Origin of the sequence: Polyangium sp. 15x6 (assembly GCF_029960785.1) — a bacterium.
Lineage (GTDB): Bacteria > Myxococcota_A > Polyangia > Polyangiales > Polyangiaceae > Polyangium.
In genome coordinates, this window is record NZ_JASBQE010000023.1 from 55,279 (window position 1) to 145,631 (window position 90,353).

The 90,353-nt window shown below is 69.7% G+C and carries 71 protein-coding genes, 1 tRNA gene and 3 rRNA genes (1 of these 75 running past the window's edge); 40 read left to right on the forward strand and 35 right to left on the reverse strand.

The features are described from left to right. A protein-coding gene (locus tag QHF83_RS18965; protein WP_282419277.1) for an aldo/keto reductase crosses the window boundary here: on the forward strand, window positions 1–172 show its final stretch. 785 nt of this gene lie to the left of the window's left edge; 172 of the gene's 957 nt are visible here — the last part of the coding sequence; the start codon falls outside the window, past its left edge; it ends in the stop codon at window positions 170–172. 19 nt (window positions 173–191) lie between these two features. Beyond that, window positions 192–611 (forward strand): phosphopantetheine-binding protein, encoded by a 420-nt coding sequence (locus tag QHF83_RS18970; RefSeq protein WP_282419278.1) that lies wholly within the window; start codon window positions 192–194, stop codon window positions 609–611. 13 nt (window positions 612–624) lie between these two features. Here QHF83_RS18970 and QHF83_RS18975 read toward each other — a convergent pair whose 3' ends face one another. The 9 genes from QHF83_RS18975 to QHF83_RS19015 form a co-directional block, all read right to left on the reverse strand. Next, on the reverse strand, window positions 625–1,368 hold the full coding sequence (locus tag QHF83_RS18975; protein WP_282419279.1) for an SDR family oxidoreductase: 744 nt from the start codon (window positions 1,366–1,368) through the stop codon (window positions 625–627). Further along, the gene (locus tag QHF83_RS18980; RefSeq protein WP_282419280.1) at window positions 1,365–2,840 is read right to left on the reverse strand and encodes a radical SAM protein; all 1,476 of its coding nucleotides are present in this window, start codon (window positions 2,838–2,840) and stop codon (window positions 1,365–1,367) included. The genes QHF83_RS18975 and QHF83_RS18980 overlap by 4 nt, the downstream gene beginning before the upstream one ends. Continuing rightward, window positions 2,813–3,358, reverse strand: coding sequence for a hypothetical protein (locus QHF83_RS18985; protein ID WP_282419281.1), 546 nt, complete (start codon window positions 3,356–3,358; stop codon window positions 2,813–2,815). The genes QHF83_RS18980 and QHF83_RS18985 overlap by 28 nt, the downstream gene beginning before the upstream one ends. Beyond that, entirely contained in the window at window positions 3,355–4,068 is a 714-nt protein-coding gene (locus QHF83_RS18990; RefSeq protein WP_282419282.1) for an SDR family oxidoreductase, read from the reverse strand. Before QHF83_RS18990 ends, QHF83_RS18985 begins: the two co-directional genes overlap by 4 nt. Beyond that, window positions 4,065–5,162, reverse strand: coding sequence for a hypothetical protein (locus QHF83_RS18995; protein ID WP_282419283.1), 1,098 nt, complete (start codon window positions 5,160–5,162; stop codon window positions 4,065–4,067). The genes QHF83_RS18990 and QHF83_RS18995 overlap by 4 nt, the downstream gene beginning before the upstream one ends. 392 nt (window positions 5,163–5,554) lie before the next feature. Continuing rightward, the gene (locus tag QHF83_RS19000) at window positions 5,555–6,235 is read right to left on the reverse strand and encodes an ABC transporter ATP-binding protein (protein WP_282419284.1); all 681 of its coding nucleotides are present in this window, start codon (window positions 6,233–6,235) and stop codon (window positions 5,555–5,557) included. A 2-nt stretch (window positions 6,236–6,237) separates the two neighbouring features. Beyond that, window positions 6,238–7,416 carry an FtsX-like permease family protein gene (locus QHF83_RS19005; RefSeq protein WP_282419285.1) on the reverse strand — a complete coding sequence of 393 codons (1,179 nt, stop codon included), beginning with the start codon at window positions 7,414–7,416 and terminating at the stop codon, window positions 6,238–6,240. Continuing rightward, window positions 7,413–7,766, reverse strand: coding sequence for an MYXO-CTERM sorting domain-containing protein (locus tag QHF83_RS19010; RefSeq protein WP_282419286.1), 354 nt, complete (start codon window positions 7,764–7,766; stop codon window positions 7,413–7,415). The genes QHF83_RS19005 and QHF83_RS19010 overlap by 4 nt, the downstream gene beginning before the upstream one ends. Window positions 7,767–7,841: 75 nt before the next feature. Further along, window positions 7,842–8,774, reverse strand: coding sequence for a hypothetical protein (locus QHF83_RS19015; protein ID WP_282419287.1), 933 nt, complete (start codon window positions 8,772–8,774; stop codon window positions 7,842–7,844). 225 nt (window positions 8,775–8,999) lie between these two features. On the opposite strand from QHF83_RS19015, the gene QHF83_RS19020 reads away from it, so the two are divergent. The 4 genes from QHF83_RS19020 to QHF83_RS19035 all read left to right on the forward strand — a co-directional run bounded on the left by QHF83_RS19020 (window position 9,000) and on the right by QHF83_RS19035 (window position 14,335). Continuing rightward, the gene (locus tag QHF83_RS19020) at window positions 9,000–10,124 is read left to right on the forward strand and encodes a glycosyltransferase (protein WP_282419288.1); all 1,125 of its coding nucleotides are present in this window, start codon (window positions 9,000–9,002) and stop codon (window positions 10,122–10,124) included. 48 nt (window positions 10,125–10,172) lie between these two features. Further along, window positions 10,173–12,884: a hypothetical protein gene (locus QHF83_RS19025; protein ID WP_282419289.1), complete on the forward strand. Its 2,712-nt coding sequence runs from the start codon at window positions 10,173–10,175 to the stop codon at window positions 12,882–12,884. Between the two features lie 83 nt (window positions 12,885–12,967). Further along, window positions 12,968–13,591 carry a LemA family protein gene (locus QHF83_RS19030; RefSeq protein WP_282419290.1) on the forward strand — a complete coding sequence of 208 codons (624 nt, stop codon included), beginning with the start codon at window positions 12,968–12,970 and terminating at the stop codon, window positions 13,589–13,591. Between the two features lie 9 nt (window positions 13,592–13,600). Continuing rightward, window positions 13,601–14,335: a TPM domain-containing protein gene (locus QHF83_RS19035; protein ID WP_282419291.1), complete on the forward strand. Its 735-nt coding sequence runs from the start codon at window positions 13,601–13,603 to the stop codon at window positions 14,333–14,335. A 12-nt stretch (window positions 14,336–14,347) separates the two neighbouring features. On the opposite strand, the gene QHF83_RS19040 is transcribed toward QHF83_RS19035, so the two are convergent. Continuing rightward, window positions 14,348–15,196 (reverse strand): metallophosphoesterase, encoded by an 849-nt coding sequence (locus tag QHF83_RS19040; RefSeq protein ID WP_282419292.1) that lies wholly within the window; start codon window positions 15,194–15,196, stop codon window positions 14,348–14,350. Window positions 15,197–15,459: 263 nt separating this feature from the next. Between QHF83_RS19040 and QHF83_RS19045 the strand changes: the two genes are divergently transcribed. Next, window positions 15,460–16,206, forward strand: a complete 747-nt coding sequence (locus QHF83_RS19045) for a hypothetical protein (RefSeq protein ID WP_282419293.1) — start codon at window positions 15,460–15,462, stop codon at window positions 16,204–16,206. 3 nt (window positions 16,207–16,209) lie between these two features. Here the strand turns inward: QHF83_RS19045 and QHF83_RS19050 are convergent, their stop codons facing one another. The 4 genes from QHF83_RS19050 to QHF83_RS19065 form a co-directional block, all read right to left on the reverse strand. After that, complete coding sequence (locus QHF83_RS19050) at window positions 16,210–17,103, reverse strand: hypothetical protein (RefSeq protein ID WP_282419294.1); 894 nt, start codon at window positions 17,101–17,103, stop codon at window positions 16,210–16,212. Window positions 17,104–17,153: 50 nt separating this feature from the next. Continuing rightward, window positions 17,154–18,698, reverse strand: a complete 1,545-nt coding sequence (locus tag QHF83_RS19055) for a benzoate-CoA ligase family protein (protein WP_282419295.1) — start codon at window positions 18,696–18,698, stop codon at window positions 17,154–17,156. 53 nt (window positions 18,699–18,751) lie between these two features. Then, a complete protein-coding gene (locus QHF83_RS19060; protein WP_282419296.1) occupies window positions 18,752–19,771 on the reverse strand; it encodes an MBL fold metallo-hydrolase in 1,020 nt (339 codons plus the stop codon). 92 nt (window positions 19,772–19,863) lie between these two features. Continuing rightward, window positions 19,864–20,439 (reverse strand): Uma2 family endonuclease, encoded by a 576-nt coding sequence (locus QHF83_RS19065; RefSeq protein ID WP_282419297.1) that lies wholly within the window; start codon window positions 20,437–20,439, stop codon window positions 19,864–19,866. A gap of 410 nt (window positions 20,440–20,849) precedes the next feature. Here QHF83_RS19065 and QHF83_RS19070 point away from each other — a divergent pair, with 410 nt between their 5' ends. The 8 genes from QHF83_RS19070 to QHF83_RS19105 all read left to right on the forward strand — a co-directional run bounded on the left by QHF83_RS19070 (window position 20,850) and on the right by QHF83_RS19105 (window position 32,506). Then, a complete protein-coding gene (locus tag QHF83_RS19070) occupies window positions 20,850–21,335 on the forward strand; it encodes a hypothetical protein (RefSeq protein ID WP_282419298.1) in 486 nt (161 codons plus the stop codon). Window positions 21,336–21,399: 64 nt separating this feature from the next. Then, window positions 21,400–22,578 (forward strand): hypothetical protein, encoded by a 1,179-nt coding sequence (locus tag QHF83_RS19075; protein ID WP_282419299.1) that lies wholly within the window; start codon window positions 21,400–21,402, stop codon window positions 22,576–22,578. After that, a complete protein-coding gene (locus QHF83_RS19080; protein ID WP_282419300.1) occupies window positions 22,575–26,003 on the forward strand; it encodes a hypothetical protein in 3,429 nt (1,142 codons plus the stop codon). Before QHF83_RS19075 ends, QHF83_RS19080 begins: the two co-directional genes overlap by 4 nt. Window positions 26,004–26,210: 207 nt before the next feature. After that, complete coding sequence (locus QHF83_RS19085) at window positions 26,211–27,977, forward strand: fatty acyl-AMP ligase (protein WP_282419301.1); 1,767 nt, start codon at window positions 26,211–26,213, stop codon at window positions 27,975–27,977. Further along, a complete protein-coding gene (locus tag QHF83_RS19090; RefSeq protein WP_282419302.1) occupies window positions 27,977–28,861 on the forward strand; it encodes a class I SAM-dependent methyltransferase in 885 nt (294 codons plus the stop codon). The genes QHF83_RS19085 and QHF83_RS19090 overlap by 1 nt, the downstream gene beginning before the upstream one ends. A 3-nt stretch (window positions 28,862–28,864) precedes the next feature. Continuing rightward, window positions 28,865–29,116 (forward strand): acyl carrier protein, encoded by a 252-nt coding sequence (locus tag QHF83_RS19095; RefSeq protein WP_272422618.1) that lies wholly within the window; start codon window positions 28,865–28,867, stop codon window positions 29,114–29,116. Window positions 29,117–29,126: 10 nt separating this feature from the next. Further along, window positions 29,127–30,368 carry a beta-ketoacyl-[acyl-carrier-protein] synthase family protein gene (locus QHF83_RS19100; protein ID WP_282419303.1) on the forward strand — a complete coding sequence of 414 codons (1,242 nt, stop codon included), beginning with the start codon at window positions 29,127–29,129 and terminating at the stop codon, window positions 30,366–30,368. A 53-nt stretch (window positions 30,369–30,421) separates the two neighbouring features. Then, window positions 30,422–32,506 carry a thioredoxin domain-containing protein gene (locus QHF83_RS19105; protein WP_282419304.1) on the forward strand — a complete coding sequence of 695 codons (2,085 nt, stop codon included), beginning with the start codon at window positions 30,422–30,424 and terminating at the stop codon, window positions 32,504–32,506. A gap of 3 nt (window positions 32,507–32,509) precedes the next feature. On the opposite strand, the gene QHF83_RS19110 is transcribed toward QHF83_RS19105, so the two are convergent. The 3 genes from QHF83_RS19110 to QHF83_RS19120 are packed head-to-tail and all read right to left on the reverse strand — an operon-like array spanning window position 32,510 to window position 35,328. Beyond that, complete coding sequence (locus QHF83_RS19110; RefSeq protein WP_282419305.1) at window positions 32,510–33,166, reverse strand: PEGA domain-containing protein; 657 nt, start codon at window positions 33,164–33,166, stop codon at window positions 32,510–32,512. 52 nt (window positions 33,167–33,218) lie between these two features. After that, on the reverse strand, window positions 33,219–33,530 hold the full coding sequence (locus tag QHF83_RS19115; protein ID WP_282419306.1) for a hypothetical protein: 312 nt from the start codon (window positions 33,528–33,530) through the stop codon (window positions 33,219–33,221). Next, window positions 33,508–35,328 carry an OmpA family protein gene (locus QHF83_RS19120; RefSeq protein WP_282419307.1) on the reverse strand — a complete coding sequence of 607 codons (1,821 nt, stop codon included), beginning with the start codon at window positions 35,326–35,328 and terminating at the stop codon, window positions 33,508–33,510. Before QHF83_RS19120 ends, QHF83_RS19115 begins: the two co-directional genes overlap by 23 nt. 305 nt (window positions 35,329–35,633) lie before the next feature. Between QHF83_RS19120 and rpmH the strand changes: the two genes are divergently transcribed. From rpmH to QHF83_RS19200, 16 genes are all read left to right on the forward strand, one after another. Further along, window positions 35,634–35,783, forward strand: coding sequence for a 50S ribosomal protein L34 (gene rpmH, locus QHF83_RS19125; protein ID WP_271917600.1), 150 nt, complete (start codon window positions 35,634–35,636; stop codon window positions 35,781–35,783). Beyond that, complete coding sequence (rnpA, locus tag QHF83_RS19130) at window positions 35,784–36,209, forward strand: ribonuclease P protein component (protein WP_282419308.1); 426 nt, start codon at window positions 35,784–35,786, stop codon at window positions 36,207–36,209. A gap of 121 nt (window positions 36,210–36,330) precedes the next feature. Beyond that, window positions 36,331–36,690, forward strand: a complete 360-nt coding sequence (yidD, locus tag QHF83_RS19135; protein WP_276073558.1) for a membrane protein insertion efficiency factor YidD — start codon at window positions 36,331–36,333, stop codon at window positions 36,688–36,690. 112 nt (window positions 36,691–36,802) lie between these two features. Further along, complete coding sequence (gene yidC / locus QHF83_RS19140) at window positions 36,803–38,572, forward strand: membrane protein insertase YidC (protein WP_282419309.1); 1,770 nt, start codon at window positions 36,803–36,805, stop codon at window positions 38,570–38,572. Window positions 38,573–38,594: 22 nt separating this feature from the next. Then, entirely contained in the window at window positions 38,595–39,140 is a 546-nt protein-coding gene (locus tag QHF83_RS19145; protein WP_282419310.1) for a R3H domain-containing nucleic acid-binding protein, read from the forward strand. Between the two features lie 183 nt (window positions 39,141–39,323). After that, on the forward strand, window positions 39,324–39,680 hold the full coding sequence (gene rplS / locus QHF83_RS19150; RefSeq protein ID WP_272422627.1) for a 50S ribosomal protein L19: 357 nt from the start codon (window positions 39,324–39,326) through the stop codon (window positions 39,678–39,680). A 361-nt stretch (window positions 39,681–40,041) separates the two neighbouring features. Continuing rightward, a complete protein-coding gene (locus tag QHF83_RS19155) occupies window positions 40,042–41,310 on the forward strand; it encodes an FHA domain-containing protein (protein ID WP_282419311.1) in 1,269 nt (422 codons plus the stop codon). Between the two features lie 256 nt (window positions 41,311–41,566). After that, complete coding sequence (locus QHF83_RS19160; protein ID WP_282419312.1) at window positions 41,567–43,759, forward strand: FHA domain-containing protein; 2,193 nt, start codon at window positions 41,567–41,569, stop codon at window positions 43,757–43,759. Between the two features lie 51 nt (window positions 43,760–43,810). After that, window positions 43,811–45,175 carry a protein phosphatase 2C domain-containing protein gene (locus tag QHF83_RS19165; RefSeq protein WP_282419313.1) on the forward strand — a complete coding sequence of 455 codons (1,365 nt, stop codon included), beginning with the start codon at window positions 43,811–43,813 and terminating at the stop codon, window positions 45,173–45,175. A gap of 106 nt (window positions 45,176–45,281) precedes the next feature. After that, window positions 45,282–48,380 carry an FHA domain-containing protein gene (locus tag QHF83_RS19170; RefSeq protein ID WP_282419314.1) on the forward strand — a complete coding sequence of 1,033 codons (3,099 nt, stop codon included), beginning with the start codon at window positions 45,282–45,284 and terminating at the stop codon, window positions 48,378–48,380. 4 nt (window positions 48,381–48,384) lie between these two features. Then, a complete protein-coding gene (locus tag QHF83_RS19175) occupies window positions 48,385–51,096 on the forward strand; it encodes a TonB-dependent receptor (protein WP_282419315.1) in 2,712 nt (903 codons plus the stop codon). Window positions 51,097–51,121: 25 nt separating this feature from the next. After that, window positions 51,122–52,195 carry a hypothetical protein gene (locus tag QHF83_RS19180; protein WP_282419316.1) on the forward strand — a complete coding sequence of 358 codons (1,074 nt, stop codon included), beginning with the start codon at window positions 51,122–51,124 and terminating at the stop codon, window positions 52,193–52,195. Window positions 52,196–52,197: 2 nt separating this feature from the next. Beyond that, window positions 52,198–52,428 carry a hypothetical protein gene (locus QHF83_RS19185; RefSeq protein WP_282419317.1) on the forward strand — a complete coding sequence of 77 codons (231 nt, stop codon included), beginning with the start codon at window positions 52,198–52,200 and terminating at the stop codon, window positions 52,426–52,428. Between the two features lie 59 nt (window positions 52,429–52,487). Beyond that, complete coding sequence (locus QHF83_RS19190) at window positions 52,488–53,057, forward strand: hypothetical protein (RefSeq protein ID WP_282419318.1); 570 nt, start codon at window positions 52,488–52,490, stop codon at window positions 53,055–53,057. Between the two features lie 10 nt (window positions 53,058–53,067). Further along, window positions 53,068–53,775: an STAS domain-containing protein gene (locus tag QHF83_RS19195; RefSeq protein ID WP_282419319.1), complete on the forward strand. Its 708-nt coding sequence runs from the start codon at window positions 53,068–53,070 to the stop codon at window positions 53,773–53,775. 214 nt (window positions 53,776–53,989) lie between these two features. Next, entirely contained in the window at window positions 53,990–54,190 is a 201-nt protein-coding gene (locus tag QHF83_RS19200) for a KGG domain-containing protein (RefSeq protein ID WP_282419320.1), read from the forward strand. 83 nt (window positions 54,191–54,273) lie between these two features. On the opposite strand, the gene QHF83_RS19205 is transcribed toward QHF83_RS19200, so the two are convergent. From QHF83_RS19205 to QHF83_RS19225, 5 genes are all read right to left on the reverse strand, one after another. Continuing rightward, window positions 54,274–56,523: a hypothetical protein gene (locus QHF83_RS19205; protein WP_282419321.1), complete on the reverse strand. Its 2,250-nt coding sequence runs from the start codon at window positions 56,521–56,523 to the stop codon at window positions 54,274–54,276. After that, window positions 56,520–58,109 carry an Ig-like domain-containing protein gene (locus QHF83_RS19210; RefSeq protein ID WP_282419322.1) on the reverse strand — a complete coding sequence of 530 codons (1,590 nt, stop codon included), beginning with the start codon at window positions 58,107–58,109 and terminating at the stop codon, window positions 56,520–56,522. Before QHF83_RS19210 ends, QHF83_RS19205 begins: the two co-directional genes overlap by 4 nt. Window positions 58,110–58,172: 63 nt before the next feature. Then, window positions 58,173–59,765, reverse strand: a complete 1,593-nt coding sequence (locus tag QHF83_RS19215; RefSeq protein WP_282419323.1) for a PAS domain-containing protein — start codon at window positions 59,763–59,765, stop codon at window positions 58,173–58,175. A gap of 174 nt (window positions 59,766–59,939) precedes the next feature. Further along, the gene (locus QHF83_RS19220; protein WP_282419324.1) at window positions 59,940–60,614 is read right to left on the reverse strand and encodes a YqiA/YcfP family alpha/beta fold hydrolase; all 675 of its coding nucleotides are present in this window, start codon (window positions 60,612–60,614) and stop codon (window positions 59,940–59,942) included. Beyond that, complete coding sequence (locus QHF83_RS19225) at window positions 60,611–62,077, reverse strand: amidase (RefSeq protein WP_282419325.1); 1,467 nt, start codon at window positions 62,075–62,077, stop codon at window positions 60,611–60,613. The genes QHF83_RS19220 and QHF83_RS19225 overlap by 4 nt, the downstream gene beginning before the upstream one ends. Before the next feature lie 141 nt (window positions 62,078–62,218). Between QHF83_RS19225 and QHF83_RS19230 the strand changes: the two genes are divergently transcribed. After that, window positions 62,219–63,835 carry a RecQ family ATP-dependent DNA helicase gene (locus QHF83_RS19230; RefSeq protein WP_282419326.1) on the forward strand — a complete coding sequence of 539 codons (1,617 nt, stop codon included), beginning with the start codon at window positions 62,219–62,221 and terminating at the stop codon, window positions 63,833–63,835. A gap of 20 nt (window positions 63,836–63,855) precedes the next feature. Here the strand turns inward: QHF83_RS19230 and QHF83_RS19235 are convergent, their stop codons facing one another. From QHF83_RS19235 to QHF83_RS19245, 3 genes are read right to left on the reverse strand one after another with little or no spacing between them, the layout of a single operon-like run. Continuing rightward, a complete protein-coding gene (locus QHF83_RS19235) occupies window positions 63,856–66,984 on the reverse strand; it encodes a CusA/CzcA family heavy metal efflux RND transporter (protein ID WP_282419327.1) in 3,129 nt (1,042 codons plus the stop codon). 3 nt (window positions 66,985–66,987) lie between these two features. Then, window positions 66,988–68,133 carry an efflux RND transporter periplasmic adaptor subunit gene (locus tag QHF83_RS19240; RefSeq protein WP_282419328.1) on the reverse strand — a complete coding sequence of 382 codons (1,146 nt, stop codon included), beginning with the start codon at window positions 68,131–68,133 and terminating at the stop codon, window positions 66,988–66,990. Continuing rightward, window positions 68,130–69,449: a TolC family protein gene (locus QHF83_RS19245; protein ID WP_282419329.1), complete on the reverse strand. Its 1,320-nt coding sequence runs from the start codon at window positions 69,447–69,449 to the stop codon at window positions 68,130–68,132. The genes QHF83_RS19240 and QHF83_RS19245 overlap by 4 nt, the downstream gene beginning before the upstream one ends. A 220-nt stretch (window positions 69,450–69,669) precedes the next feature. On the opposite strand from QHF83_RS19245, the gene QHF83_RS19250 reads away from it, so the two are divergent. The 4 genes from QHF83_RS19250 (at window position 69,670) to QHF83_RS19265 (ending at window position 75,295) form a co-directional block, all read left to right on the forward strand. Further along, window positions 69,670–70,338: a response regulator transcription factor gene (locus QHF83_RS19250; protein WP_282419330.1), complete on the forward strand. Its 669-nt coding sequence runs from the start codon at window positions 69,670–69,672 to the stop codon at window positions 70,336–70,338. After that, on the forward strand, window positions 70,335–71,741 hold the full coding sequence (locus tag QHF83_RS19255) for a HAMP domain-containing sensor histidine kinase (RefSeq protein ID WP_282419331.1): 1,407 nt from the start codon (window positions 70,335–70,337) through the stop codon (window positions 71,739–71,741). The genes QHF83_RS19250 and QHF83_RS19255 overlap by 4 nt, the downstream gene beginning before the upstream one ends. Window positions 71,742–71,922: 181 nt before the next feature. Then, window positions 71,923–73,806 carry an acyl-CoA dehydrogenase gene (locus tag QHF83_RS19260; protein WP_348980449.1) on the forward strand — a complete coding sequence of 628 codons (1,884 nt, stop codon included), beginning with the start codon at window positions 71,923–71,925 and terminating at the stop codon, window positions 73,804–73,806. Window positions 73,807–73,939: 133 nt separating this feature from the next. Further along, on the forward strand, window positions 73,940–75,295 hold the full coding sequence (locus tag QHF83_RS19265; protein ID WP_282419333.1) for a sigma 54-interacting transcriptional regulator: 1,356 nt from the start codon (window positions 73,940–73,942) through the stop codon (window positions 75,293–75,295). Between the two features lies 1 nt (window position 75,296). Here the strand turns inward: QHF83_RS19265 and hutI are convergent, their stop codons facing one another. Beyond that, window positions 75,297–76,556, reverse strand: coding sequence for an imidazolonepropionase (gene hutI, locus QHF83_RS19270; protein ID WP_282419334.1), 1,260 nt, complete (start codon window positions 76,554–76,556; stop codon window positions 75,297–75,299). After that, window positions 76,553–77,662: a beta-N-acetylhexosaminidase gene (nagZ, locus tag QHF83_RS19275; protein WP_282419335.1), complete on the reverse strand. Its 1,110-nt coding sequence runs from the start codon at window positions 77,660–77,662 to the stop codon at window positions 76,553–76,555. The genes hutI and nagZ overlap by 4 nt, the downstream gene beginning before the upstream one ends. Window positions 77,663–77,750: 88 nt before the next feature. Here nagZ and QHF83_RS19280 point away from each other — a divergent pair, with 88 nt between their 5' ends. Beyond that, window positions 77,751–78,755 (forward strand): CAP domain-containing protein, encoded by a 1,005-nt coding sequence (locus QHF83_RS19280; RefSeq protein ID WP_282419336.1) that lies wholly within the window; start codon window positions 77,751–77,753, stop codon window positions 78,753–78,755. Here QHF83_RS19280 and QHF83_RS19285 read toward each other — a convergent pair. The 4 genes from QHF83_RS19285 to QHF83_RS19300 are packed head-to-tail and all read right to left on the reverse strand — an operon-like array spanning window position 78,720 to window position 85,093. Continuing rightward, window positions 78,720–81,227 (reverse strand): S8 family serine peptidase, encoded by a 2,508-nt coding sequence (locus QHF83_RS19285; RefSeq protein ID WP_282419337.1) that lies wholly within the window; start codon window positions 81,225–81,227, stop codon window positions 78,720–78,722. The genes QHF83_RS19280 and QHF83_RS19285 overlap by 36 nt on opposite strands. A 21-nt stretch (window positions 81,228–81,248) precedes the next feature. Continuing rightward, on the reverse strand, window positions 81,249–82,784 hold the full coding sequence (locus tag QHF83_RS19290) for an acyl-CoA carboxylase subunit beta (RefSeq protein WP_282419338.1): 1,536 nt from the start codon (window positions 82,782–82,784) through the stop codon (window positions 81,249–81,251). Window positions 82,785–82,802: 18 nt separating this feature from the next. Further along, complete coding sequence (locus tag QHF83_RS19295) at window positions 82,803–84,203, reverse strand: VWA domain-containing protein (protein ID WP_282419339.1); 1,401 nt, start codon at window positions 84,201–84,203, stop codon at window positions 82,803–82,805. Between the two features lie 8 nt (window positions 84,204–84,211). Beyond that, entirely contained in the window at window positions 84,212–85,093 is an 882-nt protein-coding gene (locus QHF83_RS19300) for a redoxin domain-containing protein (RefSeq protein ID WP_282419340.1), read from the reverse strand. Window positions 85,094–85,115: 22 nt separating this feature from the next. On the opposite strand from QHF83_RS19300, the gene QHF83_RS19305 reads away from it, so the two are divergent. From QHF83_RS19305 to tadA, 3 genes are all read left to right on the forward strand, one after another. Then, entirely contained in the window at window positions 85,116–85,649 is a 534-nt protein-coding gene (locus tag QHF83_RS19305) for a hypothetical protein (protein WP_282419341.1), read from the forward strand. Window positions 85,650–86,297: 648 nt separating this feature from the next. Next, a tRNA-Arg gene (locus QHF83_RS19310) sits at window positions 86,298–86,374 on the forward strand. Between the two features lie 65 nt (window positions 86,375–86,439). Further along, window positions 86,440–86,976: a tRNA adenosine(34) deaminase TadA gene (gene tadA / locus QHF83_RS19315; protein ID WP_282419342.1), complete on the forward strand. Its 537-nt coding sequence runs from the start codon at window positions 86,440–86,442 to the stop codon at window positions 86,974–86,976. A 102-nt stretch (window positions 86,977–87,078) separates the two neighbouring features. On the opposite strand, the gene QHF83_RS19320 is transcribed toward tadA, so the two are convergent. The 4 genes from QHF83_RS19320 to QHF83_RS19335 all read right to left on the reverse strand — a co-directional run. Then, window positions 87,079–89,385: a biosynthetic peptidoglycan transglycosylase gene (locus QHF83_RS19320; RefSeq protein ID WP_282419343.1), complete on the reverse strand. Its 2,307-nt coding sequence runs from the start codon at window positions 89,383–89,385 to the stop codon at window positions 87,079–87,081. Window positions 89,386–89,682: 297 nt separating this feature from the next. After that, a 5S ribosomal RNA gene (gene rrf, locus QHF83_RS19325) occupies window positions 89,683–89,799 on the reverse strand. 186 nt (window positions 89,800–89,985) lie between these two features. Next, a 5S ribosomal RNA gene (gene rrf / locus QHF83_RS19330) occupies window positions 89,986–90,102 on the reverse strand. A gap of 128 nt (window positions 90,103–90,230) precedes the next feature. Then, window positions 90,231–90,353, reverse strand: a 23S ribosomal RNA gene (locus QHF83_RS19335); the annotation flags it as partial.

Genomic DNA, 90,353 nt, shown 5'->3' on the forward strand with positions numbered 1-90,353 from the left:
CATCGCGCAGGAAGGCGTGGGCGCGATTGTGGGCGCGAGGAACGAGGCGCAGGCGAGGGAGAATGCGCGCGCGGGGGATGTCACGCTCGGCGCGGCGGATCTCGCGGAGATCGACCGGATCGGGCGGGCAGTCTCGGATTCCCTGCCGCCCGGATTGATGTGGGACTGGTGATCGCGTAGGATCGCGCGCGATGTCCGAAGCCGCCTCGCCCCCCGTCTCCGATCCCGAGATCGCCGCGCAGGTCCGCCAGATCGTCGCCGAGGCGCTCGCCCTCGATCCGGCCGCGGTGAAGAACGAGTCGCTCCTGATGGCCGATCTCGGCGCCGAGTCGCTCGATTACCTCGACATCGTGTTCAAGATCGAGCGGACGTTCGGCATCCAGATCACGCGGGGCGAGATGCAAAAGGCCGCGCGCGGCGACATGAGCGAGGAGGAGTTCGCGCCGGGCGGCGTCGTCAGCGACAAGGGCCTCGAACGGCTGCGCGAGCTGATGCCGGAGGCGAAGGACCGCATCGTCCCGGGGCTACGGCCCGTGCAGATCCTGGGGCTGTTCTCCGTGCAGACGTTCGTGAACATGGTGGAAGCGAAGAAGCGGGGCGTGGTGGTCTGACAAACGGAGCGGGTCAAAGCCCGCCGTCGATCACCACCTGCCCGCCCGTCATGAACGAGTTCTCGTCCGAGACGAGCCACGCCGCGAGGTCCGCGACCTCCTCCACCGTGCCGAGCCTGCCGAGCGCCGCTTGCGCCACGTAACTCTCGACGCGGTGCTTCGGCAATCGTGCCGACAAACCTGTCTCGAGCAGGCCCGGCACGAGGCAATTCACCGCGATTCCGTACCGGCCGACCTCCTTCGCGAGCGCCAGCGAAAACCCGACGAGCGCCGCCTTCGAGGCCGCGTAGTGGACCGGCGCGTCGAGGACGCGGTCCGCGCCGAACGAGCCCACGTTCAGGATGTGGCCTTTTTTGGCCCGGATCATCGATTTCAACGCCGCGCGCGAGAACAGATACGGGCCCTTCACGTTCGTATCCATCGCCGCGTCCCACTCCGCCTCCTCCAGCAGCGCGATCGGGAGGACCTGCGTGAGCGCCGCGTTGTTCACGAGCACGTCGATGCCGCCGTACGCCGTCTCCACCGCCTTCACCGCGGCCGTCACGTGCGCGGCGTCCGAGACCGAGCCCTTGAGCACGAGCGGCGAGGCGCCCGCGGCTTCGAGCAGCGCCCGCGTCTCCTCGGCCGCGTCGTCGCGCTCGCGGTACGTGAACGCCACGCGCGCCCCTTCCCGCGCGAAAGCGAGCGCAATCGCGCGGCCGAGATTTCTCGAGCCGCCCGTCACGAGGCAACGTTTTCCCGAAAGGCGCGCGCTCATCGGGTCCTCCCGCGGCCGAGCTGCACGAGCGGCGTCGCGGGACGCGGGGAAAAACGCGCGTCGCGCTCGCGGTAGAGGACGTTGTAGGCGCAGGAGGGGACGTTCGAGCCGTCGGGGCCGGGCATGCCGACGCAGCAGCGGCGAATGCGATCCGTGTCGAAGGTCTCCTCGTCCATGTGGGTGTGCACGTAAATGGCCTTCGTGTGCATCTCGGCGATCCGCATGCGAATGGCCTCGTCCGTGCCCGGCGCGAACATGCGCTCGACGAGGTCCTTCAAGGCGGCGAGCACCGCGTCGGCTTCCTCGCATTCGATGTCGCCCGCCCAGAGGCGATTCAACACGTCCGCGAGGATCTGCTCCATTTCGGGGCCGGGCACGATGTAGAGCTCCTGCGAGAGGAGGCTGCGCAGGTCGTCGCGGCTCATGAAGCGGGTGAACGGGAGCCAGCGGCCGTCCTTCAAGCGCAAGAGATAGGCAATCTGGTAACAGAGCGGGTGCGCGAGCGGAGACGGGACGAAATCGCGGACCGCGATCCGGCCGCCCGATTGGCGCTCGATGTCGGAGAGCGCGTCGAACGCGGTGTAGCGCGCGCTGCGCTCGAAGCTCGCGCCGCTCTGGCCCGTGAACGTCATGGGATGGAACTCGACGGAGCGGATGAAATCCTTCGAGAGCGCGAGGTCGATGAAAGCCGCGACCTCATGGTCGTTCACGCCACGCGCGAGCACGGGCAGGAGCGTCGTGGCCACCGCGTGTTTTTCCAGGAGATCGAGGATCTTGAGCTTGGCGTTCAGGTGGTGGCCGCCGAGCATCTTCTTGTTCGCCTCGGGCTCGAAGGAGTCGAACGAGAGAATGACGCGGGCGTCGATGCGGGCGAGGCGCTCGAGCAGCGCCTCGTCGCGGAGGAAACGCAGGCCGTGCGTGGAGACGGTGACGCGCCGGACGCCGGCCGAGACGCACATCTCGACGAGGCGCTCGAATTCAGGGTGCTGCGTGGGTTCGCCGCCGGTGATGTTGATGATACGGCGGTCGGGCGCGACGTGGTCGAGGTGCCGCAGGATCGCCGCGAGCTCCCCCTCGGACATGTGGTAGGCGCCCTCGTTCTTGTTGTGCGTGTAGCAGATGGGGCAATCGAGGTCGCATTTCGAGGTGATCGGGACGACCGGGAGGTGATTGCGTTGCTCGTGCTGCTCGCAAGGGCCGCAATCGTAAGGGCAGCCGGCGGAGATGGGGCGCGGCGAGGCGGGGCGTTCGAGGACGGAGGCGTGCCGGACGGTGTCCTCGTACCAGTCCGCGGAGCTCGAGACGAGCACCTCCTCGGGGCCGTGCAGCTCGCAGCGCTTGCGCAGGACGATCTTGCCGGAGGCGCGCACGGTCTCGGCCGGGACCGTGCGCTTGCACGTCCCGCAGAGGCCCATCGTGGCGCCGAGGATCACGCCTTCGTCCGTTACGTCCGCCATTGCCACTTCAGCCATTTTCGTACCGCGAAGTCGGTCGCGTGGATGAGAAAAAACCCGAAGACGAGGTTCGTCACCCACGTGGCCCAGAGGGCCGGGGTGTAGCGCGCGACGGGCGGGAACGGCCGGTGCGCGAGGTTCACGTTGAGCGTGGGCGGCGTCGTGTAATAGGCGAGCACGACCATCGCGGAGAGGAAGGCGAACGAGACCCACGGAGCCCAGCGCGGCAGGCCCGAGCGGCGGACCTCGAGCGCGCCGACGACGAGCGGCGCGACGTGCACGAGGACCGAGGTCCAGGTGGTCGTGCGGGTCTCGCAGAGGCCGAAGAGGTACCCCCAGAGGCCGGCGCCGATATGGAAGGAAAAACCAAAGAGGACGAGCGCGGGCTTCTGGAGGAGCACGCCGACGGCGAGGACGGCCGTCGCCACGTGGCAGGCGTAGAGCATCTCGGGCAGGAGCCCGTTCGGCATTTTCTCGATGACCGCGTGGAGCACGAGGACGACGAAGAGCAGGAGCCCGACCCAGCGCGGCGTCACAGGCCCCCCGTGATGGGCAAGACGGAGCCGGTCATCCAGCGATTGTGGAGCGCGAGGCGGGTGATGGCGCGCGCCGCCTCGACGGGCGTGCCGACGCGCTGGAGCGCGCTGTACCGCTTGTAATCGGCGAGGCGCGCCGGATCGAGGCTCTCCGAGATGCCGCCGCCGAGCGCGCCGAGGAGGACGAGGTTCACCCGGACGTCCTTCGGGCCGAGCTCCTTGGCGAGGGCCTGCGTCATGCCGAGCCGCGCTCCCTCGGTCGCGGCGAAATGCACGGCGGAGGGGATCTTCGCGATGCCGTCGAGCGCCGCCGTGAGGACCACGTCCCCGGGCCTCCCCGCGAGCCGCGCCGCGAACGATTGCATGGCGACGTAGACGGAGCGGACGTTGACCGCGTGCATCTCGTCCCAGAGCGCGTCGGTGACGTCCGCGAGCGCGCCCGCGTCGGAGACGACGGCGGCGTGTACGAGCAGATCGGGCGCGGCGTTTTCGGCGTCGAGCGCGTCGAAGAGGGCGCGGATCGCGGCGGGTTCGGCGAGGTTCGTCCGGAAGGATCGCGCGCCGGTCTCGGCGGCGAGGGCTTCTGCGACGGCAGCGCCTCGCTGGTACGTGAATGCGACCCGCGCTCCCGCGGCCGCGAGCGCGCGCACGACCTCGCGGCCCACGTATCCGCTGCCCCCGAGCACGAGCGCGCGCCGGACGTCGGTCACGAGGCAGACTCCAGGCCGAGTTCGAATCGCAACGTTTGATCCTCGCGCACGTGCCAGATCTTTTGATCGATGTAGTAATGGTGGAAGAAAATGCCCCAGTAAATCACGAGAAAGAGATCGGGGAGCGCGGCGCCGCGCGAGACGGGTGCGAGGCTCGGGAGGACGCCGCGCGCCGCGTTGAGCGCGAGGTATCCGAGCGAGACGAGGACGAACGCGGCATACGCCGCGAGCGGGCGGCGGCCGAACCGGGCCACGAGCGAGCGCGCGTCGTTGCCCTCGAAGCGGCGCCGGGAGACGGCCGCCACGATGCCGAGGTAATTCACGCCGTGCACGATTCCCCCGACGACCGTGGACGCCATGAACGCCTGCTCGGGGTCCTCGGGGCGCGGGACGAGAGGCTCGAAGGAGCCGACGACGAACAGCGCAAAGAGCGGGAGGCCGAGCGCGGGGCCGAGCAAATACAGGAGGGGACGTTCGTCCTCGTCGCGGAAGCGGGTTCGTCGGTAAATGCCATACGCGATCGTCGCGACGAGGAGCAGGCCGAGGAGAGCGAGCCCGAGGAGAGCGAGGAAGCGCGGTGGATCCGCGGGCAAGCCGAGGAAGATACGATTCTGCGGGTGGCCGAACGAGAAGAGGCCAAAGGCGAGCCAGAGGGCGCCGTGCAAGAAGAGGCGATCGGTCTTGCGTGCTGGGAGCGCGGTGCGCGCGTGGTGCTGGTAGATGGCGAGGACGCCGTACGATTGCCGGACGGCATGGTGAAAACTCCAGAGCGCCGCGACGAGGAGGAAAAGATCCATCGGCGCGCGCAGGCCCATGACGCGCGTGAGAGTCCACGCGGCGAGGCCGGGCAGGAGAAAGGCGAGGCTCCCGGCGAGCAGGCGGCCGCGGCGCGCGCGGAAGCCCGGGTCGAGGTAGGTGCGGGTCCAGGTGGCCGCGAGGTGCGGGCCGTCGACGAGGACGAGGAAGGCCACGAAGAGGGGCACGACCGCCCGCGGGACGGCGAGCGCGAAGGCCCCGACGAGCGCGGCGAGGAGCGCGCTGCCGAAGAAAAACGCGAGGTCGAAGCGGCGACCCCCGATCCATCCGGCCTTCACGGGACCAGCCTACCACGGCGAAGGTGAGCCCCATTCGAGCATCTCGCGCGTCCCAGCGACGCGGTCGCCGAGGGCGATGACGCGAGGGGAAGGCGCGTCCACGCAAGGGGAAGGCGCGGGCGCACGAGGGGAGGAGCGCGTTCACGTGAGGGGAAGGCGTGTCCACGCGACTCGAAGGCGCGTCCACGCGACTCGAAGACGCGTCTACGTGAGGGGAGGAACACGTCCACGCGACTCGAAGGCGCTTCTACGCGCCTCGAAGGCGCGTCTACGTGAGGGGAGGAACACGTCCACGCGACTCGAAGGCGCGTTCACGCGACTCGAAGGCGCGTTCACGCGACTCGAAGGCGCGTCCACACGGTATGCCACGCTCGAACGGCGTGGCGAGGCCTTCACGGGACCATTCTACCATGCCGCAAGCGGAGGACGCGCGGGAACGAGGCGAGGAGGTCCGTGTCGTGCGTGCAGACGACGACGGCTGCGCCTCGGGCGTTCGCGCGACGCAAGAGCGAGACGACGGACGCGGCGCTGGCCTCGTCGAGGTTCGCCGTGGGCTCGTCGGCGAGCACGACGGCCGGGTCGTTGACGAGCGCGCGGGCGATGGCGACGCGCTGCATTTCGCCGCCCGAGAGGCGCGTGACGTCGTGCCGCGTGCGCGCTTCGAGGCCAAGCTCGGCGAGGAGCGCCTCGGCCCGCGCGAGGGCCCGGCCGTGATGGCCATGGAGCTTCCAGTGCGGGAGCGCGACGTTGTGGCGCACGTCGAGCGCCGGCAAGAGGTGAAAGGTCTGGAAGACGAGGCCAATGCCTTCGAGGCGCGCGCGGGCGCGCTCGCGGCTGCTCATGCGCCGGACGCTCTTGCCGCGCATCGTGATCTCGCCCGAAACATCCGCGTCGAGCAGGCCGAGGATGGCGAGCAGGGTGCTCTTGCCCGAGCCGCTCGGGCCGGCGATGGCGGCGAGCTCGCCCTCGGCGAGCGTGAACGAGACGTCGTCGAGGGCCCGGACATCGAGGGCCGGCGTGCGGAAGGACCGCGTGACCGAGGCGAGCTCGTAGAGCACGGGCGCATTCGCCAAGGTCATTCCCTCCGGAGCTCGACGGCAGGCTCGGCGCGCGAGGCGAGGATGGCCGGGACGATGCCCGCGAGGAGCGTCGTAGCAAAGAGGACGAGGGCCGGGATCAAAAACGAGCGGAGCGTGATGCTCGGGAGGACGACGAACCCGGCGTGGGAGAAAATGGGGTTGTCCTGGAAATACCGACAGAGGGCGTAACCGAGGCCGCTGCCGAGGACGGTGCCAATCCCGCCGACGAGCAGGGCCTCGAAGAGGTGAATGAGAAAAATTTCGCGCCGTCTGAAGCCGAGCGCGGCGATGGTGGCGATGCGGCGGCGCTCGTGGAGGACGTGGATGTAGAGCAGCGCGAGGACGGGGATCATGACCGCGACGACGACCATCGTGGTCGAAATGGCGGCGAGGGCGCGGTTGCCGTCGATGGCGTTCTTGACGAACGTCTGGGCCTCCCACCAGGTCTCGACTTTCTGCTCGGGGGCGAGCTCGGCGATGCGCTTCGCCCATTCGCCGGCGCGGGCGTCGTCCGTCGAGAAGACGCGGATCTCGCTGGAGACGCCCGGCTTGCCGAAGAGGTCGCGCAGGGCGCCGATGGGGACGAAGAGCTCGTAATCGGCGCGGAAGCCGCCCGAGCCACGGAGGACGCCGACGACGCGGAAGACGGCGGAGACCGTTCGAACGTCCTCGCCGACCGAAAAAGGCAAGGCGACCTTGATCGAGGAGCCGACGCGCGCGTCGAGCTGCTCGGCGAGCTTGGCGCCGACGACCGCGGGCCGCTCGTCGCCCGCGACCATGCACCGGCCCTCCGCGAGCTCCTGGCCAAATCCGGCGGCGCGATCTTCCGCGACGGGATCGATGCCGGCGATGCTCGCGGAGGTCGTGCGTTCGCCGTGGAAGAAAGAGCCCACGTGGACGAGCCGGATCGTGGCGGCGCGGACGAAGGGCTCCGCGGTGATCCGCGCGGCGAGGGCCTCGGCGCCTTCGAACGTGCCGCCGGACCTCGCCGTGACGCGGACGTGGCCCGTGTCGCGCGAGAGTCCCTTTTCGCGGAGCTCCGCGGTGTAGCCTTCGATGTTGGCGGTGTTCGGGATCTGGAAGCCGAGCCCGGCCGTCACCGCAGCGAGCAAGAGGACGAACGAGATCCGGCTGCGGACGAGCGTGCGAAAGGCGAGGTAGAAGAGGATCCTCACGCGCGGCGACGAGGCGCGCTGCGGCGGGACCTGCGGCTGTAGAGCAGCGCGCCGAGGCCGAGGATCCAGGCGCCCGTGGCGCCGTACGTCATGGCGCCGGGGGCCGCGACGGAGCAGCCCTCCTCCTCCGCCGGTTGTGGCGTCGGCGTGGAGCCGCCCGTCGAGCTCGTGGCGCCGGCGCTCCCGCCGTTGCCGCCCGCGCTTCCGCCGTTGCCACCGCTCCCGCCGATGCCACCGGTGCCGCCGGCGCCCCCGCTCCCGGACGAGGTCGCGGGGGGCAGGTCCGCGCTGGCGGGCAGGGAGAGAGCGAGCGGCGCGAGGATACCCAGGACAAACAAGAATTTACGCATGTCGCGAGGAAAGCAGAAACCGACCCGGACGACAAGAGCCCGGCGCGATTCCGGCTCGCGAGGCGCGACGTCGGATCAACGGGACGGGGCGCGGGCGACGCGATAGCCACCCCAGAATCCGCGGGGCGGGGACGTCTTCGGCATCGGGTCCGGGGCCATGCCCCACCCGTACTCGGTCACGGCCTGCTGGAAGAGCGAACGATACGCGTCCTGGAGCGCGACGAGCTCGGCCTTGCCGGCTTCGTCGACGCCGAGCGCCTCCCAGTACGAATCCCCCTCGGGCAACGCGCCCCAGTCGTTGTCCACGAAGCGCGCGTCGCATTGGCCCGACTGTGTGAGCTCGGCCGGAGCGGCGGCGAAGCTCCCGGCCGCTTCGCCGAGCTTCGCGACGAACGTGTCGTCGTCGAGGCCCGAGAAAGGGGCGCCCTGCGAGTCGCCGATGTTCAGGAAGTACATCGCGTCGCCGAACGCGAAGAAGCCGCTGCCGAGGCCCGCGTCGACGTTCGCGGCGTGCGCGAAGAAATCGGCGGCGAGCGCCTCGTCGAGCGTCCCGTCGGGGAAGGTGACGACGCCGAACCTCGTCGCGCCGCCCTCCTTGGGCGTGAAATCGGTGAGCAGCACGCTCCATTGCAGCATGACCACGCCGATGGCCGCCGCGGCGCGCGTCGCGTCCGGCCACGCATCGGGGAGGCGGGTCTGGATGGAGGGATTCGTGTCGTTCTGGTAGCCGCCCGGCGCGTCCTCGGTGGCCAGGTCGTCGACGTTCACGGCCGCGAAGATGTCCTTCACGAAATGGGCCCGGAGCTCTGCGGTGAACGCGGCGCGCTCGGCGTAGGGGTCATCGGTGGAATCGACCATGAAGCCCACGCCGGGCATGGCCTCGTAGGACATCTGGATGAAATCAGGCGTGTACGCCGGAGGCGAGGGGGACGCCTCTTCGTCGTCCGAGCACGCGCTCGAGGCGAGAGGGAGGAGGAGCAACGAGAGCGTTCGAGATAGGCGAGGCATGAAGGGTCCTGTGGGGCCAGGTCGGAAACCTTGCGTGGGCAGCAACGCGTGCGCCAGGAGGTGGGAAGGGTCCACGGCCGATTTTCAGCGGGAAAACGTGATGCGTGAGGCGTGGTTCCCTCGTTTTCCACGCGGACCCGAGGCTTCCCGTCTTCACGTTTGGAGGCGTACAGCCCCATCCCCGCTTGACAATCCCCCCGCTCCGGGGCGTTTCATGGGCCGGCCATGCCGAACAAGCCCGGAAGCCTGCTCACGCTGTCGATGATCGTGAAGGACGAGGCCGCGACGATCTCGCGCACGCTGAAGAGCGTCAAACCCTTCGTCGATCGGTGGGTGATCCTCGACACGGGCTCGACGGACGGCACGCAGGAGGTGGTTCGTCGCGAAATGGAAGGGGTCCCCGGGGAGCTCTTCGAGGAGCCGTTCGTCGATTTCGCGACGACACGAAATCGCGCGCTCGATCTCGCGGGCGATGCGACGGAGTTCATCCTCTGGCTCGACGCGGACGACGAGCTCGAGAATGGCAAGGCGCTGCGCGCGTTCCTCGAACGGGAGCGGGCGGCCGAGGGGCCCGAGCGCGAGGCGTATTACGTGCGGGTGACGCTCGGGATTCAGTTCGATTCGCCGCGGATCGCGCGGAGCCGGGCTGGCTTTCGGTTCCAGGGCGTGGTGCACGAGGTGCTCACGCACGACGATCGTCCGCCGCCGAGCATCCGCGTGCCCGACGTTTTGATCCGTCACCACCGCGGCGAGGTGTCGGCGGAGCGGAGCCGGAAGCGCTGGGAGCGCGACGTGGGGCTGCTCGAACGGGCGCTCGCCGAGGACAAGGCGAACGCACGCGCGGCGTTTTACCTCGCCCAGACGCTGCTCTGGCTCGGCCGATTCCAGGAGGCCGAGGTCGCATTCGCGCGGCGGATCGCCATGGGGGGATGGGCCGAGGAGGTGTACGAGTCGAAAATGGGGATCGCGCGGTGCGGGGTGGGGCAGAATCTTCCCTGGCCGCGGGTGCTCTCGCGCTGGCTCGACGCGCACCTCGCGGCGCCGCACCGGGCCGAGCCGCTCCATGCGATCGCGCTGCATCACGATACCCGCAAGGAGCACGCGCTCACGTACCTCTACGCGCGCCGCGGCTACGAGCTGCCGCTTCCGGTGCAGGATCGGCTGTTCGTGGACGAGGAGGTGTACACGTGGAAGATGGCCGATCTCGTGGCCTCGTCCGCATACTTCCTCGGTGAGTTCGCCGTCGGCGAGGCGGCCGCGCAGAAGGCCGTGAAGGCGCGGCCCGGCGACGCGCGGCTCCGGCAGAACCTCGCGTTCTACGTGGAGCGGCGGCGCAAGCCTTCACGGTAGCGGAAGGGGTCGTCGTCGTGCGAGCATGGCCGGCATCGGAGCTTGGCCATGACGAAACGTGCTCGCCCCCGGATCAAGACCCCTGCCCTCCTCGCCTTCGCGCTCGCCGCCGCGCCCGCCCTCGCGTGGGCCTGGGAGCCCATGATCGTGCAATACGATCCGCTGATCCGCATGCCGGGGACGCAGCCGCGGGCGGAGAATGCAATCGAGCCGCCCTCGCAGTGCCTCGGCTGTCACGCGGGATATGCGCCGGCGATCGAGCCAGGGTTCGGCTGGAAAGGCTCGATGATGGGGCAGGCGGCGCGCGATCCGTTCTTCTGGGCCGCGCTGACCGTCGCCGCGCAGGACTCGATCTGGGCGCTCGGCAACCCGAACGGGTCGGACATCTGCCTGCGTTGCCACATGCCGAAGGGGTGGCTCGAGCTCCGGAGCGATCCGACGAACGGTCAGGCGATGGGCGACGCCGATTTCGACGGCGTGCAATGCGATTTCTGTCACCGCATGGTGGATCCGTTCTTCGAGGACACGTTCCAGGGGACGCGCGAGGGGAGCGACTGGGCGGGGTACTGGGACGAGGCGAACATGAGCGGGATGATGTCGTCGGTCGCGGCGGAGAAGACGCGACAGGCGGACATCCTGCAATCGCAGTCGCACACGCTCTTCAATGGGAGTCCGATGTACGGCGCGGATCACAGGCCCGTGAGCCCGACCTATCAGGAGAACGGTGCGGGTCAGTATTACGTGAGCGACAAGGCGGAGCGGCGCGGCTCGTTCGCGGACGCGCAGGCGTTCCACCCGATGCAGTACAGCCGCTATCACAAGAGCAAGTATTACTGCGGGACGTGCCACGACGTGTCGAACCCGGTCATGGCGAACATGGCGGCGAAGGGCACGATGCCGAACGACGGGACGACGGTGCTGCCCACGGAGACGCAATCGCCGTCGGAGTATTTTCACGTCGAGCGTACGTGGTCGGAGTTCATGCTGAGCGATTACGGGCTGCCCGGCGGCGCGCCGGGCGTGGGGCCGTATGCGCCGGGCGAATTCGAGACGGGCCAGCCGGGCGACGCGATCGCGTCGTGCCAGGATTGCCACATGCCGGACGTCGTGGGCGCGGGCGCGTCGATCGTCGGGTCCGTCATCCGGCCGACGGACAGCGTGGAGCACCCTTCGAGCGGGCAGCCCTTGCACGATCTCACGGGCGGCAATGCGTTCGTGCCGTGGCTGCTCGCGAGCACGGTGCCGTCGTCGCCGAATTACGACGCGACGAACGCGGCGCTGCTCGGGCAAGGCGCGGCGGCGCTGACGCTGTCGCTCGACGAGGGGACGAAGCTCGACGCGGCGGCGCTGCTCGCAGGGTCGAACCGCGCGAAATGGACGCTCGGCCGCGCGGCGACGATTCTTTCGCTGTCGTACGATCCCTTGAGCGGCGCGACGTCGTTCCGGGTGCGGAACAACACGGGGCACAAGCTCATCACGGGGTATCCCGAGGGACGGCGCATGTTCCTCAACGTGCGGGTGTTCGACGGCGACAAACTGCTCCACGAGGTGAACCCGTACGACGACGCCGTGGGCACGCTGCGCGGGCTCGATCCCACGTACGCGCCGTCGAGCCCGCCGCTCGGGCCGAACGAGACGCACGACGACGCGCTCGTCTACGAGGCGAAGATGGCGAGCTCGCTCACGGGGCAGACGAAGTCGTTCCACTTCCTCCTCGGAACGGAGCGCTCGAAGGACAACCGCATCCCGCCGAAGGGATTCCGGATCGCCGAGGCGGGAAAACGCATGACCGAGCCGGTCTGGGACGGGTCGGTCTCGCCAAACCTGTTCTCGGCGGAGGAGTACACGGGCGGCTACGACGACGTGAGCTTGACGCTGCCGGCCGGCGGGAGCCGCGTGGAGGTGCGGCTCTATTACCAGACGACGAGCCGCGAATACGTGGAGTTCTTGCGGGACGAGATCCTCGGGACCGGGGCGACGACGCTCACGAGCCCGACGCCGTCGGGCGAGGAGAAGGCGTACATCGTGCAGACGGATCCGTTCTTCGGGCAGCTCCGGGCCTGGGGCGATACGATCTGGCAGCTCTGGGATCACAACAAGGACGTGCCGGGCGCCGCGCCGATCGAGATGACGCGGGCCGGGCTGCTGGTGAAGGACGTCTGTCAGGACGCCGGCGCGAGCGACGGAATGCCCTGCGCCGACGGCGACGCGTGCACGACGGGCGAGACCTGCGCAGGCGGCGCGTGCGCAGGCGGAATGGCCACGAGCTGCGACGATGGGAACCTTTGCACGGACGATGCGTGTGATCCGCAGCTCGGATGCACGCACACGGCGAACGCGGCCGCGTGCGAGGACGGGAATGCATGCACGCTCGACGATACCTGCGCCTTCGGGGTTTGCGCGGGCAGAGTGAAGGTCTGCGTGGACGGCGATCCGTGCACCGTGGATTCGTGTGATCCGCAGGCGGGCTGCCAGTACGTGCCGATTCCCGATTGCGGGAGCGGAGGCGCGGGCGGCAGCGGGGGAAGCGGCAGCGGGGGAAGCGGCGGCGCAGGCGGGAGCGGCGGCGCAGGCGGAAACGGCGGCGCGGGCGGCAGCGGCGGCGATGGCGGGAGCGGCGGCGCCATTCCCTCGAATCCGCCGGACGAGGGCGGCTGCGGCTGCAGGGCCGCCGGGCGCGAGGCGGGCGCAGCGGGCGGGCTCGGCATTGTCTCCGCAATGGCGATGATGGCGCTCCGGCGGCGCAGGCGGAGGGGCTGACCGGTCCATGCGAGAAGAGCGCCCAGCACGATCCGTGCATCCCCCCGTGAGGCGCGGCATGGGCCGTGTGCACGGGGGTCTCGATGAAGCAGGCGCTCTTCGTCCTCGCAGGCGTCCTCATCCTGGTGGTCGTCGTCGCGGCCGCAGGGATCAGCACGTACAATCGGCTCGTCACGCTCGATCAAGCGGTCGATCAGCAATGGGCGCAGGTCGAGAACGTCTACCAGCGGCGCCTCGACCTGGTGCCGAACCTCGTCGAGACCGTCCGCGGCGCGGCGAACTTCGAGCGGGATACGTTCATCCAGGTGGCCGAGGCGAGGAGCCGCGCCCAGTCCGTGACGGGCGGCGGTGCGCAGGCTGCGATCGGGGCCGCGAACGCGCCCGAGGATCCCGCGGCGATGTCGCAATTCCAGGCCGCGCAGGATCAGCTCTCGTCGGCGCTGGGTCGCCTGATCGTGGTCGTCGAGCGATATCCGGAGCTCTCGGCGACGCAGAACTTCCGTGATCTCCAGGCGCAGCTCGAGGGGACGGAGAACCGCATCACCGTCGAGCGCATGCGCTACAACGAGGCGGCGCGGGAGTTCAACACCACGCGCAATCGCTTCCCGACGACCCTCATCGCCGACATGTTCGGCGATCGTTTTGCCGAGAAGATGTATTTCCGGGCCACGGCCGGCGCCGACAAGCCGCCCGCCGTGCAGTTCTGACCGGCGGACATGATTCGCGCCGTCACCTTCCTCGTCCTCGCCGCGTGGCTCACGTTCGTCGGGCTCGCACGTGGGCAAGCCGCGCCCATTCCACCGGCGCCCACCCGCCACGTGACGGATACCGTGGGGTTCCTGTCGCCCGAGGCGCGAGAGCGGCTCGACGAACGCCTGGCGCAATACGAGCAGCAGACGGGCCACCAGGTCGTGGTGTGGATCGGGGATACGATCGGGGACGCGGCGCTCGACGATTGGGCGGTGCGGACGTTCGAGGCGTGGGGGGTCGGGCGGAAGGGGCTCGACGACGGGCTCGTGATGTTCGTCCTGGCCAAGGATCGAAAGATCGATATCGAAGTGGGATATGGCCTGGAAGATCACGTGCCGGACGCGATCGCCTCGCGGGTCATCCGGGAGGTGATGGCCCCGCGGTTGCGGGCTGGCGATCCAAACGGAGCCGTCGACGCGGGCGTGTCGGCATTGCTGCAGGCCATCGAGGGGCACGCCTTCGCGCCCGCGCCCGAGCCCGGGCCCACGACGCAGCCGGAGGCGCGGCGGGGGCACGAGCTCATCTGGATCGGCGTCGCGGTCGTGGCTTTTCTGGTGCTGTTCGCGGTGAATCCGTCGCTCGCGCTCACCATCTTGTGGTTCGTCATGCGCGGAGGTCGCGGCGGGGGCGGAGGAAATGGAGGCGGGTTTTCCGGCGGCGGAGGTCGATCGGGAGGAGGCGGTGCGCGGGGCGGGTGGTGAATTCGTGGAGAATCAGCCGATGTCGAAGAGGCCAATGTCGGGCGGCGCGAAGGCGCGGAACGGGATCTCGACGCCGCCGAGGCCGCGGGAAACGAAGAGGGTGGTGCCTTCGACCTGATGGACGCCGTGCGGGAATCGGCGCGCGAGGCGGCCGCCCGGGACGACGAGGGGAATGCCGCCGGGGAGCGCGACCTGGCCGCCGTGGGTATGGCCGCAGAGGTAAAGCAAGGCGCCGCGGCCGCGGACATGACGGAAGCCGCCGGGCGCGTGGCAAACGGCAATGACGAGCGAGGCGCCCTCGGCCGCGGCAAAGGCGCGGTCACCGTCGGGAATGCCGGTCCAGGGGTCGTCGAGGCCGACGACGGCGAGGTCGTCCATGCGAGCCGCGGCATTGACGAGGACGCTGGCGCCGGCGCGGGCGAGGGCGTCTTCGAGAAGGGAATGGTTCGTCCAGAGGTCGTGATTGCCGAGGACGGCGACCTTGAGGCGAGCGGGGACGTCGCGGACGCGGGCCTCGAGTTCGCGGGCGCGGGCGGGCGTGGCGTCGAGGAAGACGTAATCGCCGCCGAGGACGAGGACGTCGGGCCGAGCAGCGGAGAGGAGCCGAAAAGCCTCGTCGAGGGTGCGCGGCGAGGTGGTGGGGCCGAGGTGGAGGTCGGAGGCAAACGCGATGCGCAAGGGGGAAGAGCGCGGCGCAGGGAGCGAGATACGGCGGTGGACGACACGCACGGAGGAGGCGACGGGCAAACGGCCCCAGACGCGCGCGGGCCAATCGTCGCGGAAGAGGACGCGGAGCGCCGATTCCACGACCCCACGCGCAGCGGAGTAATGGAGGCCGCGGCCGGCGGGGGCTGTGTGCATGCGCCGAGGAGACCACACGCCCCGGGAGGTCGGGGGGAGGGACGGTGGCGCTTCGGTGAAGTTTTGAGAGGGTGTTCCACAGGCGTCGCGAGCGGCTCGAGGCTAGGGAGGCCGAGCGAGGCGTACACCGTACGTCGAGCGAGGCCGACCGACGCATCGAGCCGCGCAGCAGCCTGGGGAACACCCTCTGAGGGATTGACGCCGCTTGTATTGCGTGCCCCTCATGGGTCATGGAACGACGATTTTCTTGGGTAGCAGGGCTCGTGATTGCGGCGGCGTCGTGCCTCGCGGCCTGCGGAGGCGGAGGCGGGACCGGGAACGGCGGCGCAGGCGGAAGTGGGGGCGCGGGCGGTGACGGAAACGGCGGCGCGGGCGGCAGCGGCGGCGCGGGCGGCAGCGGCGGCGGGATGATGGGGCCCGCGTGCACGATGGAGCAGGACAAGCTCGTGCTCGGATCGTGGCCGTGGCTCGGGTTCGAGGATCCGACGCCGGATCTGACGAGCGGCGCGCAGGCGACGGTGGCGGCGGTGGACGCGCTCGGAATGGAGCTCGCATTCGACGCGGGAGGGATGCCCGCGCGGTTCGCCTGGGAAGGCGCGAATCTCGGGGAGGTGTTCGCCGTGGGGGACGTGGTGACGGCGAAGCAGGACAATCAATCGTACCTCGTGAGCGGCGCGAAAGGGCAGGCCGTGGCGATGCGGTACGCTAGCGCCGAGGTCCCGGCGATGTTGCCGGCGATCCCGGGCGGCGGGCCGGAGCTCTCGATCCTGGTCGAATGCGTGAATCAGCAGAAGAAAGATTGTCCGGAGACGGAGTACCGGACGCTGTATTCGATCCAGGCCGTCTCCGGCAATCAAGAGGAGCAGATCCCGAGCGGCGGGACGATGCAGGTGGGGGACTGGAAAATCCACCACGTGAAGACGACGTTCGTCGAGTTCTACACGGGGATGGAGTGCACGCCCGAGCGGTTCTTCGACGGGATGGTGCAGGCGCTCGAAGTGAAGCCCTGAGCGTCAGGGCAGGTCGATCGCGAATCGAACGGCGGCCGGGTCGTCGCCGTGCCGGCCCTCGCGGACGCCGGCGTGGAGACGGACGGCCTCGATCTCGTCCTGAAAACCACCATGACAGCCGCGCGTGTTGTCGGGAATGGCGCGCGGTTGCCAGGCGATCGCGTCCGCGGGCGCGCCGGCGTACCCCTCGTGCCAGGCGTCGGCGACGAATTCGAGGCCGGCCTGGAGCAGGTCGATGCCGAAGGCATTGGGGTGCGGCGAAGGATCACGGGCGGGATCGAGCGCGAGGGAGATGGATGTCGGGGTACCACAGAGCCAGGATCGGGCGCCTCCCTCGCGGGCAATCCACTCCCATTCGGCCTCGGAGAGCAGACGGAAGCCGAGCACGCCGCGGAGCTCGGCGGCGAGGCGCGGCGCGAACGGGACGGGCGCATCCGAGGGGACGTATCCCTCGTCCTCGTCGGGGTACATGTCCGCGAGCCGCGCGTGGGCGAGGCGATCCGGGACGGGCGTGATCGCGCAGAGGAAAGGCAGGACGCGGACGCGGCGCGGTGGCTGGGTCGACCAGCGCACGAGCGCGCGCGCCTCGTCGGCGCGGCCGAGGGGGGCATACAGGGCGGCGATCTCGTCAATCTCGGCCTCGGACAACCCCATCACGAACGTGCCGCCGGGGATGGCCACGAATTGCATCTTCGTGGGCCCGTGGAGCAAAGACGGCAGGCCCGCGGCGCCGATGAGCTGCGAGACCGGCGCGAAGGCAGGCCCGAGGGCCCGCGCAATCTCGGGCGCGAGGGCGAGCCGGGCTTCGGGCTGGAGCGCATCGAACGCCTCGCGCGAGGCGAGCGACGCGAAGCGGGGATGGAGCCTTCGGCTGTACGCGGACGAGAGGAGGGGCATCGGGGCGCGGGTGCTGTAACACACCCCGGATGCGAAGGAAACGACGCGGTTCAGGCGCGACGGAGCTTGCCGCGATCGATCTTGCCGAGGTGGGTGCGGGGCAAGGCGTCGACGAGGAAGACCTCGCGCGGGGCCTTGTACGGTTCGAGTTTTTCCCTCACGAACGTTTTGAGCTCCTCCTCGAGCCCCGGCCGTTTGTCCCGCGGCAGGACGTACGCGTGGGGCTTCGTCAGGCCATTCTCGTCGGCGACGCCGACGACGGCGCACTCCGCGACGGCCGGGTGGCGGAGCAGGCAATTCTCCACCTCGGCGGGCGCGAGCCATTTGCCGCCGACCTTGAGCATGTCGTCGCCGCGGCCGCAGTAGGTGAAATATCCGTCCGCGTCCCTGCGGAGCATGTCGCCGGAGACGTACCACTCGCCGCGGAAGGACCGCATGGTCTTTTCCATCTCGTGCCAGTAGCCGATCGCGCGGGATCTTCCGCGCACCCAGAGCCAGCCGACCTCGCCGTCCGGCAATTCGCGGCCGTCGTCGTCCGCGACCTTGACCTCGAACCCGGGGACGACCTTGCCGAGCGTGCCCGGACGAACGTCGCCGGGGCGGTTCGTGAGGAAGATATGCCACATCTCGGCGGTGCCGAGGCCGTCGCAGAGCTCGACGCCGAAGGTCTTTTTCCAGCGGTCGTAGAGCTCGACCGGCAGGGCCTCGCCCGCGGAGGTCGCGACGCGCACGGAGGAGAGGTCCTGCGCGGCCGCGTCGGGGTGCGAGACCATGTGGTTCACCATCGTGGGCACGTTGATCAGGATGGTCGGGCGGTGCTTCTGGATCTGCTGGAAGAGGGCCTCGGCCGTGCAGCGCTCGGGGAAGAGGATCGAGCTGCCGCCGACGGAGAACGGAAAGAGGAGATTGCAGCCAGTGGCATAACCGAAATAAAGCTTCGGGACGGAGAGGGTGCGGTCGCCCGGGCCATACCCGAGGACACGCTTGCCGAAGAGCTCGGTCGTGTTGACGAACGAGGCGTGCGTCTGGACGGCGGCCTTGGGCCGACCGGTGGTGCCGCCGGAGAAGATCCATATCGCGGCGTCGTCGCGGTGGCTCGGGAAGAGGTCGAGCGTGTCCGGGACGCCCGCGGCGAGGGCCTCGAACGAGGCATGCGGGGCCGGGTTTTCGGCGCCGACGACGAGGATGCGGCGGAGGTGCCGCGCGCCCTTCGAGGCCTCGACGAACGCTTCGAGGTGCTCTGCGTGGACGACCGCGACGGGGGCGCGGGAGTATTCGTAGAAATAGGCAATCTCGTCGGGCTTGAGGTGGCAATTCACCATGACGACGACGCCGCCGATGGCGAGCGTGCCGAAGAAGGCGCCGACGAACTCGGGGATGTCGGGGAGAGCGATGATGACGCGCTCTTCGGGATGAACGCCGAGCCCCCGGAGAACATGGCCAAAACGAGCCGCGAGGCGATCGACGTCGGCGTACGTGAGGCGCCGATCCCCCGCGAGGAGGGCGACACGATCGCCGTGGCCCTCGCGCAGGCGCGCGCGGAGAAACCAGTCGGCCATGTTGAGGTCTTCGGGGATCTCGAAGGGTCGCTCCATGCGCGGGATGGTGCGACGAGGGGGCGCGGGCAAGCAAGCGCTTTCGCGAGGCTCTACCGCACCTCGCGCCACCACGCGTCGAGGCGCGCGAGCGAGCGGCGGATTTCGTCCGGGTCGAGGACGTCGCGGACCTCGCCGATTCGCGGCGCGACGAGCGGGAGGTCGAAGCCGCCGTCACGCGCGCCCTCTTCGAGGACGACAATGGGTTCGTCCCACGTGTGCAGCGCGAGATCGAACGTGCTCCAGTGGACGGGCAGGAAGGGGCCGCCGCCGAGCGCGCGGTGCGCCTCCATGGCCTGCCGGGGCCCGAGGTGGATGTCGCCCCAGGCAGGATGGAAAGCGCCGACTTCGAGGAGGATGAGATCGAAGGGGCCGAACTTCTGACGAATGAGCGGGAGCGTGGGCTCGGGGCCGGTGTCGCCGGAGAAGAAGACGCGGTGGCGAGGGCCGCGGAAGACGTAACTCGCCCAGAGGGTGGTATTGCGATCGAAGGGGCCGCGGCCGGAGAAGTGTTGCGCGGGGGTCGCGGCGACGGCGACGTCGGTGCCGGGAATCAGGGCTTCTTCCCACCAGTCGAGCTCGGTGATGCGCTCGTGTGGCACGCCAAACCCGTCGAGGCGGGCGCCGACGCCGAGCGCGGTGAAGAAATGGGCCTGGGTGGTGCTCGCGAGGAGGCGGACGGCGGCGGCGTCGAGGTGATCGTAATGGTCGTGGCTGACGAGGACGGCGTCGAGCGGCGGGAGCGCGGCAATGGCGACGGGGGGCTCGTGGAAGCGCTTGGGGCCGGCGAGGCGCGTGGGAGAGGCGCGGTCGGCCCAGACGGGATCGGTGAGGATGCGCGCGCCGTCGATTTCGAGCAGGACGGTGGAATGGCCGAGCCACGCGGCGCGGAGGCCGGTCCGCGGCGGGTCGCGCCAGCCGTCGAGGGGCGAGACCATGGGCAGAGGCGCGGGCGGCCTGCGGGAGACGCGGGGGGCGAGAAATTCGCGCAGGACGCCGAACTCGACGCGCGGCGAGCGCAGGACGGCCGGGTTCACGAAGCGGCCGTCGATGAAGTGGGGGGCTCTCTCCATGCGCGCCCGGCGTGTATAGGCTCGCTCGTGGGAGAGGTCGGTGGTCGTTTCGCGTTCCAAGGAAGCTCGGGGCATGGTGGGGGCTCGTTCGTCTAGGGTCCGCGGAACCAGAGAGGCGAAAGGGGGATCTCCACGGCGTCGAACGGTTCGGCGCGGAGGAGCTCGTCGTCGGCGAACACGGCGATGTCCGTGAAATGGCCGTTGATGAGCTTCTTGATCTCGGCCGTGCGCGCGGGCGGATCGACGACCCAGAGGTAGGCGACGCCGACCTTGGCGTAGAAGGGAAACTTGATGCGACGGTCGTATTTTCGATGGGACTGCGAAAGGACCTCGCAAACCCAGTCGGGCACGACCGTGATGGGCCCGTCGTCGGGCACCTCCGGCAAACGCTCGCGGCGCCAGCCGGCGATGTCCGGCGCGACCTCGGGGCTGCCCGACAGCTCGATGCCAGGCTCGGGGAGGATCCACCAGCCGCCGGGGCCGCCGATGCCGTCGTCGAAAGGGTCTCCGATGCGACGGCTGATGATCGAGGAGGCTCGGGTGTGCCCGCCGCGCGGGCGGGGCTGGGTGTACAGGACGCCCTCGATGATCTCGCCCTTCACGCCGGGCGGAAGCGCCTCGAGGTCGGCGTACGTGGCGGGCTTCGTCTCGCGGGCGGCGCTGCGCATGAAGCGGATCTTGCGTGAAGGACGCGAAGAGCGCCAGCGGGCTCAGGCGTCGGTCGGGCGTGGAGGGTACGCGTCCCGAACGGACGCATGCAAGGGTCGAGACCGGGCGGCGAGGGTGCGGGAGGGACGCAGGGCGGGGTCGAGACCGGGCGGTGAGGGTGCGGGAGGGGCGAGCGGCGATCGATAATGCGGCGTGCGGCTCGGCGGATGCGCGGGATGAGCGCGCGATGCCGCAAAACTCCTATGCGCGTATCGAGCTTTCTGGGAGCCGTAGCGTCCGGGAAAAACCCAGCCGGCGAGGCCCTGGTACGTCGAGTTGCCACGGTCGAAATCGTGCCTCGTACACGATTTGCGTACGGCGGATCGACCTCGGGGTTGCGGCGCGCAGGGGATACCCTTAGACAAACCTGATGCGGGACGGGCTGTCGATCATCACCGTCGAGGCGACGAAGGATCACGTGGTCGCCGTCTTCAACCGGATCCTGATCCTCGTGTTCGAGCGCGAGACGACCCTCTCGGCGGTGGCGGCCTGCCGGCGGGCGCTCGATTTGCTGGAGCGGAAATACCCGGACGGGATCACGTGCCTGACAATCGTGGCGGAAAACGCGCCGCTGCCCTCGCAGGAGGCACGGGACGCGCTGGCCGCGCTGGCCGCGGGCGCCGCGGGCAAACGGCTGCGGCGTTCGGCGGTGTGCTTCGAGGGCGGGGGTTTCCGTGGTTCGCTCGTGCGGGGCGTGGCGACGGGGCTGCAAACGATGGCGAAGCTGCCGTTCCCCCACCGGGTGTTCCATTCCCTCGACGCGGCCTCCGCGTGGCTCGCCCCGGAGCTCGGCACCCACCAGATCCGGAGCGCCGTGGACACCGCGCGCCTGAAAGTCCAGGCGCACGCGTCGTGACGAGGCGCGTACGCACGATCCTCACCCACCCTCGTCACGAAAGCGCGCTAGAGTGCGCGCCGCCGTGACCCCGACGATCCGATCCTTCCTCCCCCTCCTCGCCGTAACCCTCGCGTTTTCCGCGGCCTGCACGCCGGAGCCGCAGCCGAAGGAGCCGCTCGGTCAGATCCCGAGCGCGACCACGACGGCCAAGCCCGAGTGGATCCCCTTCGCGATCCGCGCCGGAAAACCCGTGGAGAGCGATCCGCGTGAAAAACACCTCGCCGACCTCCGGCAGCTCACGTTCGGCGGCGAGAACGCCGAGGCGTACTGGTCGCCCGACGGCAAGAAGTTGATCCTGCAGTCGACGCGCGACGGCGCGGCCTGCGATCAGCAGTTCGTGCTCGACCTCGAGACGGGCGAGACGAAGCGCGTGTCGAGCGGCAAGGGCCGGACGACGTGCGGGTACTTCTTCTACCCGAAGGGCGACAAGATCCTCTACAGCACGACCGAGGCCGCAGGCGCCGCGTGCCCGCAGAAGCCCGATCGCTCGCTCGGCTACGTCTGGCCGCTCGATCCGTACGACATCTACGTCGCGAACCCCGACGGCTCCGATCTGAAGCTCCTCCTCGGCGGTCCGGGCTACGACGCCGAAGCGACGATGGCGTTCGACGGCTCGCGCATCGTGTTCACGTCGAGCCGCGACAACGATCTCGAGCTCTACACGATGAAGCCGGACGGGACCGACGTCCGCAGGATCACGAACACGCCCGGCTACGACGGCGGCGCGTTCTTCTCGCCGGACTCGACGAAGCTCGTCTGGCGCGCGAGCCGGCCGGAAGGCAAGGAGCTCGAAGATTTCCGCGCGCTCCTCGGCAAGGGGCTCGTGCGGCCGACGAAGCTCGAGATTTACGTGGGCGGCGTCGAGGGGCAGAACGCGCGCGCCATCACGAAGAACGGTCGCGCGAACTTCGGGCCGTACTTCCTGCCCGACTCGCGCCGCGTGATCTTCTCGTCGAACATGGACTCGCCGCCGGAGCTGCGCGGCGCGCCGAACTTCGAGCTCTACGTGGTCGACTCGGAGGGGCCCGCGACGACGACGGGCGCTCCCGCGAGCGAGAGGATCACGTTCTACGACGGGTTCGACGGCTTCCCGATGTTCTCGCCCGACGGCAAGTACCTCGTGTTCGCCTCGAACCGCTTCGGCACGACGCCCGGCGAGACCAACGTGTTCGTGGCCCGCTGGGTCGAAACCGAGAAATGACCGTCCGCTCGCGCGCCTTCACGTTCCTCGGCGGAAGCCTCCTCGCCGCGGGATGCGGAGCCGGCGAGCCGCCGCCCGCAGCACGCCCCAAGCCCCCACCGCCCGCCGCCGAAGCGCCGCCTCAGGTCGTCTCTCCCGCGCGCTGGTCGTTTCACCCGCCGATGCCCGCGTCGGCGACGGCGACGCTCGCGCTCGAGGACGGCGGCTGCTTGCTCGCCACCGCGGAAGGACATCGCTTCCGCGCGGCGCGGGCCACGAAAGACGGCGCCGTGACGACGTGCCGCGGGCGCGCCGAAGCCGCGCCGGACGTGGCCCCGGAGGCGATCGTGGGGATCACGTCGCAAGGAAAGGCGTCGTGGCTCTTCGTGGGGCAGAGCGGGCGCATCTACGAAGCCGAAGGGCCGCTCGCGCCGATCAAGCGAACGATCGCCGCGCCCGCGCGGTTCGTGCTGGTCGCGAGCGGAGGCCGCACGGTGCTCGGCGCGACGGCGAGCGGAGAGCTGTTCCATCTGGATGAGGGGCCGACGTGGAAGCGCGTGGCGATCGCAGAGCGCGTGTTCGACGTCGCCGTGTCGGACGATGGCCAGGCGCTCGCACTCGCGCTGCCCGAGGCGCTGCTCACGAGCGACGATGGGAAGACGTTTCAGCGGGCGAGCGGCGCTCTGCCCATCGGCGCGCGTCGCGTCGGCCGCACGGAAGAGGGACACCTCGCCGCGCAAGGGATGACGGGGACGCTCGTGTGGGATCCACGAACGAGCGCGACGTTCACGCGGCGGGACGCGGTCGTCGAGACGGAGCCGGGTTCGATCGCGCTCGAGACCTCGTACGCGCCGTCCGCGAGCTCGGTGCTCGAAGGCCGCGCGGTGCTCGACGGCGATCGTTACCTCGAAGTGGTGCTCCCCGAAGACGGCGAGGACTACGCCTTGTTGACGGGCCCGCTCGAGGGTCCGCTGGCGCAGAAGCGCCTGGCCGGCACGAGCGGATGCACGAGCTTGAAGCTCGGCGCGCGCGGGAAACACGTCGCGCTCGGTTGCATGAAGCGAAGCGACGACGATAGCGGCGTCGTCGAGGTGCGGACGAGCCAAGATGACGGCGCGCACTTCAGCGATCCGCTCGTGCTCTTGACGGGTGAGACGTCCACATCTCTCGTGATGTCGAGCGATGGAAGCACGCTCGTCGCGGGCGCCTGCAAGGTCCACGGGGCCGCGGCGACATCGAGCGGATGCACGGGCGCATCTCCACTGCTCGTGCGCCGCGAGGGCACAAAGCTCGTGGCCACGGTCGCGGAGACGCCTTCGCTCTCGGGCACGCCGGTATCGCCAGCGTTCTCCGTCGACGGCCGCTCGGCATATTTTCTCGCGCGGCGTGGCAAGGACGAGAGACTCGCGCTCTACGTGTCGCACGACGGCGGCGAGACGTTCAGCGAGCGCACGCTCGACGTGTCGCGCGCGCATCGCGATGACGGACCTTCGTTCGAGGAAGGCGACGAGGTGCCCGCGGAGGAGGCCGATGCGGACCTCGATCCGCGTGATCAAGCCGCGCTCCGGCCGGGCGACGATGGTACCGTGGGGCTCGCGCTGCTCACGCCGCGCGGGCTCGCGTACGTCACGACGGACGACGACGGTCGTTTGCTCGGCGTGGCGCGTCCGCCCGTGGAGCCGGGGCTCGTCGGCGGAGCGGGCCGGCATGCGGTCGCGTTCTCGGTCTTCCCCGAGAGGCCGCTCGGTGAGCAGCCGATGGGCGCGTGGGAGTCGCTCGACGGCGGCGCGACGTGGACCGAGATCCCCGCGACGCTGAGCCTCACGCGCGAGATCGCAGCGGGCCCGCTGACGCTCGAGTGCAGCGGCGCCGGTTGCCTCGTCGGCGACACGATGAGCCGCGTCGGCTGGAACGGCCAGGCCGAGCCCTTCACCGCGCCGCCCGCGGGCCCGCCCGAGCCGCGCCGCGTGCCTTCGCCGCGCACGCCGATCGTCTGCGAGCTCGATCCACGCGTGAACTGGACTCGCATCGAGGACGTCGATCCGATCCACGCGCTCGGGCTCCCCGGCGTGGATCAGCTCGCGCGGGGACGCTCGATCTGGTCCGTGCTCTCGTTCGATCCACGCACGAACGCCGTGGCCGTGACGACCGCGCTCGGCCCCGAGCGCGGCGAGGGCGAGGCGCGCGTGATCACGCGTCCGCTCCTCGGACCTTCGCCTCAGGGCGCCGAGGTCGCGATGGAGGTCTCGCACCAGACGGAAGGATACGCCGTCGCCCGCGTGCGCTTGCCGCCGCCGAAATCGCCGGAGGGTCCACGCGCCACGGGCCCCATGCGCGACGTCGAGCTCGCGTGGGAGAACTTCATGGAGGGCACGACCGCCAAGGTTCGCCTGCCCGACGCGGGCGCGTTCACGAGCGGCGACGTCAAGGCCGACGGCGCGCGGTGGCTGCTCGACACGGCGCTCATCTCGGTCACGCCGGGCGCGCTCTTCCTCCGGCCGCACGCCCCCGAGTCACGCCAGGACCTCACGTTCCTGCTCGATCCGAAGGGCAAACCGAAGACGTTTCCCTATCCCACCTGGTCCACGTTTCTGCCGAAGGGCGTCACCGACATCCGCATGGATGCCGTGCTCGCCGACGGCAAGCCCCTCGCCGTCGCCACGCTCTCCGACGACGCCGGTCCCCTCACCTTCCTCCTCGCACGCCAGGGCGAAGGCGGCGCCTGGTCCGCGAACGGGATGTCCCTCGCGCCTGGCACCTCGGCCGACGGCGAGCGCCTCGCGCGGAGCGACTGGAGTTACATCGGCAGCACGACGCTCGGCGATCTCGTCGTCTACAGCGAGCCGCGCGCGGGCTTCGCCGCGGCCTCGTTCCACGCATTCCGCAGCGACGGCACGTTCGGCCCAGCCATCGCCGTCCCCACGCCGTTCGACCTCCCCGACTTGCCGCGCGCCTGCAAACCCGACGAAGGCCGCACCACGCCTCGCTTCGCCGCGCACGCCTTCGTCGGCCGCGAGCCCATGTACCCCGGTCGGCGCCACGCGGTCCTCGTCAGCGAATCCCCGGAGCGCCTGTCCGAAGCTTGGGGGCAACGCTCGGACAAGCCGAGCTCCGCCCCCAAACCCCCGCCACTCACCGAGTCCATGACCCTGCTCACGGCGGGCGTCGTCCTCCACGGCACCAAAGAATCGCCGTGTGTCGCGGCGTGGGAGGCGATCGGCCTCGATCGCGTCCCGACGATCGCCGTCCTCGGGGGCAACCTCGCGCAGAGCTGGGTCTTCCGCCCCGCGACGCCGAAGCCTCCGCCGAGCCCGACCACCGGCAAGCCCGCGCCGCCGCAGACCCTCGCGATCGAGCACCGCCCCATGACCTGCCGCTTCGATCCGAGCGCCAAGGCGCCCGAAGGCATCGACAGCCAGCCCGGCACCTACGTCTGGGCCCCCTGAATCGGTACGACAGCATACGCGAACAGATTTTCTCTGACGCATCGCACCTGTCGAAAATCCGACACACCCACCCCGAACGAGCGCCGGATTTCCTTTCGATTTCCAGCATTTATCGTTTCTGGTTGATTTGGTCCGGGATTCGCTTATGCCTGCGTCTCGGCTTTCCGGCGATTCATGACCGGGTAGCCAGGACGTACCTCCGGGGCCATGCGCACGTTCATCGATGTTCTCCGCGAAAACACGGTCCATGCTGACCGGGCGGTCACTTTCGTGCGCACGAACGGCCAGGAGCGCCGCGTCGCATATCCGGAGCTCTGGGCCGAGGCGAGCCGCCGCGCCCGCGCGCTCCAGGCGCTCGGCCTGTCGAAAGGGGATCGCGTCGCGCTGATCCTCCCGGAGCCCGACGAGTTCGTCCTTTCCTTCATCGGTGCCCTCACGGCAGGCCTCGTGGCCGTGCCGATGTACCCGCCCGCGACCCTCGCCAAGCTCGAAGCCTACGGCGACACCGTGCGTCACGTGCTCGCGGCCTCGGGCGCGCGCGTGGTCGTCACGAACGACGCGCTGCGCCCGCTCATCCAGGAGCACCTGCTCGGCTCGCAGAGCGCGGACACGCGGCTCGTGATCGAGCGCGAGCTCGGCGCGATCGATCCTGGCTCGGCGCACGCCACGCTGCCCGACGTTCGCGGCGAGGATCTCGCGTTCCTCCAGTTCACCTCGGGCTCGACCTCGCGCCCCAAGGGCGTGATGGTCACGCACGAGAACCTGAGCGTGAACAGCCACGCGATCATGTTCGACGGGCTGCGCTCGACGCCCGAGGATCGCGGCGTCTCGTGGCTGCCGCTCTACCACGACATGGGCCTCATCGGCTTCGTGATCGCGCCGGTCTACGCGCTCGTGCAGGTGATGTTCCTGCCGACGATGTCGTTCATCCGCAGGCCCTCGCTCTGGCTCGAATCGATCCACCGCTTCCGCGGCTCGATCACGTTCGCGCCGAACTTCGCCTTCGCGCTGGCGACGCGCGCCGTGACCGAGGGCCAGGCCGGGAGCTGGGATCTCTCGTGCCTGCGCGCGCTCGGCTGCGGCGCCGAGCCGATCCAGGCCGACGTGCTGCGCGCCTTCCTCGCGAGGTTCGCGAAGAACGGCCTCTCGCCCGAGAGCATCCTGCCCTGCTACGGCATGGCCGAGGCCACGCTCGCCGTGACGTTCCACGATCTCGGCAAACCCCTCGCGACCGAGCGGCTCGACCTCGCCACCATGAAAAACGGCAAGGCCGAGCCGACGAAGGACGAGGCTCCCTCGCTCGAGCTCGTCTCGTGCGGGCGGCCCTTCCCCGGGCACGAGCTCTTGATCGTGGGCCCGGACGGCGCGCCGCTCGGCGAGCGAAAGGTCGGCGAGATCTGGTTGCGCGGGCCGAGCGTGACCGCGGGGTATTTCGGCGATGCCGAGGCGACGGCCGAGACGTTCGGCGGGGGTTATCTGCGCACGGGCGACCTCGGGTACAGCGCCGACGGCAATGTCTACATCTGCGGCCGTTCGAAGGACCTCATCATCCTGAACGGGAAAAACCATTACCCGCAGGACATCGAGCGCGTGGCCTCCACGGTCGACGGCATCCGCGACGGGCAATGCGTGGCCTTCGCGCGGCGCGGCGCGAGCGGCGCCGAGGAAGCCGTGCTCGTGGCGGAGTCGCGGCGCCTCGGCGAGGCGAAACGCGCGCTCATCGAGGCGGTCACGCTCGCGGTGCGGTCCGAGCTCGGCGTGCAGCTCGCCGAGGTCGTGCTGATCAAGCGCGGCACGCTGCCGAAGACGTCGAGCGGCAAGGTGCGCCGCCGCGAGACGAAGATGCGTCTCGAAAACGGGCAGCTCGAGCTCGTGGGGGATCCGGGCGAGGACCCGAGCGCGTCATTCGATTCCCCTGCCGTCCCCTCTCCCCGCGCGCCCGCCCGGGAGACCGAAACCCGAGGAGCTCTCTGATGGGATCCAGCCAAGCGGACGTCGAAGTCAGCTACGACGTCTCCAACGAGTTCTTCCGCCTCTGGCTCGACGAGCGCATGAACTACACGTGCGCCGTCTTCGAGTCGCCCGATCAATCACTCGAGGCCGCGCAGCTCAACAAGCTGCGCATCCTCAGCGATTTCGCGAAAGCCGGCCCGGGCAAGGCCGTGCTCGACATCGGCTGCGGCTGGGGCGCGTGTGTCGAGTACCTCGCGACGACGCGCAAGGTCCAAAGGGCCGTGGGCATCACGCTCTCGCGCGCGATGGCCGCCGAGGTCAATCTCCGGAACATCCCGGGCGTCGAATGTGTCGCGTCCGATTTCATGCAATGGGAGACGTCGGAGAAATTCGACGGCCTCATCTCGATCTGCATGATCGACCATCTCTGCTCGCTCGAGGAGGCGCGGCAGGGCAAGGCCGTCGACATCTACCGGCGTTATTTCGAGAAGTGCTGGAAGCTCACGAAGCCGGGCTCCACGTTCGGCTTCCAGGCGATCCTGCGCAATCGCACGCCGAAGATGCGGCCCTGGGGCGGGCTCCCCGCCGATACGCGGAAGGACCTCGAAGATTTCTCGTTCTCGTCGAAGGAGATCTTCCCGAACGGCCTGAACCCGCGGCTCGACGAGCTCATCCAGGCCATCAATCCCTGGTGGGAGGTCAAGACGCTCCACACGCGGCGCGAGCATTACCAGCGCACGACGGCGGAGTGGCTCCGGCGCCTCCGCCTGAACGAGACCACGATCCGGGCGAAGTGGGGCGACAAGGTCTTCGAGGATTACGACCGGTACCTCTCCACCTGCGTCCGCGCATTCGACATCCACTACAGCTCCCTCGTCCAGATGGAGCTCGAGAGGATTGGCTGAGACATGAGTGAGAAGCGCGATCTGCTCGAAATGTTCAAGACCGTGGCCGCGCGCGTCGACAAGCGCCCCTTCCCGAACGTGACGCCTGCGTCCAAGATCAGCGAGCTCGGCATCGACTCGCTCTCCGTGATGCAGATCGTCGGGGAGCTCGAGACCGAGCTCGGGATCGTGATCCCCGACGAGGACCTCGTCGAGCTCGTCACGGTCGGCGATCTATGCAAGAAGGTGGAGGCCCGGCTCGCCGCCGGCGGCTGATCCCGCCCCCATGCCCCGCCGCGTCGTCGTGACCGGAATGGGAATCGTGAGCCCCGTCGGCTCCGACGTCCCGACCTTCTGGGAGAGCCTGCTCGCCGGGCGCTCGGGCGTCTCGTACATCCGCGAGTTCCCGACCGACAAACTCCGCAGCGACATCGCCGCGAGCGTGAGCGATTTCGACGTTTCGCGGTACATGTCCCCCAAGGAGGCCGAGGTCTACGGCCGCGTGACGCATTTCAGCCTCGGCGCGGCCGTCGAGGCCGTGGCCATGGCCGGGCTCGACAAGGAGTCCGCCGCGGCGCGGTCGCGCGTCGGCTGCTTGATGTCGACCGGCATGGGATCGGTCGACATCTTCGAGGAGCAGATCGCGCGGAGTAACGAGCGCGGACCGCGCGCGGTGTCGCCGTATTTCGTGCCGGGCGTCATGCCGAACGGCGCGGCCGCGCTCATTTCGATGCGTCATGGCTTCATGGGCCCGTCCTATAGCCTCGCGAGCGCCTGCGCGACGGGCACGCATTCGATCGCGACGAGCGCGCTCCTCATCGAGGCGGGCGAGGCCGACGTGATGATCGCGGGCGGCGCGGAGGCGGCGACGCGGTTGAACACCGTCGCGGGCTTCGGCAATGCGCGCGCGCTCTCGAAGGCGTTCGAGGGCGATCCGACCCGCGCGAGCCGGCCGTTCGACAAACGGCGCCAGGGGTTCGTCATGGGCGAAGGCGCTGGCGTGCTCGTGCTCGAAGAGGAAGAGCATGCGAAGCGGCGCGGGGCGAAGCCGCTCGCGGTCGTCGGCGGCTTCGGCATGACCACGGACGCCGAGCACCTCACGCGCCCGCACCCCGAGGGCCTCGGCCTCGCGCTCGCCCTCGAGCGCGCTCTCCAGCGAGCCGGCATCGGCCCCGAGGCGATCGATTACCTCAACCCGCACGCGACCTCGACGCCGCAGGGCGACATGGCCGAGATCCTCGCCTTCCGCCGCGTCTTCGGCGAGCGGCTCGCCGAGATCCCGATCTCGGCGACGAAATCGATGATCGGGCACCTGCTCGGCGGCGCGGGCGCGGCCGAGACGATCGCGGTCGTGTGTTCGCTGCGTGATCAGGTGCTGCATCCGTCGATCAACGTCGACGAGCTCGATCCGGAGCTCGGCCCGCTCGACGTCGTGCGGAGCCGAAGGCCCGCGCCCGTCGGCTGGGCGGCGAAATGCTCGGCGGGCTTCGGCGGGCACAACTGCGCGCTCGTGCTCGGCAAAGCCTGAAAGCAGGGAAATCCGCCTTCCCGCCGGGGTAGCGATGCCCTAGGTGCTCTCCCATGAGCGCCCACGAGAACAGGCTCGCGAAGGAGAAGTCGCCGTACCTCCTGCAGCACGCGCGAAACCCGGTCGACTGGTATCCGTGGGGCGTCGAGGCGCTCGAACGCGCGAAGCGGGAGGACAAACCCATCCTGCTCTCGATCGGCTACGCCGCCTGCCACTGGTGCCACGTGATGGAGCGCGAGTCGTTCGAGAACGACGCGATCGCGAAGCGCATGAACGAGCTCTTCGTGAACGTGAAGGTCGATCGTGAGGAGCGCCCGGATCTCGATCAGGTCTACCAGCTCGTGGTGCAGCTCATGGGCCGGAGCGGCGGCTGGCCGCTCACCGTGTTCCTGACGCCGGATCAAAAGCCGTTCTTCGCCGGAACGTACTTCCCGCCGGCGGACAAGTACGGCGTGCCCGGCTTCCCCGCGATCCTCGAGGCGGTCGCGGACGCGTACAAGCGACGCCGCGGCGAGGTGCTCGCGCAGGCCGGTGAGATCACGCAGGAGATCTCGCGCGTGGGCGCGTTGCCGGCAGGCGAGGGCGCGATCGGGCAGGACCTCTTGCGCCGTGCATGCCGGCGCCTGCTCGCGCGCTTCGACAGCCACAACGGCGGCTTCGGCGCGCGCCCCAAGTTCCCGAACACGATGTCGCTCGACGTGCTCTTGCTCCGCGGCGCGCTCGAGGGCGACGCGGTCTCGAAGGAGAGCGTGGATCTCGCTCTCGACAAGATGCAGAAGGGCGGGATCTGGGATCACCTGCGCGGCGGCTTCCACCGCTACTCGACGGACGCGCGCTGGCTCGTGCCGCACTTCGAGAAGATGCTCTACGACAACGCGCTCTTGCTGCGGCTCTACGCCGATGGCTACCGCGCGCTCGGGAACGCGCGCTTCGCAGAGACGGCGCGCGCGATCGTCGCGTACCTCTTCGCCGAGATGCGTGACGTGTCGGGCGCGTTTTACGCGTCGCAGGACGCGGACTCCGAGGGCCAAGAAGGAAAGTTCTTCGTGTGGAAGCTCGGCGATCTGCGCGCGGCCCTGGGCGACGATCACGAGGCGTACGAGGTCGCGCGGGTCCACTTCGGCATCACGGAAGAGGGCAACTTCGAGGAGACCGGCGCGACGGTGCTCTCGGAGGTGCGCTCGATCGAACGAACCGCGGCGATCGTGGATCTCGCGCCGGACGTGGCGAAGCACGCGCTCGAACGAGCGCGCACGAAGATGCTCGCGGCGCGGGAGCATCGGCCGCGGCCGATGCGTGACGACAAGATCCTCGCGAGCTGGAACGCGCTGCTCATCGGCGCGCTCGCCGAGGCCGGCCGCGCGCTCGACGAGCCTTCGTGGATCGGCGCGGCGGAGGTCGCGTTCGCGGCGCTCGAGGAGCGGCTCGTGCGAGATGGCCGCGTGCGCCGGTACTACATGCCGGGCGAGAACGAGGCGCCGGAGTCGCGGCGCGGGTTCCTCGATGATCAAGCGTACGTCGGCTGCGCCGCGCTCGATCTCTACGAAGCCACGGGCAACCCGCGGTACGTCGCCGTCGCCCGCGCGATCGCCGATGCGATGATCACGCATCACGAGGACAAACACGAGGGCGGATTCTTCTTCGCGCCCGACGACGGCGACGCGCTCATCGCACGCACGAAGGACGTCTTCGATCAGGCCGTGCCGTCCGGCGCATCCATGGCCGCGGAGCTTTGCCTGCGGCTCGGAGAGATCGCGGAGGAGAAGTACACCGAGCACGGTCGACGGCAGATCGAGCCGATCGGCCCCACCGCGATCGACAACCCGCTCGGTCTCGGTAAAGCCGTCGCCGTGCTCGATCGGCTCGTGCGCGGGACGGTGGACGTCGTACTCGTGGGGGATCCATCGAGCGAGCGAGCACAGGTGCTCGCGCGGGCCGTGTTCCGTCGCTACTTGCCGCACAGGAACGTGGTGTGGGTCGATCCGCGCCGGCCGGAGACGACCGAAGCGGCGTCGGTGCTCGCCGAGGGCAAGACCGCGCGGGGCGACGACACCGTGGCGTATGTTTGTCGGAATCGAACCTGCTCGGCGCCCGTGTCGAACGTGGCGACACTCGAAGCGCTCCTCGACGAGCGATGAGGATCAGCGCCGCGGCTGCGGCTCTGCGGGCGCCTTCGCGGGGATGACGGTGCGCTCGGCCTCGGTCTGCATCGCGACCTTGAAGGCCGTGGTTTGTCCGGGGATGAGGTTCACGGTGATCACCTTGTCGGGCGCGCCCTTGCGCTGGATCGTGATGTCGTGTTTGCCCGGGGGCAGCGACACGTTCGTATGCGGCGCGGGGCCGAGCTTGCGCCTGCCGTCGACGATCACCTGATCACAAGCCGGATCGCAGACGACCGAGAGAAACCCGTCGGCCTTGATCATCTTCGCCGCGACGCGCGCCGCGATGTCCGGCGGAGGCTCGGCCGGAGGCGCCGCTTGCTGCGAGAGTTTCACGTTGAGGAGCGCCGTCTCGCCCGGCTTCACCACGACCTCGAGCTTCTTCTCCTCGTAGCCCTTGCGGCGCAGCGTGAGCTTGTGCGTCCCCGCAGGGAGTTCTACGCGCACGACCGGGGAAGGGCCGAGCGATTTGCCGTCGACGAAGACCCCCTCGCAGCCCGGGTTGCAAGCGACGGTGACGAAGCCACTCGCTCGCGCGGCGTCGGGCTGCGGGGCCTTCTCGGGGCGGGTCGCCTCGGCGGCGAGCGCGACGCCGGGGACGACGAGGGCGAGCACCAAAGCGAAGGCGTGCTTCATCATGACCATTGTGCCTCGTTCGACGGCCCGCGTGGAGCCGCGATGCATGCGGATTTCACTCGCCGCGAGGCCGATTCCGACAGAGCCCGACCTCGCACGTCCCGGACCCTTTTTCCGGCGTGCAGACACACTTTTCCACCGGCGCCGGCGCCCCGGACTGCGCGCAGCCCCGGGCGAAATCGGGGGCGCGCTCGGCGGACGGAGAGCACACGGTCACCTCGCTCCCGGAGTTGTCGTCGAAGTCCGTGAGGAACGTACAGGTGCACGCGTACGGCGTGCCGCGCTCCTTCTCGCACCCTGCGCCGAGGACGGCAGCAAGCGCGAGGAGGAGCGCGGCGAGGCCGCTACTGACTGGGGGGCGTGGCATCCGCCGCCTTGTCGCGGATGTGGAACTCGACGCGCCGGTTGGTCTGCCGTCCGGCGGCCGTGTTGTTGTCGGCGATGGGCCTGCGCGGGCCGAAGCCGGCGGCGCTCAGGCGATCCGCGGCGATGCCGCCCTTCTTGATGAGGTACTCCATCACGGCGTTCGCGCGATCGGACGAGAGCTTCTCGTTGAGATCATCCGAGCCGCGATTGTCCGTGTGGCCCTCGATCGCGAGGTGCTGGATCTCGGGGTTCACCTTGAGGAGGCGCACCACCTCGTCGAGGATCGGGTAGCTCTGCTGCAAGATGGTCGACTTGCCCGTCAAGAACTCGACCTTCTTCAGGATCTGGATCTCGTTCGAGCCGGTGACCCTGCGGATGAAGGTCGGGCAGCCGTTCTTCTCCGCGTCGGGGTTCGCGTCGCCGGGCTCCTTCGGGCAAGCGTCCTTCGCGTCGCTGATGCCGTCCTTGTCGGGATCGTCCTCGGGGCAGCCGTCCTGATCGTCGACCTTGTCGAAGTCCTCGGGCGTGTCGGGGCACTTGTCGACGTTGTCCGGGATGCCGTCGCCGTCGCGATCGGGCGGCTGCGGGCAGCCGTCGTCCGTGTTCGGCGGCTTGTGATCCTCGGGATCCGTCGGGCAGAGATCGATGTCGTCAGGCAACCCGTCCTTGTCGGTGTCCGCGCCGTGCTCGGCCCAGCGGCCCGTCTTGAAGCGCTTTCCAGGCGACGGCGGGTTCGTGTCCTTGATCGGGAACGCGTACCCGACGGTCGCGACGAGGCGGAAATCCGGCGCGTATCCAGGCGTGATGCGCGTGCCGCCGCCCACGCCGAGCCATGCGCGCTTCTTCTGATCGAAGGCGTAACGCCCCTCGAGCATCCACTCGATTGGCGTGTTGTCGACGTCGAAGAAGGTGTCGTCGGTGATGCCCGTCGAGCCGAAGATCTGCGCGCCGAGACGAAGCGCGCCGCCGCGCAGCGGCAAGAAGCCGCCGATGCCCCAGCGCCACTCGGAGCCGGACTTGAAGTCGTTCACGCCGCCCGCGGGCCGGAACTGGAGGCCCGTGTTGGCCACGAGAAAGAAGCTCTTGAGGTCGTACTCGACCGCGACCTGGAAGCCGCCGCTCGTGCTCTGATCGCCGCCGAACGAGTCGTTGTCGCCCGTCGGCACCCAGACCGCGCCTTCGAGGCCGAGCTTGAAGGTGCGCGCGGTGTTCCGCCAGAGGAGCACGCGCGCGTCGAGGCGCAGATCCATGGGCGCGACGGTCCGCATACTGACCGGCTGTGATCCCGAGACCTGCGCGAGGTACGTCGTGCCGCCGTCCTGGAAGAGGATGATCGGGAGGTTTGCCTGGAACGAGAAGCGCTCGAGGGCCTCGATGCCGACATCGAGATAGCTGATGAGCTGCGGGCCGACGGGCGCGCTGCTGCGCTGGCTGAAGATGCCGGCGTTCCGCGGATCGTCCTGGTGGTTCTCGATGCGGAACGGGTTCAGCGCGAAGCCCATGCCGAGCTGGCCGAAGAACCGCGTCTGCGGGTTGAACTGCGGGCGCCAGAGCCCGATCGCGTCCTCGGGCGCGCCGCCGATGAAGAGGCGATCGAGGTACATCGTCGACTGCTGCGCGTCGGCCTCGGCAGGCGCGAGGAGGCACGCCGCGGCCGCGATCGCGGCCGAGCAAGCCGAGGCAAGGCGGCGCAGGAGGGACGGGCGACGGGGCGTGGCCGCGCGCTCGTCGGAGGAGGTGCCTCCCGCCGCGGTGTCACCGACGGGCGGGCGGGCTCGGGGATGGTCGACTTGGGCCATGTCTTCGGCGTCTCCTCGGCGCGCGCACTGCGCGCGGAAGCGAGAGGCCCGGGTGCGCTTGCCGCGCGGTGGATCACCGGGCCCCCCCGTGCAAGCGGAGGCTACACCAGGCGTGCGGGCGCATGGAATGTCTTGCGATGTAGGGAGGAGCCTTGAGCACGAGCCCGTCTCCTCCCTTGCCGGACGGGTGGGATCAGGTCAGACAGACGACGCGCGATCCAGGGCGTTTCGCGGTCTTGACCAGCAGGCGGACCTGTGCTTTCTTTGCGCGCCCCGAAAAACGAAGGGTTCTGAAGGGTCCTACGATGAAGCGCACGTTCCAGCCCCACAACACCCGCCGCGCGCGTACGCACGGCTTCCGGGCGCGCATGGCCACGAGCGGCGGCCGCAAGGTGATCAACAACCGCCGGCGTAAGGGCCGCGCGCGCCTCGCCACGTCGATCTACAAGAAGTAGTTGCCTCGCCAGACATTCACGCGAGCGCAGCGCTTACGGCGTCGCCCTGATTTCTTGCGCGTTCAGGAGGGCGGCGCCCGGGTCACGACGCGCCACCTCCTGATCCTGATCGCACCCCGTCCCGACGATACGACCACACGCCTCGGCGTGGTGGCGTCGCGGAAGGTGGGGTGCGCCGTGCAGCGCAACCGGGCCAAGCGCCTGCTCCGTGAGGTCTTTCGCCTAAACGCGGCGTCGTTTCCGCGGGGCGTTGACGTCGTGGTGATCGTGCGTCCGGGCGTGGATGAGCTCGCCTGCGGGGAGCTCGAAGCGGAGGTTCAGGCGGTGCTACCGCTCGTGCGCAAGCGCGCGAGCGGCAAGCCGAACCCGAGCACGCAGGCGGACCCGAGAAACCGCTCCAGCGACGGGCGCAAAGGCGGCGCTTGACCTTGCAAGCGGGGACGCGGGCCCCCAAGCTTCGTCGCGATCTCGCGATGGGAGCCGCGGCCGACGCGCCCTGTCTCGCCACACCTCGCGCCCTCCGGCGTCGCCCGCCGCGCCCTGCATCATGCTGGCCAAGCTCCTCCTCCTCTTGATCCGCGTCTACCAGCTGACGCTCTCGAAGGTGCTGCTCGCGCTCTTCGGCCCTGTCTGTCGGTTCGAACCGTCGTGTTCGCGGTATGCCGCCGCGTGCATCGCGGGTCATGGCGCGCTGCGCGGGAGCTTGCTTTCAGTGAAGCGCCTGTGTAAGTGCCACCCGTTCCATCCGGGCGGCTACGATCCTCCGCCGCCTCCACGGATCGGCCGCTCGCGTACGGAAGAGCCCGCGCGGCACGGCCCGGATCAGAGGGTGGAAGGTACGAACCTTTCTTCCCACGACGCTCGACTTTCGCCGTGGAGCAGTGGCGCGGTCCATGAGGCTGGCTAGGTTCCTCTCGCATGCTCGCCAAGCGAGCGAGCCCGTCCGGGGGGATCAAGCGAGCACGGGGCGGGGCAAGGATCAGTAGGGTTTCACGGCAAGGAGATTGCCGAAGGATTTCATGGAACGCGGCAAAATCGCTCAGTGGGTGCTCATCGGCATCGCTGCCATCCTGTTCTGGCAGTTCGGCGGCAACCTGTTCGGCAAGGGCAACGAAGAGATCCAGCCGAACACGTTCTACGACGCCAACCGGCTGCCGGACGCCCAGAGGCAGCCCGAGCAGATTTGCACGATCAGCGGCGCGCGCTTCGAGGCCGAGCTGTCCTCGCGCGGCGGATCGCTGCGCCACCTTCGGCTCACCGATCAAGGCAAGTACTCGAAGAACGGCAAGCCGATCGATCTCGTGACGACCTCGCAGGAGTGGCGCCAGCCGCTGCGAACGGACCTGCGTTTGCCCGGGGTCGAGAAGCAGCAGACGCCGTTCGACAACCTCGACTGGAAGCTCACGGAGCAGGACGGCAAGTCGTGCACGTTCGTCTACGAAGACGCGACCTCGAAGCTCACGAAGGTCGTGCGCGAGACGGGCAAACCTTTCGAGCTCGAAATGACGCTCGAGGTGAAGAACCTCTCCGCCGAGCCGCTCAAGCACAGGCTCACGGTGGAGCAGACCTCGTGGCGCACGACCGAGGAGACGAAGGGCAGCCTCGGCCGCATCTCGGAGCACATGACGGACGTCGTCGCTGCGACGACGGAGAAGGTCGATCGCCTGCACGCCGACGCGTTCGAGCCGAAGGACTTCAAGGACAAGGAGTTCACGAACGAGTACTGGCGCCGTAGCCCCGGCGCCGCGAAGTGGGTCGCCGTGAGCAGCGTGTACTTCACGAAGGCCGCGATCCCGCTCGAAGGCCCCGCGCCGCTCGCCGAGACGCAGATCGAAGAGGACTGGAACCGCGACAAGTTCAACGCGGCGAACCGCGAGAACGACAAGGACACGCACGGGCACGTCTACCGCGCGCGCCTCGCGTACCCCGACGTCGAGCTCGCGCCGCAGGCGACGCAGACGTACAAGGTCCTGAGCTTCACGGGCCCGAAGGAGCGCGAGGTGCTCGCCGGGGTCGGCCCGGGCATCACCGAGGTGATCGATCTCGGCACGTTCTCGCCGATCGCGAAGGTGCTCGTCGGCTACCTGAAGATCCTCCACAAGGCCGTGGGGAGCTGGGGCTTCGCGATCGCGCTGCTCACGATCACCGTGCGCATGCTGCTCTTCCCGCTCAGCATCTCGCAGATCAAGAGCAGCGCGGCCATGCGTCGGCTCAAGCCGGAGATGGACGACATCAACGCGCGCTACAAGGAAGATCCGGCGCAGCGTGGACTCGCGCTCCAGGAGCTCTGGCGCAAGCACGGCGTGACGAACCCGGTGCTCGGGTGCATCCCGGTGCTCTTGCAGATGCCCGTGTGGTTCGCGCTCTACCAGGCCCTGCAGACGGCGGTCGAGCTCTACCACGTGCCCTTCCTGTCGGCCCGGATCATCCCGGATCTCTCGGACAAGGGCGAATACTTCGTCATCCCCGCGATCCTCGGCGCGTCGAGCTTCTTCCAGCAGAAGCTCATGCCGCCGCAGGGCGACCCGATGCAGCAGAAGATGATGCAGTACATGCTGCCCGGCATCTTCGTGGTGATGATGCTCTACCTGCCCGCAGGCCTCGGCGTGTACATGCTGACCAACACGTGGCTCGGCATCGCCCAGCAGGTCGCGGTCGAGCGCTACCTGAGCCGCAAGACGCAGGGTTCCGCCGGCATCGAGGTGCGCGAGAAGCCAGAGAAATCTTCGGGCGACGAAACCAAGTCGGCGCCTGCTCTTGGAAAGGGAAAGGCACGTGTCCGTGGATAATGGAGCTCCCGGGAAGACCAGCGTGAACGCCGAAGGCACCCGGCACGACGACGAGCGCGACGAGCGCGTCGCCGAGACAGCAGCAGTCCCGTTCGAGGAGGATGGTCGCGCCGATCAAGCGCTCGACTTCGTCATCGATACGCTCGCCGCGATGGGCATGGACTGCACCGTGGACCTGCTCGAGAACGAGCCGGAAGATCCGCCCGAGGAGATCCGGCTGGAGATCGAAGGCAGGGACGCCGGCCGCATCATCGGCAAGAAGGGCCAGACGCTCGCCGCGCTGCAGTTCCTCGCCAACCGCGTGATCAACCGACCCGGCAAGCAGCGCCGCCACGTGATCATCGACGCCGAGGGCTACCGCGCCCGCCGCGAAGAGACGCTCACCTCGATGGCCCGGCGCCTCGGCAAGCAGGCCGTCGAGGAGGGGAAGATCATCACGTTCGAACCGATGAACCCGCAGGATCGCCGCGTCGTGCACCTCGCGCTCGCGAAGTTCCCCGGTGTCGTCACGAAGAGCGACGGCGAAGGCGACGCGCGCCGCGTGCAGATCATCCCCGTTCGTCGCTAGTTGCCGCGAACGGATCGTGCGGGGCGGTGAGTTCGTCGCCCCGCGATCCACCGCATCCACACGCTCCATGATCGGTTGACAGCGTGGGGACGGTATGCATAATGCCGCTCCCTCGTCGTCTCCGGCAGGCGTGGAGCCGTTTGCCCCAACAGCCGGGACCATCCCCAGTCGAAGGACCGCGCCATGCTCACCTCGAACGTACTTGCGAAGATCGAAACCCCGCAGCTCCGCGAGGGGCTCCCGGAGTTCCGGGTCGGCGACACCGTCCGGGTCCACTACCGCATCGTCGAGGGCGAGAAGGAGCGTATCCAGGTCTTCCAGGGCGTCGTTTTGAAGCAGCGTCGGGCTGGTGCGCGCAGCACCTTCACGGTCCGCAAGGTGAGCTTCAACGTGGGCGTGGAGCGTATCTTCCCGACGCACAGCCCCCGCATCGACAAGATCGAGGTGGTCTCGCGCGGCGTCGTTCGTCGCTCGCGCCTGTTCTACCTCCGCTCGCTGGCCGGCAAGGCCGCCCGCGTGCGCGACGCCAAGGACGGCTGATCCGGAAGGCCCCACCTCGGGGCCTCCCGCTTCCGCTCTCTCCCGCTCTCTCATCACGAAGGGTGTCCCAGGGCCAATCCAGCCCAGGACACCCTTTCGTTTTTCAACCGCTCGCGGCCCCGGCTCCACGTCTCGCCGCGCCGGGCCCCGCTTCCTTTTGCGCATCGGCAGCAGTCCTTCGTCGCGCCGGGAGTCCTTCCCGCGGCCCCTGGGATGTGCTGCGCTGCGTCGTGCTCCGAGGTGCCTCGTCCACCCCCCGCCGAGGGAAAGAGCACTTCTTCTTGATCCTCGGTCCGGCCCCCACGGTATGCTGCCGCCGAGGCGGACGAGGTCTTTGGTCCGTCAACACGAGAAGGACACTATGAACTGCCCGCGTTGCGGCGCGCCTGCCACACCCGCCGACAAGTTCTGCGCGATCTGTGCCTCTCCGCTCGGGCCCTCGGCGCCCGGCGCCTTCGGTCCTCCTCCGCCCCCTCCCGCCTTCGGGCAAGCGCCGGGCTTCGGGCCTCCGCCGGCCCCGCCGGGCTTCGGGCCGCCTCCCGAGCCGCCGGGCTTCGGACCGCCCCCGCCGGCTCCCCCCGGCTTCGGCGGCGGCTTCGGGCCGCCCCCCTCGCCCACGGCGAACCCCAGCGCATTCGGGCCTCCTCCGCCCCCCGCGTTCGGCGCGCCGCCGCCGGCACCCGGTGGCTTCGGTCCGCCTCCGCCGCCCCCCGCATTCGGACCTCCGCCGGCGGGTCCCGGTGGCTTCGGTCCGCCGCCTGCGCCGCCTGGATTCGGCCTGCCTCCCGAGCCGCCCTCGCCGCCGGGCGGGTTTGGCCCGCCGCCTGCGCCGCCTGGATTCGGCCCGCCTCCCGAGCCGCCGGCGCCCGCCGGCTTCGGTCCGCCGCCCGCGCCGCCTGGATTCGGCCCGCCTCCCGCGCCTCCGGGCTTTGGTCCGCCCCCCGAGCCGCCGCCGGCGCCTGCGGGGTTTGGCCCACCGCCTGGGCCGGCCGGCTTTGGTCCGCCGCCCGCGCCGCCTGGGTACGGGCCGCCGCCTGGGCCGGCAGGCTTCGGTCCGCCGCCCGCGCCGCCCGGGTACGGACCGCCGCCGGAGCCCGCGGTCGGTGGCTATCCGCCGCCTCCGGGACCTCGGCCGTTCGGCCCGCCGCCGATGGCGGACAAACCCGAAGGGTACGCGCCGCCGCCGAAGCTCGAAAGTGGCTTCGATCTGAAGGAGCCGCAGCGGCGCGCGAACGCCGCGACCGCGGCCCCGGGGAATCCTCTGCCGACGCCCGGTCGGCAAGGAGGCGCGCCGGAGGGCCGCCGCGCGCTCGCAGGCTTCCTGGTGAGCTACCAGGACGATCCGCTCGGCAAGTTCTGGCCGCTCTGGCAGGGCAAGAACTCGGTCGGCCGCGCGGACACGGGTCAGAAGGTCGACGTGGAGATCGCGCACGGCACGACGTCCACGAATCACGCGACGATCGACTGCGAAGGTGGGAGGTTCATCCTGAGTGATCTCGGCTCGACGAACGGCACCTTCCACAACGAGGAAGCCATCGGCTTCAAGGGCAGGCGCGAGCTGCGTGACGGCGACAAGATCCGCTTCGGCGGCTTCAGCGTCATCACCTTCATCGTGACCGCTCGGACCTAGGGGTCGCGCGGAGAAGCCCCGTGCGGAACGCCCTTTTCACCCTACCCAGCTCCTCGACGAGATGACGCCCCCGCGCGCTCGCGTCGCCCGAGGCAGCCGTCCCCCGCGCTCTCCGCGCAGGGCGGACGCGCTTCGCTGCCTCGACGCGCGAGAGCACGCGGCGGCCACGCTCGCGGACCGTGCGCGTGCGCGGAGGTGCCCGTCACCCCGCGACAGCGCCGGCTCGCCGAGGACCCCCAATGTTGGAGGCTCAAGCATGAACCCGTTGCCCCACGGAGCCGCCGGCGCAGTCGCTCGATCTGCGCGCAAGAAGGCTCCCCTGTTCGCGCTCCCCGCGCTCGCAGCGCTCGCGGCGATCCTCTTCGCCGCCGCGCCCTCCTTCGCCGCTCCGGAGGCGAGGATCCTCCGCATCGATCCGCGCACGAGCACGGTCGACGGCTCGCCCGTGCTCACGACCGTGATCGATCTCGTCCAGAACAAGCGTTTGTCGGACGCGACACGGCCCTGCGCGGCGCTGAACGGCGACGCGTTCAACGATTGCGTGTCGAACGCGATCGAGCAGCCGAACGCGCTCTACTCGTCGTTCGACTTCCCCGAGAAGAACGCGGTGCTCAGCGTCGTCGTCGACGGCTCCGACACCGCGGCCCGGTTCGAGTCGAAGGCGCGCTGGGGCGAGAGCACGAGCCAGCCCGGCGTGGGCACCGCGTGGCTCATCCTCATCGACGCGGCGTCCTCGATGGGCACGCGCTTCGACGAGGCGAAGTCCGTCGCGACCGCGTTCGTCAACGCGATGGGCCCGAACGACATCGTCGACGTGATGTTCTTCAACGACAAGAGCGTCGTCGAAGATTCGAAGTGGGTGAACAACAAGCAGACGGCGCTCCAGACGATCGCGAGCGTCAAGAACACGTTCCCCACGCAGGGCCGCACGCGCCCGCTCTTCAACATCATCAAGACCGCGGCCACCGACGGCTTCCGGGAGCTCGGCAACGTGGGCACGAACGTCGTCGTGCCCATGCACCAGGCCATGGTGGTGCTCTCGAACGGCGCGGCAGGCGCCGATCCGAGCTCGACGGCCGCGGCCTCGAACCTGCTCAAGGACTACCTCACGAAGGGCCGCTTCCCGGAGAACAACGAGGTCCTCCCGAAGACGCCCGTGCCGGTCATCTCGATCTGGTTCCCGAGCAAGCTCGTCGAGGAGTTCACCGCGAACTCGCGCGAGTTCATGGAAGGGCTCGCGAACACCGAGATCGGCGGCTTCTACAGCATCGTGCGCGACAGGCAGGAAGCGCGCGCGGTGAACATCGTCAACGCCGTCCGCTCGCGCTTCAACAAGATGCACATCGTCAAGTGGCGCGTCTCGTGTGTCGCGCTGAGCTTGACGCAGACCATCCGCCTCGCGTTCCTCAACACCGATCCGCTGATCGCCGGCGACGCGACGTTCCAGAACGTGCCCGTCGGCATCGATCCCTCGCAGTGGCCGCTCGACATCGATCGTGAGGCCACCGAACGCGCCGCGGCGAAGGATCCCGTGTATCCCGGCGGGACCGTGAAGGTCTTCGGCAACTTCTGCTGGGGCGGCAACACGCAGCGGGCCGAGCTCTACATGGTTCCCAAGAACCAGCCCGCGCCCGCCTCGCTCCAGGGCGGCAGCATCGAGGACGCGAAGAAGGCCCAGCGCACGCTCATCGAGCAAGGCATGCGCGGCAAGGCCACGACGGCCGGCGAGAGCATGGTCGAGTTCGAACTGCCGAACACCGACAAGTTCCTGGCGGGCAAGGGCGAGCAGATGACCGCGCGCCTCATCGTCTACGACAACCAGGCCAAGCGCACGAGCGCCATCACCGCCGACAAGATCATCACGGTGAAGGCGAAAGAGGCGCCGCTGCCCTACTTGCTCATCGGCGGCATCACCTTCGGCGGCGTGGTCCTCGTCCTGCTCGTCGTCTCGATCTTCCGCAGCGGCGGCAACAAGCGACGCGCCGGCGCCGCGCCCACGACGGCCCCGCGCCCCGCGGGTGGCCCGCCCGGCCCGATGGGCGGCGGCTACGCGCCCGCCGTGCCCATGGGCGGCGGCGTGCCCGGCATGGGCGGCCCCGACTTCGGCGGCGGCTACGGTCCTCCTCCGATGGGCGGCGGCTCCGTCGGCGGCTCCGCGAACCGCGCGGTGCTCTCCGGCTCGCTCGGCATCTTCACGTTCAACCCGGGCACGGAGATGCGCGTCGGCCGCGACGCCGCGACGTGTCAGATCGTGGTGAACGAGCCGCGCGTCTCCGGCAGCCACGCCGTCATCAAGTTCGAGAACGGCCAGCTCTTCGTGCGTGACGAGAACTCGAACAACGGCACGAGCATCAATGGCAACCGCATCCCGCCGCTCGTGTGGACGCCTGTCCCGCCCGGCTCGATGCTTCGCTTCGGCCCCATCGAGTTCAACGTCCGTTTCGAGTAGTCTACGCTCGAACGACCGTCGTCCCGGCCCCCACCCCCCGGCCCTTCTGCGATGAGCCAACCCCAGGCCCTCGGCACCCGCGTCCGGATCGAGTTCGCCCAGGCCAGCGATCCTGGCCGCGATCCGAACAAGCAGGTCAACGAGGACTCGTGCGGGTACGCCGAGACGCGCTTCGGCCATCTCGTCGTCCTCTGCGACGGCATGGGCGGGCACTACGGGGGCCGGGAGGCGAGCCGCACCGCGATCGCCACGATCTTCGAGGTCATCGATCAGGCCCCGACCGGCGCCACCGCCGCGACGGCACTCAAGGCCGCGATCGAAGAAGCCGGACGTCGCGTCTACCAGCTCGGCGGGCCGCCCGAGAACCGCGGGCGGCCCGGCTCGACCGTCGTGGCCATGCTGATCGGCGATCGCGGCCTCGACGTCGCGCACGTCGGTGACAGCCGCGCCTACTGCATCCGCGCGGGCCAGATCTACCCGCTCACGCGCGACCACTCGATGGTGCAGGGCATGATCGACGCCGGCATGCTCACCGAGGCCGAGGCCATCGGGCATCCCGACGCGAACAAGATCACGCGCGCGCTCGGCATGCGCGCCGAGGTCGAGGTCGAGGTCCGACCCGAGCCGATGGAGATGTTCCCGGGCGACATCTTCCTCCAGTCGAGCGACGGCCTCACCGACCTCGTGCTCGGCGTCGACATCCTCGGCTCCGTGCGCCAGGCGCTCAACTCGGGCGCGCTCCCGCACGCCTGCAATCAGCTCGTCAACCTCGCGAACGATCGCGGCGGCCACGACAACATCACCGTGCAGATGGTGCGCATCGTGGAGCTCGCGCCGCGCGCGTCGCACACGATCCCGCAAGCGCCCGCGATCGCGCCGGAGCCCGCGGCCTCGCGGCCTGCGCCTCCGCAGGAGACGCGACCGATGGCCGCGGTCGACACGGCGGCCGCCGCGGGAACGAAGCTCGGCTTGCCCCCGCCCGTGCCGGTCCCCACGTTGCTCTCGCCCAGCACGTCCTCCGCGGCCCCGACCGCGCCCGAGCAGGGCGGCCTCCCCTTGCCGCCGCCTTCGCCTTCGTCGCCGGGCTTCGCGCCGGTGCAGCCGACGGCCGTCGATCGCCCCGTCGCGCCCTCGCCCACGATGCCCGAGCAGCCGCGCCTCGCGCCTTTTGCGGCCCAGCTCCCCTTGCCGCCGCCTTCGGCGCGTTATGCGCCCCCGCAGGCCACCCAGGTCACGGGCCAGGGTCCTTCTCCCACGCATCCGCCGGAGGTCCCGAAAGCCGTCCCCTCCGCGCCCTTGTCCGCGCCGGCCGGCGCGCGCCCTTCCCAGGCGGGCATCGTGTACGTGATCATCGGCATGTCGGCCGTGATCGCCGTGCTCTTGCTCCTGCTCATCTGGGCTCTTTTCCTGCGCTGAACAACGCTGGCGAACGCCGCCCCGGCGTGCCTATCCTGCTCGCGTCACGCGAAGCGCGGCCGTCCCCGTTGCTCTCCGCGGACGTTCGTGGTGAAAGGTAGCCCGCATGGTCCCCGGCTTTGGCAAGCAGACCCTCACGATCGGCAGCGCTCCCACGTGCGACGTCGTCATCGCGGATCCCAGCGTCGCGCCCGAGCACGCGCGCCTCGTCCATCAGGGCGGCGGCAGGCTCGTGTTCATCGGCGGCGGCGCGGCCCCCTCGTTCGCGAACAACCGCCAGCTCGCCCCGGGTGAAGAAGTCCCCTTCGACTTCCGCACCCAGTTCGTCGTGGGCCGCGCGCCCGTCCCGCTCAGCCACCCCGCGATCATCCTCTCGATCATGGCCACGGGCAATACGCCCGCGCCCGCGGGCCAGCACGTGATCGGCCGCGATCCGGCGCGCGCATCGCTCGTCATTCAGCATCCGAGCGTCTCGAGCCAGCACGCCACCGTGATGCTCGATCGCATGCTCGTCGTCGACAACGGCTCGACGAGCGGCACGTACGTCGGCACCACGAAGATCCAGGCTGCGCAGCCCGCGCCGATCGATCCGAACGGCGTCGTCGCGTTTGGTCCCGTGCCCGTCCCTGTCGAGCTCCTCGCGCGACTCGCGCAGGCTGCGCGTGGCGGCGCGCCCGTCGTGAGCGGCGCGTATGCCCAGCAGCCCGCGGCGCCCATGCCGCAGACGAACGTCTCGATGCCGCAGCAGGGCTACCCGCCCGCGCAACCGCAGGGGTATCCCTCCGTGCAGCAGCAGCAGCCGCAGGGGTATCCGCCCGTCTCGGGCGCGGCGCCGGCGGCGGGCGCTCTCCCTTCGGGCGCGCCGCAAGCGGGCGCCCCAGGCAAGAAGAACAAGACCGTCCTCGGCCAGCTCGACTTCGCGGGCCCGAGCGGCGGCGGACAGAAGAGCATCGGCCGCACGCCCGACAACGACATCGTCATTCAGCACCCGCAGGTCTCGAGCCGCCATGCGCTCGTGCACCAGATGAACGGGCAGCTCTTCGTCGAGGATCGCGGCAGCGCGAACGGCACCTACGTCCGCGGCCAGCGCATCCCGCCGGGCCAGAAGATCGGCATCCAGAGCGGCGAGAAGTTCTTCATCGGCCCGATGCCGCTCCAGATCGAGCTCGGCTCCTCGGGCGCGGTCCAGGTCGTCCAGGAGGAGTACTCGGCCGATCGCTGGGCGGGCAAACCGCTCTACGAGATCGAAGCGTGGAGCCTCGTCCTCGAGGTCCCCGATCGTGACAACCCGAGCGAGATGAAGCGCCTGCTCGACGACGTCTCGTTCAAGGCGTTGCCGGGCGACATGATCGCGCTCATGGGCCCTTCGGGCGCGGGCAAGACGACGCTCTTGCTCACGTTGAACGGCTACCTCCCGCCCACGAGCGGCGTCGTCCGCATCAACGGCGAGGACCTCTACAACATCTACGACAACCTTCGCGGCTCGATCGGCTACGTCCCGCAGGACGACCTCGTGCATCCCGAGCTCACGGTCTTCGAGGCCGTGAAGTACAGCGCGAAGTTCCGCCTCCCGCCCGACTACTCCGAGGAGGAGATCGACGCGCGCGTCGAGCAGACGATCAAGGACCTCGGCCTCGAGGGCGTGAAGAACCTCCAGATCGGCAAACCCGAGAAGAAGATCCTCTCGGGTGGTCAGAGGAAGCGCGTCAACATCGCGCTCGAGCTCGTCACCGACCCCGTCATCCTCTTCCTCGACGAGCCTACCTCCGGCCTCGCCGCCGACGACACCACCGCGCTGATCACGCTCTTGCACGACCTCACGAAGGCCACGGGCAAGACGATCATCATGACGATCCATCAGCCGGCGAAGGACGAGTACGAGAAGTTCTCGCACGCGCTGATCATGGGCTACGGCGGCGTGCCGATGTTCTTCGGCTCGACGCAGGGCGAGTCGTACCGATTCTTCGGCTCGTGGAAGGAGCGGCAGGGCCAGCGCAACGACATCGACAACCCCCGCGACATGTTCGAGATGATCGCCTCGCGCGAGAAGTCCATCTACGACCAGATGCGCGCGCGGGATCCGAACGTGCCGCGCGGCCATGCGCGCAAGACCGCCGCGCTCGAGTGGCGCCGCGAGTACTTCAGCGATCAGAACCCCACGTACCGCAAGATGTACACGGGCCGGCGCGAGATAGGCGCCGGCCAGGGACAGCGCGCGATCCCCGAACGACGCGCGACAACGAAGGGCCAGCTCGGCCTTTTGCTCTCACGCTACTTCAAGACGAAGATCCGAGACACGGCGGGCACCGTCATCATGCTCGCGCAGGCGCCGATCATCGGCATCCTGCTCGCGATCGTCTTCGGCTGGCAGGAGAAGGCCGTCCCGGCGTGGTGCCTCGGCGCGCTCCAGGAGCTCGGCAAGAAGTTCGGCGGCAACACGAACACCGGCGACGTCTTGAAGAACATGACGGCCACCGCCGACAACACCGGCGCCATCTTCTTCCTCGTCGTCGCCTCCGTCTGGTTCGGCACCTCCAACGCGGCGCGCGAGATCGTCAGCGAGCGGGCCATCTACATGCGCGAGCGCATGGTCACGCTGGGCCTGCTCAACTACGTCCTCTCGAAGTACATCCTGCTCGCGTTCTTCTGCATCATCCAGTGCACGATCCTCCTCGCGATCGTGTTCTTCACGCTCGGCTTCCACGGCGGCCCCGCGGCGTTCTTGATGCAGCTCGCCTCGCTCGTGGCCACCTCGCTCGCGGCCGTCGCGCTCGGGCTCCTCCTCTCGACCGTCGTCGAGTCGTCCGAGGCGGCCATGGCCTTGACGCCCATCGCGCTCATCCCTCAGGTCGTCCTCGGAGGGCTCATGGTCCCCATGACGACGGTGCCGCACTTGAAGCCCCTCATGATGATCATGCCGGCCCGCTGGGGCTTCGAGGGCTCCATCGTCCACGAGCGCCTTTCGCTCAAGGAGGATCCCTCGTGGGTCATCGACCTCGGCCGCACGGAGAGCGCACCTGCCGACTTCATCGAGGCTGGCAAATTCAAGTGCTCGATCGCGCAGATGGCCTCCGACACCCTCGCGGGCGGCTGGGGCTTCACGAACTACGAGAGCACGTGGCTACCGTTCGCGGTGCTCGGGGGCTTCACGATTTCCCTCGTCGTCGTCCTTTGCGTCATCTTGAAGCGCCGCGATCCGGTATGACCACGTGAACGTGCTGCCTCGCCAGAAGAGCGCCCTCGCCCTCATCCTCGCGGGGCTCGTCGCCGGGACCTCCTCTACGCCTGCCCTCGCGCAGACCGCCCCGCCCGGCGACGCGCCTCCTCCCAACGCACCAACCGCACCCGCTGCCGCGCCTACCGGCACGATGCCCCGGCCGCTGAACTACCAGCCGCCGGTGTATCCCCCCGAGGCCGAGAAGGCTGGCCTCGAAGCCACCGTCACCCTCCAGCTCGACATCGACAGGACCGGCAAGGTCAAGAACGTCGCCGTCATCGAGCCGGCGGGGCATGGCTTCGACGAATCGGCCGTCGAGGCGGCGAAGAAGCTCGAGTTCGACCCTGCGCGCAAGGCCGACGGCACGCCCGTCCCCGCGCGTATCCTCTACCGCTACTCGTTCGCGCTGAAGAAGGCCGAGCCTCCGCCCGACGCGACCTCCGGGGACAAACCCGGTGCCGCGCAGGCGAGCGAGTCGCTCCGCGGCGTCGTCCTCGCGAGCGGCGGCGACGTCCCGCTCGCTGGCGCCACCGTCCTCCTGAGCGGCCCATCCGGCCAGAACGAGGCCACGGTCGACGGCGACGGCAACTTCCGCTTCGACGCGCTCGGGCCGGGCAAGTACCGCGTCATCATCACGGCGCCCGGCTACGACACGCTCGACGTCACCGAGGAGATCGCCGCGGGCGAGGCCATCGAGGTCAAGTACCGCCTCGTCGCCGCGAGCGACGGCCTCGAGGTCGTCGTGCGTGGCGCGCGCGCGCCGCGCGAGGTCACGAAGCGGACGCTCGAGCAACGCGAGATGCTCCGCATCCCCGGCACGAACGGCGACGCTCTCCGCGCGCTCCAGAACCTGCCCGGCGTCGCGCGACCGCCTGCCATCGCGGGCATCCTGCTCGTGCGCGGCTCGGCCCCGCAGGACACGCAGACGTTCCTCGACGGCACCCAGATCCCGCTCATCTACCACTTCGGTGGTTTGTCCTCGGTCGTCCCGACCGAGATGATCGAGCGCATCGACTTCTTCCCGGGCAACTTCAGCGCCCAGTATGGCCGCGTCATGGGCGGCATCGTCGACGTCGCGGTCCGCGCGCCCAAGAACGACGGCAAGTACCACGGCATGGCGCAGGCCGACCTCGTCGACGCGCGCTTCATCGCCGAGGGCCCCGTGCCTGGCACGAAGAACAAAGTCCGCTTCATCGCGGGCGCGCGGCGCAGCTACCTCGACGCCACGCTTGGCCTCGCCCTCGACGCCGCGGGCGCGGGCATCACGCAGCTCCCCGTCTACTGGGACTATCAGCTCGGCCTCGAGGCGAACCCGACGCCGAGCTCGAGCGTGCGCCTCACCTTCTTCGGCGCGGACGACTCCATCGCGCTCATCGCCGACCAGCCTCCGCCCGGCGAGCCTGCGATCAGCGGCAACGCCGGGTTTCACACGGGCTTTCACCGCATCCAGCTCCGCTACGACAACGACATCGACGACAAGAACCGCTTCTCCGCGGTCGCTGCGGTCGGCATCGACAAACTCGATTTCGGCGTCGGCCCCTTCTTCTTCAACCTCACGAACTACAGCATCAGCGGGCGAGCCGAGTACACGCGCCGCGTCAGCAAGGGCATCACGCTGAACACCGGCCTCGACGTGTTCACGAACTACGCCGACGCGAAGTACCGCGGCCCTGCGCCGCCGCGCGCGGGCGAGCCCTCGGGCGGCCCCTTCTCGACGCGCCCGCTCATCGAGTCCGAGTTCAACGGCTGGATCGTCAGCCCGGCTGGCTACGTCGAGCTCGAGATCGCGCCGACGGGCCGGGCCAAGCTCGTCCCGGGTGTCCGCATCGACGGCTACAACCGCGTGGACGGCGTCGACATCTCTCCGCGCGTCAATGGGCGCATCGACCTCACCTCCAAGTTCCCGCGCTCGACGCTCAAGGGCGGCGTGGGCGCGTACACCCAACCGCCGCAGCCGCAGGACACGATCCCTCCGTTCGGTTCGCCCGGGCTCCGTTCGAACCGCGCCATTCATTATGCGATCGGCGCCGAGCAGGAGTTCACGCGCAACATCGAGCTCAGCGTCGAGGGTTTTTACAAGCAGCTCGATCGCCTCGTCTCGCAGCAAGCTGCGGACGTCGGCGGCGGTACCGTCCGCGGGAACCTCGGCAAGGGCCGCATTTTCGGCGCGGAGTTCCTGCTCAAATACAAGGCCGACGCGAACTTCTTCGGCTGGGTCGCCTATACCCTCTCGCGCAGCCTCCGCACGCCGCTCCCTGGCGCCGAGGAGCAGCCCGTCTCGTTCGACCAGACGCACATCCTGACCGCCCTCGGCAGCTACCGCCTCGGCGGCGGCTGGGAGATCGGCGCGCGCTTCCGCCTCGTCTCGGGCAACCTCACGACGCCCAACGTCTGCAACTTCGAGGAAGAGGGCTGCATCCCAAATCGCGCGAACGCCATTTACAACGCGTCCGTCGGCACCTACGTGCCGATCCCGTACAGCGGCCCCTTCAGCGAGCGATTCCCCATGTTCCACCAGCTCGACATCCGCGTCGATCGTCGGTTCCGCTTCAAGAGCTGGCAGCTCTCGATCTACCTCGACGTCCAGAACGTCTACAACAGCCAGAACGTCGAGGGCATCGATTACAACTTCAACTACACCGCGCGGCAATACGTGACCGGCGTGCCGATCCTGCCGAGCTTCGGCCTTCGTGGTGATTTCTAGCCGAGCTTCACGAGGAGGGAATGGGATGAAGCAGACACGCGGTTTCCGACGTCACGTGCTCGGGGCGCTCGCTGCCGCGACGCTCGCCGCTCCGATCGCCTCCGCGGGCTGCTCGCCTGGGTGGGTTTCGTCGAACCTCGTCAATGGCCTGCGCGTCTTTTCCGTCACCGCGGACAAACCCTACGCGCAGCCGGGCGAGGAAGTCCGCTTCGACATGAGCTTCTACGACGGCTACCCCGACCCCGAGGGCGACGGCCCGCGCCCCGTCCAGATCCTCTGGATCGGCGGCTGTTACAACCCACCGGGCGACCTCTATTACGGCTGCTTCCCGCAGCTCCTGCAGACGTTCCAGAGCCTCGCGGAGAGCGGCGGCAACCTCCCGCCTGGCCTCATCGGCTTCGGGCCGACGTTCACGACCACCATTCCCGAGGACATCCTCTCCCAGCGCCCCGCGCCGGACGGCGGCTCGAAATACGGCCTGCAATTCGTATTTTTCTTCGCGTGCGCCGGCGAGATCAAGCCGATCGAGCTCGACCCCTCGGGCAAAGCGGGCTTCTTCCCGTTCGGCTGCTTCGATTCCGAGGGCAATCGCCTCGCCGCCGACAGCTTCGTCCCCGGGTTCGCCCAGATCTACACGTTCGAGGACGGCCGCACGAACCAGAACCCGCCCGTCTCTGGAATGACGCTCAACGGCGAGCCCATCCCCGAGGATTTCACCGAGGCCCCGACGGTCAAGGCGTGCCCCTCCACGGTCGACGAGCGCCGGGACGTCGGCTGCTTCGCGGGCGACCCTTACGAGAATTGCACCGAATACGAGATCGACCTCATCGTCGAGCCCGGCATCGCCGAGATCGATCCGGGCGAAATGGTCGACGGCAAACAGATTTACGAGGCGGTCTGGGTCGACTGGCTGGTCGAAGCAGGCGACCTCACGGGCGGCGGCATCTCCCTCATCAGCGGCGTCACCGAGGGTTACAAGAACGAGCACAGCACGAAGTGGATGCCGCCGTCCGAGCCCGGCCTTTACCAGATCTGGGGCGTCGTGCGTGATACGCGCGGTGGCTCGACCTTCGTGCAGCGCTATATCCGAGTGGAGTGACCATGACCCAGGAACCCACGATCGACCTCACGTCGAAGGCCCGGACCTGCTCTTGCGGCCACGGCCGCGAGCACCACCTGGTGAGCCCCGAGGGCGTCTACACGATGTCCGGGTATCTCCGCCTCTTCTTCGGCATCTCGGCGCGGCCGACGAAGGTGAAATACCGCTGCCGTCGCTGCAATGAAGTATTCTCCGTGACGACGGATCCTGCCATCCTCGACCAACATTACTGATTTCCGACCATCGCGCATTTTCCTTGACGCCCGATCCTATGCGTCAAAGGATTGTTCGCATGGATCGCTTTTCGCGTTATGCGCCCCTGGAGCTCTGCCCCCACGCCGATCCGGGGATGGAAGACCGCTCCGGGCCGACGCTGACGCTGGGCAGCCTCTTTACCATGCTCGTGACCGTCGGCGGGGATGACGTCCCGCCGGAATATGTCGCGGCGTGTCGGAACATCGATCCGGCGGCCTGGTATCTCGGCCAGGACCTCGAGACGATTCTCAACAAGCTCGAGGACCGGGATCCTGCGCTCCCGGAGCTCATCGGCCGGAACATTTATTTCATGTTCCGCACCCAGCTCCACGGGCTCGGGATCAAGACGCCGAGCGATTTCATGGCCGAGCTCCCGACCATGTGGAAATTCGCCACGCGGGGCGACAGCGGCACGTGGCGCGCCGCCATGAAGGGCGAGCGGCACGCGATCGTCGAGTCGCATCAGCCCTTCAATTGCCATTTCGAGACCGGCGGGCTGCGCGGGTTCCTCGAGGCGCTCGACGCATACGACGTGGAGATCACGCATTCGACGTGCGTGAGGCGAGGGGATCCCTTCTGCACATTCGACACGCGCTGGCAGGAATGAGCGCCGTTCGATGAACCAAGAGGCACGGGACGTACCCCAGAAGCCGCCGCTCGCCGCGCGGCTCCTCGACGAGGAGATGGACCTCCTCCGCTGGATCGGCTCGCGGATGAGCCGCGTTCTGCGCGGTCAGTACGACGAGCTGCCTTTCATCGAGCGCACGGACGAGCTTGGAATCGTGGCGAACATGGTAGCGCGCGTGGCGCGCGAGCTGCGCCGGAGCCGCGAGCGGGACGAGGCGCGGCGAGAGGAGCTCGTGCTGCGCGGGCGCGAGCTCGAGGCGCGCGTGAAGGAGCTGGAGGAGGCGCGCGCGGAGCAGGAGCGGCTGCTCACGGCGGTGCAGGAGCTCTCGGCGCCCGTCCTCGAGGTGTATCGCGGCGTTCTGCTCGTCCCGATTGCGGGCGCGCTCGACGCCACGATGCTCGCGCAGGCCGAGGGGCGCGTGCTCGCGCGGGTGGCCTCGGCGGGCGCGCGCACGGTGATCCTCGACATCACGGGGGCGCTGGCCATCGATCCCGTCGTGGCGGAGGGGCTCGTGCGCATTGCGCGGGCCTTGTCGCTCCTCGGGGCACGGGTCGTGCTATGCGGCGTCTCGGCGGCTGCGGCACGTACGGCCGTGCAGCAGGGCCTCGATTTCACGCCGGCGATCGTGCGCGCCGATCTCGGCAGCGCGCTCGAAGCGGCGATCGGCGCCGAGCTCCGCCGGACGCGCAGAACCTAGGGCAAGCGGGCCCGGGTGTCCGCGGACAAACCAACCGGCCCGGGACGACCCGTCGGGAGGCCCTACGAATTGGTAGGGCGACCGCTCGACGTTCGAGGGACCGCACCCCAGAGAACCGCGTGTGGAAGGTGACGCGGGGGACGCGACGGCGCGGATGGGCCGCCCGTCGTGGATCACCGTGACAAACGACCTTCGACTCGAAAGGGAGTGCGTCATGGCACAGGAGCAGAAAAAGGGCCAGATGACGGTCGAGGAGGCGGGACGCAAGGGCGGCGAGACCGTCCGTGACGAGCGTGGCTCCGAGTTCTACTCCGAGATCGGCCACAAGGGCGGCCAGCGCGTGCGCGAGCTCATCGAGGAAGGCAAGCAGGCCGAGGAGTCGGGCAGCGGCGGCGGACGCTCGGACAAAAGCTGAATCCGGCTGAGCTGACAAGGGCCGTTGAAGCGGGGCTGCGGCAGGGGCATGAACACGTGCCCGGCCGCGGCCTTTTTTCGTATTCAGGGCTCGTCGTCGTCGATCGTGAGCAAATATCGCTCGAGATCGTCGAGATCCGCGTCGTCGAGGTGGCTCGTTTTGCCGTGCTGATCCGTGGCATTGCGATCTCGGAGCACGGCGCGCAGCGTGGGGGCGGAGCCGTCGTGCAAATACGGCGCGCTCTTCCAGAGCCCGCGCAGCGTGGGAGTATCGAGCCCCGGGAGCGGGCCCCCGAGCCTCGAACCGGAGCCCGGCCCGAGCGTCCCCACGTCGTGGAGCACGTAGCTCTTGTCGGCCACGAGCGCGCTGACCGTGAAATGGGGCGGCGCGTGACACGTCGAGCAGCCGGCCTCGACTGAAAAGAAGATATCCTTGCCCTTCTGGCGCGAGGCCAGCGCGGCGGGATCGTTCGAACGGTACGGGCTCTTGCCGAACGAGCCGAGCGAGGCGACGTAGGTCGCGAGCGCGTCGAGCTCCGGGGACAAACCTTCTTTCGGGGCGCCGAGCGTCTGATCGATCATCCCGGAATGGAAGACGTCGTCCGGCAAGAATCCGGCTCCGCCCATGGGGCCGCGGATGTCGTGCTCGAAGTCCTGCACCTCGTCGAAATTGGCCGTCCAGTGCAGCGGCCCGTGCGCCGTGCCCGCCCGCCCGACGAGCGGGATCGTGTTGCGAAGGCCCTCGCCTCGCTGCGTGAAGTCCCAGACGAGATGGTCCCCTTCCCCGTCGAGGTGGCACGAGGCGCAGGACATGTAGCTCGTGCGGCTCATGCGGGGGTCGCGGCTGCTGTAGAAAATCCGTTTGCCCCGTAAAACCTCGTCGGACAGCGGCTCGACGGTCGCGGTCGGGACCTGGCCGAGCGGGACGGGCGGGCTCGACAGATCACTCACGTCGTAGACGCGCACCTCGCGCGAGAGCGACGCGTGCACCCAGAGCTTCTTTCCGTCTTCGCTCAGGGCGAGACCGTCGGGGGCGTGGCCGACGTCGTCGATCGAGCCGGCGACGTCGAAGCTCACGGCGTCGCGCACCTCGACCCGCTCGGCGCCCTGGATCGCCACGTAGATCACGTCGCCCTCGGGGGAAAAGACGGCCGCCGAGGCGAAATCGAGATCGTCGAAGGCATACCGCCCGGCTTTGCGCTCGAACGGTTTTCCCGTGGGCCCGCCGAGCTCGATTTCGGTGAGGATCGCGCGCGCGGTCGTCTCGAAGCTCAGCGGTTTGCCCGTCCGGTACAATCCCGTCACGGTGTTCGCGCGGAGCGAGGGGACGATGGCGCGGCCGCCGTCGGGCGACGGGACGATCTGGTTCAAGAAGCTCGGCACGCCGCTGTTGTTCGTGTCGCTGTCGAGCCCGACGTCCGGCGGGAGCACGAGCGGCTCGCCCGCCGCGAGCGCCGCCGGGTCCGTCGCGTCGATCACGGCGACCTCTGCGCCCTCCGCGGTCGCGCGCCAGCGTGTGACGAGCACCGTCCCGTCCGCGATGGCCGCGACGCCGCGTACGTCCGGAAAAACGGCCGACCTCGACAGGATCTGGTTCCCCTCGGCGCGAACGGCGGCGAGCTCGCCCGTGCCCGAGAGCGTCACGAAAAACACGCCATCGCCGCGCGGATCGGCGACGACGCCGAACGGCGCAGTGCCCGCGCCGAATTCGACCTTCCCGCGCGTCTCTTGCTTGTCGACGTCGTAAAACACGACCGTGCCGTCGCCCTGGCAAGCCGCCGCGAGGGTCGCGCCCGAGATCGCGAGCGTGCGTGGCGCGTCGCAATGCACGAGCGGTTGAGGGACGGAGGCCGGCAGATCCTTGTCGAACCGCGCGACGTGATCGTGATCGGTATTCGCGACCCAGATCGACGAGCGCGCGGCGTCGAGGACGATCGTGCTCGACGTATTCGGCCGGATCGCCATGGGCTTCGGCACCACGGCCACGCCGCGCGTGACCACGAGCTTTTGCCCCTCGTAGATCGCGGTCGCGCCGACGAGCCGACGGCCGGGCGTGTCGTAGACGTGACAAACCTTCGTGAACAGCATGGCCGGCGGAACGGCCGTCCCGTCGCCGAGGTTCCAGGCGACCTGAGCCGTGGGCCCACCCGTGACCGTGAGCGAAAAACAGGCGTCATCGCCGACGTAAGCGACGGCGGGGCCCTCGATCGGGCCGAGCGCGAACGGTTCGGGCGTCGGCGGCTTTTGCGAGCCATCGTCGCCGCAGGACGCGAGGGCGGCCCCGACGAACGCGATCCCGAGGGGAACAGCAGCGCGCGCGCGTCGCATTCTCATTCTTCTTCCTCCTCCTCCGAGTAAGGCGGGGGCGGCGGCGGGAGGAAGCAGGGGCCGGTCTTGAACGTCGAGCGGAACTCGGTCGCCGTGGGATTGCCATTGAAATCGACGACCCCGCCGGCGGGCACGACGACCTCGTACTCGGTATCGGGTTCGAGCGGCGCGGCGGGCCAGAAATTCACGATGCCCTCCTGCCCCGAATACTGGCCCTGGATGGGCTCGTTCGTGCCGATCTTGCGGACGATGAACGAGCCCTCCCAGAGCGAGCCGAGGTCGACGAACTCGCCGAACGTGAGGCCGATGCGGGTCGTGAGCGGCTGCGCCGCGGCGCCGTCGGGCGGGTTCACCATGGTCACCTCGGGCCCGCGCGAATCGGGGGCCTCGAGGAACGGCGCGACGGCGCTGCCCTGGTCCTCCTCGGCCTTGTCGTCGACGCTCAAGACCACGACGTTGCCGATGGGGATGATCGTGTCGAGGTCGCCCGTGAGGTTGAAGCGGCGGAGCAGCGTGGGTTTCGTCGGATCGGAGACGTCGACCGCCTCGGCAAAATGGCTCTCGCCGACGAACGCCACGTTCTCCTTGAGGAAGACGTACCCGCCGTTCCCGTCCGGCGCGTGATAATCACCGAGGTATTTCGGCGCCTCGGGGTTTCCGATGTCGTAGATGATGACGCCGCCGCCGCTGGATTTGCGGGCATACCAGGTCTTGTCACCGTTCAAATGGGCGTGATAGGCCTCCTGCCGGACGCCCGCGCCGTCCTCTATCTCGAACGTGCCGCCGGGAATGGGCGTGGGACGCGCGGGATCGCCGATGTCGAGCAGCACCGTGCGTGATCCTTCGGCGGCCATGACCGCGAGCAGATTGCCGACGGCGAAGATGGCGCCGGCGCGGAGCGGCGGGTCGAACTTGAACTTCGTGATGGGAACCGGTTTGGCCGGGTCGGTCGCGTCGACGACGAAGATGCCATTGTCCGCCGCGGCGACGTAGACGTACGGGGCTTGCCAGAAGACCGAGAGGACGACGCGCGCGTACGCGTCGGGCCAGAAGACGCCCTTGAACGCGAGATCACTCGTGACCGTGGGCGCCTCGGGATTCGCGAGATCCCAGAATTGAATGCCGTTCACGCCATTGACGACGGCCTTCCAGCCGTTCATCCGGGCAAACCCGGCCGCGTGGGTCTCGCGCATGAGCGGCGAGAAGCTCGTGCCGACTTGCGTGGGCGTGCAGGGGTCGTCGAAGCGATACGTGGACAGGCCACCGCCGCCCCATTCGGGCGCCCACGGCATGACGAGGTGACCGTCGAGCATGGTGACGGTGTTGTGGTGATCCGTATCGTCCTCGGGGCCGCCGTCGAGGAACGCGCAATTCACCCCGAGGACGTCCGTCGAATACGTCTGCGCCGGGCCGCCCGGCCCTTTCCAGGAAAGAGGGCTCGCCGGGCTCGCGGGGAGCGGGGTCGTGGCAGGCGCCGCGCAGACGAGCCCGTCAGGCTCGATCGGCTCGGCCTCGCCGCACCCGGCGAGCGCGATCACGCCGAGCACGGGCAGGACGCGGCGGGACCATCCGATGACATCGTATTTTTGCATGCCTCTGCCTCCGAATCTCCCCCGCGGAGAACATCGGAATGGGCAAGAGGCGTCAATGATCGATCAGCGCCGACGGGGCGGGGCCGCGCTCCGCGCTACCTCGCGCGAGAAAATCGCCGCGCGCAGGGTGCGTTTCGTGACGAAGCCGGAGAGATCGATGCCGAGCTCGACGATGGTCTGCGCGACGGCGGGCCGGATGCCGCTGATGACCGCGTCGGCGCCGAGCAGGCGAATGGCGCGCACGATGCTCATCAGGTGATCGGCGGTGTGGGTCTCGATCGTCTCGAGGCCCGTGAGGTCGAGGACGACGCTCGCGACCTGCCGCTCGACGATGGCCGCGAGCAGGCGGTGCATGATCTCCTCGGCGCGGGTCTGCGTCATCGCGCCGACGATGGGGACGGCGAGCACGCCCGCGGCCACCTCGAGCAGCGGGGCGGAGAGCGTGAGGATCTCCTGGTGCTGGGCCTCGATGATGGCGAGCTTCTGGTCGAGCTCGTCGACGAGGGCGGCCTTGGCCTCGGCCTGGCGGAAGGCCTCGACGGCGCGCCGCTCGACCTCCATCGCGGCCTCTTCGAGCTTGCGCTGGGTCTCGAGGCGCGTGGTGATGTCGACGCTGCAGCCGAGCACGTGCACCTCGCCGTTCGGCCGGACGAGCGGGCGCTTCGTCGTCTGGTACCAGCGCAGCTCGCCCGTGTGCCAGTGGATCTCCTCCTCGACCATGCGCTCTTCGAGCGTGCCGAGGACCTGATGGTCGATGCTCAGGAAGCCGTCCGCCCGCCTGCGCTCGTTGAGCTCGCGCTCGTGCTGGCCGACGATCTCGTCGACCGTCTTGCCGAAGATGTCGGCGAAGGCCTTGTTCGCGAGCAAGAAGGTGCCGCAATCGTCCTTCACGAAGATCAGGTTCGGATCGCTGTCGATGACCTGACGGATGAAGTCCTGCTGCTCGCGCAGATCCCGCTCGGCGCGGAGCTGCTCGGTGACGTCCTGGCCCACGCAGAGGACCAGGCGCTCCTCGGCCCCCTCGCCCTCGACGGGGATGAGGTGGAAGAACATCGAGCGCGTCCCGAGCGCGGTGGGCACGTCGCTCGTGATGATCTCCTCGGTGCCGGTGGCGAGGACCCGCGCCTCGACCTCGCGCGCGAAGTCGGCGTCGGCCGGGTCGATCAAGAGCTCGCGCGTGCCGGTCTCGCGCTCCTGCTTGGCGGCGGGGCCGAGCAAGCGAGCGCGCGTATCGTTGGAGAAGATACTCCGGCCCCCGGCGTCGACGAGCGAGACCGTCACGGGGAGGCGATCGAGGATGCGGCGCAAAAGCGTCGCGGGGATCCGGTCGTCGCGTGAACGAGGCGCGGGCTCGCGTGCGGGCAGGACGGCGGCGCGCGCGTGCACGAGCGCGGCGCGGGAATCGCCGTCGGGCACGGGCACGATCGTCACGACGTGCGGCGTGGGGCGGGTCTCGAGCGTGACCTCGGCGCGCGGGGTTTCACCCGCGAGGACCTTCGCGAGGGCGGCGGCGAGGGAGGGCTCGGTGAGCGGGGATTCGGGAAACGTCGTGGTCCAGGCCGCGTTGGCCTTCTGGACCAAAAGGGCTCGGTCGACGATGGCGATCGGCTCGGGGAAGACGCCGAGCGCCGCATCGGAGAGGCGATCGTCGTTCATGGCTCCATGGCGCGAACGTGCATGACGTCGACGAGCTCGCTGCGTGCCCCCCGCTGGCCGCACGCGATGGTTGGATGAAGGGGTCCCCGCGACACAGCGTGCGCCGCGCGCGTTGATGATCGCCCTCGCGGGCAAGGAAGGTCAAGCATGATGGAGGATTGAAGACGCGGCAACTCAGGAGCGAGCGACCGAGCCGAAGAACGGCGCGAGGAAGGACTCCGACGCGGAGAGGATGCGCGGGAGCGATGCGATGAGCTCGTGCCCATCGTCGAGCTCGTGAAGCGTGACGTGACGGCGTCCTTCGGCGAAATCGCGCGAGCGATCGATCGAGACGACGTCGTCGCGTGTGCCGTGAAGAACGAGCGTCGGGACGCGCACGTCGGGGAGCGCGCCGTCGTTGCCGTCCACCGCTTCGAGGTCCTGGAAAAACCCGTAGTCGATGCGGGCCTTGCCGCCCGTCGTGAGATCGTCGACCTCCAAAAAGCCCGTCTCGGCCCAGCGCGCCATGGCCTCTTCGCCGAGGCGCGCGCGCCAGCGTCGCGAGAGGTCGAACGCGGGCGCGAGGAGCACGAGGGCCGTGACGCGCGCGTCGATCTCGGCCACGCGACTCGCAACGAGTCCGCCGAGGCTCGAACCGAAGAGGACGGCGCGGTCCCGTTCGCCGCCGATGCGGCGACGAACCTCGGCGATCATCGCCGAGACGCGCAGGTGCTCGAACGAGGGCAAACGCAGATCGAGGCGGTCGATCTCGATGCCGCGGCGGCCGTAGTGCTCGGCGACGGCGACGCCCTTCTTGGAGCGGGGACCGGAGGCGAAGCCGTGCAGGTAGAGAAAACGCGCGGTGGTCACGGTGAGATCGTAGCGCGGCTCGAGACACGCGTCTTCCGGCGCGCCTTCGTCCAACCGCCGAGGTCCTCTTCGAGCGCGCGCGCGACGGCGATGGTGAGGGCATCCGCGTTGCGCCGCCCTGCGACCTGCACGCCGAGGGGCAAGCCGATCTCGTCGAAGCCCGCGGGCACCTGCGTGACGGGGAACGCGAGCACATTGAAGAGGGCCGTGCAGACGAAGTCGAGCGGCGTGAGCAGCGGCTCCCAGTGGCGCGGCGCCGAGCGCGTGTACGTGGGATGCAGGATCACGCCGCGCGGGCCGAGCTCGGCTTCGAGCTCCTCGCGCAGCCGTTTGCCCGCGGTGGACCAGGTCGCGATCGGCGCAGGCACGCTCTTCAGGAGCGCCTCGATGCCCGCGACGAGGAGCGCCTGCACCGTGTGCGGCGCGGAGGGGAACGGCGCGCGGAGGAGCTCGCGCGCGATGCGAATCGGACGGCCGTTGCCGAGGACCTCGCCGTACGTGAGCGCGCCGGCCTCTTCCTCCATCATCGCGGTCCAGATGAAGAGCGCCTTTTCGAGCCCGCGCGTGCGGAGCTCCGCGATACGCGCGCCGCGGGCTTCGAGCGCCGCCGCCGCGCGTCGCACGGCCTGCCGCTTGCTCGGGCGGATGCGCGCCGCGCCCGTCGTTTCGAGCGGGTACACGGTGACGCCGCGCAGATCGATCGTGTCGGGTCGCTCTTCGAGAGCCCGCTCGGCCATGAGCTCGAGCAGCGGCCAGAGGTCCTCGGCGCGGCGGGTCATCGGTCCCGTGCAAAGGAACGTGTCGAGCGCGCCGGGCACGTCGGGCCAGTAGCCCTGGTTCGAGACGAGGCCGCCCGTGGGCTTGTGACCGAACACGCCGCACATCGCGGCGGGGATGCGGATCGAGCCGGCGATGTCGGAGCCGATGCCGAACGGAGACGCGCCGGCCGCGAGGATCGCGGCCTCACCGCCGCTCGAGCCGCCGGGGATGCGCGAGAGATCCCAGGGGTTGTTCGTGCGGCCATAGACGCGGTTGTCGGTCTCGAGCCAGAGCCCGCCTTCGGGCATGTTCGTCACGCCGAGGACGACGGCGCCGGCCTCGCGCACGCGACGCACGACGCGCGCATCCTGCTCGGCGCGCAGGTGCTTGCGGGCGAAGACGCCTGCGGTGTGCGGCATGCCGAGGACGGCGATGCCCTCCTTCACGGTGCAAGGCACGCCGAAGAGCGGCGGCAACGGCTCGCCCGCGCGGATCCGCGCGAGTTTGTCCGCGGCTTCCCTCGCCTCCCGCCGCGCGTGCTCGAACCGATCGGCGACGACCGCGTTCAGGGCGGGGTTCTCCGCTTCGATGCGCGTGATGTAGAGGTCGACGAGATCGACCGGTGAGAGTTTTCCTTCGCGGACGAGGGACGCGAGCTTCTGGGCGGAGGCGGAGAGCAGCTCGTCGGAACCGGCGAACGACATGGAGACGGAAGTCTAAAGCAGATGGCGGCCGCCAGGGTCCGCCATGACGGCGCCGCCTCTTCGGCGAGCGATCTTCGGGACGAACCCCTCGAGATCCGGGGCGATCCCACGCGGCACGGCGCTCGCTTCGGGACGGCGCTCGTGAACGCCCAAGCCCCCCTGCCCGCTCTCGATGCCCTGCTCGCGGCCCATTTCGGGTTCGCGGAGCTCCGGCCCTTCCAGCGCGAGGCGATCGACGCGCTCCTCGCAGACCACGAAGGCGGCCGTGTGCTGCTCGTCGCGCCGACCGGAGGCGGCAAATCGCTCTGTTATCAGCTCCCCGCGCTCGCGCTCCGTGGCACCGCGCTCGTGGTCTCGCCGCTCGTCGCGCTCATGGAGGATCAGGTCCGCGGCCTCGAAGCGCGCGGGATTCCGGCGACGTACTTCGCGTCGACGCTCTCGGCCGACGAGAACAGACGCCGCCTCGCCGCGCTCCGCCGGGGCGCCTTCAAGCTCGTGTACACGGCGCCCGAGCGGCTCGGGCACGCGGGGCTCGGGGCGGCGCTCGCCGCGGCGGGCACGTCGCTCGTGGCCATCGACGAGGCGCACTGCATCGTGCAGTGGGGCCACGACTTCCGGCCCGACTACCTGCGCATCGGCGAAGCGCTCGCGCAGCGCGGGAGGGCCCGCATGATCGCCTGCACGGCGACGGCGACGCGGCCCGCGCGCGGCGAGATCATGCGGCGGCTCGGCTGGGATCCGCGCAAGGTCGTCACCGTGCTGCGGGGGTTTTTCCGACCGAACCTCGCGCTCCGCGTGGTGCGGACGCGAACGCCGCGCGAGGTCCTCGCGGAGGTACGGCGCGCGCTCGCCGAGGCGCTCTCCGGGCCAGGCGCGGGCATCGTGTACGCGGCGACGCGCAAGTCGGCCGAGGCGCTCGCGGCGGCGCTGCGCGCGGATGGATGGGACGCGCCCGTCTACCATGGAGGGACGGCCGCGCCGGAGCGCGCGCGCATCTCCGCAGCATTCGCGGCCCGCGAGACACGCGTGCTCGTCGCGACGAACGCGTTTGGCATGGGCGTGGATCGTCCCGACGTACGGCTCGTCGTGCACGCGGAGACGCCCGGATCGCTGGAGGCGTACTACCAGGAGGTCGGGCGCGCGGGGCGCGACGGGCTCGATGCGCGCGGGGTGCTGATCGTCACGCCGAAGGATCTCGCGCTGCGGCGAAGGCTCTGCCGCCTCGGCCCCGACGGCGCGCCCGCGACCCCCACGGAGGCCTCCCGCGCGCTCCGCCGCCTCGCGGAGCTCGTGCGGTACATCGACGGCAAGAGTTGCCGCCACCGGATCCTGCTCCGGCACTTCGGCGACGATCCACGCATGATCGACGGCGGTTGCGGGCGCTGCGACGTCTGCGTCGAGGCCGAGCCTCCCGACACGGTGCGGGATCCGCCGCGCTTCGAGGACGAACCCGAGCCTCCGCCGAAGGCCCACGAACACGAGCCTGCCTCGCCCACGAAACCGCAGCGCCTCGCCGTGCCCGCGGGCGTGCCTCCGGAGCTCTTCGAGGCGCTGCGCCGCTACCGGCGGGCGCGCGCACTCGCGCTCGGCGTCCCCGCGTACGTGGTCGCGCCGAACCGCGCCCTCGTGGAGATGGCGGTGCTGCGACCGGGCTCGGCCGAGGAGCTGCTCGGCATCCGCGGCATGGGAAAGGGTCGGGTCGCGGCGCATGGACAGGGGTTTTTGCGGGTGATCGGCGGGGAGGCCGTCGAGGCGTGATCTCGCGCGTCGTGCTTCGGCTACTCGGCGTCGCCGGAGGCCTCCACGGGCTCCGGGCTCCGGGCGAGCGCGCGGCGCGCCCGGTCGGAGAGCTCGACGGCGAGCCTGTACATCACGGGCAGGACCACGAGCGAGAGCAGCGCGGCCGACACGGTGCCGCCCACGATGACGACTGCGATCGGCCGCTGCGTCTCGGCGCCCATCGCCTTCGACACGGCCGCCGGCAAGAGCCCGAGCGCCGCGAGCGCCGCCGTCATCAGCACCGCCCGCAGGCGGTCCTGCGCCCCCTCCATCACCGCCTCGTCGAGGCCGAGGCCCTGCGCCCTGCGCTCGACGATCGCCGAGAGCACGAGCACACCGTTCAGCGAGGCCTGCCCCACGAGCGCGATGAACCCGACGGCCGCCGCGATCGAGAGCGGCATGTCGCACGCCCAGAGCGCGACGGCCCCGCCCACGAGCGCGAACGGCACGTTGAGCAGCACGAGGACCGCGAGCGGCATCGACCGGAACGCGTTGAACAGGAGCCCCAGCGTGATCAGGAGCGCCACGGGCAGGACGAGCGCGAGCCTGCGCATCGCGCGCTCCTTCGATTCGAACTCCCCTCCCCACTCGACGCTCATCCCGCTCTCGAGCGGCACCTTCGCCTCCACCGCCTTGCGCGCGTCGTCCACGAACGAACCGAGGTCCCGCCCGCGCACGTTCATGCGCACGCCGATGTAGCGCTGCCCGTTCTCGCGGTTGATCGAGGCGCGCCCGTAATCCACGCCGATCTCGCCGAGCGAGGAGAGGGGCACGAGCGCGCCCGAGGACGTCGGCACGCGCAGGTTCTCGATCTGCTCGAGCGAGTCTCGCGAGGCCTCGGGGAAGCGGATCACGACATCGAACGATCGATCGCCCTCCCAGAGCTTGCCGACCGCGCGCCCCCCGAGCGCCGTGGACACGAAGCCCTGCACGTCCTCCATCGACAAACCGTATCGCCCGAGCGCCTCGCGGCTCGGCCGGATGCGGACCTGCGGGACCTCGCCGCTCTTGACGATGCCGAGGTCCGCGATGCCCGGCACGTCGGCGAGCGCGCGCTTCGCGTTCTCCGCGGCCTCCTGGAGCCTGGGCATGTCGTCGCCGTAGATCTTCAGCGCCACCTGCCCGAACTGCCCCGAGATGTTCTCGTTCACGTTGTCGCGGATGGGCTGCGAGAAGTTCACCTCGAGCCCGGGGACGACCGAGAGCGAGGCCTGCATCTTGGCGATGAGGGCTCCGAGCGTGGGCGCATCCGGCCCCCACTCCGCGGCGGGCGTGAGCTTCACGAACATCTCGAGGTTGTTCGACATCGTCGGATCGGTCCCGTCCTCGGGTCGGCCGAGCTGACTCACGCGCGCCTCGACCTCCGGGAACGCGTCGACGATCCGGGCGATGATCGGCGCGAGCCTGCGCCCCTCGCTGAGCGAAACGTTGGAGGGCAAAGTGAACGTCAGGTAGAGCGCCCCCTCGTTGAGCTCGGGCAAGAACTCGCTCCCGCGCCGGGCGAGCAGGACCCCGCTCGCGCCGAGGGAGGCCATCGCGAGGAGCAGGACCGCGAACGGTCGTCGCAAGGACGCGCGCAGCGTGGGCACGTACACCCGCGCCGCCCAGCGCAGCACGGGCGACTCGCGGTGCGGCCTCGGCTTGCGGTACGCGAACGTCGCCAGCACGGGCACGAGCGTGATCGAGAAGAGCAAGCTGCCCACGAGCGCCGCGACCACCGTGTGCGCGAGCGGCGCGAAGATCCGGCCCTCGACGCGTTGCAGGAGGAAGATCGGCAGATACGCGGCGATGATGATCAGGAGCGAGAACACGGTCGGACGAACCACGTCCCCGACGGCTCGCTCGATGCGCTCGCGCGCGCCCGAGGGCGGCTCGGAGGGCGCGTGGTACGACATGCGGTGCACGATCGACTCGACGATCACCACGGCGCCGTCGACGATGATCCCGAAGTCCACCGCGCCCATGGAGATGAGGTTCGCGCTCATGCCCCGCGCCTTCAGGTAGATGAAGGCCGAGAGCAGGGACATCGGGATCACGCTCGCCACGATCAGCGCCGCGCGCAGGTCGAGCAGCACCACGAAGAGCACGAGCACGACGAGCACGGCGCCCTCGGCGAGGTTCCTCGCCACGGTCTCGAGGGTCTTCGACACGAGCTCCGTGCGGTCGTAGAAGGTCCAGATCTTCACGCCGCGCGGCAGGACCTTGCCGTTCAGCTCGTCGATCTTGGCCCGCACCGCGGAGAGCACCTCGCTCGGGTTTTCCCCACGCCGCATGAGGATGATGCCCTCGACCGCGTCCGGATCGTCCGCGCGCCCCACGATGCCCTGCCGCGGCGTCCATCCCTCCTGCACGCTGGCGAGATCCGAGAGGTAGATCGGCGTGCCGCCGCGGGTCGCCACCGCGATCCGGGCGATGTCCGCGGGGCCGGAGAACAGGCCCTCGCTGCGAATGACCAGCGCCTCGGCGCCCCGCTCCACGATGCCGCCGGACGCGTTCTCCGACGCGGCCTCGAGCGCACGCACGAGGTCACTCATGCCGACGCCCTTGGCCGCCATCGCCCCGGGATCCGGGTGGACCTGGATCTCGCGCACGAGGCCGCCGTAGCTCACGACGTCGGCCACGCCCTGCACGCGGAGCAGACGCGGACGCACCACCCAGTCCTGGAGCGTGCGCAGTTCGAGCGGGTCGCGTTTGTCCGACGACAGCGTGTACCGATAGATCTCGCCGATCGGCGTGGAGAGCGAGCCGAGCTCGGGCCGCACGCCCTCGGGCAACTCGGCGTTGCGGAGCCGCTCCGTCGTCTGCGCGCGGGCGAAGATCGGATCGATGCCGTCGCCGAACGTGAGGGTCACGAAGGACAAACCGAAGAGGTTGATCGCGCGGACTCGCACGAGCCCCGGCGTGCCGTTGACGGCGCGCTCGATCGGAACGGAGACCTGGCGCTCCATCTCCTCCGCGGGTTGGCCGGCGTAGAGCGTGATGACGTTGACCTGGGTGTCGGTCGGATCGGGGAACGCCTCGATGGTGACCCCCGAGAACGCCCAGCTCCCGAACGCGGCCACGATCAAGGTGACGAGCAGGACGGCGCCGCGGTGGCGGAGCGCCGCGGCCACGATGTTCTCGAACACGGCTCACCCCTCGACGTCGAGCGCGTTGAGCAAGAGGAGCGCGCCGCTGCTCACCACGCGCTCGCCGGGACGAACGCCGGAGAGGACCTCCGCGCGCTCCTTCGATTGGCGCCCGACCTCCACCGGGCGCCGCTGAAACGTGCCTGGCGTGGTCTCCACGAACACGACCGACCGCGCCCCGTCGCTCACGATCGCCGAGGCCGGGACCCCCACGACCTGCGCATCGCCGGGCGGCTTGAAGAGCACGCTCACGAAGGCGTTCGGCCGCAGCAGCTTTCGATCGTTCTTCACGCGCACACGCACGGGCACGGTTTGTCGTTCTGGATCGACCACATCCGACACGGACTCGATGGTCCCGCTGATCCCGGCCTCCGCGCCGTCCGGAAAGCGGATCTCGGCCGTGCGCCCTGGCGTGAGCGCGGACGCGTCCCGCTGCGCGACGTCGGCGAGCACCAGCACGTCGCCGAGATCGGCCACCGTCGCGATGGGTTTGTCCCCGTCCGGCCCGACCTGCTTGCCCGGCGTCGCGTCGAGCTGCACCACGGTCCCGGCCCGGTTCGCGAGCACCCAGTACGACGTGGCGCCGGCCGTCTTGATCGACAGGCTGCGGATCTTCTCGGCCGCCGCCTGCGCCGCGAGCCTCGCCTCGTCGAGCTCGCTCTGCGCGACCGTCAGCTCGTTCTGCGACGCCGCGCGCGCCTCGACGAGCTTCTCGATCCGCTCGACGACGGCCTTGCGCGTCTTGATCGCGAGCTCCGCGGCGCGCCGCTCGTGCTGGAGCGTCGGCAGATCCGCGGTGCGCACCTCGATCAGCCGATCGCCCTCCGCCACGCGATCGCCGAGCCGCACGTTGACCGTGACCACGCGCCCGGCGAGCGGCGCGAAGCTCGGCGCCGTCAGGCTCTCCACCGTGGAGACGCGCGCCGTCACCGGCGGCAGCGGCAACGGCTCACCCGCGGCGGCCTCCGTGGTCGCGAACCTCATCGGCCCCGGCGCGGCAGGATCGAGCTTCACGACATCCTCGGCGGCCGAGAACGGCGGTCGTGCCTTCTCCTGCGGGCTCCCGTGGCACGTGATGCCCGCCGCGCAGAGCAGCACGAGCGAGAGGGCAGAGAGGGTTTGTCGGGGGCTTCGTGCGGATCGGTTCATCGTGGGTCCTCGTTCGTCCTTCCAAGCTCGGCGGCGATCTCGAGCGCCGCGTCGAAAGCTTCTGCGAAGCTCTGGGCCTCGGCGACGACGAGCTCGCTCACCGTGCGCCGGGCCTGGATCACGTCCGTGAGCGGCAAGAGCCGTCCTTCCGCGGCGCGCGCGAGCTCCTTCAGCGTCCCCTCCGCGCGCGGCAGGATTTCCTCCGACAACGAGCGCTGGCGCTTCTTCTGCGCGGAGAGCCGCTGCTCGAGCACGGGCAGGCGCGAGCGGCTCGTGTCCAGGGTCTTCTGCCGCTCGGCCGAGACGCGCGCGCGCTTCGCCTCCGCGGCCGCGAGCTCGGCCTGCCCGCGATCGAAGATCGGCAGCGGGATGCTCACGCTCAGGTTCAGGCTGTTCACCTGATTGCCCGAGATCACGAACTGATCACGCAAGTAGCCGACGCGCACCGTGGGATCGGGGATCGCCTGCGCCCGTGCCCATCGCACCTCTGCGGAAGCAGCCTCGCCGTACGCGGCGAGCGCGCGCACGTCGGGCCTGTCCTCGACACGACCGGCGGCCCCGACGCGGTCGATCCAGCGCACGAGAAAGCGGCGTGCCTCGTCCGCGTTCGCAAACGGCTCGCAGGGCGTACCGAGCGTCGCCGTGCAGTCGGCGACCGCCGCGCTCACCTCGGCCTCGGCCGATCGAACGTCCTGCTCCAGGCGGCTCGCCTCGACCTTCAGCCTCTCGACCTCGAGCCCCGACGCGAAATCGGCCGCGAGGCGCGCCGCGCCGATCTCAGCCTGCTTGCGCCCCTCGTCGGCCATGCGCCGCAGGCCTTCGAGCCGCATCGTCGTGGCCGCGAGGACGCCGAGCGTCCGTGCGAGCGAGAGCGCCCGCGCGCGAACGTCCGCGGAGAGCCCGGCCCGCGCCGCGCGTTCGAGCGCCTGCGCCCGATCCTGCAGCGGCCCGCGCTTTCCGATCGGGAACGTGTACGCGAGGGAGACGCCGTAATTCGGCACCTGCGTCATCGGCGACGAGAGCCCCACGGGGTTCGTCGGGCCAATCGGGATCGTCCCCCAGCTCGCTTCGAGCGTGGGGTTCGGCAAGGTATGCGCCCTCTTCACCTCGGCCGCGGCCAGATCCACCTCGAGCGCCGCGCTCTCCACGCCTCGCGCACGAGCGCGCACGAGCGCCTCGAGCGAGCCGAGATCGAGCTCGGCGCTGGGACGAAGCGCGCCCTTCTCCGGCGCGCTCGCGGCCTCCGCGGCGGAGACGAAAGGCAAGCACGCGGCGAGCGCGAGCGCCGCGCAGAGCCAGGGTTTCCGATGGGCCATGCTCATCGGCGTACCGTCTAAGGCCCTCGGCTCGGCCGAGCATGAACGGCCGATGAAGATTCCTTCAGCCTCCTCGTGCGCTCGAGGCGGAAGATGAAGCGCAGATGAAGAAGTCTTCATGCGCGCAGACGCGTCGCCGCTGGAAAACCACGGGATCGAGGCGAAACACGGCGCGCCCACGAACAGCGCTCGCGCGGCTCCACGCTAAGCTCGTTCCTCGATGAAAATCCTCGTCGTGGAGGACAACAAGAAGCTCGCGAGTTTCCTCTCACGGGCGCTCAGCGAAGAGGGCTACACCGTCGACGTGGTCGCCGACGGCGCCACGGCGATCCAGCAGATCCAGGCGCTCTCGTACGATCTCGTGATCCTCGACTGGATGCTGCCCGAGATGGACGGGCTCTCGGTTTGTCGCACCGTGCGACAGAGGGGCTGCCAGGTCCCGATCCTCATGCTCACGGCACGCGCCGAGGTCCCCGAGCGGATCGCCGGCCTCGACGCCGGCGCCGACGATTACCTGGCCAAACCCTTCGATCTCGGCGAGCTGCTCGCCCGCGTCCGCGCGCGCGGGCGACGCGCCTCCCTCGTCGACGGAATCCTCCGCGTGGGCCCGCTCGTCGTCGATCGCGCCGATCGCCGCGCCACGGTGGACGGGCGCCGGATCGACCTCACGCCGCGCGAGTTCGCGCTCGTCGCCTACCTCGCGCGCGAGGCGGGCCGCGTCGTGCCACGAACGGAGCTGCTCGCGAAGGTCTGGGAGACGAGCTTCGATCCCGGCTCGAACGTGGTCGAGGTACACGTGAAGAACATCCGCGAAAAACTCGGCCCGAACGCCTCCCTCATCGAGACGGTGCGCGGGATCGGCTATCGCCTCTCGCCGAGCGGATCATGAAGCTCAAGAACCGCTTGAGCCTCGCCGTCACGGTCGTCAGCGCCGCGACGCTGCTCACCTCGTTCCTCACGGTCTACGTCCTCGTGCGCCGCGACGAGACACGCGATCTCGACCTCGCCCTCGTCGCGCAGGCGCAGGCGCTCGCGCAGATCGCGGACGCGAAGAACCCGGGGAGACCCACGGTGCTCGACGGCGTCGCCGAGGTGCCCGAGAGCCTGCGCCCGACCCAGCGCTACATCGCGGTCTACGACGAGCGCGGCGCGCTCCTCTCGGCGACGAAGAACTTCGGCAGCGAGGTGCCGAGCTTCGAAAGCCTCGGGGCTTCGACGGCGTTGCCCACGGAGGGCGTGCCGGTCGATCTCGGCGTGAACGGCAAGGCCCTCCGCGGCGTCACCGTGCCCGTCGGAAACGGGGGCGCCGCGCTGCTCTACGCCGCCTCGCGCCGGACCGTCGACGAGGACGCGAGCTTTCTGCACCGCACCCTCGGCGTGCTGTTCCTCTCGGCGACCGTCGCGACCGCGCTCTTCTCCCGCTGGCTCGGCGGCCGCCTCGCGGGTGACGTGCACGCGATCGCCCGTGTGGCGCGCGAGGTCGAGCGCGGCAACCTCGAAGCGCGTGTCGGCGACGGCGCCCGCGGCAGCATCGAGACACGCGCGCTCGCGGCCGATCTCGACCACATGATCGAGCACCTCGGCGCGCTCGTCGCCGCGCAGCGCCTCTTCGTCTCGCACGCCGCGCACGAGCTCCGCTCCCCTCTCTCCACGCTGCGCGGCGAGCTCCAGCTCGCGCTGCGCAGGCCCCGCGACGCCGCCGGCTACCAGCGCACCATCGAGGAAGCGCTCGTCGACGTCGAAGCGCTCTCGCGCCTCTCCGAGGATCTCCTCACGCTCGCGCGCGTGCAGGCGCCGCGCTCGCTCGGCGCCGAGGTCGTGAACGTCGGCGAGATCGTCGCCGACGCGCTCCGCCTTGCGCGCGGCCCGGCCGAAGCGCGGCGCGTATCGCTCGAACAGGCCCAGGAGAACACGGCCGCCGCGCCGCTCTTCGTCCGCGGGGATCGAAGCGAGATCATCCGCGCGCTCCGGAACCTCGTCGACAACGCGGTCGCGCATGGCCCCGCCGAGGCGCCCGTCCTCACCACGATCATGCGCTGCGACGCTTCCGTGGAGATCGCCGTGATCGACCGCGGCCCTGGCGTCGCGAAGGAGGACGAGCCCCACATCTTCGAGCCGTTCTATCGCGGCACGAGGGACCGCGGCGACGACCGCCCCGGCGCCGGGCTCGGCCTCGCCATCGCGCGTGGCATCGCGCGAAACCTCGGCGGCGACGTGTGGCTCGATCGGAGCCACCAGGGCGGCGCGCGCTTCGTCCTCTCGCTCCCCGCGCACGCTGACGCCGACACTTGATCGGACGAGCTCGGCCGCTGCAATGGTATGTCGGGACGATCGCAAAGCGTCCCTTTCCGGAAATCTTTTCGCAGCATGATGTTTCGTGCACGAAGAAGATTGACGCAACGCATTGACATGCTACGCGGACACGAGCCGATCGACCGTTCGCTGCGCGTGCCTGCCGAACTCATCGGTGAGAATGCGCGCCCCCGAGGAGGCCCCCGTGTCGAACCCTCAAGCAAGCCAGAATCGCTATCGAGCCGACCTCCGCGAAATGAAGTTTTTGCTCTTCGAGCAATTCCGTCTGGGGGACATCCTCGGACAGGCGCCGTTCGAGAACTGGGGGGTCGACGAGGCCTCGATGGTGCTGGACGAGACGTACAAGTTCGCGTGCGAGGTGCTCGGGCCGCTGAACCAGGTAGGTGACAAGTCCGGGTGTCGCCTCGAAGGCGGGCGCGTCCTCACGCCGGAGGGTTTCAAGGAGGCGTGGACGAAGCTCTACGAGGCGGGCTGGAAGAACGTCTCGGTGAACCCCGACTGGGGCGGCCAGGGCGCGCCGCACGCGCTCTACGCGCTCGTCGAGGAGATTCTCTCGGGCGCGAACACGGCGTTCAACATGTACCCCGGCCTCGCGCACGGCGCGGCCGAGGTGATCCAGCTCTTCGGGACGGCGCGGCAGAAGTCGCTGTTTTTGCCGCGCCTCTATGGCGGCCAGTGGGGCGGGACGATGTGCCTCACGGAGCCGCACGCGGGCTCGGACGTGGGTTCGTCCCGTACGACCGCGAAGAAGCTCGCCGACGGCCGCTACCAGATCCGCGGCACGAAGATCTTCATCTCCGGCGGCGATCACGACATGGCCGACAACATCGTGCACCTCGTGCTCGCGCGCGTGGAAGGCGCGCCGCCCGGCACGAAGGGCCTGTCGCTCTTCATCGTGCCGCGCCTCCGCGTGAAGGACGACGGCACGATCGAGGGCTCGAACGACGTCGCCGTCGGCAGCATCGAGCACAAGATGGGCATCAACGGCTCGGCGACGTGCGTGCTCAACTTCGGCGAGAACGACGGGTGTATCGGCGAGCTCGTGGGCGAGGTCGAGAACCACGGCATGGCGCAGATGTTCAAGATGATGAACGGCGCGCGCATCGCCGTCGGCGTGCAAGGCGTGGCCGTCGCGTCGAGCGCCTTCCTGAACGCGCTCGACTACGCGCGTGATCGCAAGCAAGGCCCGTCGATCGACCACTGGAAGGATCCGACGGCGCCGCGCGTGGCGATCGTCGAGCACGCGGACGTGCGGCGGATGCTGCTCGAGATGAAGGCGAAGGTGGAGGGCATCCGCGCGCTCATCGTGAAGCTCGCGCTGCACCAGGACCAGGTGCACGTGCACCAGGGCTCGGACGATCAGAAGGCCCAGTACCACCAGGGCCAGGTCGATCTGCTCGTGCCGCTCGTGAAGGCGTACGGCTCGGACCAGGCCTTCCGCGTGTGCGAGATGGCGATCCAGACGTACGGCGGCGCCGGGTACATCAAGGACTACCCGGTCGAGCAGTACTGCCGCGACGCAAAGATCTTCTCGATCTACGAGGGGACGAACCACATCCAGGCGATGGATCTCGTGGGCCGCAAGCTCGCCCAGCGCGGCGGGCAGAACCTGCAGGAGTTCCTCGGCGACGTGGCCGCGTTCGTCCAAAAGAACCAGGGTCATCCGACGGTCGGGCCCTACCTCGCGGAGCTCGGCGCCGCGCAGGAGGCGCTCGCGGGCACGGCGATGCGGATGCTCACGTGGTTCCAGACGGGCCGCATGGCGATGGTGCCGCTCGCCGCGAACCGCTTCCTCGAGATGATGAGCGTCGTCGCGGTGGGCTGGCTCTTGCTCGAAGGCGCGGTGCTCGCCTCGGAGAAGGCCGCGTCGCTCCCGAACGACGAGTCGTCCGCGCGCGACCGCGCCTTCTACGAGGGCAAGCGCCACGCGGCCGCCTACTACGCGCGTCACGTCCTGCCCGAGGTGCGCTCCCACGCCGAGATCCTCGGCCGCGAGGATCGCTCGCCGCTCGACATCCCCACCGACGCGTTCGCCTCGCTCTGATCGGCATTTCCGACGCTCGGGGGCTCTCGCTCGGACCAGCCGAGCTACGCCCCCGAACCCCCGTCGACGCTCGGGGGCGCCCCCTTCTCCGCCCTATAAAAGCCCCCTTCGCAGCCGTATGCTTCCGGCTGTCATGAAGCAGTTGGTTCACGAGACGATCGAGGAGCAGGGGGAGCCGCTCGTCCCCGCGGGCGAGCCCATCCCCGGCCTCGTCGGGATCTTCTCGTGCAAGGCCCCGCAGTTCGTGCCGCTCGCCCTGACGCGCGCGATCGAGCTCGGCCGGACCACGCATGACGCCCTGCTCGACGACGACCGCCTCTCCCGGCGCCACGTGCGCGTCGAGCACGAGAACGGGCGGTTCGTCGTGACGGACCTCAAGAGCCGCAACGGCACGTACGTGGACGGCACGCGCGTGCAGGAGGCGGCGACGTTCGACGCGCCGCGCCTGCTCCGCATCGGCCGAACGCTCTTCATGTTCGTGGCCGACGTGCGCCCGTACCAGCAAGGCACGGTCACGACGCGCGGGGAGATGATCGTGGGACCGCGCCTCGCCGACGCGCTCGCGCGGGTGGCGCGGTCGGCCGCGCTGGGCCGCATGCTGCTCGTCACGGGCGAGAGCGGGTCGGGCAAGGAGCTCGCGGCGCGCCATTTCCACGCGGCATCGCTCCGCGCGACCGGTCCGTTCGTCGCCGTCAACTGCGCGACCATCCCCGTGGGCGTCGCCGAGCGCCTGCTCTTCGGCGCGCGCAAAGGCGCATACTCGGGCGCGACGGCCGACGCCGAGGGTTACGCGCAGGCAGCGCACGGAGGCACGCTCTTCCTCGACGAGATCGCAGAGCTCGAGGCCGGCGTACAGCCGAAGCTCCTGCGCCTGCTCGAAGTGGGCGAGATCCTGCCGCTCGGCGCGAGCCGACCCGTGAAGGTCGACATCCACGTCGTCGGCGCGACGCTGAAGAACCTGCGCGCGGAGGCCGCGAAGAGCCGCTTCCGCGAGGACCTCTACTACCGCATCGGCAACCCCGAGGTGCGCCTGCCGCCGCTGCGCGAGCGGCTCGAAGAGATGCCGTGGCTGATCCGCGCGACGCTCCAGAAAGCGGGCGCGGCGCTGGAGCCGCACCCGATGCTCGTCGAGGCCTGCGCCCTCCGAGTCTGGCCCGGCAACGTCCGCGAGCTCTCGCACGAGCTCCGACAGGCCGCGGAGAACGCGCTCGCGGCGGGCAGGACGGTCGTCGAGGCCGGGGATCTCGCTCCCTCGGCCGGGCTCGCGCTAGCCGAGGAGAGCGAGGCGGGGCCGCAGAACTCGTCGAAGCCGAGCGACGAGCGGATCGCGGAGGTCCTGCGCCGCGAGAACGGAAACGTCTCGGCCTCGGCGCGCGTGCTCGGGATGCACCGGACACAGCTCCGGCGATGGCTCGCGCGTCGAGGTGGCTATCCGCAGGCGGTCGCGGCGGACGGCGCCGACGGGCACGTGACGATCGATACGGAGTGAGTCAGCCGGGCGAGAAGGGCGTTTCGCCGGCGATCGGCGCGCCGTCGCGGAGGACCGTGAGGGCCCGAGAGACGCCCCAGGGCTGCACGAGCGCGTTCTCGTGCGGGAGATCCCAGGCGACGAGATCGGCGCGTGCGTCCGGACGGACCACACCCACGACATCGGCGAGCCCGAGCGAAGCCGCGGCTTCGCGGGTCGCGCCGAGGATCACCTCGGGCACCGTGAGGCCATACATCCGCGCCGCGAGGGCGAGCGCGAGCGGCAGGCTCTCGGTGGGCGCCGTGCCGGGGTTCGCGTCGCTCGCCACGACGAGGCGGACGCCCGCGGCGCGGAGGAGCGCGATCGGCGGCGGATCTTGCCGCAGGGTGAAGCTCGCGATGGGCAGGAGCACGGCGCGCACGCCGGCCGCGGCGAGGGCCCGCGCGCCCTCGGGGCTCACCTGTTCGAGGTGATCGGCGGACGCGGCGCCGAGCTCGGCCGCGAGCTCCGCGCCCCCGACATCGGCGAACTGACCCGCGTGCACGCGCACGCCGAGCCCCAGCGCTTTCGCGCGCGAAAGAACGGGCCGGGCTTCGTCGACGGAGAACGCAGAGCGATCGACGTAGACGTCGACGAACCGCGCGAGGCGCCGCGCGGCGATGGCCGGCAAGGTGCGTTCGCGGACGGCCTCGATGTACGCCGCGCGATCGGCGCGCGCCTCGGGTGGGATCGCGTGGAGCGCGAGGAAGGTGGGCACGACACGCGGGAGATCGAGCCGCGCGGCCGCGCGTTCGAGGGCTTCGAGCTGCTTCGTCTCGCCCGCCTCGTCGAGGCCGTAGCCGCTCTTCGCCTCGACGGTCGTGACGCCGAGTGAGGCCATGCGCCGGAGCCGCGCGGAGAGCGTCCTGTCGATCTCGTCGGGGCTCGCCGCCCGCACGGCGCGCATGCTCGACACGATCCCGCCGCCCGCCGCGGCGATCGCCTCGTACCCCGCGCCCGCGAGCCGGAGCGCGTACTCCGCGTCGCGCGAGCCAACCCACGGGGCATGTGTATGTGCATCGACGAGGCCCGGCGTGACGAGCGATGCGGGCTCGCCGGACACGACCGGGAGCACGCCGCGGCGCGCGAGCACCTCTTCGCGCGGGCCGACGTCGACGATCACGCCGCCCTCGACGGCGATGGCACCCTCTTCGATCACGCCGAGCGGATCGGCCTCGGTAGCACGCGCGGGATCACACGTCACGATCCGACGCGCGAGCAGGACGAACGCGCGCGCGCTCACGCGACACCCGCCTCGGCCGCGCGCCGTGTGATCTCCTCGAACAGCGCGACCGACTCGGGCCGCCCCACGAGCGAGGCGAGCGCCTCTGCGTCGGGCGCGGGCTTCGGCGGCATCTTCGAACGCGCCGCGAGCCCGCGCTCCGCGGCCTCGAGGCAACGCTCGCGGAACGCGTGATCACGCTCCGCCTCGGCGACGAGCGCCGCGAGCGCGCGCTCTTGCCACTCCATGTTCGAGCAGATGAGCAGCACGTCGCAGCCCGCCCGCACGGCCGCGACGGCCGACTCCTCGACCCGGTACTGCGCGGCGACCGCGGCCATCTCCAGATCGTCCGAGAAGAGCACGCCGCGGAAGCCCACGTCGCCGCGGAGCAGATCCGTGCACACGGCGCGCGAGAGCGTCGCCGGCACCTTCGCGTCGATCGACGTCACCACGACGTGCGCCGTCATCATCGTGCCGAGCCCCGCGGCGGCAGCGGCGCGGAACGGCGCGAGTTCGATCGCGTCGAGGCGCTCCCTGCCGTGATGAACGATGGGCAGGCCGACGTGGCTGTCCACGGACGTATCGCCGTGACCGGGGAAATGCTTGCCGCAGGAGAGCACAGAGGCCTCCTCCAGGCCGAGCCCGAAGGCCACGGCGAACGCCGCGACGTCGGCCGGGGCTCGCCCGAACGAGCGATCCCCGATGATCGGATTGTCCGGATTCGAATCGACGTCGAGCACGGGCGCGAAGTCGAGGTTGAACCCCGTCGCCCGCAGCTCCTCGCCGATCAGACGTCCCGCGCGCCGCGCGAGCGACGCATCCCCCACGGCGCCGAGCAAGCGCATCGGCGGGAGCTTCGGGAACGGGCTCGGCATCCGCGCGACGCGCCCACCTTCTTGATCGACGCCGATGAACGGCGGAAGGTCCGGCCCGGCGGCGTCGCGGATCGCGCAGCAGAGCGCGTGCGTCGTGGCGAGATCCGGGACGTTGCGTCGAAACAGGATCGCACCGCCGCGCAAGCCTGCGCGGAGGGCCTCCGCGTAGGCGTCGGGCAAGGTCGTGCCGGGAAATCCGCCGACGATGAGCTGGCCGCAGAGCTTCGGGAGGGAAAGGTCGGAGGGTCGCATCGGGAGGCTCTTGGCGCGAGGGTTAGCCGAGCGAGGCGCCCGCCGCTACCACGCGGCGCGTGATTGCTTATGCTGAGGCGCGAGGCGCGTGGCGATTCGAGGCGAACGAACGGGCAGAAGGGCGAATCGTCGCCGATCGGCGCTCGCGCTCGTGGGCCTCGTCGCTGGATGCGGGAGCCCTCCCGCGAACGACCCGAACGGCGCGGCGAGCGAGCGCTCGATCGGGATCCGCAGCGCCATGGCCGGCAGACCGATGAGCCGCGCGGACGCCGAGCGCTACATGCTCGAGCTCATCAACCAGGATCGTGCGGCGCACGGGCTCGCGGCGCTGCCCTGGGACGAAACCGCGGCGCGCGCGGCGCGGCGCCAGGCCGAGGACATGGCGGCGCGCGGGTTCACGGCGCACTGGGGCTCGGACGGCTCGGTGCCGGAGCAGCGATACACCGAGGCGGGCGGCGAGGACGTCGCCTTCGAGAACGTCGGCTGCTTCGTGGATGCGAGCGCCTCGCCGCTCGCGGTCGATGCGCCTTACATGGCCGAAGGGCTCGATCGGTTCCAGCGCGCGTTCATGGACGAAGTGCCCCCGCACGACGGCCATCGCCGGAACATCCTCTCGCGGTGGCACACGGCGGTGGGCGTGGGCGTGGCGCAGGTCGAAGGCAGCCGCATCCCCTGCGTGGCGCAGGAGTTCGTGGATGATTGGGGCACATACGAAGACCTGCCCCGGAAGGTCTCGGTGGGCGACTTCGTCGACATCCGGGGCGAGCTGCGAGAGCCTGCCGAGCTCTCCGTCGTCGGCTTCGCGCGGATCGATCCACCTTCGCCGCGCGCCCCCGAGGACCTCAATCAGACGAGCGATTACCTCGTCCCCGAGGCCTACGAGGCCTACCTGCCGCGCCGCCTCCAGACGCCGTTTCCGCGGCCCCGGGGCGTGCTCTCGCTCCTCGGGAGCACGTTCTCCCTCGGGACCTACCTCGACGACGAGGGCAAACCCGGGCTCTACGAAATCAGCATCTGGGTGACGTTTCCCGGCGTGAATGAGGAGCGGCTCGTCTCGCTACGTACGATCGAGGTCGCCGCGCGCGCGCGCTGACGCGCCCTCGCTCTTCCGCGAGCGCCTGCGCCACAGCCCGATCCCCGCCAGCGCCACGCCGATCGAAGGCCCGAGCGGGCTCCTGCTCGACGTGCGCGCCTCCTCCGCCCAGGCGCAGCCGCCCGAGGTCGCGTCGAGCGTTCCGTTGGCCCTCCAAACATCCTCCCCGATCGCGAGCTCCCGCGGCGACTCGATCGAGCGGCCCGCGTAACGCACGTCGACGACCATCTTCGAGCCGGCCCTCCCGCGCTCGCCCGCCACGGCGAAGCGGAAGAGCCCGTGCCGCACCTTCATGATCGGCCGCACGATGACCCCGCCCGTCACCGAGAGCTCGAGCTCGGTGCCCGCGATCCCGCTCGCGACCTCGCCGTCCTCGCGCCGCAGCTCGATCGTCCCCCACACGGGCCACGTCTCGTCCGGACGCGCGTACGCGCTCGACAGCACCCACCAGCTCTTCTCGATGCTCGGCGGGCCCGACGATGCCGGCTCCTCCTCGAACGCGCGCCGCGCTCCCTCGAGATCGAGCGCGCCCACGCCGAGCTGCGTCTCGTGCCGTACGGTCCCCGTCGGCCGCCGCGCGCCGGCCTGGAGCAGCTCCGTCACGCGCGCCTGCGTCAGCGTGGAAACGCCTCCGTTGCGATGCCGATCGAGCTCGAAGAGAAGCGCGACCGCGCCCGCCACGTGCGGCGCGGACATCGACGTGCCCGCGGTGATCGCGTGTGTCTCGTCGACGACGTAACACGGCTCCCCCTTCGGACAGCCGGCACCATCGAAGAGGCCGCCCGGTTCGACGCGCGGGTCCGTGTCTCGGCTCATCGCGGCCGCGATGAACCCACCCGGCGCGCTGATCTCGGGCTTCGCCACGCCGAACGGCGTGGGCCCGGCCGCGCTGAAGTAACAGACATCGTCGGGCTGCCAGTCGATCCCGTTCGCCGGCACGAGCTCGATCGGCTCGATGGTGAGTGGATCCCAGCCGATCCGGTTCAACGTGCAGCCCACGGCGAGCAGGTTCGGGTGGCTCGCGGGCATCGAGATCGTCCCTTGCCGCACGGCCTTTTCGAATGCGAGCCCCGCCCCGCCCGACGGCGACACGTCGTCTTGCCCCGTCACCCAGAGCTGCGCGTCGCCGTGGCCCGAGAGCCGGATCGTGAACGCGCCTTCGTCCCACGCGCCGGAGAACGCCACGACCGCGCTGTTCGTCTCCGCCGTCATCAGCGTGTTGCTGTTCACGAGGCGGTTGATCACGCCCGCCGTCGTGCCGTCTTCGCCCGAATAGCCGAGCTCGTCGCCCGGATCGACGAGCCTGATCCAGCTCGATCCGCCCGGCCCTTCGAGCCCGACGCTCACCTCGTCGCCGGGCCGGAACGTGATCCACACAAAGCCGTTTCCTTTCTTCGACGCGGGTGTCGCGATGGGCACGCGCACCTCAGCGCCTGGTGTCACGCGCACCTCCGTGTGGATGCCGAACGGCCCGCGATCACCGCGCCCGTACAAAGCTCCGTTGTTACCTGCGGCGGTCACGATCGCGCGGCCCGGCTTGTCGTCGCCGACGAGCGCGGCGAGGCCCCTCTCGACCAGGCTCGTTCCATCGTGCGGCCCGAAATCCCCGCCGACGCTGAGGTTCACGACCGTCGGCAAGCCGAGTTCGTCGCCGACCTCGAAGATGAACCGCGCGGCGTTGAGGATGTCCGGTTCCCTGAAGCCTTGATCCGACGGAGGCTTCGCGATGACGAGCGTCGCCTCGGGCGCGAGCCCCACGTACTTCGGCGTGCCCCCGTTCATGAGCCCGCCGTTGCCCGCCGCGATGCTCGTCACGTGCGTCCCGTGGCCGTCCGGATCACGTGGGAGCTCGAGCTTGGATTTCCCGCTCATCATCGCGTCGAGATCCGCGCCCGAGAACACGGCGCACTCCGTTTGTTCCGAAACGGTGCAGCCGAACCGCTCCTCGATCTCCGGGTGCAATCCTGCAGGCTTCCTCCCCGACTGCAGCATCCACGCGACGCGGCTCTTGCCGGTCGCCGTGCGGAAGTCCGGATGCGCGACGTCGAGCCCCGTGTCGATGATCCCGACGACCACGCCGTTGCCCTTGCCCAGGCCCGTCGCCGTACGGAACACGTCGACGCGTGTCCACTTGCCCGACACGTCGAGCAGGGGCATGAGCGGCGGCGAAACGGTGAGCGCGAGATCGGGGTGCGCCGCGGCGAACGTGTCGACCTCCTCCGGCGCGAGCCGGATCGTGCCGATGCCCGGCGCGACTTCCAGGAGCCCGAGCGAGCGCGCGTCCTTGCCCTGCGGCAGCGCCACGCTCACGGCCACGCGGCCGGAGTCGTCCGCGAGCGGATGGACCTTCGTGGGCTTGTGCAGGAGCCGCACGAGAGATCGTGCGGGCGCGCCCTCGGCGCGGGCGAACGTGGCGGAGAGGAGGACCAGCGGCAGGGCCGCGGCGAATGCGAGGAGCGGACGGGCACGCACGTGCCCATCTTACCGCATGGCTCAGACGGGCGGCACGATGTGCTTTTTGCGCGGCCGCTCCTCGACTTTCCCGGCATACCGGGAGAACCGCCGCGCGATCTCGTCGCGCAGCGCCGTCGTGGGAACGATCCCGTCGATGACCATCTCGCTCGCGAGCTTCACGAGATCCACGTCCTCGCGGTACTCGTCGCGTAGCCGCTTCACCATCGCGTCACGCTCGGGCCCCTCGGGAACGGCCTGGATCTTGTTGTAGTAAACGGCGTTCACCGCCGCGCTCGGGCCCATCACGGCGATCGACGCGCGAGGCAGCGCGATACACGCGTCGGGCTCGAACGCCGGCCCGCACATCGCGTAGAGGCCCGCGCCGTAGGCCTTGCGCACGACGACCGAGAGCTTCGGCACCGTCGCTTCGCTCACGGCGGCGATCATCTTCGCGCCCGCGCGGATGATGCCCTGCTTCTCGACCACGGTGCCGATCATGAAGCCCGGCACGTCGGCGAGGTAGAGCAGCGGCACGTTGAACGCGTCGCAGAGCCAGATGAACCGCGCGGCCTTGTCGGCCGAGTCGACGAAGAGCACGCCGCCCTTGTGTTTCGGCTGGTTCGCGACGATGCCCACGACACGCCCGTCGATGCGCGCGAAGCCCGTCAAGATCTCCTTGGCCCAGAGCTTCTTGATCTCGACGAAGCTGCCCTCGTCGATGACGGCGTCGATCACCGCCATCATGTCGAACGGCTTGTTCTCGTCGACGGGGATCACCTCTTCGAGCGGCTTCTGCCCCGGCTTCGGCGGCTTCGCCGCGACGAGCGCCGGCGTCTCCGTGCAGTTCTGCGGCATCATCGCGAAGTAGCGCTTCGCCCAGGCGATCGCCTCTTCTTCGGTCTTCACGAGCACGTCGCCGCAGCCCGACTCCGAGCAGTGCATGCGCGCGCCGCCGAGCTCTTCGAGCGTCACCTTCTCGCCGATGACCATCTCGGCCATGCGCGGCGAGCCGAGGTACATGCTCGCGTTCTTGTCGACCATCACCACGACGTCGCAGAACGCGGGGATGTACGCGCCTCCCGCCGCCGAGGGCCCGAAGAGCAAGCAGATCTGCGGGATCTGCCCGCTCATCTGCACCTCGTTGTAGAAGATGCGCCCCGCGCCGCGGCGACCCGGGAACATCTCGATCTGGTCGGTGATGCGCGCGCCCGCCGAGTCGACGAGGTAAAACAGCGGGCAACGCTGGCGCGCGGCCGTCTCCTGGATGCGCAGGATCTTCTCCACCGTGCGGCGGCCCCACGACCCGGCCTTCACCGTCGAGTCGTTCGCCATCACCGCGACCAGGCGACCGCCGATCGTCCCCGTCCCGGTGATCACGCCGTCGGCGGGCAGCTCGGGATCGACGGCGTTCGCCAGCGCAGCGTCCTCCACGAAGCTGCCGTCATCGAGCAGGAGCTCGATGCGCTTCCGCGCGAAGAGCTTGCCCTGCTCGAGGTTTTTCTCGTGGTACTTGGGTGCCCCTCCGCGCTCCACACGCGCGGCGAGGTCACGGAGCTTTTGATCGTCGAGCGACATGTCCCGCGCGGCATAGCGCTACTTTCGCCGCGCCAAAAGCTCCCTCGCCGCCCCCTCGAGCTCACGCGCGGTCCGGGCCACGAGGACACGGCTCACGGCGGCCGCATATCGCGGCATCGCGCTGTCCCCGGTGCCCCAGGTCGCAGGCGGCTCGGGGCAGATCCAGATCACCGAGCCCGCACACCGGACGAGCCGCTCCACGACGGAAACCTCCTCCGGCAGGAAATTCGTACGCCCGTCCCCCAGGATCACGATGGTCGTGCGCCGGTCCACGCTGCGCCCGAGCTGCTCCTCGAAGGAGACGAGCGCCCGGCCGTAGTTGGAGTTGCGCGTCCGATCGACCACGCGCCCGCTCTCGATCACCGAAAGCGCCGCTTCGGGTGATTTGCGGCGGAAGAGGTCCGTCGTCTCGCCGACGTCGCTCACGAACACGAACGACCGCGTCTCCGCGAAGAGCTCCTGCGACGCCGCGACGAGCTCCAGCATGAAACGCGACGCGAGCCGCACCGAGTCCGACACGTCGCAGAGCAACACGAGCCGCGGCTTGTCTCGACGACGCACGCGCCGCGCCGGTCGGAACGGGATCCCGCCCGTGCGCAGGCTGCGGCGGAGCGTGCGATGCGGATCGATCCGACCTCGCCGGCTGCGCTTCATCCGCACCCGCTCGGCGCCTCGCAGACGCTCGGCGAGCCTCCTGAGCGCGCGCCGCACCTCCGCCATCTCCTCCGGCGACAGCGACGAAAACGGCCGATCCACGGCCCGCGCCGCTTGCTCGTCCGCCTCGCCGAGCTTGCGCGCGAGCGACGCTTCCACGTGCGTCCGCACGCGCCGCTTCATCGCGTCGAGCTCCTCGCGCAGCGCCGCCGCGAGCGCCGCGCCCCGCTCTTCCCCGAGCGCCTCGCGCAGCGCGTCCCGCATCCGCGCGAGCGCGCTGCCGAGCGCCGGGATCCCGAGCCTTTTGTTCACTTCCTGCGTGAAAAACCCGGTCTGCAGCGCGCTCGTCATCGGCGCGAGCGCGCGCGCGATCCCCGCCGATGCAAGCAGCTGATCGAGCTCCAGCGCCTCCCCGGTGAACGCCAGCATCCCCGCCGCGTCGCCCGACGAACGCTGCGCCGCGGCGGAAAGGAGCTCACGCAGCGCGGCGAGCTCGGCCTCGGAAAACCCTCGCACCCGGAGCCGGCTCCAGAGATCCCCGAGGTGCGCGCGTTCCTCCGCGAAGAATCTGTCGAAGCACGACCGGAACAGCGTGAGCTCGTCCTTCTTCGTCGCCAGCACCGAGGCGAGCCCGTCGCGCAGCGTCTGCCGATCGGAAAACCCCACGAGCGCGGCCACGCGCGCCGCGTCGATGGCCTGCGCCGTCGAGACCGGCAGCCCCTCGCGGCGCAGCACCCACAGAAGCTCGTCGAGGACGCGTAACACTCGTTCGCTTAGCCCGATGGCGAGGGCTCGGCGAGCAGGCTCGCGACGACCTTCTCCAGCGTCGCGCCCTGGCCGGGCCCGTATCCCACGAAGACCTCGCGGATGATCCCCTTCTTGTCGACCACGAACATCGTGGGCAGCGAGCGGATCCCGTACAGAACGGCCGTCCCATCGCCGGGATCCGAGGCCACGGAGTAACTCATCCCGAGCTCCGTCGCCGCCTTCTCCGCGATCGACTTCGACTCGCCCGTGAGCCCCACGATGGAGAGCCCCTTGTCCCCGTACGCCGCGTGGAGCCGCGACAGATCCTTGGAAATCGCGCGACAGGGCTTGCACCACGAGGCCCAGAAGTCGAGCACGACCACGCGGCCGCGCAGCTTGCCGATGTTGTCCGGCACGCTGCCCGTGACCCGATCGAGCGCCTTCCACGTCGGGGCGAACGTCCCGACCTTGTCGAGCCGCAGCACCTCCTCCGTGCCGGGATGCTCGATCGGCACCACCACGTGCTCGCGCTCGGCCGTCCCCCGTCGGATCTGCAACTTCAGCGTCGCGCCGGGCCCCGCGATGGCCACGCGCGCGATGAACTGCTCGGGTTTTTCGAGCGCGACCCCGTCCGCCGCGAGGATCACGTCTCCATCGACGAGCCCGCCCGAGCGCGCGGGCGAGCTCGTCACCACGTGCTTCGCGAGCACCCCTTTGCCCGCCGGCCCCGGCGCGAGCTCGATCCCGATCCAGGCGCGCCGCGCGGCTCGATGCTCCGCCGAAGCCTGCTGCGCCGGGGCCACCGTCATCCCCAGGACGACCCCGATCCCGAGGACCCCGCGGAGCACGGCTGCCTTCGCCCGAGACCGTCCAGCGCGGGATTTCGCCCAGGAATCAGCGCTTTGCATCGTTCGAGTGTAGCATGCGGCCATGCGCTGCTCCTGCCGAGCGCTCGCCCTCTTCGCCACGCTCACGGCCGCTTGCACGCCTTCCGCCGACACGAGCAGCTCGTCCGCCGCCGACCCGTCCGCCTGGTCGACCGAAGGCCCCGCTCCGCGCCCGGCCTCGTCCGCCCCGACCGTCCCCACGGCGCCGCACCGCTGGGAGCTCGCCGACCGGCTGAGCTCGCTCCGCAAGGCCACGCCGCGCGCGCGCTCGCAGCACCTTTCGGGCGAACACGACGCCGAGGTCCTCGCCAACGACGCGGCCGCCGCCTACCCGGCGCTTGGCCCGCAGCGCCCGCTCGGCGCCGGAGCCGTCCTCGTCGAGGCGCTCTACACGGCGGGCAGCTCGGACGTCGCCCTCTACTTCGCCATGGCCAAGCAGACCCCGGCCCAGGGTGGGGAATGGGAGTACCTCGTCGTACGTGCCGACGGCCAGGTCGAGCAACGCGGACGGCTCGCCTTGTGTGAGCGCTGCCACGCCGAGGCGCCCGAGGACCACGTCTTCGGTCGGGCGCGCTGAGACCCGGGTACGCAAACTTTGCGGCCCTGACGAGGGACCAGGACACGGATGCCCGGACCGGCGGGAACGTCGTCACCCGTTCCAGCACGAAACCCGCGAAGAAACGCCCGCATTCCTTGGAGAGCGCGTGCGGGACGGGGGAAACCGGATCCGATGGCACGGCTGCTGCTCTAGTCGAGGTCGCTGCATCGTCGGGCTCCGGCGATGACCGCTTACCTTCCTCCGTACGACGGCTTGTCCTCGAGAGCCCCGGCTTCGGCCGCTGCTTTCGCTTATCCCCCGGGTGTTGGGCTACGCCCGGCGGATCGCTTGGCTTACGAAACTTGGCTTGCTGACGCTTGGCTTGATCGTCTGACTTCTTTGCTTCGCCTCTCTCTCGACATCGCTTGAACGGCCTTGAACGAGCGTACAAAGCGCGCGGCGGCTCCCCTGGACCGCCGCGCGTTGCTTTTTGTGCTCCCACGTCCGGGCGACGGCCAAAAATTCTTCACGCGAAACGCCCCGAAAAACAGGGATCGTCGACAGGCCGGACGATTTCTTCTTGACAGAACCGCCAGGGCCGCTTAAACGCCCCACCTCGTTGTCGCGCAGCACTACGCGACGCACCCGCGGGGGAACTCGTGTATCCCGCGGTACAGCTCAACGATTGCGCCCATAGCTCAGCTGGATAGAGCATCGGCCTACGAAGCCGGGGGTCGGAAGTTCGAATCTTCCTGGGCGCGCCAAACCCCTCCACTCCCCATCCTTTCGCGTCGCTTTCGAGCGGCTCGCCTGACGGATGGGTCGTTCGATGACGAGCTCCGAGAATTCCACAACGCTCGTGGTCCCCGCGACCGCCGACGAGCAGGTCCTCGCGCGCGACGCGGCGTTCATGCGCGCGGCGATCGAGGAGGCCGCGGCGGCTGCCAACTCTGGTGACGTCCCCGTGGGCGCGGTGCTGGTGGACGCGGCGGGCACGATCGTGGGCCGCGGGCGCAACCGGCGCGAGCTGCTCCAGGACCCGACCGCGCACGCAGAGGTCGAGGCGCTGCGCGACGCGGCCAGGCAACGCGGCGCATGGCGGCTCGCCGGGCTCACGGTCTACGTGACGCTCGAGCCCTGCCCCATGTGCGCCGGCGCCCTCGTCAACGCCCGCGTCTCGCGCCTCGTCTACGGCTGCACCGACCCCAAGGCCGGCGCCGTCGACACGCTCTTCACGATCGGACGCGACCTGCGCCTGAACCACCGCTACGAGGTCGCGGGCGGCGTCCTCGCGGACGAATGCGCCGGGCTCCTGCGCGCCTTCTTCGCGCCCCGCCGCAAAGAAAAGGTCGATCCCGGCCGCTAGAACCTCGATCGGTGTGCAACCTCGTCCGGGCAAAGCCCGGACGATTCACCCCCCGAGGGAAGATCGCTTTGCGATCTTCCAAGCATCGAACCGGTCGATGCTCTAGTCCTCGGGCGGCGTCGGCGGCTCCGGCGGCTCGCCGCTGCCCTCGCCCGACGGCTCCCCTTCGCGCCCCGAGGGCTCTTGCGAACGCGCGGAGCGCTCCGGCGCGGGCTGCCCGCGGACCACGGTCTCGCGCAGCCCCTCTTCGAGCTCCTCGTCGCTGATCCACTTCCGGCGATGCGCGACGTCCATGAGCTTGCGCAGGTAGTTCATCCAGCCCGGGCTCACGGCGCCGCCGATCGCGAAGTGCTGCTGCTTCGGGTTCGGCAGGATCGACGAGATGTAGAGCGCTTGCCCGAGCGAGAGATCTCCCGCCGACGTGTTGAAGTAGTACCGCGCGGCCGGGCCGATCCCGTAGATCATCGGGCCGAACTCGACGACGTTCAGGTAGAGCTCGAGGATCTGCTCCTTCGTGAGCTCCTGCTCGAGGTAGGTCGTGAGCACGGCCTCCTGGAGCTTGCGCGAGAGGCTCTTCACGCGGTCGAGGTAGAGGTTCTTCGCGAGCTGCATGCTGAGCGTGCTCGCGCCGCGCACGAACCGGCCCTTGCGCAGGTTCTCCCGGATGGAGTTCCTGATGGCCTCGTTGTCGAAGCCGCCGTGCCGCCGGAAGCCGCTGTCCTCGGTGGTCAGCACGGCCGTCTCCATGAACCGCGAGATCACGCTGTACGGCACCCAGCCGGGCGTGCCGGGGCCGCTCTCGATCTCCACACGCTCGCCGGCCGGCCCGAGCACCGAGCGGCGGAACGGCTTGCGCCACCGCGCCGCGTCGATCTCGGGCGGGACCTCGGTGATGCGGCACGTGTTCGAGAGATCCCACGCGACGTCGAAGTCACGATCGAGCCGCGCCGTGTCGATGCGCGCATGCCCTTTGACCGCCAACGAACCGGCCATGCGCATGCCCGCGATCCGCGGCACGAGCCCGCGCGGCGCGGCGTCGAGGATCGACTGGCAAGCCGTGAGCGGCACGTCGAACTCGGCACGTACGCGATGGCCCTCGCCCACGCGATCGTAGCGCCCGTGCGCGAGCAGGCGGACGGCGCCGAGATCGACCTCGCCCTCGTCGACGCGGAGGGTCGAGCCGTCGAGCGCGGTCTCGCCGCGGAGCCGGAAGGCGAGCTCGAGGCCCGCGATCGGCTCGTCGGAGAGCGCATCGCTGCGAAGCGAGAGGTTCTGCACGCGCCCGTCCCCGTCCACGCGGAGCTGCTTGCCGTCCGCGGAGAGGACGAGGTGCGAGCGTGTCGTCAGCGACGTCTTGGCCACGTCGAAGAGGCCGAAATCCCCGTCGCGGATGCCCAGCGTGGACAGGTACAAGGGCCCGCCCTTCACATCGGCGACGATCTCGCCGCCGGCCTCACCGAACGGCACGCTCAGCGAAAACGTGAGCGCTTGTTCTTCCTTTTCAGCACGCGCGCGCGGCGAGAGCTCGACGAGCATGCGGCCCGCGTCTCGGCGCACCACGAGGGAGCCCGGGCCGAGGTTCAGCGTGTCACGCCCACGACGGACCTGCGCGTGAAGGCTGTCGAGCTCGACCTTCGCCCCCTGCTCGAGGACGGTGTCGAGCAAGGTCGCGCCTCGGACGAGCTGTGCACGCACGGCGGCGCCTCGCGGCGAGGCCTTCGCGTGCTTGGGAGCAGGCTCGCGCGGCTCGCGGGGCGGGGGCTCCTTCGGCGTCGCGGATGCACCTTCGACGGGCTTCGCTTCTTCGAGCGGAGCGGGCAGGGTCAGGGTCGCATCGAGCGAACGCGCCGAGAGGGCGGCCACGCGGTACCCGCCTTCCGGCTGCTTGATCAGCGTGAGATGCCCGCCCTGCACGGCCACGGATACCGGACCCACGGTGATCGTCGCCTCGGCCGCCGATAGGCCGACCTTGCCCTCCTGGCGGGCGAAATTCACATCACTGGCGCGGACCGACTCCGTGGGTACGTCCCTGCGGTCCTGCCAGGCGATCCGCAGCCCTTCGAACTCGGCGTCCGTCCTGCCCGAGCTCGAGCTCTCCCCGCCGCCCGTGGAGGATCTCGCGAGGTACCGCTTCTGCCACTGCTCGGCCTCGCGGAGCACGACCTCACGCGGCCCCACGGCGGACACATCGCCTCCTTGCAGGGCGATCTTCTTGCCGCTCCAGCCGAGCGCGACGTCGATGGTCTCGAACCGCACGTGCGCGCTGGGGACCTCGGGCAGCGAGACCTCCACGCCGCGCAGTTTCACGCCGTGCAGCGAGGGACGAACCTCGTCGATGGCGACGACGGCTCCGTACCGCTCTGCGGCTCGCGCAGCCTCGTGGCGCACGATCGGACCGAAGGAAACCACGGCCGCCAGTGTTGCGACCGCGCCTCCTGCAAGTGCCAGCTTGACGCGCCGTGAAGCCACGAAACCCTTGCCTAGGGTAGCAACGCCTGTCCGCAGGAAAATAAATCAGCGATCCGAGCTGCAGACTGACGACGCGATCCGAGCCGCGCCGGGCGGCGTGAGGACGGACGGATGGGCTGGCTGGCCCGAGGCTCCGGCAGCGGCCGGCCATCGGCCGCGCGGACGAGGCCCGACGGCGGATGCGGGACGATGGAAAAAGAAAAGCCTGCAAGCTTTCGCTTGCAGGCTTTAGAAAAGACCCGGCGGCGTCCTACTCTCCCACTGAGTCGCCCCAGCAGTACCATCGGCTCCAAGGAGCTTAACTTCCGAGTTCGGGATGGGATCGGGTGTGGCCTCCTCGACATCGCCACCGGAAAATTTGGGTGTCCACGAAGGCCCCGTGATGGTGGGGTTGTCTTCATGGTCGCATCCTACTGCAGCTCCAAGCTGCTCGGATTCGTCACCCTTCAACTATAATGCACGGGGCAGAGCCCGGTGCGGTTATAGGATGGTAGAAAAAGAAAAGCCTGCAAGCTTTTGGCTTGCAGGCTTTAGAAAAAGACCCGGCGGCGTCCTACTCTCCCACTGAGTCGCCCCAGCAGTACCATCGGCTCCAAGGAGCTTAACTTCCGAGTTCGGGATGGGATCGGGTGTGGCCTCCTCGATATCACCACCGGAAAATTTGGGTGTCCACGAAGGCCCCGTGGCGGTGGGGTTGTCTTCATGGTCGCGTCCTATCGCAGCTCCGAGCTGCGCGGATTCGTCACCCGAACTCCGCGCGCGAGCTTCAATGTTGCCTTAGAGGTATGGTCAAGCCGCACGACCGATTAGTACCGGTTAGCTCCGCGGATTGCTCCGCTTCCACACCCGGCCTATCAACCTCGTAGTCTACGAGGGGTCTTTAGGAGCCTTGCGGCTCGGGACACCTA

Bases quoted from the DNA above. Each gene is read 5' to 3' on its own strand.
- QHF83_RS19155 (WP_282419311.1), top strand. From the start codon at position 40,042: ATGAACTGCCCGCGTTGCGGCGCGCCTGCCACACCCGCCGACAAGTTC.
- QHF83_RS19195 (WP_282419319.1), top strand. From the start codon at position 53,068: ATGAACCAAGAGGCACGGGACGTACCCCAGAAGCCGCCGCTCGCCGCG.
- QHF83_RS19100 (WP_282419303.1), top strand. From the start codon at position 29,127: ATGCCCCGCCGCGTCGTCGTGACCGGAATGGGAATCGTGAGCCCCGTC.
- QHF83_RS19250 (WP_282419330.1), top strand. From the start codon at position 69,670: ATGAAAATCCTCGTCGTGGAGGACAACAAGAAGCTCGCGAGTTTCCTC.
- QHF83_RS19260 (WP_348980449.1), top strand. From the start codon at position 71,923: ATGCGCGCCCCCGAGGAGGCCCCCGTGTCGAACCCTCAAGCAAGCCAG.
- QHF83_RS19055 (WP_282419295.1), bottom strand. From the start codon at position 18,698: ATGGAGCGACCCTTCGAGATCCCCGAAGACCTCAACATGGCCGACTGG.
- QHF83_RS19255 (WP_282419331.1), top strand. From the start codon at position 70,335: ATGAAGCTCAAGAACCGCTTGAGCCTCGCCGTCACGGTCGTCAGCGCC.
- QHF83_RS18975 (WP_282419279.1), bottom strand. From the start codon at position 1,368: ATGAGCGCGCGCCTTTCGGGAAAACGTTGCCTCGTGACGGGCGGCTCG.
- QHF83_RS19245 (WP_282419329.1), bottom strand. From the start codon at position 69,449: ATGGCCCATCGGAAACCCTGGCTCTGCGCGGCGCTCGCGCTCGCCGCG.
- QHF83_RS18970 (WP_282419278.1), top strand. From the start codon at position 192: ATGTCCGAAGCCGCCTCGCCCCCCGTCTCCGATCCCGAGATCGCCGCG.
- QHF83_RS19180 (WP_282419316.1), top strand. From the start codon at position 51,122: ATGAAGCAGACACGCGGTTTCCGACGTCACGTGCTCGGGGCGCTCGCT.
- QHF83_RS19200 (WP_282419320.1), top strand. From the start codon at position 53,990: ATGGCACAGGAGCAGAAAAAGGGCCAGATGACGGTCGAGGAGGCGGGA.
- QHF83_RS18980 (WP_282419280.1), bottom strand. From the start codon at position 2,840: ATGGCTGAAGTGGCAATGGCGGACGTAACGGACGAAGGCGTGATCCTC.
- QHF83_RS19065 (WP_282419297.1), bottom strand. From the start codon at position 20,439: ATGCGCAGCGCCGCCCGCGAGACGAAGCCCGCCACGTACGCCGACCTC.
- QHF83_RS19010 (WP_282419286.1), bottom strand. From the start codon at position 7,766: ATGCGTAAATTCTTGTTTGTCCTGGGTATCCTCGCGCCGCTCGCTCTC.
- rplS (WP_272422627.1), top strand. From the start codon at position 39,324: ATGCTCACCTCGAACGTACTTGCGAAGATCGAAACCCCGCAGCTCCGC.
- QHF83_RS19110 (WP_282419305.1), bottom strand. From the start codon at position 33,166: ATGATGAAGCACGCCTTCGCTTTGGTGCTCGCCCTCGTCGTCCCCGGC.
- QHF83_RS19305 (WP_282419341.1), top strand. From the start codon at position 85,116: ATGCGCTGCTCCTGCCGAGCGCTCGCCCTCTTCGCCACGCTCACGGCC.
- QHF83_RS19205 (WP_282419321.1), bottom strand. From the start codon at position 56,523: ATGAGAATGCGACGCGCGCGCGCTGCTGTTCCCCTCGGGATCGCGTTC.
- QHF83_RS19025 (WP_282419289.1), top strand. From the start codon at position 10,173: ATGACGAAACGTGCTCGCCCCCGGATCAAGACCCCTGCCCTCCTCGCC.
- QHF83_RS19040 (WP_282419292.1), bottom strand. From the start codon at position 15,196: ATGCACACAGCCCCCGCCGGCCGCGGCCTCCATTACTCCGCTGCGCGT.
- QHF83_RS19190 (WP_282419318.1), top strand. From the start codon at position 52,488: ATGGATCGCTTTTCGCGTTATGCGCCCCTGGAGCTCTGCCCCCACGCC.
- QHF83_RS19225 (WP_282419325.1), bottom strand. From the start codon at position 62,077: ATGTCGTTCGCCGGTTCCGACGAGCTGCTCTCCGCCTCCGCCCAGAAG.
- QHF83_RS19060 (WP_282419296.1), bottom strand. From the start codon at position 19,771: ATGGAGAGAGCCCCCCACTTCATCGACGGCCGCTTCGTGAACCCGGCC.
- yidC (WP_282419309.1), top strand. From the start codon at position 36,803: ATGGAACGCGGCAAAATCGCTCAGTGGGTGCTCATCGGCATCGCTGCC.
- yidD (WP_276073558.1), top strand. From the start codon at position 36,331: ATGCTGGCCAAGCTCCTCCTCCTCTTGATCCGCGTCTACCAGCTGACG.
- tadA (WP_282419342.1), top strand. From the start codon at position 86,440: ATGACGAGCTCCGAGAATTCCACAACGCTCGTGGTCCCCGCGACCGCC.
- QHF83_RS19210 (WP_282419322.1), bottom strand. From the start codon at position 58,109: ATGCAAAAATACGATGTCATCGGATGGTCCCGCCGCGTCCTGCCCGTG.
- QHF83_RS19085 (WP_282419301.1), top strand. From the start codon at position 26,211: ATGCGCACGTTCATCGATGTTCTCCGCGAAAACACGGTCCATGCTGAC.
- QHF83_RS19185 (WP_282419317.1), top strand. From the start codon at position 52,198: ATGACCCAGGAACCCACGATCGACCTCACGTCGAAGGCCCGGACCTGC.
- QHF83_RS19020 (WP_282419288.1), top strand. From the start codon at position 9,000: ATGCCGAACAAGCCCGGAAGCCTGCTCACGCTGTCGATGATCGTGAAG.
- QHF83_RS19030 (WP_282419290.1), top strand. From the start codon at position 12,968: ATGAAGCAGGCGCTCTTCGTCCTCGCAGGCGTCCTCATCCTGGTGGTC.
- QHF83_RS19160 (WP_282419312.1), top strand. From the start codon at position 41,567: ATGAACCCGTTGCCCCACGGAGCCGCCGGCGCAGTCGCTCGATCTGCG.
- QHF83_RS19300 (WP_282419340.1), bottom strand. From the start codon at position 85,093: ATGCAAAGCGCTGATTCCTGGGCGAAATCCCGCGCTGGACGGTCTCGG.
- QHF83_RS19015 (WP_282419287.1), bottom strand. From the start codon at position 8,774: ATGCCTCGCCTATCTCGAACGCTCTCGTTGCTCCTCCTCCCTCTCGCC.
- QHF83_RS19035 (WP_282419291.1), top strand. From the start codon at position 13,601: ATGATTCGCGCCGTCACCTTCCTCGTCCTCGCCGCGTGGCTCACGTTC.
- QHF83_RS19290 (WP_282419338.1), bottom strand. From the start codon at position 82,784: ATGTCGCTCGACGATCAAAAGCTCCGTGACCTCGCCGCGCGTGTGGAG.
- nagZ (WP_282419335.1), bottom strand. From the start codon at position 77,662: ATGCGACCCTCCGACCTTTCCCTCCCGAAGCTCTGCGGCCAGCTCATC.
- rpmH (WP_271917600.1), top strand. From the start codon at position 35,634: ATGAAGCGCACGTTCCAGCCCCACAACACCCGCCGCGCGCGTACGCAC.
- QHF83_RS19265 (WP_282419333.1), top strand. From the start codon at position 73,940: ATGAAGCAGTTGGTTCACGAGACGATCGAGGAGCAGGGGGAGCCGCTC.
- QHF83_RS19120 (WP_282419307.1), bottom strand. From the start codon at position 35,328: ATGGCCCAAGTCGACCATCCCCGAGCCCGCCCGCCCGTCGGTGACACC.
- QHF83_RS19070 (WP_282419298.1), top strand. From the start codon at position 20,850: ATGCGGGACGGGCTGTCGATCATCACCGTCGAGGCGACGAAGGATCAC.
- QHF83_RS19215 (WP_282419323.1), bottom strand. From the start codon at position 59,765: ATGAACGACGATCGCCTCTCCGATGCGGCGCTCGGCGTCTTCCCCGAG.
- QHF83_RS19105 (WP_282419304.1), top strand. From the start codon at position 30,422: ATGAGCGCCCACGAGAACAGGCTCGCGAAGGAGAAGTCGCCGTACCTC.
- QHF83_RS19080 (WP_282419300.1), top strand. From the start codon at position 22,575: ATGACCGTCCGCTCGCGCGCCTTCACGTTCCTCGGCGGAAGCCTCCTC.
- QHF83_RS19090 (WP_282419302.1), top strand. From the start codon at position 27,977: ATGGGATCCAGCCAAGCGGACGTCGAAGTCAGCTACGACGTCTCCAAC.
- QHF83_RS19115 (WP_282419306.1), bottom strand. From the start codon at position 33,530: ATGCCACGCCCCCCAGTCAGTAGCGGCCTCGCCGCGCTCCTCCTCGCG.
- QHF83_RS19095 (WP_272422618.1), top strand. From the start codon at position 28,865: ATGAGTGAGAAGCGCGATCTGCTCGAAATGTTCAAGACCGTGGCCGCG.
- QHF83_RS19165 (WP_282419313.1), top strand. From the start codon at position 43,811: ATGAGCCAACCCCAGGCCCTCGGCACCCGCGTCCGGATCGAGTTCGCC.
- QHF83_RS19050 (WP_282419294.1), bottom strand. From the start codon at position 17,103: ATGCCCCTCCTCTCGTCCGCGTACAGCCGAAGGCTCCATCCCCGCTTC.
- QHF83_RS19240 (WP_282419328.1), bottom strand. From the start codon at position 68,133: ATGAACCGATCCGCACGAAGCCCCCGACAAACCCTCTCTGCCCTCTCG.
- QHF83_RS19170 (WP_282419314.1), top strand. From the start codon at position 45,282: ATGGTCCCCGGCTTTGGCAAGCAGACCCTCACGATCGGCAGCGCTCCC.